The organism is Stenomitos frigidus ULC18, assembly GCF_003003795.1.
Classification (GTDB): Bacteria; Cyanobacteriota; Cyanobacteriia; order Leptolyngbyales; family Leptolyngbyaceae; genus Stenomitos; species Stenomitos frigidus_A.
Map to the genome: position 1 here is coordinate 1 of NZ_PVWK01000083.1, position 114,696 is coordinate 114,696.

107 protein-coding genes and 2 tRNA genes (1 of these 109 only partly in view) are annotated in these 114,696 nt (G+C 51.7%); 43 read left to right on the top strand and 66 right to left on the bottom strand.

From position 1 onward, the window contains the following. Positions 1–19: 19 nt before the first annotated feature. The 14 genes from C7B82_RS14165 to C7B82_RS14235 all read right to left on the bottom strand — a co-directional run bounded on the left by C7B82_RS14165 (position 20) and on the right by C7B82_RS14235 (position 17,039). Positions 20–1,015 carry a tyrosine-type recombinase/integrase gene (locus C7B82_RS14165; protein WP_181357499.1) on the bottom strand — a complete coding sequence of 332 codons (996 nt, stop codon included), beginning with the start codon at positions 1,013–1,015 and terminating at the stop codon, positions 20–22. A 180-nt stretch (positions 1,016–1,195) separates the two neighbouring features. Beyond that, positions 1,196–1,269: transfer RNA gene (locus C7B82_RS14170), tRNA-Pro, on the bottom strand. 46 nt (positions 1,270–1,315) lie between these two features. Continuing rightward, positions 1,316–2,032 carry a DnaJ domain-containing protein gene (locus C7B82_RS14175; RefSeq protein ID WP_106256940.1) on the bottom strand — a complete coding sequence of 239 codons (717 nt, stop codon included), beginning with the start codon at positions 2,030–2,032 and terminating at the stop codon, positions 1,316–1,318. A 15-nt stretch (positions 2,033–2,047) separates the two neighbouring features. Then, positions 2,048–3,013 (bottom strand): cysteine synthase A, encoded by a 966-nt coding sequence (cysK, locus tag C7B82_RS14180; RefSeq protein WP_106256941.1) that lies wholly within the window; start codon positions 3,011–3,013, stop codon positions 2,048–2,050. A 4-nt stretch (positions 3,014–3,017) separates the two neighbouring features. Continuing rightward, positions 3,018–3,455 carry an Rrf2 family transcriptional regulator gene (locus C7B82_RS14185; RefSeq protein ID WP_106257119.1) on the bottom strand — a complete coding sequence of 146 codons (438 nt, stop codon included), beginning with the start codon at positions 3,453–3,455 and terminating at the stop codon, positions 3,018–3,020. A 307-nt stretch (positions 3,456–3,762) separates the two neighbouring features. Further along, complete coding sequence (locus C7B82_RS14190) at positions 3,763–5,622, bottom strand: iron uptake porin (protein WP_106256942.1); 1,860 nt, start codon at positions 5,620–5,622, stop codon at positions 3,763–3,765. Positions 5,623–5,934: 312 nt separating this feature from the next. Next, complete coding sequence (locus C7B82_RS14195) at positions 5,935–7,725, bottom strand: iron uptake porin (RefSeq protein ID WP_106256943.1); 1,791 nt, start codon at positions 7,723–7,725, stop codon at positions 5,935–5,937. Between the two features lie 455 nt (positions 7,726–8,180). Further along, entirely contained in the window at positions 8,181–10,061 is a 1,881-nt protein-coding gene (locus tag C7B82_RS14205; RefSeq protein ID WP_106256945.1) for an iron uptake porin, read from the bottom strand. 336 nt (positions 10,062–10,397) lie between these two features. Next, positions 10,398–11,822 carry an amidase gene (locus tag C7B82_RS14210; RefSeq protein ID WP_106256946.1) on the bottom strand — a complete coding sequence of 475 codons (1,425 nt, stop codon included), beginning with the start codon at positions 11,820–11,822 and terminating at the stop codon, positions 10,398–10,400. 1 nt (position 11,823) lies between these two features. Next, positions 11,824–12,975, bottom strand: a complete 1,152-nt coding sequence (locus C7B82_RS14215) for a glycosyltransferase family 4 protein (protein WP_106256947.1) — start codon at positions 12,973–12,975, stop codon at positions 11,824–11,826. A 97-nt stretch (positions 12,976–13,072) separates the two neighbouring features. Continuing rightward, positions 13,073–14,809 (bottom strand): MFS transporter, encoded by a 1,737-nt coding sequence (locus C7B82_RS14220; protein ID WP_245939897.1) that lies wholly within the window; start codon positions 14,807–14,809, stop codon positions 13,073–13,075. Between the two features lie 33 nt (positions 14,810–14,842). Then, the gene (gene recO / locus C7B82_RS14225) at positions 14,843–15,811 is read right to left on the bottom strand and encodes a DNA repair protein RecO (RefSeq protein ID WP_106256948.1); all 969 of its coding nucleotides are present in this window, start codon (positions 15,809–15,811) and stop codon (positions 14,843–14,845) included. Positions 15,812–15,897: 86 nt separating this feature from the next. Next, a complete protein-coding gene (deoC, locus tag C7B82_RS14230) occupies positions 15,898–16,578 on the bottom strand; it encodes a deoxyribose-phosphate aldolase (protein ID WP_106256949.1) in 681 nt (226 codons plus the stop codon). A gap of 35 nt (positions 16,579–16,613) precedes the next feature. After that, on the bottom strand, positions 16,614–17,039 hold the full coding sequence (locus C7B82_RS14235; RefSeq protein WP_106257121.1) for an MAPEG family protein: 426 nt from the start codon (positions 17,037–17,039) through the stop codon (positions 16,614–16,616). A 213-nt stretch (positions 17,040–17,252) separates the two neighbouring features. On the opposite strand from C7B82_RS14235, the gene C7B82_RS14240 reads away from it, so the two are divergent. Continuing rightward, a complete protein-coding gene (locus C7B82_RS14240; RefSeq protein ID WP_181357500.1) occupies positions 17,253–18,005 on the top strand; it encodes a hypothetical protein in 753 nt (250 codons plus the stop codon). 109 nt (positions 18,006–18,114) lie between these two features. Here the strand turns inward: C7B82_RS14240 and C7B82_RS14245 are convergent, their stop codons facing one another. Then, entirely contained in the window at positions 18,115–21,072 is a 2,958-nt protein-coding gene (locus C7B82_RS14245; RefSeq protein WP_106256951.1) for a CHAT domain-containing protein, read from the bottom strand. Between the two features lie 664 nt (positions 21,073–21,736). Here C7B82_RS14245 and C7B82_RS14250 point away from each other — a divergent pair. Further along, on the top strand, positions 21,737–22,051 hold the full coding sequence (locus C7B82_RS14250; protein ID WP_106256952.1) for a thioredoxin family protein: 315 nt from the start codon (positions 21,737–21,739) through the stop codon (positions 22,049–22,051). Positions 22,052–22,130: 79 nt separating this feature from the next. Here C7B82_RS14250 and C7B82_RS14255 read toward each other — a convergent pair whose 3' ends face one another. The 3 genes from C7B82_RS14255 to C7B82_RS14265 all read right to left on the bottom strand — a co-directional run bounded on the left by C7B82_RS14255 (position 22,131) and on the right by C7B82_RS14265 (position 25,082). Continuing rightward, positions 22,131–22,361 carry a hypothetical protein gene (locus C7B82_RS14255; protein WP_106256953.1) on the bottom strand — a complete coding sequence of 77 codons (231 nt, stop codon included), beginning with the start codon at positions 22,359–22,361 and terminating at the stop codon, positions 22,131–22,133. Further along, the gene (locus C7B82_RS14260; protein ID WP_106256954.1) at positions 22,358–24,142 is read right to left on the bottom strand and encodes a S8 family peptidase; all 1,785 of its coding nucleotides are present in this window, start codon (positions 24,140–24,142) and stop codon (positions 22,358–22,360) included. Before C7B82_RS14260 ends, C7B82_RS14255 begins: the two co-directional genes overlap by 4 nt. A gap of 166 nt (positions 24,143–24,308) precedes the next feature. Continuing rightward, positions 24,309–25,082 (bottom strand): LmeA family phospholipid-binding protein, encoded by a 774-nt coding sequence (locus tag C7B82_RS14265; protein WP_181357501.1) that lies wholly within the window; start codon positions 25,080–25,082, stop codon positions 24,309–24,311. Positions 25,083–25,637: 555 nt separating this feature from the next. On the opposite strand from C7B82_RS14265, the gene C7B82_RS14270 reads away from it, so the two are divergent. Continuing rightward, positions 25,638–26,885: a DUF4912 domain-containing protein gene (locus C7B82_RS14270; RefSeq protein ID WP_106256956.1), complete on the top strand. Its 1,248-nt coding sequence runs from the start codon at positions 25,638–25,640 to the stop codon at positions 26,883–26,885. Between the two features lie 206 nt (positions 26,886–27,091). Beyond that, positions 27,092–28,324, top strand: a complete 1,233-nt coding sequence (locus tag C7B82_RS14275; RefSeq protein ID WP_106256957.1) for an alpha/beta hydrolase — start codon at positions 27,092–27,094, stop codon at positions 28,322–28,324. Here C7B82_RS14275 and C7B82_RS14280 read toward each other — a convergent pair whose 3' ends face one another. The 5 genes from C7B82_RS14280 to psbP all read right to left on the bottom strand — a co-directional run bounded on the left by C7B82_RS14280 (position 28,325) and on the right by psbP (position 32,359). Next, positions 28,325–29,158, bottom strand: a complete 834-nt coding sequence (locus tag C7B82_RS14280; protein WP_106256958.1) for an anti-sigma factor domain-containing protein — start codon at positions 29,156–29,158, stop codon at positions 28,325–28,327. A 27-nt stretch (positions 29,159–29,185) separates the two neighbouring features. Continuing rightward, on the bottom strand, positions 29,186–29,761 hold the full coding sequence (locus C7B82_RS14285) for a sigma-70 family RNA polymerase sigma factor (protein WP_106256959.1): 576 nt from the start codon (positions 29,759–29,761) through the stop codon (positions 29,186–29,188). Between the two features lie 109 nt (positions 29,762–29,870). Next, positions 29,871–30,968: a serine/threonine-protein kinase gene (locus C7B82_RS14290; RefSeq protein ID WP_245939899.1), complete on the bottom strand. Its 1,098-nt coding sequence runs from the start codon at positions 30,966–30,968 to the stop codon at positions 29,871–29,873. A gap of 246 nt (positions 30,969–31,214) precedes the next feature. Continuing rightward, positions 31,215–31,841, bottom strand: a complete 627-nt coding sequence (locus C7B82_RS14295; RefSeq protein WP_106256961.1) for a Maf family protein — start codon at positions 31,839–31,841, stop codon at positions 31,215–31,217. A gap of 2 nt (positions 31,842–31,843) precedes the next feature. Continuing rightward, complete coding sequence (gene psbP, locus C7B82_RS14300) at positions 31,844–32,359, bottom strand: photosystem II reaction center PsbP (RefSeq protein ID WP_425443608.1); 516 nt, start codon at positions 32,357–32,359, stop codon at positions 31,844–31,846. Between psbP and C7B82_RS32325 the strand changes: the two genes are divergently transcribed. The 7 genes from C7B82_RS32325 (at position 32,346) to C7B82_RS14330 (ending at position 38,851) form a co-directional block, all read left to right on the top strand. Beyond that, positions 32,346–32,702, top strand: a complete 357-nt coding sequence (locus tag C7B82_RS32325) for a hypothetical protein (RefSeq protein WP_181357509.1) — start codon at positions 32,346–32,348, stop codon at positions 32,700–32,702. The two genes, psbP and C7B82_RS32325, sit on opposite strands and share 14 nt — an antisense overlap. Positions 32,703–32,820: 118 nt before the next feature. After that, the gene (locus C7B82_RS14305; RefSeq protein ID WP_219904437.1) at positions 32,821–33,426 is read left to right on the top strand and encodes a DUF3038 domain-containing protein; all 606 of its coding nucleotides are present in this window, start codon (positions 32,821–32,823) and stop codon (positions 33,424–33,426) included. Then, a complete protein-coding gene (locus tag C7B82_RS14310; protein WP_106256964.1) occupies positions 33,423–34,883 on the top strand; it encodes a DUF4335 domain-containing protein in 1,461 nt (486 codons plus the stop codon). Before C7B82_RS14305 ends, C7B82_RS14310 begins: the two co-directional genes overlap by 4 nt. 51 nt (positions 34,884–34,934) lie before the next feature. Beyond that, entirely contained in the window at positions 34,935–35,933 is a 999-nt protein-coding gene (gene fmt, locus C7B82_RS14315; protein WP_106256965.1) for a methionyl-tRNA formyltransferase, read from the top strand. A gap of 357 nt (positions 35,934–36,290) precedes the next feature. After that, entirely contained in the window at positions 36,291–37,340 is a 1,050-nt protein-coding gene (locus C7B82_RS14320; RefSeq protein ID WP_106256966.1) for a fatty acid desaturase, read from the top strand. A 144-nt stretch (positions 37,341–37,484) separates the two neighbouring features. Beyond that, positions 37,485–38,189 (top strand): hypothetical protein, encoded by a 705-nt coding sequence (locus C7B82_RS14325; protein WP_106256967.1) that lies wholly within the window; start codon positions 37,485–37,487, stop codon positions 38,187–38,189. Positions 38,190–38,296: 107 nt separating this feature from the next. Next, on the top strand, positions 38,297–38,851 hold the full coding sequence (locus tag C7B82_RS14330; RefSeq protein ID WP_245939900.1) for a DUF2396 family protein: 555 nt from the start codon (positions 38,297–38,299) through the stop codon (positions 38,849–38,851). A gap of 97 nt (positions 38,852–38,948) precedes the next feature. On the opposite strand, the gene C7B82_RS14335 is transcribed toward C7B82_RS14330, so the two are convergent. The 5 genes from C7B82_RS14335 to C7B82_RS14355 form a co-directional block, all read right to left on the bottom strand. Then, positions 38,949–41,339: a hypothetical protein gene (locus C7B82_RS14335; protein ID WP_106256968.1), complete on the bottom strand. Its 2,391-nt coding sequence runs from the start codon at positions 41,337–41,339 to the stop codon at positions 38,949–38,951. A gap of 127 nt (positions 41,340–41,466) precedes the next feature. Further along, positions 41,467–41,880, bottom strand: a complete 414-nt coding sequence (locus tag C7B82_RS14340) for a hypothetical protein (RefSeq protein WP_106256969.1) — start codon at positions 41,878–41,880, stop codon at positions 41,467–41,469. A 229-nt stretch (positions 41,881–42,109) separates the two neighbouring features. Beyond that, entirely contained in the window at positions 42,110–42,979 is an 870-nt protein-coding gene (locus tag C7B82_RS14345; RefSeq protein WP_106257123.1) for a phosphatidate cytidylyltransferase, read from the bottom strand. Positions 42,980–43,412: 433 nt separating this feature from the next. Continuing rightward, positions 43,413–44,015 (bottom strand): precorrin-6Y C5,15-methyltransferase subunit CbiT, encoded by a 603-nt coding sequence (gene cbiT / locus C7B82_RS14350; RefSeq protein ID WP_106256970.1) that lies wholly within the window; start codon positions 44,013–44,015, stop codon positions 43,413–43,415. 121 nt (positions 44,016–44,136) lie between these two features. Then, positions 44,137–45,651: an aminotransferase class I/II-fold pyridoxal phosphate-dependent enzyme gene (locus C7B82_RS14355; protein WP_181357508.1), complete on the bottom strand. Its 1,515-nt coding sequence runs from the start codon at positions 45,649–45,651 to the stop codon at positions 44,137–44,139. 176 nt (positions 45,652–45,827) lie between these two features. Between C7B82_RS14355 and C7B82_RS14360 the strand changes: the two genes are divergently transcribed. The 4 genes from C7B82_RS14360 (at position 45,828) to C7B82_RS14375 (ending at position 49,438) form a co-directional block, all read left to right on the top strand. Beyond that, positions 45,828–46,016, top strand: coding sequence for a hypothetical protein (locus tag C7B82_RS14360; protein ID WP_106256972.1), 189 nt, complete (start codon positions 45,828–45,830; stop codon positions 46,014–46,016). A gap of 153 nt (positions 46,017–46,169) precedes the next feature. Beyond that, complete coding sequence (ychF, locus tag C7B82_RS14365; RefSeq protein ID WP_106256973.1) at positions 46,170–47,261, top strand: redox-regulated ATPase YchF; 1,092 nt, start codon at positions 46,170–46,172, stop codon at positions 47,259–47,261. 148 nt (positions 47,262–47,409) lie between these two features. Then, positions 47,410–47,544, top strand: a complete 135-nt coding sequence (locus C7B82_RS34290; RefSeq protein ID WP_281258979.1) for a hypothetical protein — start codon at positions 47,410–47,412, stop codon at positions 47,542–47,544. 88 nt (positions 47,545–47,632) lie between these two features. Next, on the top strand, positions 47,633–49,438 hold the full coding sequence (locus C7B82_RS14375; protein WP_106256975.1) for a two-component system response regulator: 1,806 nt from the start codon (positions 47,633–47,635) through the stop codon (positions 49,436–49,438). A gap of 163 nt (positions 49,439–49,601) precedes the next feature. Here the strand turns inward: C7B82_RS14375 and mutS are convergent, their stop codons facing one another. After that, the gene (gene mutS / locus C7B82_RS14380; RefSeq protein WP_219904397.1) at positions 49,602–52,604 is read right to left on the bottom strand and encodes a DNA mismatch repair protein MutS; all 3,003 of its coding nucleotides are present in this window, start codon (positions 52,602–52,604) and stop codon (positions 49,602–49,604) included. 335 nt (positions 52,605–52,939) lie between these two features. On the opposite strand from mutS, the gene C7B82_RS14385 reads away from it, so the two are divergent. Together C7B82_RS14385 and C7B82_RS14390 are read left to right on the top strand one after the other, a co-directional pair. Continuing rightward, positions 52,940–54,016 (top strand): type II secretion system protein N, encoded by a 1,077-nt coding sequence (locus C7B82_RS14385; protein ID WP_106256976.1) that lies wholly within the window; start codon positions 52,940–52,942, stop codon positions 54,014–54,016. A gap of 69 nt (positions 54,017–54,085) precedes the next feature. Beyond that, positions 54,086–54,661: a TIGR04376 family protein gene (locus tag C7B82_RS14390; protein WP_106256977.1), complete on the top strand. Its 576-nt coding sequence runs from the start codon at positions 54,086–54,088 to the stop codon at positions 54,659–54,661. Between the two features lie 9 nt (positions 54,662–54,670). Here the strand turns inward: C7B82_RS14390 and C7B82_RS14395 are convergent, their stop codons facing one another. Together C7B82_RS14395 and C7B82_RS14400 are read right to left on the bottom strand one after the other, a co-directional pair. Continuing rightward, the gene (locus C7B82_RS14395) at positions 54,671–55,306 is read right to left on the bottom strand and encodes a type IV pilin-like G/H family protein (protein ID WP_146141155.1); all 636 of its coding nucleotides are present in this window, start codon (positions 55,304–55,306) and stop codon (positions 54,671–54,673) included. Between the two features lie 57 nt (positions 55,307–55,363). Beyond that, the gene (locus C7B82_RS14400; RefSeq protein WP_146141156.1) at positions 55,364–55,690 is read right to left on the bottom strand and encodes a hypothetical protein; all 327 of its coding nucleotides are present in this window, start codon (positions 55,688–55,690) and stop codon (positions 55,364–55,366) included. 155 nt (positions 55,691–55,845) lie between these two features. Between C7B82_RS14400 and ligA the strand changes: the two genes are divergently transcribed. Next, on the top strand, positions 55,846–58,044 hold the full coding sequence (gene ligA / locus C7B82_RS14405; RefSeq protein ID WP_219904399.1) for an NAD-dependent DNA ligase LigA: 2,199 nt from the start codon (positions 55,846–55,848) through the stop codon (positions 58,042–58,044). Here the strand turns inward: ligA and C7B82_RS31510 are convergent. After that, positions 58,041–58,235 carry a hypothetical protein gene (locus C7B82_RS31510; protein WP_146141157.1) on the bottom strand — a complete coding sequence of 65 codons (195 nt, stop codon included), beginning with the start codon at positions 58,233–58,235 and terminating at the stop codon, positions 58,041–58,043. The genes ligA and C7B82_RS31510 overlap by 4 nt on opposite strands. Here C7B82_RS31510 and C7B82_RS14410 point away from each other — a divergent pair. From C7B82_RS14410 to rpsU, 4 genes are all read left to right on the top strand, one after another. After that, the gene (locus C7B82_RS14410) at positions 58,234–59,031 is read left to right on the top strand and encodes a cobyrinic acid a,c-diamide synthase (protein ID WP_106256979.1); all 798 of its coding nucleotides are present in this window, start codon (positions 58,234–58,236) and stop codon (positions 59,029–59,031) included. The genes C7B82_RS31510 and C7B82_RS14410 overlap by 2 nt on opposite strands. Positions 59,032–59,178: 147 nt before the next feature. After that, the gene (locus C7B82_RS14415) at positions 59,179–59,811 is read left to right on the top strand and encodes a DUF4333 domain-containing protein (RefSeq protein ID WP_106256980.1); all 633 of its coding nucleotides are present in this window, start codon (positions 59,179–59,181) and stop codon (positions 59,809–59,811) included. Between the two features lie 163 nt (positions 59,812–59,974). Beyond that, positions 59,975–60,295: an RNA recognition motif domain-containing protein gene (locus C7B82_RS14420; RefSeq protein WP_106256981.1), complete on the top strand. Its 321-nt coding sequence runs from the start codon at positions 59,975–59,977 to the stop codon at positions 60,293–60,295. Positions 60,296–60,390: 95 nt separating this feature from the next. Further along, entirely contained in the window at positions 60,391–60,567 is a 177-nt protein-coding gene (gene rpsU / locus C7B82_RS14425; RefSeq protein WP_106256982.1) for a 30S ribosomal protein S21, read from the top strand. Between the two features lie 157 nt (positions 60,568–60,724). On the opposite strand, the gene C7B82_RS14430 is transcribed toward rpsU, so the two are convergent. From C7B82_RS14430 to C7B82_RS14445, 4 genes are all read right to left on the bottom strand, one after another. Beyond that, positions 60,725–61,552 (bottom strand): ABC transporter permease, encoded by an 828-nt coding sequence (locus tag C7B82_RS14430; protein ID WP_106256983.1) that lies wholly within the window; start codon positions 61,550–61,552, stop codon positions 60,725–60,727. 87 nt (positions 61,553–61,639) lie between these two features. Further along, a complete protein-coding gene (locus tag C7B82_RS14435; RefSeq protein WP_106256984.1) occupies positions 61,640–62,536 on the bottom strand; it encodes an ABC transporter permease in 897 nt (298 codons plus the stop codon). Between the two features lie 128 nt (positions 62,537–62,664). Then, a complete protein-coding gene (locus C7B82_RS14440; protein WP_106256985.1) occupies positions 62,665–63,807 on the bottom strand; it encodes a polyamine ABC transporter substrate-binding protein in 1,143 nt (380 codons plus the stop codon). 72 nt (positions 63,808–63,879) lie between these two features. After that, on the bottom strand, positions 63,880–65,013 hold the full coding sequence (locus tag C7B82_RS14445) for an ABC transporter ATP-binding protein (RefSeq protein WP_106256986.1): 1,134 nt from the start codon (positions 65,011–65,013) through the stop codon (positions 63,880–63,882). Between the two features lie 450 nt (positions 65,014–65,463). On the opposite strand from C7B82_RS14445, the gene mrdA reads away from it, so the two are divergent. The 4 genes from mrdA to C7B82_RS14465 all read left to right on the top strand — a co-directional run bounded on the left by mrdA (position 65,464) and on the right by C7B82_RS14465 (position 71,095). Then, on the top strand, positions 65,464–67,281 hold the full coding sequence (mrdA, locus tag C7B82_RS14450) for a penicillin-binding protein 2 (RefSeq protein WP_106256987.1): 1,818 nt from the start codon (positions 65,464–65,466) through the stop codon (positions 67,279–67,281). Between the two features lie 199 nt (positions 67,282–67,480). Then, positions 67,481–69,214 (top strand): CHAT domain-containing protein, encoded by a 1,734-nt coding sequence (locus C7B82_RS14455; protein WP_106256988.1) that lies wholly within the window; start codon positions 67,481–67,483, stop codon positions 69,212–69,214. A 199-nt stretch (positions 69,215–69,413) separates the two neighbouring features. Then, on the top strand, positions 69,414–70,082 hold the full coding sequence (locus C7B82_RS14460) for a hypothetical protein (protein ID WP_146141158.1): 669 nt from the start codon (positions 69,414–69,416) through the stop codon (positions 70,080–70,082). Positions 70,083–70,234: 152 nt separating this feature from the next. Continuing rightward, complete coding sequence (locus C7B82_RS14465; protein WP_106256990.1) at positions 70,235–71,095, top strand: restriction endonuclease; 861 nt, start codon at positions 70,235–70,237, stop codon at positions 71,093–71,095. A gap of 55 nt (positions 71,096–71,150) precedes the next feature. Here C7B82_RS14465 and C7B82_RS14470 read toward each other — a convergent pair whose 3' ends face one another. From C7B82_RS14470 to def, 5 genes are all read right to left on the bottom strand, one after another. Next, a complete protein-coding gene (locus C7B82_RS14470; RefSeq protein WP_106256991.1) occupies positions 71,151–71,360 on the bottom strand; it encodes a DUF6887 family protein in 210 nt (69 codons plus the stop codon). Continuing rightward, positions 71,357–71,530 carry a DUF6888 family protein gene (locus C7B82_RS35120; RefSeq protein ID WP_422632153.1) on the bottom strand — a complete coding sequence of 58 codons (174 nt, stop codon included), beginning with the start codon at positions 71,528–71,530 and terminating at the stop codon, positions 71,357–71,359. Before C7B82_RS35120 ends, C7B82_RS14470 begins: the two co-directional genes overlap by 4 nt. A 135-nt stretch (positions 71,531–71,665) precedes the next feature. Beyond that, positions 71,666–73,072: a PrsW family glutamic-type intramembrane protease gene (locus tag C7B82_RS14475; RefSeq protein WP_106256992.1), complete on the bottom strand. Its 1,407-nt coding sequence runs from the start codon at positions 73,070–73,072 to the stop codon at positions 71,666–71,668. Positions 73,073–73,183: 111 nt separating this feature from the next. Next, positions 73,184–73,378, bottom strand: a complete 195-nt coding sequence (locus C7B82_RS14480; RefSeq protein WP_106256993.1) for a hypothetical protein — start codon at positions 73,376–73,378, stop codon at positions 73,184–73,186. Positions 73,379–73,453: 75 nt separating this feature from the next. Continuing rightward, the gene (def, locus tag C7B82_RS14485) at positions 73,454–74,020 is read right to left on the bottom strand and encodes a peptide deformylase (RefSeq protein ID WP_106257127.1); all 567 of its coding nucleotides are present in this window, start codon (positions 74,018–74,020) and stop codon (positions 73,454–73,456) included. Between the two features lie 388 nt (positions 74,021–74,408). On the opposite strand from def, the gene mscL reads away from it, so the two are divergent. Then, on the top strand, positions 74,409–74,834 hold the full coding sequence (mscL, locus tag C7B82_RS14490; RefSeq protein ID WP_106256994.1) for a large conductance mechanosensitive channel protein MscL: 426 nt from the start codon (positions 74,409–74,411) through the stop codon (positions 74,832–74,834). Position 74,835: 1 nt separating this feature from the next. Here the strand turns inward: mscL and C7B82_RS14495 are convergent, their stop codons facing one another. Beyond that, on the bottom strand, positions 74,836–75,258 hold the full coding sequence (locus C7B82_RS14495) for a fasciclin domain-containing protein (RefSeq protein WP_106256995.1): 423 nt from the start codon (positions 75,256–75,258) through the stop codon (positions 74,836–74,838). An 84-nt stretch (positions 75,259–75,342) separates the two neighbouring features. Further along, positions 75,343–76,323: an ABC transporter ATP-binding protein gene (locus C7B82_RS14500; protein WP_106256996.1), complete on the bottom strand. Its 981-nt coding sequence runs from the start codon at positions 76,321–76,323 to the stop codon at positions 75,343–75,345. 388 nt (positions 76,324–76,711) lie between these two features. Between C7B82_RS14500 and C7B82_RS32330 the strand changes: the two genes are divergently transcribed. The 3 genes from C7B82_RS32330 to C7B82_RS14510 all read left to right on the top strand — a co-directional run bounded on the left by C7B82_RS32330 (position 76,712) and on the right by C7B82_RS14510 (position 78,523). After that, complete coding sequence (locus C7B82_RS32330; RefSeq protein WP_181357503.1) at positions 76,712–76,879, top strand: hypothetical protein; 168 nt, start codon at positions 76,712–76,714, stop codon at positions 76,877–76,879. A gap of 54 nt (positions 76,880–76,933) precedes the next feature. Next, positions 76,934–77,788 (top strand): endonuclease/exonuclease/phosphatase family protein, encoded by an 855-nt coding sequence (locus tag C7B82_RS14505; RefSeq protein ID WP_146141159.1) that lies wholly within the window; start codon positions 76,934–76,936, stop codon positions 77,786–77,788. Between the two features lie 264 nt (positions 77,789–78,052). After that, on the top strand, positions 78,053–78,523 hold the full coding sequence (locus tag C7B82_RS14510; RefSeq protein WP_106256998.1) for a tellurite resistance TerB family protein: 471 nt from the start codon (positions 78,053–78,055) through the stop codon (positions 78,521–78,523). Between the two features lie 109 nt (positions 78,524–78,632). Here C7B82_RS14510 and C7B82_RS14515 read toward each other — a convergent pair whose 3' ends face one another. Continuing rightward, the gene (locus C7B82_RS14515; protein WP_106256999.1) at positions 78,633–80,243 is read right to left on the bottom strand and encodes a YcjF family protein; all 1,611 of its coding nucleotides are present in this window, start codon (positions 80,241–80,243) and stop codon (positions 78,633–78,635) included. 193 nt (positions 80,244–80,436) lie between these two features. On the opposite strand from C7B82_RS14515, the gene C7B82_RS14520 reads away from it, so the two are divergent. Beyond that, the gene (locus C7B82_RS14520) at positions 80,437–80,958 is read left to right on the top strand and encodes a DUF937 domain-containing protein (protein WP_106257000.1); all 522 of its coding nucleotides are present in this window, start codon (positions 80,437–80,439) and stop codon (positions 80,956–80,958) included. Between the two features lie 148 nt (positions 80,959–81,106). Here C7B82_RS14520 and C7B82_RS14525 read toward each other — a convergent pair whose 3' ends face one another. After that, entirely contained in the window at positions 81,107–82,039 is a 933-nt protein-coding gene (locus C7B82_RS14525; protein WP_106257001.1) for a methylenetetrahydrofolate reductase, read from the bottom strand. 82 nt (positions 82,040–82,121) lie between these two features. After that, entirely contained in the window at positions 82,122–83,135 is a 1,014-nt protein-coding gene (gene trpS, locus C7B82_RS14530) for a tryptophan--tRNA ligase (protein WP_106257002.1), read from the bottom strand. Positions 83,136–83,291: 156 nt separating this feature from the next. On the opposite strand from trpS, the gene C7B82_RS14535 reads away from it, so the two are divergent. Further along, a complete protein-coding gene (locus tag C7B82_RS14535; RefSeq protein WP_106257003.1) occupies positions 83,292–83,591 on the top strand; it encodes a hypothetical protein in 300 nt (99 codons plus the stop codon). 81 nt (positions 83,592–83,672) lie between these two features. On the opposite strand, the gene C7B82_RS14540 is transcribed toward C7B82_RS14535, so the two are convergent. Together C7B82_RS14540 and C7B82_RS14545 are read right to left on the bottom strand one after the other, a co-directional pair. Next, the gene (locus tag C7B82_RS14540; protein WP_219904401.1) at positions 83,673–83,966 is read right to left on the bottom strand and encodes an NfeD family protein; all 294 of its coding nucleotides are present in this window, start codon (positions 83,964–83,966) and stop codon (positions 83,673–83,675) included. 63 nt (positions 83,967–84,029) lie between these two features. Continuing rightward, complete coding sequence (locus C7B82_RS14545; protein ID WP_106257004.1) at positions 84,030–84,617, bottom strand: helix-turn-helix transcriptional regulator; 588 nt, start codon at positions 84,615–84,617, stop codon at positions 84,030–84,032. Positions 84,618–85,024: 407 nt separating this feature from the next. On the opposite strand from C7B82_RS14545, the gene C7B82_RS14550 reads away from it, so the two are divergent. From C7B82_RS14550 to C7B82_RS14560, 3 genes are all read left to right on the top strand, one after another. Beyond that, a complete protein-coding gene (locus C7B82_RS14550) occupies positions 85,025–85,723 on the top strand; it encodes a response regulator transcription factor (protein ID WP_245939901.1) in 699 nt (232 codons plus the stop codon). Positions 85,724–85,812: 89 nt separating this feature from the next. Beyond that, the gene (locus tag C7B82_RS14555; RefSeq protein ID WP_219904403.1) at positions 85,813–87,699 is read left to right on the top strand and encodes a sensor histidine kinase; all 1,887 of its coding nucleotides are present in this window, start codon (positions 85,813–85,815) and stop codon (positions 87,697–87,699) included. 510 nt (positions 87,700–88,209) lie between these two features. Beyond that, a complete protein-coding gene (locus C7B82_RS14560; protein ID WP_106257005.1) occupies positions 88,210–88,407 on the top strand; it encodes a hypothetical protein in 198 nt (65 codons plus the stop codon). Positions 88,408–88,536: 129 nt separating this feature from the next. Here the strand turns inward: C7B82_RS14560 and C7B82_RS14565 are convergent, their stop codons facing one another. The 5 genes from C7B82_RS14565 to cruF all read right to left on the bottom strand — a co-directional run bounded on the left by C7B82_RS14565 (position 88,537) and on the right by cruF (position 93,117). Next, positions 88,537–89,211: a tetratricopeptide repeat protein gene (locus C7B82_RS14565; RefSeq protein ID WP_106257006.1), complete on the bottom strand. Its 675-nt coding sequence runs from the start codon at positions 89,209–89,211 to the stop codon at positions 88,537–88,539. Positions 89,212–89,332: 121 nt separating this feature from the next. Next, a complete protein-coding gene (locus C7B82_RS14570; protein ID WP_106257007.1) occupies positions 89,333–90,313 on the bottom strand; it encodes a DNA-formamidopyrimidine glycosylase in 981 nt (326 codons plus the stop codon). Between the two features lie 72 nt (positions 90,314–90,385). Next, positions 90,386–90,760 (bottom strand): photosystem I reaction center subunit IV, encoded by a 375-nt coding sequence (locus C7B82_RS34670; RefSeq protein WP_106257008.1) that lies wholly within the window; start codon positions 90,758–90,760, stop codon positions 90,386–90,388. Positions 90,761–90,958: 198 nt separating this feature from the next. Beyond that, a complete protein-coding gene (gene cruG, locus C7B82_RS14580) occupies positions 90,959–92,146 on the bottom strand; it encodes a 2'-O-glycosyltransferase CruG (protein ID WP_245939902.1) in 1,188 nt (395 codons plus the stop codon). After that, the gene (gene cruF / locus C7B82_RS14585; protein WP_106257010.1) at positions 92,143–93,117 is read right to left on the bottom strand and encodes a gamma-carotene 1'-hydroxylase CruF; all 975 of its coding nucleotides are present in this window, start codon (positions 93,115–93,117) and stop codon (positions 92,143–92,145) included. Before cruF ends, cruG begins: the two co-directional genes overlap by 4 nt. A gap of 326 nt (positions 93,118–93,443) precedes the next feature. On the opposite strand from cruF, the gene C7B82_RS14590 reads away from it, so the two are divergent. Continuing rightward, a tRNA-Pro gene (locus tag C7B82_RS14590) sits at positions 93,444–93,517 on the top strand. Between the two features lie 18 nt (positions 93,518–93,535). Here C7B82_RS14590 and C7B82_RS14595 read toward each other — a convergent pair. The 5 genes from C7B82_RS14595 to C7B82_RS14615 form a co-directional block, all read right to left on the bottom strand. After that, positions 93,536–94,747, bottom strand: a complete 1,212-nt coding sequence (locus C7B82_RS14595) for an aspartate aminotransferase (protein WP_106257011.1) — start codon at positions 94,745–94,747, stop codon at positions 93,536–93,538. Then, positions 94,744–95,976 carry an iron-containing alcohol dehydrogenase family protein gene (locus C7B82_RS14600; RefSeq protein WP_106257012.1) on the bottom strand — a complete coding sequence of 411 codons (1,233 nt, stop codon included), beginning with the start codon at positions 95,974–95,976 and terminating at the stop codon, positions 94,744–94,746. Before C7B82_RS14600 ends, C7B82_RS14595 begins: the two co-directional genes overlap by 4 nt. Positions 95,977–96,084: 108 nt before the next feature. Beyond that, a complete protein-coding gene (locus tag C7B82_RS14605; protein WP_106257013.1) occupies positions 96,085–96,621 on the bottom strand; it encodes a Ycf51 family protein in 537 nt (178 codons plus the stop codon). A 27-nt stretch (positions 96,622–96,648) separates the two neighbouring features. Beyond that, positions 96,649–97,071 (bottom strand): tetratricopeptide repeat protein, encoded by a 423-nt coding sequence (locus C7B82_RS14610; protein ID WP_106257014.1) that lies wholly within the window; start codon positions 97,069–97,071, stop codon positions 96,649–96,651. Positions 97,072–97,160: 89 nt separating this feature from the next. Further along, positions 97,161–97,517: a HesB/IscA family protein gene (locus C7B82_RS14615; RefSeq protein ID WP_106257015.1), complete on the bottom strand. Its 357-nt coding sequence runs from the start codon at positions 97,515–97,517 to the stop codon at positions 97,161–97,163. Between the two features lie 325 nt (positions 97,518–97,842). On the opposite strand from C7B82_RS14615, the gene C7B82_RS14620 reads away from it, so the two are divergent. Beyond that, positions 97,843–99,480, top strand: coding sequence for a DUF6930 domain-containing protein (locus C7B82_RS14620; RefSeq protein WP_106257016.1), 1,638 nt, complete (start codon positions 97,843–97,845; stop codon positions 99,478–99,480). Positions 99,481–99,542: 62 nt separating this feature from the next. On the opposite strand, the gene C7B82_RS14625 is transcribed toward C7B82_RS14620, so the two are convergent. Further along, positions 99,543–100,475 (bottom strand): Sll0314/Alr1548 family TPR repeat-containing protein, encoded by a 933-nt coding sequence (locus C7B82_RS14625; protein ID WP_106257017.1) that lies wholly within the window; start codon positions 100,473–100,475, stop codon positions 99,543–99,545. Between the two features lie 331 nt (positions 100,476–100,806). Here C7B82_RS14625 and C7B82_RS14630 point away from each other — a divergent pair, with 331 nt between their 5' ends. Both C7B82_RS14630 and rsmG read left to right on the top strand, forming a co-directional pair. Next, positions 100,807–101,481 carry an ABC transporter ATP-binding protein gene (locus tag C7B82_RS14630; RefSeq protein WP_106257018.1) on the top strand — a complete coding sequence of 225 codons (675 nt, stop codon included), beginning with the start codon at positions 100,807–100,809 and terminating at the stop codon, positions 101,479–101,481. A gap of 27 nt (positions 101,482–101,508) precedes the next feature. Continuing rightward, positions 101,509–102,588 (top strand): 16S rRNA (guanine(527)-N(7))-methyltransferase RsmG, encoded by a 1,080-nt coding sequence (gene rsmG, locus C7B82_RS35125; RefSeq protein WP_281258981.1) that lies wholly within the window; start codon positions 101,509–101,511, stop codon positions 102,586–102,588. Positions 102,589–102,615: 27 nt separating this feature from the next. Here the strand turns inward: rsmG and C7B82_RS14645 are convergent, their stop codons facing one another. The 3 genes from C7B82_RS14645 to C7B82_RS14660 form a co-directional block, all read right to left on the bottom strand. Beyond that, entirely contained in the window at positions 102,616–103,359 is a 744-nt protein-coding gene (locus C7B82_RS14645; RefSeq protein WP_106257019.1) for a glycosyltransferase family 25 protein, read from the bottom strand. 557 nt (positions 103,360–103,916) lie between these two features. Further along, complete coding sequence (locus C7B82_RS14655) at positions 103,917–105,275, bottom strand: DEAD/DEAH box helicase (protein WP_106257021.1); 1,359 nt, start codon at positions 105,273–105,275, stop codon at positions 103,917–103,919. Between the two features lie 162 nt (positions 105,276–105,437). Continuing rightward, entirely contained in the window at positions 105,438–106,160 is a 723-nt protein-coding gene (locus C7B82_RS14660; protein ID WP_106257022.1) for a pentapeptide repeat-containing protein, read from the bottom strand. A gap of 459 nt (positions 106,161–106,619) precedes the next feature. Between C7B82_RS14660 and C7B82_RS14665 the strand changes: the two genes are divergently transcribed. Further along, on the top strand, positions 106,620–107,507 hold the full coding sequence (locus C7B82_RS14665; protein WP_106257023.1) for a hypothetical protein: 888 nt from the start codon (positions 106,620–106,622) through the stop codon (positions 107,505–107,507). 25 nt (positions 107,508–107,532) lie between these two features. Here C7B82_RS14665 and C7B82_RS14670 read toward each other — a convergent pair whose 3' ends face one another. From C7B82_RS14670 to C7B82_RS14680, 3 genes are all read right to left on the bottom strand, one after another. Continuing rightward, a complete protein-coding gene (locus C7B82_RS14670; RefSeq protein ID WP_106257024.1) occupies positions 107,533–109,122 on the bottom strand; it encodes an Hsp70 family protein in 1,590 nt (529 codons plus the stop codon). Positions 109,123–109,209: 87 nt separating this feature from the next. After that, on the bottom strand, positions 109,210–109,779 hold the full coding sequence (locus tag C7B82_RS14675) for a nucleotide exchange factor GrpE (protein WP_106257025.1): 570 nt from the start codon (positions 109,777–109,779) through the stop codon (positions 109,210–109,212). Positions 109,780–109,892: 113 nt separating this feature from the next. Further along, complete coding sequence (locus tag C7B82_RS14680; protein WP_106257026.1) at positions 109,893–110,123, bottom strand: DUF2997 domain-containing protein; 231 nt, start codon at positions 110,121–110,123, stop codon at positions 109,893–109,895. 214 nt (positions 110,124–110,337) lie between these two features. Here C7B82_RS14680 and C7B82_RS14685 point away from each other — a divergent pair, with 214 nt between their 5' ends. Further along, entirely contained in the window at positions 110,338–111,906 is a 1,569-nt protein-coding gene (locus C7B82_RS14685) for a peroxidase family protein (protein ID WP_106257027.1), read from the top strand. 303 nt (positions 111,907–112,209) lie between these two features. Continuing rightward, a complete protein-coding gene (locus C7B82_RS14690) occupies positions 112,210–112,392 on the top strand; it encodes a chlorophyll a/b-binding protein (protein WP_106257028.1) in 183 nt (60 codons plus the stop codon). A gap of 231 nt (positions 112,393–112,623) precedes the next feature. Here C7B82_RS14690 and C7B82_RS14695 read toward each other — a convergent pair whose 3' ends face one another. Continuing rightward, entirely contained in the window at positions 112,624–113,139 is a 516-nt protein-coding gene (locus tag C7B82_RS14695) for a hypothetical protein (RefSeq protein WP_106257029.1), read from the bottom strand. Positions 113,140–113,365: 226 nt separating this feature from the next. Between C7B82_RS14695 and serA the strand changes: the two genes are divergently transcribed. After that, a protein-coding gene (gene serA, locus C7B82_RS14700; RefSeq protein WP_106257030.1) for a phosphoglycerate dehydrogenase crosses the window boundary here: on the top strand, positions 113,366–114,696 show its 5' portion. It continues 250 nt past the right edge of the window; the window shows 1,331 of its 1,581 coding nt (coding positions 1–1,331); it begins with the start codon at positions 113,366–113,368; its stop codon lies beyond the right edge, outside the window.

Consider the following 114,696-nt stretch of genomic DNA (forward strand, 5'->3'; position numbering starts at 1 on the left):
CACGACGGATTTCCAAGGGCTAGGAGACTAATCTAGAGTCATCACATTTCCTGCTCTCTGTCAATGCGTAACTTCTAACAGTTTTCCAGGCTCGATTTCTAAAGTCCTGATCATGAATATGACCACCTTTAGGCGCAGGGAAGACCAAATCTTCTGGCATCGGGTTGTTGGGTTTGCGTTTGAGAAATAAGCGTTTGAGGGACTGACTGAGAAGAACCGTCCCGGTCTTTGTGTTTTTTGTTTCTTTGCGCATCCCACGATAGTAAGCTTCGCCAATCCAGACGGATGAGCAATCGTCGGCAACGTGCTTCCACTTCAGAGCGATCGCTTCCCCTGGACGACAACCCGTTCCCAGCATAAATTCAACATAATCAGCGTAATAGGCATAGTAGCGATCGGTCCGAAACCCCTGAATAATTTGCGCAATCTCCTGCGGATTAAAGGGTTTTGGGGCTTGTGTTTTGCGTACTTTGATGCGGCGCGCTAGCGCTTGCCACGGATTCGTCGGCAGCAAACTTTCTTCTATAGCCCAGTCCCAGCACGCGGCGATCAACGTGATGCGTTCTTTCACCGTTGTGGGTGAATTCGGTTGCTGAGTCGAAGGATTGATCCGAGCCGCAAACCATGCTCTAAACGCTTCGGCTTGCTCCAGCGTCACTGCAGCGGCGGCTCCTTCCTTAAAAAACTCGCGGAGACGTCTTAACGTCGCGTCGTATTTGATCAGCGTTTGAGGATAGACTTCACTTGCCTTATGCCTCATAAACTTTTGAAACAACCCTGCGACAGATAGTCCAGAGGGTTGTGAAGGCTGTTCCGGGCGATACTTATTCAATGTCGCGTCGAAAGTTGCGGTCGTGATATCGATTTCAATCTCGGTTGCTTTGCGTTCGGCTATTTTGCGATTGAGGGCTCCATCTGGCAAACCCAGGGCGAGATCATAGCGTCTCCCTTGATGGGACCAGCGTAACTTAAGCCAGCCATTACGCACTTCAATATGGACTCTTTTTCTTTTCATAAAATTGGTGCATGAGCGGTTAGGCGAACGATACCCTGATCTCATGCACCAATTTTGCACCAGTTTTGTAGGCTATTCCGGGTTTTTCTGGTCGATTCCGAGATGCTAATTGAAAATAGGGAAGCTCTAGAACCCTTGGCTGAAAACGACAAAAGCCAGTCATTGACTGGCTTTTGTGCATCGGAGCGGCGAGATTCGAACTCACGACCCCTACTACCCCAAAGTAGTGCGCTACCAAGCTGCGCTACGCCCCGATGTGCTTGCTCAGTATAGCATAAGGGCCCATTAGTCTGCAGCCCTTTACATGACTTCCTTAACAGCAGCTTGTGCCTCTCGACGTAACCCAGCAGCAATACGAAAGAGTTCTTGCCCAGTATGTAGGTAGTAGTCATCGTAATTGAGCGTGAAAAACTCTAACTGCTCAATGCCATCATCCACCTGATTAAGGCAGTAATAGAGGTGTGCTGCGACACCAGCCATGGTTTTAGGGTTAGGGAGTGAGTGAAAAATAGTTTCAGCCCGACTGAGGCGATCGCGGCAGTCCTCCAGATACTCTTGAAAATCTGCCATTAGTTGATCGTCAAAGGGATCAGCTGCGAGAGCGTCAATCTGCTCTTTCAACGGTTTGAGAATTCGCACTACTAGCTGACTCACGGGCGTATAGACCTGAGTTAGCCACTGTTTCAGGTGCTCATCCGCCTTTGGTATAGTCTGCTGCTGTTTGTAGTGACGCGCTTGGGCGGCAGCCGTTCGTTGCTGCCGATTGCCCCGTCCCGCTGAAAAACCAGCCTCTTCAAGCTGTGTCAGATACTGTAGCTGCTGATCGTAAGATTTACGATTTTCAGGATCGCCCAGTACTTCGTAGGCGGCATTGACCTTGGCAATTTGCTCGTGGTTAGCAGTTTCCCGGTTGCTGTCAGGATGAAACTGTTTGGCTAACTGACGGTATGCCTGTTTGATCTCTGCCTGTGTCGCTGTTGGAGTAACGTTTAGAGTGCGATAGTGGTCAGACCTCATGCTTCTTCTTCAGCCTTATCCTCCAAGCATGGCTGGCATATTAAGCTCAGAGTCCTGAAAGAGAGGGGTAGTGAGGTAGCGTTCACCAAAGCTGGGCTGAATCATCACAATGATCTTCCCTTCATAATCGGGGCGGCGACCCACCTGAATCGCTGCATAGAGCGCAGCACCACTAGAGATACCAGAGAGTAAGCCTTCTTCGCGAGCCAAACGCCGTCCATAGGCGATCGCATCATCATCTGAGACAGTGATGACTTCGTCGATTAGATTGACATTCAGCACAGGAGGCACAAAGCCAGCACCAATTCCCTGAATTTTGTGAGCACCTGGGCGACCACCCGATAGCACAGGACTGTTCGCAGGTTCAACCGCGATCGCCTTGAATGTCGGTTTGCGCGACTTGATCACGTCCGCAACACCGGTAATGGTTCCGCCTGTGCCGACCCCAGCAATCACGGCATCAATCTGACCATCGGTATCAGCCCAGAGCTCTTCTGCTGTCGTTTGGCGATGGATTTGAGGATTCGCTGGGTTACGAAACTGTTGAAGCATATACGCATTGGGCAACGTTTCAACAATTTGCTGTGCCCGCTGAATACAACCGCTCATACCTTCGATGCCTGGCGTCAACTCCAGCTGCGCACCGTAAGCACGTAGCATGGCTCGCCGTTCAGAACTCATTGTCTCTGGCATCGTCAAAATGAGGCTATAACCCTTTGCGGCTGCGGCCATTGCCAGGGCAATGCCTGTGTTTCCAGAGGTCGGCTCTACTAGCACCGTTTTACCGGGAGTTATGAGTCCCTCTTTTTCGGCCGCATCAATCATGCTAATGCCAATACGGTCTTTGACTGAAGCAGAAGGATTCATGCCTTCGAGTTTCACTAAAATTTGCGCGACACACCCATCTGCTTGAGGAATCCGATTTAACTGCACCAGGGGCGTACGTCCAATGAGTTCGGTGATGTTTTGAGCTACACGCATAAGTCTAGATATAGTACATAATGTCGAGCTGTCGTCTAGCGTTGCACTTTTCGCAGAGGTCTTGCAAGGTACATCGCTGCAAGACCGTGTTCGCAGCCTGGTGCGCTTCTTGCCAAGCATCCCAAATGACAGCACTTTCTACAGTTTTAGGCACAACATGGGACTCAGCCGATTGAGCCTCGGCACCCTCTAAACAATTCAGTACTTCTAAGAGATTAATTTTCCAGGGTTCACGCGCCAAGATGTAGCCTCCTTTTGCCCCTCGCTGCGATCGCACCAAGCCACACCGTCTGAGTGTAGCCAATAATTGTTCCAGGTAGCGATCGGGAATTTGCTGTTGGGCAGCAATTTGACGGATCTGTAGCGGTTCGCCACTGGTATAGTGCGCGGTTAACTCAATGAGTGCCAGAATCGCGTACTCATTTTTACTAGAAATTTCCACGGTTAACACTTAATGAACAGCAACGCGACTAATCACGCTCACACTATTATACTACGGTTCTTCACTAGGGTTTTGAGGAGACGAGAAAAATCCCCGAAGCACTCTGCGATCGCAGAGTGCTTCGGGGATTCATACACCCTAGTCAGTGGTTTAAAAACCTTCGGTTCTTCCCAACTCTCCTTAAATAGGAGAGAGCCGAACGGTCCAAAGTTCTTTTTAAGGGGGAAGGAGAGGGGTCACCATCAGACGATGAACCGAACAGAAGATTTTAAAGCACGCCTTAGAGGTGCTGTTCCTTTAGCAGCGCCTAAAACGTAAAGGTTGTCCGTAAAACACCAATGAAAACATCGTCATTAGAGTTATTGCCGGGAATGCCTGCATTTTGATTCACACTGGGCAAATAAATCACACCTGGAGTGATGGAAATGTTGTCTGTGAGCTGGTACTTGTAGAACACCTCGAAGTGATAAGCAAAATCTTGGCTTCTACTGGCAAAGGCTGGGCTTAAGTTAGCACCCGCAAAATCAGTGCCTCGCAAAGTTGGCTCTGCACCCGCTACGAGACCCAATAAGTTACCTTTTTTACCCAGATCTGGGAAGCCAACTGCAACCGCAAAATTCCAGATGTCTGCGCTACCCAAACCAATGATATTCGCATCACTGTAGCCAACCCAGCCGTTGACGATGAAACCAGGGGTCGGACGCAGCGACGCTTCAACACCGAAGGAATTGCTTTCGACTGGGAACGAGCGTCCCCGCAACAGGGAGTTGTTGTTCAAGTTCGCAAACGTTGAACCCGTACCACCCAGGTTGAAGTTGTTGCCAGCCGAGAGCGCAGCATTGTTTCGTTCGTAGCCACGCACGTAAGTAAAGCCCAGTTTGAAGCCGCCAGAGCTAAAGACTAACTGCGCCAAGGCTGAGTAGTTACCATTAAACACACCACCATCTGCTCCAGGGTTACTGGCAGTATTAGAAAGGTAACCAAGGTCAAGCTTAAAGTTGTTGCTGAACTTATAGTTAATGCCAACCCCAGCGCCCAGCGGTCCAATGCGATAGATTGGGTTGCGTTCGGCAAAGCGAGAGATTGCGTTCTGACCACCACCGTTACCCTCAAAGAGAGGATTAATGGTATCAGCGTAGTAATGATGCAGGGCACCATTGGCAAAAATGGTAGCGGTCAAGTTGCTGCCGATGGGAAAGCGGTAATCCAACACGTCTAGAAAGACACTATTACCACCGTTGTTTGAATCCGTAATTGTGCCGTCAGCCGCAGGGTTGCCACCGTCATAAGGAAGGTTCCCTTCATTGGTGCGCTGGTAGTTATTCTGCGCATTGGGAATGCTGGGATTGCTCAGCAGCCGAGTGGCATTACCAGCCTGAAGACGCACTCTCAAACGATCCTTGCCTGTAAAGCTCGTGAGCAAGTTGAGTCGAATGCGATCGTTGAAAACAGTGTTTGTGCCGCCTTGTCTGGGGTAATCACCAAACGCATCAGCGATCGTGAAAATAACTTCACCGGAGAGCTTAGTGGTCGTGGAGAATTGTTGTTTCTCCAGGGTTGCCGTGCGTGACTCTAGCGCATCAACTCGTCCGCGCAAGGTTGCCAACTCAGCCGCAAATTCTTCCTGCAGCTTTTGCAGCGCCACGAGGTCTTCTTTTTTAACCAAATCAGCAGTGCCTGCGGCAATCAGCTCGTTGATCCGATCCATGCAGGCGTTTAAGCCGGCAGCGAACTCGTACCGAGTAGTGGCGCGGTTACCGCGGTAGGTTTTATCGGGATAACCCACAATGCAACCGTAGCGTTCAACCAGCGACTGCAAAGCTTGAAACGCCCAATCAGTAGGCTTTACATCTGACAACTGTGAAACAGACGTCACCTGATTTGCTGCCGTTGCAGGCACTGTCCCTTCCGTGCCGTAAATCAAAACCTGATTTAGAGGAGCGGTTGGTGAGACGGACGTAGGCGCAGCCTCTGCCAAAAGCACTGGACTGGCGGGAAGCGCTGACAAGCTCTTGTCTGGCTGTCTTTCTATCAGGGGGTGAGCCACAGCATCCGTAGCAGTCGTCGCTTTTGCAGTCGAAGCTGTAACCACGATCGCAGACATAGCAACGGTAGCGCCCAGAAGCGCTGGAGCCGCTAATAAAGACTTCCAGATTGTTTTTGACATCATTACTTTCACACTCACACCTTAAAGACCCAAAAGCGATATACATACTGTTAAAAGCATTCCCAAAGGAACCTTTAACTAAAATAAAATCCTACACTTAATTTGTCGATAACTTTCAAAAACTCATGTGAGGATCATTTCGGCAAGCACAATATGAGCTTTTAACCCATGCTAGAGCGTAGCTAATCGGCTCTAGAGGGCTATCGCGCAGTGGCTCTAGCAGAAACATAGTTAATTCGTAAACGTTCTTATGTAAAAAAAAGCCCCGTGTGAACGGGGCTTTTTAGTTTGTCAGCTTAAGGATTGAGCTAACTAGAAGGTGAAGGTAGTGCGAAGTACGCCAACATATTGCGTTGCGTTGTTGTTGTTTCCTTCTGGATTGAAGATCACAATGAGACCTGGTGTAATCGCAATGTTGTTACTAAGTTGATAACGGTACAGGGCTTCCACATGGAACGTCGTGTCATCATCAAAGCGGCGAACGCCCGCGGTACGGAAATCGTTGCCAGTCACCTTCGCTGGGATACCCACGATAATGCCACCCAAGTTACCTTTCTTACCCAAGTCAGGGAACGCCAGGTAGACAGAACCGGTGTAGATTTCAGCTTCGTTGCTGCTCCGACCCTGATAGGCTTTGTAGTAGCCAAACCAGCCACCGACAATAAACTGAGGACTCAGACGGAAGTTTACTTGAGCACCAAAGGTGTCAACTGAGGTCGGGTTAGCTTGAAACGGAGTTGAAGCATAGGCGCTACCAGTGCTTGCAGTCACGTTAACGTTGCCGCCGGGGTAGTAAGAGCGGACGTAGGATAACGCAATTTCAAGTGGCTTGGCAGGTCTAAGGACAACTTGCCCAATGGCTGAGTAAGCACCGTTGAACAGACCGTTTTTAGGACTTGGGTCGTTGCTATCGGTATCAGTTATAACCCCACCTTGCAGACTTAAGGCAGAACCGAATTTGTAATCAAAGGTTAGACCAGCACCCGCTGCACCACTCCGAAGTGTCGAGTTGAACCGTCCAAAACGAGAGATCGCACCTGAGCCGCTGCTTGTAAAGGGGCTTAAGCTGCTAACCAGACCATCGTAAAACTCGTTCTTGGTTGCATCAATCTGCACGCGTAGATTGTCACCCAGTGGGAAACGGTAGTACAACTCATCGATCGTAAATGCATTACCGCCGCCATCATCAAAAGCGAGGCGAGTTTCGTTCGTGCCGGTGAATGCACCACTGAAAGAAGTAAAGTTAGCCGCTTGTAGACGCGTGCGCAGTCGATCCTTACCAGTAAAGCTCGTATCAAAGTTAAGACGAACACGATTAGCGAAGATGGTCTGGGTTTGATCGTCTCTCAAGCGACCTTCGTTAGCAGCGTTAACGCCTCCGAGGAAGCGATTATTACCTGTGCGGGTGGCGCGATCGCCAAAGGTATCGGCAACGGCGAAGATTACTTCAGCATTTAGCTTGGTAGTAGTCGAAAACTGCTGCTTCTCCAGGGTGGCTGTCCGGGCTTCTAGTGCATCCACACGTCCACGCAGAGTAGCCAATTCAGCCGCAAATTCTTCTTGCAACTGTTGCACAGCCAGCAAGTCTTCTTTCTTCACCAAGTCAGCGGTGCCTGCTGCAATCAACTCGTTGATCCGATCCATGCAGGCGTTCAAACCAGCCGCAAACTCGTAGCGAGACAGCGCTCGGTTACCGCGGTAGGTCTTGTCGGGATAGCCGACGATACAGCCATAGCGCTCGACCAGCGATTGTAGTGCTTGGAAGGCCCAATCGGTAGGCTTGACATCCGAAAGCTGCGAAACAGAGGTGACTTGACCGACGATGCCAGTAGAAGGTGTTCCTTCTGTGCTGTAAACAGTCATCTGGCTGAGATTTGAAGGTGTTGCTTGCGTTGCGGTCGTCGAAGCATCCGCAACAACAACAGGTTTGACTGGCAGAGATGGTGCTGCACTGACTGCACTGTCTACAGTCGGCACTTTAGCTGCAGCATCAGTCGCCTCAGCCGCATTCACAGCTGCCGTATTCACGATCGCAGACATAGCAACCGTAGCGCCCAGAAGCGCCGGAGCCGCTAATAAAGACTTCCAGATTGTTTTTGACATCATTGTTTTTACACTCACACCTTAGTACGAACGGATCGATGTACAGATAGCCCCTAGATTTCCATAGGAAGAGCCTTATCTGCTAATCCAACACATATACCGGAGACTCTTGAAGTTCGAAAACGTCCAGAATGCTTCCATATAGTACCCCAAAGACTTTCCTTTGAGGTATTACACTGTCCAGTTATCAGAGCTTGGAAACTACCTCCACCTAATTATCAGAGACAATGGTTAACAAGACTTTAAAGGAAGGCGCATTTTCTGGGGCTATTTCTAGCCTTCGCAGTCTAAAGGCAGCAAAATTTGAGTTCTTTGGCATCAAGAGTAATGTTTTGCATGACGCAACGATCGCAGAATCACTAGTAAAGATCACAAAAAAGCGCCCTCCGTTTAATGGAGAGCGCTTATGGTATCAAACGTGCTTTTTACACCTCGAAGACATTGTTCACAAATAACTAGAACGTGAAGGTCGTTCTCAGAGTACCGATGAAGATATCCTCAGTGGCGTTAGACTGACCATTGTTAATCACATAAATTACACCAGGTGTAATCGAGATGTTGTCACTCAGTTGATAGCGGTAAAACGCTTCAAAATGAATTGGTAGACCGTTTGAACCTTGACCAAACTTCTTTGCGTTGCCGAGGTAGGGTTCAACACCAGCGGTCAAACCTAGCAAGTTGCCTTTCTTGAGGAAGTCAGCAAACGCAACACCAACGCCATAGGTCCAGATTTCGCCTCTACCAACACCGTCGCCTGGTTTGTTCGCTTCGATGTACGTACCAAACGCATTAATCGAAATGGTTTTACCCAGATTTAACGAACCCGAAAGACCATAAGCGTTCAGGCTGGTAGACGTAAACTGTCTAGCTTTGCCGCCTGCTGCGTTGACGAACGCGAAGTTACCCGCAGCCGTACCCACAACTGCACCGCCACTTCCAGTGTCAAAGATGGCACCACGAGCGTAAGCGTTGACGTAGGTTGCACCAATGGAGAAGAAATCTGTCTTGTAGGCAATCTGGGCAAGCGCAGAATAACTACCGTTAAACAAACCTGCCTTGTCAGCGGGGTTGTTCGCGCCAAAGAAAGCCTGAGGAGCGTTTAGCTGTCCGCCAGTTGCACTCAAACTAGAGTTGTTCGCCAGGTACCCAAGGCTAAGCTTGAAACTGTTTGTGACATCAAAGTTTAGACCAATACCCGAACCACCACCAATGTTGTAAATGGGGTTACGTTGAGCAAAGATGGTGAGAGGACCATTACCACCATCAAAGCCCTCTAAAAGACCTGCTTGAGTGGGGGCATAGTCATATTGCAAACCAGCGAAGGCTGGGATGTAAACGCTAATTTTCTCGCCCAGTGGGAAGTAATAAGCAACCCAGTCAGCAAAGACCGAATTTCCACCAGTGCTTCCAAACTGGAACGATTGAAGACCGATACCACCAACGGAATCTTGGAACCTAAAGGGAACAAAGTTACCAGCCGCAAGACGAGTAATCAGCAAGTCTTTACCAGTAAAGCTGGTGTTGAACGCTAAACGAACCCGGTCTTGGAAGACGGTTTCATTTCTAAATGGCTGTCCAAATTCATCAGTAATGGCAAAGATAACTTCACCTGCCAATTTGGTGGTGGTGGAGAATTGCTGCTTCTCTAAAGTCGCAGTGCGAGCTTCCAAGGAATCAACACGTCCACGCAAGGTTGCCAGCTCAGCAGCAAACTCTTCTTGCAGCTTTTGCAGCACTGCCAGGTCTTCTTTCTTGACCAAATCAGCAGTACCAGCAGCGATCAGTTCGTTGACGCGATCAAGGCAAGCATTTAAACCAGCAGCAAATTCGTAGCGAGTGGTAGCGCGATTACCTCTGTAGGTTCTGTCAGGATAGCCAGCGATACAACCGTAGCGCTCGACCAACGATTGCAAGGCTTGAAACGCCCAGTCAGTTGGCTTAACGTCAGACAGTTGAGAGACAGATGTGACCTGGCTGGAATTTTGTGAGCGACCTTCACGGGTGTACCGATTGATCTGGCTCAAAGAACTATCGGCTGCTTCAGGTGCAGCTGGGGTTGCTTGCTCCGCTGGTGTAGAAGCGACTTGTACAGGCAGGCTCTTTTCCAGGCTGGCAGGACGAACGGCTGTCGTCGGTGCATTCGCTAACGCAGAAACTTCAGGAGAAGAAATCTGTGGAACAGCAGCCAGGGATAGAGGCTGTAAAGCTGATGCTTGAGGCTGAGCAACTTCGTTTGTTGCTTTAGCTTCGGCTGCAATTGCAGAGGCGGAAACCGTCAAAGCAGCAGCAAGAATTGCAGGGCTGACTAGCAGCGATTTCAAAAAAACGTTGGACATGGCTTTAATTTATTCTCCTCACACCGATATAGAACGACTGTTGGGGTCTTCTATCATTACACTCAGATCGTTGACAAGCTGACGCACTCAAGCGTAATCCAGATTAGTTGCTGACGCAAGCGTGTTTTTGTGTTTGTCACTACACTTGTAGAACATCATATCGAATCTTGGGTTTCCTGTCTCTAGCTTGCGAATTTTTATGGCTTGAGCATCAAGCGACTCCAGTAAAGCACCTAGAAGACTGGGAGTAGGTCGTAGGAACTGACAGTGACTGATAACGATTGGATCAGCTAACTGCGTCAATTCTCAAGGTAAACCAGTCTTTGAGTTGCCAGCTTATTTTTGTTGTGAGGTTTCCGTAGCAAGGGTTGGCCGATACTGGCTCCAGGGTTTTGCCGCTTCGATTTGGGCTGCCAGCGCAATGAGAGTAGCTTCGGCGGCTGGTTTACCAATCAACTGGACGCCGATCGGCAGACCGTGAGGATCGAAGCCCGCAGGAATCGTAATAACAGGTTGGCCAGTGGCGTTGAAAGGTGGACAAGGAGCAACCCAACCGATAATTTTTTCTAACGTTTTGGCCGGTCGGAGATTAGCCCACTCTCCCACACGAATGGGGGAGTGCAGATAGGTTGGCAGCACTAATACATCGACATCATCAAAGAAAGCCACAATGCGACGGGCAATGATTTGCATTTTACTGACCGCACGTAGGTATTTACCACTGGAGTGAAAGCGCGATCGATTCAGCAACCAGCGATTCATCTTGCCCAGGAAAACGAACGGGATGCCAACTTCACTCAAAACAGACTGCCAAATGATGGTAAACGGCTCAATTAAATCGCCAACGTCGGGACAACCTGGTTCCACTGTATGCCCCAGTGCCTGGAGTAGCTGCACCGTGTCTAAAACGGCTTGCTTGCAGCTAGAATCGGCTACCCCGATCGGTTCAATGGCAGTCGCAAAGGCAATGCGTAGATGACCGGGAGAGGTTTGAGCCGCTGAGAGAAAAGAAGCGGCGGGCTTCGGTAGCCAATAGGGATCACCTGTCACATAGCCGGACATCACATCCAATAAAGCGGCCGCATCGGCAACGGTACGACCGATCGGCCCACTGGTTGCAATGCCACTCAGGCGATCCCCATAGGGTGCCTGGCTCACCCGTCCCCGTGCTGGCTTGATCCCAACCAGGCCGCAGCAGGACGCGGGGCCGCGAATGGAACCACCACCGTCTGAGCCGTGAGCGATCGCGCAGAGTCCTGCTGCCAGTGCTGCGGCAGCCCCGCCACTAGACCCACCCGGCGTATAAGCGGGATTCCAGGGGTTGCGGGCAGGGGGAAAGCCATTGGGTTCGGTGTAGGGCAGTGTACCGATCTCTGACGTGGCCGTCTTACCCAAAATAATGAAGCCCGCTTGCTTAATACGGGTGACAACACCATCATCTTCGGTCGGGATGCGGTTTTTCAAAATTTTGACGCCATACGAACAGGGCAAGCCAGCCACCGCGTTCAGGTCTTTAATTGAGATGGGCACGCCAAAAAAGGGGGGCAAGTCATCAGTATTACTGCCGAGCGCCTCTGTTTTAGCTGTTGCGTCAGCGATCGCTTGTTCTGCTGCCACTGTAACGTAGCTGCCCAAGTGCCCATTCAGTTGTTCAATGCGCTGTAGGTAAAGCTCGACCAGTTCTAGCGGCGAGATTTCCCGCTGGCGCACTAACTGTGCTTGCTCCAAGGCCGGAGCGAATGCTAGATCAGTCTGGTTCATGTTACGAAACCTGCCGCAATGGTGCAGGCTGATGTCTCAGAACCTCCTCGTAGAGGCTCTCCAGATGTGTAATATTGTCGGTCAACGTGTAACGCTCCTTGACGCGTTGTCGGGCGTTTTGTCCGAGCAGCGTTGTCCAACCCGTATGTTCGCACAGTTGGGGCAGCAAGGTCTTGAGCTGAGTCGCTACACTCTGCGTCTTTAAAATGACGCCCGCTTCATCCTCCAGGACTTCGCCATCGGCGCCAGCATCCGTCGCAATGCAGGCTAGCCCACAGGCCATCGCTTCGAGGAGAGAGAGAGACAACCCTTCTACCAACGATGGCAGCACAAAAACATCGGAACCCCGCAAGATGTTGATGCGTTGCGCCTCATCAGCGATAAAACCTAGCCAGACGATGCCATGTTCAGGCCCATAGAATGGCATCAAAGAGGCTGCTAAAGAGCCGTGGTTGCCAACAATGACCAGCTTAGTACGATCGTCCAGACGACAATGCTTCCATGCTTTGAGCAGCGATTCAATGTTTTTCTCTGGCGCAATGCGTCCCTGGTAAACAAAGATACGATCGGCATCTAGCTCTGCCTTTAGGCTAGAAGGACCAGGGGAATATTTTTGAACATCGACGCCATTAGGAATCACTGCCAGCTTAGATGCTGGTACACCAAGGCGGATAAGCAGCTCTTCCTGAATGTGGGAGAAAATGATGACGCGATCGTACTTTGCCAGGAACGGAGCGTATAGCTGATACATCAGGTGTTGTGTGCCCGAGGTCAGATTACGCGGCTTGCGATCGAACGGGGGATGAAACGTCGCCACAAGCGGTATGCCTAGATCAAGACAGATTTCTGGTAACAAAAAATCTAGCGGTGACAGCGTCAGCGAAGCGTGCACTACATCAGGGTTTAGCTTATAAAGCGCCTGCGCCAGAATTTTGCTCGATTTGAAGGTTGGAATGGTGTAGATTTGCGATTTGTAGAGAAACGGAATCGAAATCTCCTGGAAGTCAGGCCAGTTATCGGGGGGCGGCTCTGCCTGAGCAAAATGAAAAAAGCTGACCTGATGACCTCGATCCAGCAGTGCATTGGTCACTTCTCGACCATAAGTGACGTTGCCGCAGAAAGGCGACTTTTTTCCGAGCCAGGCGATATGCATTCAGGGTCTCAAACGAAAGGGAAGGGGTAGGGTGATTAACGGTCAGTCGTTAGGGAGCCACTGGCATCAGTCCACCAAACCGCAACCGTACAGCCTACTAACGCTGGTTTAAACCTGTACGGGAAATATACCAGGTTAAGACCCCTCCTGCGACGACCAAAACCGCAAGACTAAGAAAAACGATGCGCAAGCCAAAGAACGTCTCGGCGACACCCGCCAGCGCCAGAGGCAAACTGAGCGCAATATTGATCGCATTATTTTGTAGCCCAAACACCTTACCTCGCATCGCTTCCGGCGTTTCTTCTTGAATGGCGGTTTGCATGGGTACACCCACGATCGCCGCAAAACCACCAAGCGCCGCAATGAGCAGTAGTGTTGGCACTAGCCGCGTCACCGAGAGGGAAATTCCAACCAGGGAAGCTGCCATACCCAGGGAACCAAACAGGCTAAGTTGCGCATGTTGAAACCGTTGCCCAAACTGCCCAATCAGCGTTGCCCCGATCGCCATGCCGACCCCACCCATCGCCAGCAAAAAGCCGAACTGAGAGGATTTAATCTCTGGCGTCACCTCTGCCAGTCGTACCGAAAGTACAGCCAGCGCCGCGAAGACCGAGAAGAGAATGACCAGTTGAATCAGGGCACTTCGCACCCGACCCTGCTCTGCCAGAAACCGTAAGCCGTCGCGGATGTCTTGCCAAACATGCGGCGTTTCAACGGTAGACTCTACGCCTTCAGCATTGACGGCTGCTACCGTACGGCTTTTTTCACCCGTTTTGAGCAACAGCAGAATGATTCCCGCGATCGTATAACCACTGGCAACAACCAATTCTTTACCCAACCCGATCGCCGTCAAACCGAACTGACTGATCAAGGTGTCTGCCAGAGCGAGTAGCGGTTCACCCACCGCGAACCCAATAATCACCGATGCCATCATGGTGGTGGTGTAAAGAGAATTCGCAGAGAGCAGATGTCGCCGTTCAACCACTAGCGGTAAGGTGGATTGTTCTGCTGGCGCAAAAAACTGGGTCAGCGTCGAAACGAAAAAGGTGATGCCAAGAAGCACACAGAACCCGACTGGCAAGCCTGCCAGTGGTGACCAACCCTTGGACAACCAGAGCAACGGTGGCAGCGCAAAAACCAGCCCGCCGCGCAAGAGATTGGTCAGTACAAGCACTGTTTTTTTAGACCAGCGGTCAACAAACACACCCGCGATCGAGCCAAACAACACGGCTGGAATCGTAAAGGCAATCATGATGGATGACACCCAGCCGCTGATGGACTGGTCACCGCTCTGGAAACGGCTGGCAATGAGTGCAATCATCAGCACCAGATAAACCTTGTCTGCCAGTTGCGAAAAAACCTGACCGCTCCACAAGGTTAAAAAATTGCGATTCTTCAGAACCGGAAAGAAACCCCGCTCTGGTTCAGGCTCCTGACCATTAGCCTGACCGTTGGTTTGAGCAAGATTGACTGCTTTTGATTCATCTATGGTCATGACGACCGGACTCTGACCATGCCCATTTTGATGTAGTGACTCTAAAGCTGATGATGGTAAGGCTTTAGCATCTGGCTGGTCAGACACACCTTGCTCCACTGCGGGCATTGGTGAGGGAGCCGCCTCACTATTAAAAATATCCTCTGCCAATCTCGGTCGATAAGCATCCTGGCTGTTCGTTGGTTCCATCGAAGCGTCTGACGGAGGGAACCCCCGCTTTGTTTTCAAGGCGTCAGCTTCTACCTTACGCGACTTGTCGTTGATATTTTCACCTGTGTTGGTCGGATTCAAAGACAACATCACCGTTGCTTCCAGGTCAGAGTTGGACAATCGCATCATAGCTTGAAGAGGTGTTTGAAGAGCTTGAAGACATTAGGCCGATTCGGGAGTCGCAAAGCAGGCATCAATGAGACTAGCAGAGCGGATTGGGCGATCGAGGTAATACTGAGCATACGATCGCAGCGCCTGTTCAACCGATTGCCACAGGCGATCAAGCGTGCGCTGAGAACACTCGCCTGGCTGGATGCGGGCCAGCAAGGCCTCTGGTTCAGGCAATTCTGCGTCAGCAAGGTATTGCAAAAGCATCAGTTCAGGAGCAGACAGCCGCCGATGCAACCCTGCACTTGAGCTGCTTGAAAACGCAGATGCGTTGGCTTGCCTCTCATCTTCTATAGTCATTGTGGCGTCTCCCGCCTGTACTGGAGGCAGTGCTGCTGCTGAGGCTTCCGAAACTCGATGCCGACGCAACGGTCGTTTTTCAGCAAGCAACCGCTCCAGCGTTGCCGGAGTAACAGTTCCGCCCGCTGGAATACTAAAGCCGACGCGCCAATTGCGATCGGTCAAATCGGGGGGCAACAGCTGGCGCGTCACGCAGCAAAGATGCACTTGGGGTGCGACCCCTGCCAATACCAGCAGTTGAAAAACCGCGTGGGTTAAATGAGCCAGCACTTGTGAAGTCGGCGATCGCTCCAGTCGTGCTAGATGTTCGTTAAGCAAGCAAAACAGTTCTTCCTGCGGTTGTTCGCTCAAGGCTTGATGAAGGCACAGTTCTGCAAGATACTGGCTCGCAATCAGCTTCTTTAAATCCTGCCCCAACCGTGGATAAGACTCTAGCGTTTCTGCCTGTGTAATTTTGTCGAGCGATCGTCCTTTGGCAATCAGCAGCTCATTCACCACAAACAGTTCGCTGCGTCCACCCAGTCGTGAGTTGTGCTTCCGCGACCCCATGGCGATCGCCCGTACCAAGCCAAATTCGCGCGTCAAAATGGTTAGCAGCCGATCAGACTCACCCATGGGCATGCTTTTGAGATTGATTCCAGTAGCTTTGTAAGTGCGGCTCATGAAAAAGAAGTGAGGGAATGGGGAGGCAGAGAATGAGGGGAAGAGTTTTAAGTTGATGTTGGCCACTGACTGCTGACGCCTGCTGTCTAACGTATTGCGAGACCTTCTCGCTCTCGGATCAACTCGGGGCCACGAGATGTTCCCAACCGAGTAGCTCCAGCCATAATCAACTCTAACGCTTGCTCCACCGTGCGGATGCCTCCAGAAGCCTTAATACCCACTCTGTCTTTGGTTACTTCTTTCAGTAAGCGGACATCGGCAACCGTCGCGCCTCCATACAAGCCTGTACTTGTCTTCAAGAACGCAGCACCTGCCTCCATGCACACTTCAGCCGCTTGCCGCTTTTCGCCATCAGTCAGCAAAGCGGTTTCTAAAATGGCTTTGATGGTCTGGCCCGTCGCATCATAGATTTCAGCGATTTCGCGATGCACCGCATCCATTTGCCCCGCTTTCAACCAGCCAAGGTTAATCACAACATCTAATTCTGTTGCGCCATGCTCGACTGCCTCTTGGGCTTCATAGAGTTTTACAGCTGAGGTGGTAGCACCATAAGGGAAGCCAATCACAGTACAGACCTTAGGTTTCTTACCATGCAGCGCAGCGGCAGCTTGCCGTACGTAGGTTGGATGGATGCAAACAGCCGCAAAGTTAAATTGGTCTGCATCCGCGCACCATTGCTCGACCTGCTCTAGCGTAGCCGTTGGGCTTAGCAACGCATGATCAATAAAGGGAGCAAGATCAATGTCTGAACTCGATCGCTTTGCCATAAGAACCTCTCGAAACGCGTTAATGATTTTGCAGTTTATTTGATTGTCAGCAAGCTCAAACCAAAAAGTGTCGTAATGCTCAATGAGCCAGTGAGAAACATCAGCGATCGCCCAATAGGCACATTCAGGATGTAAAAAACAGGGTAGAGCAGTCGAGCAATGACGTAGGCGATCGCAGCCCAGCCTGCCAGCGCTGATTGTTGCCCAGTGATATACGCCATTAGCGCCGCAGCGGCAAACAGCACAAAGGACTCAAAGGCATTTGCATGTGCCCACGTAGCTCTCTGAGCATAGGCAGGCAGCTTGTCAAAGAGCGATCGCGGCGCTGCCATGTCATACCCAGCCTTGAGGCGACCATAGCCGACCACCAGAAACGGTAGATAAACTAGTGCGGCCGCCGCCGCAATGGCATACAGCAGGAGGGTTTGGGAAGGAATTGGTAAAAGTGGCAATGAGATCATACGCGGCTCGTAATGATTGCTGCGCCAGTTCAAGGTGCTTGTTCAACGGATGGATCATTCCAGACGCGATCGCATCACACGTGGCAATCTCCATTATCGCGTTACCCGCACGCAGAAGAACCTAAATCCAGCCTGACTCTTTGAGATTAATGTTGCTTGTTGAACGCTTTGAGTAAAATCTAGAGAGATGGTGGTTCATGACCTGGGAATGGTATGGAAAGGCAGCAACATCAGCACAGGGCAAAGCAGCCGCGACCATCGCTATCAACGCGATCGCGCCAGCCGGTACAAACCTCAAAAGCCGCATTCAGCCTCAGTTGGTCTGGGTGGGCTCTAGCGTTAGTGATATTAGGCAGCGTATGGGTTGTTGTGGTTATCATCGCCGTCACAGCTGTCAGTGGTTTGCTGAGTCCGAATGCATCTAGTCCCAATGCATCTAATGGCAATCAAGTCTCAGGGGCCGCAACGATTCGGGAGACCACTCAAACAGCGACAAACAGTCATGCTCGTATTCCACTGTGGCTCTTCGGGGCGATCGCACTCAGCTGTGCAGCAGGTTCGCTGCTTGTCTCCAAGCAAGCCAATCGTCCGCCGCGTCCTCGCAAGAGCATCAAGATCAAGCCGTTAACGTCTTATCCTGTAACGACAGCAATACAACCAACGATAGCCATACAGCCACCATCGCCTTCCACATCGCGACCCCAGCCACAGCCTGGAGTAGTACCATCGTTTGTACTGAATCCACGGCAGGTACAACATCCTGCTAAGACTGCTAGGCCGTCTATAGCTCCTCCTACTCTTATGCAATTGGCGCATCAAGAGTTTCAGTCGGCTACTGGGCAAGCGACTGATGTGCCAGTCACCGTCGTCCCCTCTGAAGACAAGCATCCCCTCGATTGGGGCGAAGCCAGCCTGGCAGATCAGCTGGATATCCGTAAGCGGCGATCGATTTCGTCGTTGCTCTAATCTTTTTTGGCTTTTAGGAATTTGCAGACTAGTAGTCTCACAGCTTAGGGACTATTGCAGTGCAATGCCCCTACCAGAATTCGTGATTGACGAGTGCTGTAACCACCCCTTACTTGAGCGCCAGCGTCGATCGCCAATCCCGAATTGCCGCCTCAGACCACAGCCAATTTTTTGCGAGTTCTTCGGGCTGAAAGTTGACCGGGTCATCAGCCAATACTTTTTGGCGGAGCTTAATCGCTTCGTTTTGCAACTTAGCCTGTTGAGTGGGTGGTTGGTTGGCAGCCGACTTTGCTGCTACCAGAGCGAGCCCAGCATAAGCAGTCAGAGCTTGTGACGGTGAAGGCGTGTTTGCCTGTACTGCAGTGACCTGGTTGCTCTGAGCACCTTCCGACCTCAGTGCCTGCAGCCATGTGCGACTGGCACGATCGACATTCCCTTCGGTGTAGTAAGCAAAGCCCAATGCAGTCTGATGTTCAGCACTAGGGTTTTGCTTGACAGCCGTTTCCCAATATCGACGCGCATCACCAACGCTGTAATCCTTGTTGCCGACCTTGATGAACTCCCACACAAGACGACCCATCAGGAAGTTAACGGTTGAGTTATCCGACCGGCGACTGAGAACAGGGGTGAGGACTGCGGCAGTCTGCGTGAGTGCGCCGCGATCAAGCAGGGTTTCGATCGCCGCTTGAGCATCCGTAATTTTGCCCTGATTGAGTTGCTCTGCTGCCAAAGCAGCAACCACATTAGTACTGACCCGCTTCAAATCACCAGCCGTGTTGACTTTGTCAAAGGCCGACTCAGATGGCGGTAACTGAGGTGTGCTGGGCAACCAGCGATCGCGGAAAACCCAGGTGCCAAACATCAGCGTTGCGACCAAGCCAACGCCAACCCACAGGAACGGCTGGCGGTGCCAAAGAGGCTTGCCACGAGCAATAGACTGCACAGAGGCACCAGAGGCCGCTAGTCGAAGACTGTTATCGGCATAATCAAGCGCTGCGACTTGTCCGCCACCCCGACGGTAAGCTGGTGCACCCTCTAACAGGGCTTGCTTTGCTTCCCCCAAATTGCCCTGGCGCAGGAGCGTAGCTTCTAAGTTTCGCTTGGCGCTAGTGAGGCTAGGGTCAAGCTGAATGGCATAGTCGTAAGCGCGCGCAGCCTCGCTGAGATTGCCCTGTTGGTAGAGAGCCAACCCCAGCTGGTTGTGCGCCTCGGCTAAAGTCGGATCGATTCGTAAGGCTTGATGGTAGGCGGCAACGGCTTCTGCAACATAGCCTTGCTGGTTTAACGCCACGCCTAAACTGTAGTAGGCGTGGGCGTCATTGGGGTTGTCTCGTACGGCTTGATGGCAGTTGGCGATCGCCTCCGTGAGCTTACCCGTATCGGCCAGCATCCTTGCAAGGTCTGCATACACCTCAACTTCGCTAGCCTCAACTGCCGTAGATGTCAGCGCGCCTCCAGGCTGTACAGGCTCTGCCTCAGAAACATCAGAGGTAGTTTCAGAAGCAGCAAATTCGTTTGGATAGTCAGGCAGAATCAAATAATCGTCTGCCTTGAAGGTGTATTCAGCTTCGGGCAGGAGGTTTTCTGAGGGGGATGCTGGTAGAAGATGCTCGTCATCGGCAACATCAGCCGTTGTCCCATGTGATAGCTGATTCACCAGATGGGCAACGGTCTCCATATCGCTTTGGTACTCTGGATCGTCAAATTCCAAGGCTTCTAAAGCATTAGACTCATCGACATCCTTACCCTCACGTAGGTTCACCAGCGTTTTCGTTTCGGTGAAAGGAATTTCAGGTTCAGTGGACTCGATCGGTTGAGCATCTGTCTCGTTTGCTGACTCACTTAAACCATCCAGCGACTGAAGATTGCCATCAAACTCTGGATGGAGATAAAGGATCGGCAGTGCCCAGTACAGCTGATTCGAACTGTAAGAGGACACCAAGCCCTGACGAGCGCGGTTTAAACTGAGGTCAACCGGGTAGGCTTGCTTCAAATTGCGGTAGAACAAGCGACTCAAATTCAGCGCTACGTCATCCGGGATACGCTCTGCCATTGCCAGCACGGCCGGGATACCACGTTTGACCAATGCTTCCGCCAGATTGCCATCGCCTGTCTCACTGAGAACCTCGGTCGTGGCGGTGTAGACGCCTCGACAGGAATTAAAGACCGCCATGCGAATCCCATTATTGACTAGAAGACCCGCCAGATCATCACCACTCAAGGTCTCAGTCAGCCCCGTTTTGCTGCTCACCAAGTAGAGCTTGCCGCCAGCGGTTCCCAGGTTGCTATGGCCTGCATAGTGCAGCACATGGTAATGATTGTGTTCGAGGGCTTGCGTGAGCTGCTCGCGTCCAGGTTGCTCTAAAATCGTCAGCTGAACGTCTGAGTTGCGCCCCTTACTGCCCTTACTGCCATTGCGGTTGCCATTTTGCACAGTGTCTTGCAGTTCTTGCTGGAGATGCAGGGCTTCCTGTTTGAGCGCCAGCATCTCCTGATCAGTGGGTGCTGCCAACACCATGAGAATTTTCAGCGGCTGATGGGCATCGATCGCACTGGTGGCTTGAAATTGCAGCAGCGATGCCATCGCTGCAAAACTGGAGTGATAGCGTGAAAAGACCACATCGGTGCCTGTGGCAATCGGGCGATCGCCAGCATGTAACACTTCCCACGGTAGGCGCGGCAGGCGCGTATCTTTCAGCCCCAAGCGCAAACGCAGCACTTCCTGGCGGTGCTGGGCGATACCCTGGGCAGTCATCCAACTGTCGCGAATGGTGCCTTGAAACAACGCATTATAAAGCTGTTGACCAAGCGCCACCAGGGTTCCTTGCGCTTCGGGTGGTTGCTCAGAAGGCGATGTTGATGTTTCTGCAAACGAATGGAGAATGTCACCCCGCAGAAGCCCTTGCAGAGGGTCATTCATGAGGAAACTTGCCTGAGTCAGCCACTCGTCAACGGGCCAGGTAACCTGCTCTTCCGCCAAAGGCACGCCTGGCGCTACCCGTTCAGTACGTACAAGGTAGTCGTCTTCCCCTATCGGAGTCACAGAAATATGAAATTCCTGGGTCACAGCTATTCTCCAGAAGACTATAGATGCAATCCCCTGGTTGTCTAAATTACGATCGCATGGGTGCTACCCTTCTTAATCAACGATCGAACGTCGGCATCAGGGGAAATAATTGTGATCTTGATCATGTTCACTCGTGTTTAGGTTGCCCGACTAAGACAGTGGCAACGCTATCGCTTCAGTTTTTGATGAGAAGTGACTTGATGAGAAGTGACTTGATAACGATTAGCTTCAGGAACCGGACTAACAATTTCGGTAAATGCACTGAGTGAGTAAACTCGACTTTATTAAGTCTTATTGATCATGACATGGGCTACTCATGCGGACGTGCCGCAGTAGAAAAAGTTACCGAAACTTCAAACAGTTTCCGAATCTCTTTAAGGAATCAGCGTAAAGTGATCTAGAACCGTGATTGTGCACCCAAAAGTAACGCTCGTGCCTGTGTACCGGCTTCGCATACCGAAGGCAGCGTTCTCGGTTCAGACCATCGCGTTGATCGGATTAGTCTCATTCTAGGGATTTTGAGCCCAATCATGGGGAGGTGACACCCCCCTCGACAAGATTTGCAACACTCTGAACGAAATGTCACTCAGCATTCCAACGTAAAATGTAGGTATGGTTTACAGCGGCTGCTGGCGATCGCTCACGTGTTGGAGAGGCTGGTTCTATGACTCGGGCTGTCATCAAATTTTCTTCCGAAGACTGCGGCGTGTGCCACAAAATGTCGTTTTATGACCAGAAGGTGGTCGAAGAACTGGGGTTGGAGTTCGTCAGCGTGAAGATGCAGGACACGGCAACCTATCGCAAATACCGCAAGATTTTGCTGGCGCAGTATCCTGACAAAGCAGATATGGGTTGGCCCACCTACCTGATTTGCGATAACCCCGACAGTGACTTTAAAATTCTGGGCGAAGTCAAAGGTGGACATCCCAAAGGAGAATTTCGCAGTCGCTTGCAAGAAGTGATGGCAGCGACGAATTAGACAAGGGAACTAGACAAGAAATGCTGTAGGTTTCGCGTTTGTAGGGACGTTACAGGTAGCGTCCCTACAAGAAGAAAGTTTAGCCCTTGATCTTATAGTGATTGACTTCCAGGACGGAACCAATCATCGCGATCGTCATGACATCCTTGCGGATCTGACCTTCAACGCTGACCTTTAATCCTGCGTGTTGGAGTTCTTTAGGGGCTTTGTGCAGTTCATAGGTTTCGCCACTGGTACTGACGAGTGCCCAGGTGCCAGTACCAAAGCCCTTACGCTCGATCGTGCCTTCTACTTTGATGGTATCGCTCATGTCGATTGAACTCCTGGTTTAACAGCAAGACGCGCCAGGGCAAAGCAAAGCAACGCGTTCATAATGAGGAACCCACGGGCGATCGTGCCATCGCCTAACCACATGACGGACGGGGATGTGACGGCACTGACGCCAAGGCAAGCAGCGACGCCAATCGTTGTCCCGATCGCAAACCATTTCCACTGCGCGTGCCCCAACAGCAGCACAATCAACCCTAGCGGAATCAACACACTGGCAAACAGCGGATTCAAGGCGCTGCTTCCTTGCAACGCACTGCCTAATTCTGGAATCGAGCTACCGAGAGCGCGGAACGGCCATTGAGGCGCATCAAACAGATAAAAGCCTTTGAGGAAGAACAAACCAGAACTGCCTGCGACTAAGCCCGTGGAGAGCGACCATCCCCAGGCAAACGGGAAGTAATTCCGCAAGAACCACGCTAAGAGATAAGAGCCAAGCACCATCGCCATCTTAGGCCATAGTGCAATGACGCCACCGTCAATCCAGAAGCGAGGATTGAGGTAGCCGTTATCGCGCAACCAGCGGAAGAAATCGCGGAACGTGATTTGTCCACGAGCTGCAAGCTTCACTGCTGCTGCTGCATCCAACTTGCCTGCACCGTAGTGGTTCAGTGCATCATCTTTAATCTGCAGCGCCGATTGCTTCAGCACGTTTTCAATTGCGTCAGGCTCTTTAATGCCTGCTGCTTTCACCAATGCGGCAACACCAGCCACATGAGGCGCTGCCATGCTGGTACCTTGATAGGACTCAAACACCGACTCGCCTGTTGCAGGGTCGATCGTGTTTTGCAAAATACCACCCGTAGGGTCTTCACCTTCTTTCATGCCACCGGGTGCGGCAAGATCAATGCCAGCACCAAAGTTAGAGTAAGGCGCTTTCGTACCCGCTGGGCTCAAGGCAGAAACCCCAATCACATGGGGATAGCGCGCGGGATAGGAGGCTGCATTCTCACCCGCGTTACCTGCTGCTGCGATCACCACGACTCCTTTCTGATGGGCGTAGTCGATCGCCTCTTGCATTAACTGGCTTTCGCCGCCACCACCCAGGCTCATATTGATGACATCAGCCCCGTTGTCTGCAGCAAAGCGAATCGATTCTGCAATGTCTGCTACTGTACCCCCGCCGCCACCTGACAGCACTTTCAGCGGCATGAGGTTGGCTTTATAAGCAATGCCTGCGACCCCAAACCCATTGTTGGTCGATTGCGCGATCGTGCCTGCAACATGGGTGCCATGACCGTTATCATCGTTGGCTTCTGACTGGTCGTTAACGAAGTCGTAGCCTTTGACGAACTTGGTTTCTTTTAAATCGGGCACTTGACTGACGCCAGTATCAATCACCGCTACCGTAATGCCTTCGCCCTGCGTATCGTCCCAGGCTGCTTCAACATTGATGCTACGCAAGTTCCACTGCTTGCCATAGTCAGGGTCATTAGGCGCCGTGAACGCACTGTATATATAATCAGGCTCAATAAATTCTGTATATTTCTTGACCTCAGACTTTTTCAAGGAGTCCAGTGTGGCGCGATCGCCCTTCACAATAAAAATATGATCCGCGAAGGAAAAGGCGCTATTCAACCGGGGCGTGACGTTATATTTTTGGGCGATCGACTGAACCTGGCTCTCAATCTGAGCGGCTCCAATATCTTCGCGGAAATCTAAAACAATCGAGTCGTAGGTGCCGCGAGCCGCTAAGCCGCTAAAGTTGGAAAGTGCCCAGCCCAGCCCGATTAAGAACAAACCCAGCAGCAAAAGTTTTCTCATAACGTCCCAGCAGGGGTCAAGTTTGACTACTACCATAGCTCACGCTCGTCTTGAATGTGCCGTTCGGAGTATTGCAGATGGTTAAGGAAGGAGTGGAGCTTAGGGAGTGGGGAGTGGGGTAAGCAAGGGAAGCAATTCAAGATTCAAAATTCAAAACTCAAAACTTTTAGCCTTCAGCCTTCACCTCTTCCGGTGTCACCATAATCTGCCCCTGACAGCGAATTTGTCCCGGTTCCAGACTGAGCCTTTGCAGCGAGACATCAGCACCCAGATCGAATGCAAAGCCGTCCAGGTCACGAAGGGGCATGCCTTGGCGAGCCTTGGCGTGAGGGAGCCAATGTGGGCGATCGAGATGAAGCTGATTCCCCTTGCTTAAACGCAAGCCAGTGCGAATAATCACAGTCGTTGGCTGTTTGCTGACTGTTACCAGGGTAGCGGCCAACGTGACGTAGCCCTCTCCCAGTAACACCTGCGGATCTTTCAGTTGAATGTCTTGCGGAGTGTGCTGCATTAGATCATCGCCTTCGACGGTTGTGTCGCCTTGCGCTGGCTCATCCGATCGCAGCAGTGTCAACAGAAATTCAATGACACCCTGCGCTAGTAACGGTGCCTGCAAGGACTGGTTCAAATCAGCTTCGTACACCAGCACATCACCCGCGATCGGGAAGGCTTGGGTCAAGCGCAACGGTTTACCACGCAAAACCTGAGCAAAGTTTGTGCAGATCTGCTCCCCGATGAGGCTCACCTGACTGAGGTGCAAGCCTCGATAAACCGCATTGCGGGCAGAGACAGAGACTCCACTGATGCGACCCGATAAGATCTGTCGATCGCCCGCCTCAATGGTGAGTTGGAGGTCGTCTACGTGCTCAAGTTGCGATCGCAGCCAAAGCCGGACGGCTGGAGACAGAACCGTGCTGATCAGACGGCTTTGGTTAGCCATAGAAAACGTTAAGCCTTTAGCGAACAGGATGGTGCAAGCGATGCACCTCAAGCAAGGTGCAGAACGCATTGTTCAGTTATGTAGCAGCAAACGATACAGTCGCTGCCAGCCTTACGAGTATACCGACAGGGCATAACTGACAGAAAACATCTCCCAAAAATCGCCCCTAGCAGGTGGTTGCAACCGCAGAGTACCGCAAACGTTTTAAACGCCAAGGGCTTTGTGCTTCTGAATCTGCGATCGCGACAACCAAGTTCCAAGAACACCTACCAAGTCAAGAGAGGGATCAATTGTCAGCGAATCACGATCGTGCGATCCCGGTATTGAGCAAATGTCATGATTTTGTGACATTACGATCCCCGACACACCCGAGAACACGTATAAATGCCTAAAATTTACGTTCTGCCCCCTTGACCCAACTTTTAAGTTGCCGCAACATAAGCCTAGAAATGTGATCCCCGTACGCCTGCCTGCGCGACCCCAAAACGTATCAGAAGTAACTGTTTAAAGCAGAAATGACCATCAACAAAGACTTAAATCGGAGACGCATCGATCATGACAAAAGAACGTCCGCCGCTTGAGGACATGACGCTACGGCAGCTTCGTCGAGTTGCCAGTGAATACGGTGTTTCGCGCTATAGCCGTATGCGTAAAGAGCAGCTCCTGGACTCGATTCAGGAAATTCAGCGTAGTCAAGGTTCATCTACCCCAGGCAGACCATTGGAGACCCAAGCAGAAGTGGAAGCAGCAAAATTTGATCTCGGGCAAGACGATCGTGTCGGTGGTTCGCTAGCAGCCGTTGATGAAGGCTTGGCAGATCTTCCGGCGGGCTATGGCGAAAGCCGTATCGTCCTCATGCCCCGTGATCCACAGTGGGCTTACACATACTGGGACATCCCCAATGAACATAAAGAAGCTTTACGTCGCCAGGGTGGGTTACAGATTGCCCTGCGCATCTATGATGTGACGGCTGTTAATTTGGCGTATCAGTCGCCGCACAGCATTCAAGAGTATCCTGCAGATGAGCTATCGCGGGAGTGGTATTTGCCCATCCCAGTGAGCGATCGTGATTACGTCGTGGATATTGGTTATCGGTGTGCGGATGGACGTTGGCTGGTTCTCGCCCGTTCTGCCCCGGTTCGCGTACCTCCTGTGTATCCTTCTGACTGGATTGAAGACCAATTCATCACCGTTGGTTGGGAGGAACCATTGGCTGGCAAGACCTTCCTGGAGCTTGTGCCACCCAGTCATCGCGCGGTTGGCACTGGTGTTGGTGTAGGGACGGGGACAGGTAATGCTATCTATGACCAGATTTTTGGTTTGGCAGAAACCACTGAAGCTCAGCGGGTTGCAGGTTCGCTCTATGGCTCCATGCAGCAGGTGCCTGTGCACGAGCAGGCAATCAGTTCCTACGTTTTCCCGTCTGGTGTTGGTATGTGGGCAGTCCCCACAACCTCGGGGCTGACAGCATCGGGCATCGGGATGTCTGGGGTTGGGTTCTCCGCCTCTGCGCCACCGATTCGTCCTCGCCAATTTTGGCTCGTTGCGGATGCTGAACTCATCGTTTACGGCGCAACGGAACCGGATGCAACAGTAACGATCGGTGGTCGCCCCATCAAGCTCAACTCTGACGGCACCTTCCGCTTCCAAATGTCCTTCCAGGATGGCTTGATCGACTATCCCATTCTGGCCGTTGCGGCGGATGGGGAGCAGAACCGCGCGATCCACATGAAGTTCACCCGCGAAACCCCTGAGCGGAGAACCAATACGAAAGCAGAAGCCGTTCAAGAGTGGCTTGCATAGCCTAGCGAAATTGAATGTTTCGTACCCCCTTGCCCCCGATCGCGCGATCGGGGGCTTTTTTGAGGCTTGTATGAACAGACAACCTTTGAGTCAGAATGAGTTTTAAGCAAAGCTATTAGCTATCAGCCCATTAGCTTTCAGTCTGACCGCTGACCGCTGACCGCTAATCGCTACAAGGTATGAGATTTTCCTTTATAGCTACTTAAATGCCTTACCTGCTAAACGCCTTGCTGAGAGGGCTAACCCTACTGATCAGTGGCGTTACCTGCTTTCTCACTGCCTGGATTGTTGTGCCTGCACCAACCTTTGCGCTGCTGCCGTTGGGTGTCGGTGCGCCAGAAATCAGCCCCTGGTTGATAGTGGCAAATGCGATCGCGGCCCTACTGGCATTACGGTACGTTCGTAAAAGTTGGCTGTTTCGCTTTGTGCTCGCCTGTAGCCTTTTTAGCTTGACCATCAGCACGTTACCCTTAAGCCAGTTTGCAGCTGCTAATCAACGAGCTGAAACCAGCATTGGAACTGCATTAGGAACCGACTACCTGACACAAATTGCTCCTGCTGTACAGGGACAAATGCGTGCTAAGCCGTTCGTTCTCATGGATGCATTGCGGGGTATTCCCGAACAACTAGTACGTACGACCGTCGGGATACCTGTTGCAGCGCCTGATGGAGTGCCTTTAACGCTGACGGTTTATCGTGCACCACAGACAGGCAAGCATCCGACGATAGTGGTCATTTACGGTGGCGCATGGCAACGTGGTAACCCGAATGATGATGCGCCGTTCAGTCGCTACATGGCAGCCCGGGGCTATACGGTGGTGGCGATCGACTACCGTCATGCACCTCGCTACCAATTTCCAGCACAGCTTGAGGATGTAAAAACGGCGCTGACTTATATTCAGCAGCACGCAGATGATTTAGAGGTTGACACGCAACGACTGGCTCTTATGGGGCGATCGGCAGGCGCACATCTAGCCATGCTGGCAGCGTATCAAACCAGTCCCATCTCAATCCGAGCCGTGGTAAATTACTACGGCCCCGTTGACCTGACGAAGGGCTACTATGATTTGCCCAGCCCTGACCCCATCAATAGTCGGGCTGTACTGAATGCGTTCTTAGGTGGATCGCCAGAACAGTTTCCTGAGCTTTATCGGCAGGCTTCTCCCTACAATTATGTTTCTTCTGGTGAGCTTTTTTACGGAAATCATCCTGTCATTCCGCGACTACCGCCTTCACTGCTCATCTATGGTGGGCGTGACCATTTGGTGCAGGCTAAGTTTGGGCGATCGCTCTACGATCGGCTACAGGCAACAGGTACTCGTGCCGTCTGGCTCGAAATTCCCTGGGCGGAACATGCCTTTGACAAAGTGTTCAACGGTGTGAGTAACCAGTTGGCGCTTTACTACACGGAACGTTTTCTAGCGTGGACGTTGCGGTAGCTACAGCACGCTCTTCATCACCAACGGTCCCGCTGGCACGGGAGGAGCTGTCGCAGATTCAGCGGTGATGAGCATTTGTGGAGCGCTGGCACTGCAGACGGCTTCTGGTAACGACCATTGCACGGTGCCTGTACGATTGTTATTGAACTGGCCGCAATACGTGGGTTTGCTTGCCCCTTTGGCGATCGCCCAGAGGCGATAGGCTTTTCCTGCAGGCAATGCAGGTAAATTTTGCACCAACGCCACAGCGGTTTTATGGCTTGAGTTGACCACCAGGCTACCAGCGGCAGTCGCAGCTTTATCAGTGCCTCTCAGCGTATAAACAACGCTGTCGGGTTGCTGGAGCGTAGCGACAATCGCCTGGTCAGCCTGTACGCTCTGACGAAGACGATGGTTGTCTACCAGGAGAGCGATCGCTGCCAGTGCCGCAATGGCTCCAGCTGCCTGTAACCAAAGCCCACGGTGACGGAACGGTATTACACGTGACTGAGCAACGTCTTGAGAGCCACTGATCGGCAATGAACTAGAGTTGGGGGGCAGTAGTTGGTTCTCAAGCGATCGACCGGGTAAGGTTGGAAGGGTTGCGAGCGGTGGTCTCTCTGCTGGTTCCGCTGCTAACCGTTGAAACAGTCGGTCTTTTAAATCCACTGCCATCGGCACCATAGGCGCACTGTAAGGCAGGGTATTCACCGTGATTTGATGTTCTGCTAGCTCAGCTGCCAATTCTGGATTTTCGATCGCTTGCGCCTCAACCCAGCGACGCTCATCGTCGTCCAGCAGGTTGAGTGCATACAGCGGAGCCAGTTCACAAAAACAGCGGTCTTCAGCGTTCATTACATTCTAATGGTCTAGATTCTTATCCTAGCTTGGCTCCCAGTTACCGAGAGCCACTCGCAATTTACTCAAACCCAATCGAACGCGCGTTTTAACCGTACCCAGAGAAAGGTTCGTTTGCGCGGCAATTTCTACCTGGGTGAGCCCCTTGTAATAGGCCAACTCGATCACCTGGCGTTGCTCTTCAGGCAGTTGGCTGAGGGCTGCTAGCACCCGATCGCGTCGTTCTAAAATCAAGACGTTCTCAACAGGATCTACGCCAGGAGTACTTGCTTGGATCTCTGCTAAATTCTCTGACGCAAGTGTAACCTTGGTAACTCGCTGAAAACTGCGGAGCCGATCCAAAACGCGACTGCGAGTCATCATAAACAGCCAGCTATCAACCCGACCCTTAGCAACGTCATAGCGGGCGGCGGTGCGCCACACCTGAGCAAATACATCTAAAACAACTTCTTCGCTTTCTTCAGCCGATCGCAAACTTTTGAAAGCAACGGCATATAGCACTCGCGCATAGCGATCGTACAGTGCTGACAAAGCTGCCTGATCGTGCTGGGCAACTCGGATCAGGAGATCGGCTTCATCTGAGGGTGGTTCGGTCGCCATTCAGGGGTAATGACATCCTACATCGCTTGCAGTTTGGGATGTTCCGCTTTATGCAAGAACAGGCATGATGCCATTTAACCACAAGACGGCAAAGCGAAAGCCAGCCTGCTTAGCGAAAATAGCTTGAGCCACTGTGGGTAATTCTGGGCTGATACAGGCGATCGCGCATCCGTCTGGCCTTCAGTTTGGCCTGCCAATCTCGGATCGCCATTGCAGTCCGTGCGACCGGAGGCACATAGCTGTCAGCAGTCGCTTCATCTGCGGTGGCAGGATGTAGAAAAGGCTTAGGTTTAATATTCATACAATGCACAAGATTGTCAAAATAAGGCTCTAGCTCTAGCGCTCGAATAACCTCATCGACCGACTGAAACCGCTCTTGTGGCGACACTTTCAACATCTTGCTCAAGACTGTGCCGAAGTGTTCGCTGACCGAAACATACTCACTCCAACGCACATCGCCCGTCAAAAATTCGTAGTCAAACTCTAGCGGCGGTTTACCTGATAACAGATAAAGACAGGTCACGCCCAGAGCGTAGATATCACTAGAGTAAATCGGGCGAGACGCCAGTTGCTCTGGTGGCGCGAACCCAAGTGTACCCACAAACTGCGTCGTGGTTGGTTTAGCACCCGAATCGCTAATTTTTGCAATCTGCTCTTTCACCGCACCAAAATCAATGAGCACCAACCTGCCATCATCGCGGCAACGGATCAAATTGGGCGGTTTGATATCTCGATGAATGACACGATTGTTGTGGACGTACTGTAATAAGGGTAAAAACTCACGCAAAAATTGTTTCACGCCCGCTTCAGAAAACGGTCCGTAGCGCTTCACGGTTTTGGTGAGCGTGAACCCGCGAACGTATTCTTGCACCAGATAAAATTCGCCTGCTGTCTCGAAGTAATTCAGCAATTGTGGAATCTGCGCATGACTACCAAGCTTGCTGAGGGTTGCAGCTTCCTTTTCAAAGCGCTTACGGGCCTGCTGCAGCGCAACGGCATCATTCACTTTGGGGCAAAGCTGCTTAATCACGCAGAGAGGCTGTCCAGGAAGCGCCGCATCCCTTGCCAAGAAAGTAATGCCAAAGCCACCCCGACCGAGAATCTTCAAAATTTCGTAGCGATCGAGAAAACGCTGTCCCGATCCACACAGCTTACCCAGATGAGTCTGGTCGAGTAGATCGGCACGAAAGTCAAATAGATCAGTCACCGAACGATTCATTCAGAGAGCCCGGTAGTTGCGAACACGTCGGTCAGAGCCCGGAGGCTACCAAATGAGCCGACTACGGCATCAGTCATGACAGTGGGACAACGACCTAGCATGTAAAGGTTTGCCGCTTTAGTGCCAACCAAGTCTTAGTCTAAGTTCCATCTGCTCCCAGTTTAGGAACAAACCAGAGGCTGTGGACAAAATCTTTAAAGTTCATCGTCTGTAGAACCGCTAGAGGCGATGGTGCTATGCACCTGTTGACCACGCATCTGTCAAGCTATAGCCAAGCTCTCCCAGCATTTGTCGCAACAGTGGCAAACTAAGACCAATGACGTTGCTGTGACAGCCTTCCAGCTTTTCGACAAACGAACCGCCTTTCCCTTCTAACGCAAAGCCTCCGGCGCAGTTGAGTGGTTCCCCAGTCGCAACATAGGCGGCAATCTGACGATCGCTCACTGAGGCAAAGTGAACATGGGTGATCTGGCAGCGGACAAGTGGGGCACGGGAGGAGGATGGAGGAAAGACCAGCAGTGCATGTCCCGTATAGAGGCTACCGACCTGACCGCGCATTTGCTGCCAACGAGCGATCGCTTCCTCTGCATTGGCTGGCTTGCCGTGGATGTCGCCATTCACGGCTAAGACAGAATCACACCCCAAGATCAGCCTTTCTGCGGAACGGCTGCTATTCAATTGTTCTGCGATGGCTGCTGCCTTGCTGAGTGCTAGCGTCTCAACGAGCGCAACTGGATCAGTTGTTTGCACTTGAGACTCATCAAAGTGACTGGGGCGAACGATCGGTTCAATGCCAACACTTTGCAGTAACCTGAGCCGCGCAGGCGATGCAGACGCAAGAATGAACTGTGGAAAACCCATGCTTAATCCACTTTGAAAGACTTCACAGTTTTCTCCAACAACGTCTGCATTTTTCCCCAGCGTTTTTCTGAGGTAGAGGCATTAAAGGTGTAAAGTTTACCCCGGCTAACGGCGACACTTGCCAAATTATGACGTTCGCGATCGCCCACTTTGACGGCATACTCAAGCAGGTAATAGAGCTTGTCTCCAACCGTACGCGACTCAGCATTCACTAATTCGGCTGTGCGCCCAGAGTTGGGTGGGGCGATCGCACTTTTGCCCAACTGATAACCCACTTCACCGGGACTGCCCAATTCGGTCAGCGTTTTGTTGCCAGTCACGGGGTTGATGACCACGCTCACATTCTCTGTTTGCTCAATAATGTCGTGAAAGACTACATCGGGGCCACTCGTAACGCTGACGGGCAGCCAACCGTTAGGATAAAGAAACTTGTAACCATCAATGCTGTCCACGTAGGGCTTCAAGCCACCAGTTGGGGTAACACAGCCTTGAAGGCTCAGGCTGATGACCACTAACATCACTGCCAATATTCGTTTGAGCATCAATTCAATTTCCCCTCAGCCATCTTTGCAAGCAGCAAACACGAATCGTCCTGTGCCAGCCTTGCCTCATTCTCTCATTACTATGACGTGTTATGACTACAGCCTCACCCTTGCTTGCGGCTGGGAACTTTCGACCAATTTCGAGCGTAGTGTAATAAAACGGCGAGAAATCGTACACTATAAGGTTGCACGGTTCCAGCGCGATCGCGGCTTCAAACGCTCGCTCGCTGCACGACAAAAACTTGTCTACATGAGAATCGTTCGTCTTGTCAATCCTGATTTCGCTAAAATCCTGCTGGATACTAAACCAGTGAGTTAAGAGTCATGAAGCGTGTCAGAGCTAGAACTGGAGTAACCATGTTGAGCGATCGCCAAACTCGGTTATTGCGTTCAGTTCACTATCTAAGCCAGTTGGAATGGATGTTCCCGTGAGTGTAATGCAGTTAAATAGTCCACCCGTTCAGTCAACACCTTTAATTCTTGATAGTCTGCCCAACCCCTCGCTTGTGGATGAGAACTGCCCTCGCCGAGCAAGACTGGAAATTGATTTGCTACTGCTAGCGATCGAGGCGCTGGACTTGAGCGGGTCAGAAGCCATTCTGATCATGGCAAATGAGTTAGAGCTTCAGAGCATGATCAAAAATCGGGTTTCGTTGTGGCGTTTACGCAGCACGAACCCGCTGCGGCGCTACAGTCAGCGTCGTCCCCTGACCCTAACAGAAGCAAAAGCCCTGGTAATTGTCGGTTGCTATCTGGCACGCCGCTTGACTGTACTGCTTCGACAACTTTTGCTAGCGTCCCAACAACTCAGTGACAAGCAGCTATCCATGGAACACCACTTTCGGCTGAGTGAGTATCTGGAGCGGTTCCGCGCCCATTTCCGTTCGCGGATGAACCCCAAACGTGCACTCGTCGCCGCTTATAACTCTGACGAAAAGCTGGATGAACTGGCGCTAAATCTACTGACACAGCTGCTGTTCTGTACCGGTACTTACGGCATGCAGCGATTTTGGGCCAGCCTGTTCGACGGAGAAGTGGCATGAGCATTCAGCGTCAATACAGCTTACCAAACTGCAGCCTGGTTCTGGAAGGATGGGGTGATACGGTTGTGACGAACCAGTCAGAGGCGCGTCCTTTGATGTCTCAACTAATGAGCGTTGAGTGTCATCTCGTGGGCGAAGAAAAACCGCTGTCGGGTGGACGTGAGTTTCTTGAAAGCTTGACTACGGCTGTGAGCCTTTACGCTCAGGAACTGCTGAGTGGGATTCGTACTTTTAAAAAAGGGTCTCAAACACCCACACAGCTAGTGCAGTTGGAGCGGTTGGGGCATCACTACCATCGGTTAAGTGTGCTGCCGCCCGATGCCGATCCTGGCTCTGGTATTGCGACTCATCTTACCCGACAGGTTGACTTGACGACCGTGCAGTTGTTTGACCTGGTAGAAGCGATCGATCAATTTTTTGCAGATACTCAAACCTTGCCGGATTTGGCTCTCCACGTCGTACCGCTTGCGAAACGCTCTGTTCGTAGTAGTGAACCCGTTGCGCAACAAGCAGTGCCGGCTGCGATCGGAGCCTCAGGATTGGCCTTAGCCGCGCTTGCGTTCTTTTTCATTCCCACCCCCCAGGTACGCCAGCCAGAGGATCTGGTGCCCAAAGCCAGCACGACTTCTAGCACAACTGGTACGCCCTCTCCTAGCACTAGTCCACCGACGCCGATCGCCAGTGGCTCGCCAAAACCCAGCCCGACCAGTACGCCAACGACCACTCCTAGCCCAACTCCAACGACGACGCAGCCCGATCTGACCCAGCTAGAGGCAACGCTGACCGCTGCTCCCGAAATCACTGATTCGGCGCAAATCCAAACCTTGCAGAAGCAGTTAGCGACCCAGCTTGATCAAGCGTGGAAAAATCGTACAGCTCTTAAGCAAGACCTCGTTTACCGGGTTGGCGTTGTGAAGGACGGTGCCATTGTTGGCTACAAGCCCATCACCCCAGGTACCCCAGCGGATGCGCAGCAAACACCTTTACCCAATCTGCTGTACATTCCGTCTAATGGTTCGCAGTCAACCAAAGAGCCGATCGCGCAGTATAAGGTGGTTTTCACCTCAAGGGGTGTTGTTGACGTAGCGCCCTGGAAGAGCACGATTGCTAGTCCACTGACTGGGATTACAGAAATCACTGATGCTGCTCAGATTACGGCTCTTCAACCCAAGCTCTACGACCAAATCGACAAAAATTGGCAAAGCAAACCGAGCTTCAAAAAAGATCTAGTTTTCCGAGTACGGGTGACCCAGGACGGCACGATCGTAGACTACAAGCCAAATACTCAGCCCGCTGCTGATTACGACAAAGAAACACCACTGCCCCAACTGGGTAAACTTGCAGCTGACGGCGATGCTGGCACGGCTCAGGTGCCCCTTGCTCTGTTCAAAGTTGTCTTTAAGCCAGACGGTAAGCTCGAAGTTAGCCCGTGGCGTGGTCGGAGAGATTCGCAGTAGGGAAGACAGAGATAGGGAAGCTCATTCTTCCCTCGCGCAGCACCAATAGTTATGAATATTATCTTCTTCGGTACGCCTGCCTTTGCCGTCCCTAGCTTAGAGCGCTTGTTGTCACACCCGGACTTCACCGTCCTGGGTGTAGTGACTCAGCCTGATAAGCGACGGGGTCGAGGCAACCAACTCACCCCCTCACCGATCAAAGCGATCGCGCAGGCGCACAACCTGCCTTTATATCAGCCCAAGAGCGTCAAAAAAGATGAAGAGACCTTAGACAAGCTGCGTCTAGCGCAAGCAGATGCGTTTGTGGTGGTCGCCTATGGGCAAATCCTCTCGCAGGCCATTCTCGACATGCCACGTCTGGGCTGTATCAATGCCCACGGCTCCATTTTGCCGTGCTATCGCGGTGCAGCTCCCATCCAGTGGAGTTTATATCACGGTGAGGCGGAGACGGGTATTACCACCATGCTGATGAACGCTGGCATGGATACAGGGCCAATGTTGCTGACAGTGCGTACGCCAATCGCGCTGCTGGAAAACTTCGATGATCTGGCGGCACGCTTGGCACCGATCGGAGCCGATCTGCTTATTGAAACGCTGCAGAAGCTAAGCCAGCAAACTATTCAGCCGCTACTGCAGGATGACACGCAAGCAACCTACGCACCACTCATCAAAAAAGAGGCTTACTGGCTGGATTGGTCACGGAGCGCGATCGCGCTGCATAACCAGATCCGTGGCTTTTACCCTGCCTGTAGCGCCACGTTTCGAGGCGATGCCCTCAAAATCGTGGCAACCGCTCCTCTAGCGTCTGCATACTGGTCTCAATTGCCCCCAGCGCTCAGCGTGATCGCCCAAGCCTGGTCACCAGTGGCAACGGCAAAACCTGGCGAAGTAGTCGGGTTGCTGAAAGGGGAAGGCGCGATCGTGCAGACTGGCGAAGGGGTGCTGCTACTACGTACCGTGCAATTGCCTGGTAAACGTCCCCAATCTGGCTGGGACTTTTCTAATGGCACTCGACTAGCATTGGGTGACGTGCTGGGGAATGGCGGATGAGGGAAAGTGCCGGCAAGGAATGTTCTTTGAAGCTCATTCTGACTCTGGGTAGTAAGGCTGCCAAACACCAGAAAATTTAGCCCTACAAGGATCATAACGAGGCAAACAGCGTGGGGATCACTGCAGGTTAGCGGACGATTACGGTGGGCATACTGAGCGATGGGTATGATATAAATGTTGAGGTTTGTTACTAAATCATTCCTTAGCTAGATGCACCTTGCGATCGCACTTTCGTCTCGTTCCGACAATTCATTATTGGATTTGTCATAACTTGCAACCTGCTCACTGCTCTTGCACAGCAGGTTTTTTAATGTGCGTTTGCTCAAGCGACCTACACCTGGAGAGAACAATCGATTCATGACTGCGACAGTAAGCCCCAATAACCTAACATTCACACCACTGAGCCCTGATCTGCGTCTGAAAGACATTCTGAAAACATTGCCTAAAGAATGCTTTCAGAAAGATATGAGAAAAGCCTGGACATCAGTTTTAACCAACATCCTGATGGTTGGCTTAGGCTATGTCAGTATTGCGATCGCACCCTGGTTTTTGTTACCGATCGCCTGGATTTTTACCGGAACGGCACTCACAGGCTTTTTTGTGATTGCTCATGACTGTGGGCATCGATCGTTTGCCAAACAGCGTTGGGTGAATGATTGGGTGGGGCATTTGTTCATGCTGCCGCTGCTTTACCCCTTTCATAGCTGGCGTCTTTTGCATAACAAACACCACGACTACACCAACAAAATGGATGTAGATAATGCTTGGCAACCGTTTCGACCTGAGCTCTACGCTTCATTACCCAAGACGATCCAGCTGGCTTACCAGGGCATGCGGGGTCGTTTGTGGTGGCTGGCTTCGATCGTTCATTGGGCGATCATGCACTTTGACCCGTCTAGAGTAGACGCTAAAGATCAAAACAAAATCAGGCTGTCTGTTGCAGTTGTCATCGGCTTCGCGGCGATCGCGTTTCCAGTGCTCTTTGTCACACTTGGCGTCAGTGGCTTCATTAAATTCTGGCTGATGCCCTGGCTGGTTTACCATTTCTGGATGAGCACGTTTACGTTGGTTCACCATACGGCTCCTGATATTGCGTTCCAAGAGCCAGAACAGTGGAACGCGGCTAAAGCGCAACTCACCGGAACCGTTCACTGCGACTATCCGATGTGGGTGGAACGCTTGTGCCATCACATTAATGTTCATATCCCACACCATCTGTCCACCTCTATCCCGTCGTACAACTTGCGGGCTGCGCATCAGAGCCTGCGGGAAAATTGGGGGCCTTACCTCTACGAATGCCGCTTTTCCTGGCCGCTCATGAAGGCGATCACCGATCAGTGCCACTTGTACCACCCGACAGAGTGCTATCAGTCATTCCAGGCTTACAAGCGCCAGACATTAAGTTAGTCGACAGGTATTCTGTCAAGCATTCGTTTCGGGGTTTTTCAACCCCGAAATAGACTACCGCCATCATCTTTGCTTTTTTCTTTCAGCAAGATGAATCATTTATGTGAAGTGGCGTTATCCTGAGGCTAGTCTCAGCCAGAGGGAATGTCAGGCATGCATGCACGATCGCTCGTCAGTTTCAGTTTCCTATTGCTGCTAGCGGCTTGCTCCAGTACTCCTAACAATGAACAAGCTGCTGTGTCATCGCCTTCTGAGGATGGTGCTCTGAAACCTGTTGTCACCGCCCAAAATTTTCCGAAGCCCGTAGTGAGTCCAACGGCACTGCTGCCAGTACCGACGATGCCCGGACTCATTACGCCGACGAATGCTCGGATGCGCGTACCGACAATCGTGACAGGGCGAGCCGACCCCTTTGCGGCAGTCGCTACGGCACCGATTAAACTCTCTGCTACCACTCGTAAGCCAGCGGTCACCCTTCCCAGTCCTTTGCCCGCATCCAACCAAGGGCGGCTGCCAGCATTTAATGCGCCACCGATCGCGCAGGGTACCCTCAACACTCCGCTACCGCCTACACTGTTGCCATCTGCCCCTGTCTCTCGTACTGCAGCGGCCGATGCCATTGAAGTGAGTGGCGTGATCAAAGTTGGCGGCAAGTGGAGCGTAATTATTAAAGAGCCAGACGCTGAAAGCAGCCGCTATGTAAACGCTGGCAGCTATCTAGCCAACGGTCAGGTCTTAGTGAAACGCATTGTGGCGGGTGCAGGCTCTGACCCAATCGTGATTTTGCAGCAGAATGGAGTTGAGGTGACACGATCGATTGGTGGCAGTGCTCGTCTTGCCAGCAAATAGCGAGTCGTGATCCAAACCAGCGGTAGGCGGAAGGCAAAGGTTTAGCGGCTAATTTTGATGTCGCTCACCGCTATTGTCCGCTTCTTTTCTTAGAGTGGAGCACTTCTATGCCAGGATCTAGTCCTCATCACAATGACTCGGATTGGACTGAACCCGCAACGGTCTCTAAGCGAAAAGCGAAACAGGCGATCGAGTGGCGTGATCTCAACTATCAGGAAACCTACATTTGTCCCGTTTGTCGGCATGGGCAAATTGCGGCGCTGACCTTAATGGACGCCTTTGCGTGTGCTTTTTGTCGCCATATTTTTACCAGCAATTTGCAGGAACAGTTGATCCACGTAGAAGACAGCTCCCAGCCGATGACCTGGCGCTGGAACGGGCACAACTGGAAGGCTGCTAATCAATTGGATGTGGATCTCACCATTGTCGTTTGGCTGGTTGGCTTGGCGCTTGTGCTGCTCCCACCAGCGCTCATCTGGCTGTCTTCTCATACCTTCCCGCCCATGCGAGGCAGCACCTGGGCGTGGTTTCCTACGGTGTGGATTAGTTTGACCTTTGGGGCTCATTTCACCTTTGTCGCTTGGCTGTTAGCAGAACATTACCAGGTGCCCGTTTACATTACGTCTAAGATCTGGTTGCGTGAGGCGTTGGGTAGACGTTGAGGGGAAGGATGAAGTGAAAGGAATAGGGGCAGAGGGAGCGTGGGGAGAAACTCAAAACTCAAAACTTTCTAGTGCAACTAACAACCATCTAGCTTTTTTATTCAAAGCGTTTGCGTTTGGCTGACCAGCGTAGAAAGCGGTAGTTCTCAGAACTACTGGCAACGATCGCGCTACCTCCTTCATTGCCCAAATTGGCGATCGCTAAATACGTGAGCCCTGACTCAGTAGAGCATTCGCTATAAAGCAAAGTACCAGTCGCTGAAAAAAGCAGGGTGCGCGATCGGTTAGCAAGACGTTTGGCTGCTTTGGGGGTAGTTTGCCCATGTTGTGGCTCAAGATCAATCGTTACGATCACGTCAGGTTGGTTGTTACCGGTCAAGGTTGCTAGCTGCACTGGGCTGCTGCCAATACCTGACGACTCTAGTTCATTCCACGTTAGCGCTCTTCCAAATGGCAGTTTGCCGATGTGCTTTAACTCTTGTATGAGCGTTGGTAAGGCGTAAGCTGCCCATTCAGGCTGTTGCTCTAGCCAATCAGACAGTTGAGTGGTTTCTGGCGTTTGCCAGTGCAAGGCAGACTCAGTGAATGCCAGTGGCCGTAGAGTGTTGTCTGTTTGGGCGATCGCTCTGGGTACAACCTCACCCGCAGCCAGTAGCTCTAGTTTGCCAGCATTGATGCGCACGGCTTTAATACTGGCAGATACCGTTTGCTGCTGTCCATCTGACTGCCAGAGCACGATCGAGAGGGATGGATCGGCGGTCAACCCCAGTTGTTGCCAGAGGCGATCCGCAGAGGCATTAGTTGGCAGCCCCAACGAAGCACCCGAAAAGCGCCAGCTTTTGCCATCTTGAAAGCCAGCCAATTGGACTCGATACCATGCTTGCTGTTCGCCTAGCTTGAGCACTGGATGCTGCTTTGGCTTCAACCATGTGGCGGCGTTGATGGCAGTCAGAGCCTCAGCAGTCCCCACCAGTTGACCAGGAGGCAGAGTAGCTAAGGCGGTCTCGTCTACAGATGGTGCAGTGAGACGTGTGATGAGAGCAGTGACACGAGCAATCTCTGTGCTGGTAGTGCGGGGCTGCTTTTTTAACCAGACGATCGCAGCCTTACGCCCTTGTTGTGCCGCCACTAACAAGGCTCCCCAAGTTCTAACATCCGTTTGCAGTGGGCTCACGCGCAGTGCGGCATCAACCCGATTTTGCAAGCGGCCAGCATCTGACTTCAGCAGCGTGGCAGTTTCTAGACTGTTTTCGGTATTGGCAGTAAAGACGGTTAAAGCTCGCCCCCACCGCCCATCACTCAGGTTTGCTAGCACCTGCTGGCTGGGGCTTGCCCAGGCTTTATCGGCTTGCCTCTGAGTCGCTTGCGCGTGCAGTTGAATGAGCACTTTTTGCGCCTGAGCCGCTGCTGGCCATTGCCCCTTGCGATCGCGCTGCTGCACTGATTGTAGCCACTGTAGGCCAGTTGACCATAACCCGCTACGAGCCAGCAACAACCCATTGCTGTAGGTGCCGTCGTCGATCGCAGTCTCCAGCAACAAGATTGGCTCTAACTGCAGCGGGCTGGCGAGAAACTTTCGTGGTTTCACCTGATAGATCTGGAATTGAGGCTCCATCCCGATAGTCTGGTCGACAATCAGTTCAGGCACACTATCGCCCGTCACGTTCTGCCAGAGTGGATCTTGCCCAACCGGGCTACTCCACTCCAACATCGGGTGTAGATGCATCCGGCTGGAGTTGTAGTGCAGCACCTGCCCGTAGGCGATCGTGTTGTCTCCCCGCAGCCAGCGTCCACTCAAATTCAACCAAACGCCCTGCGCGGGCACCTTGCCCTCAAACCGATTGAGCATCATCAACGGCAACGATCGCGTCGATCCCTGATGGGTATCACCCGCATTGATCAGCGGTGCCAGCACGAACGATTCATCAGGCCCCACGATCGCCAGTTGATCCAATAATTGGAGGCGTTGCTCACGCTGACGGGTGGGGATCGTCTGGTACACTCGCAGCTCGACAATTTGTTCGCAGTCGCTCTGGCAATTTGCTCGCTGTGCCAATACGGGCAGCAAGATATCTGATACCGTCGTCTTGTGATCCAGAGCGCTAATATTTTTCCCCAACGGAAGCGGTTCACCCAGACTGCGCCCTGCCTGAGTGAGTTCGTTGCGCACCTCATCCAGTGTCTGAGGTGGCTTCAGCCCTGTTACAGGAATCGGAATCCAATTGGGCAGCAGACGATTCATCCACAGCAGGGTTTGTGGATTCACCATGAGCTGAATACCTAGCCAGCCAGCGCCAGCCAGCCCACTGCCCGCCAGAAAAAGAACCACGATCGCCGACCAAGAAAATGTTCTTGGCCAATGCCCTTTCAAGCGATCTCGCCTTGTCAGTGGAGCAGTTGGCGAGACTGTAGAAAGCTGAGACGCTTTCTTAAGCTTTGCGCTTGTCTGTGAACGATTGGGCGTGCGATCGTGACGACCAGTTGCCATGCTAAAACGGGGTGAAACACCGTTGGCAGTTGACATGCATCACTGTAACCGCAATCGCCACCAGCGTCACGCAATCTTTGGTTGAGCGTTTACGACCCGTTACAACGCACAGACGAACACCAGGGCTTTACTGCAATGATAAGTTTGCTTGCAAATACTCCCCCCACTTGGCCGCCAGCGGTACTTCTGTAAACGGAATACGGATCGGTGCAGCGCGATCGGCACAGGTCAACTCCAGAATCGCCTTGCCTTGATTGGGAGCCGCTTCTAGCGCCGCTGGTTGCTCATTCACCAAAAGACGAATCGACTGTACATCATTCAAGGAAACCGTTTCCAGACTCACTGGTCCCTTTCGGGTCGGTAAACCCCAAGTCAGTTCACGACCCTTCTGGCCCAACACTGCATAAATGTCATATTTTGCCCGTTCAAACTGTGCTGCCCATGTTTTATACGCCTCCAGCTTTTGGTACTCGTTCCAACCAGCCCACGTGAGCCAGACGAAGATTGCCAGTAGAGGAAGCCAGAAAAGACCGCGTGACATAAGAGAAAGGTGAGGGGGACGTCAGGGGAGTTTTGAGTTTTGAGTTTTGAGTTTTGAGTTAGTTTTGCTCACTAACCATTAATTTACTGACTCCTAAGGAGATTTCCAAAAAGAAATTTACCGTTGGGTGCGGACAGGTTTTGCACAGTCTTATGATCTAGCCGTTAAGCTTGTGGTCAAACCTGCTCCTACGGGTCTTTTGTTTACTAGACTCCTGACTCCTAACGACTCACTGGGGCAGTAGCGGCAAAACCAAAAGCACAAAATAGTACACTAGCGGAGCCGTAAACACGTAGCTGTCGGCGCGATCGAGAATGCCGCCGTGACCAGGAATGAGTTGCCCAGAGTCTTTAACGCCGGCATCACGTTTCATCATCGATTCAGTCAGGTCGCCCAGCAGACTGGCAATGCCGATCAGCAAACCGAGAGCGGCACCTGTGATGGGCCATCCCGACCAGTTCAGGTACCAGGAGCCGACGATCGCGACCACAATACTACCCGTCACGCCAAACACAGCACCCTCGACGGTTTTTTTAGGGCTAATGTTTGAAAGCCGTGTCCGTCCAAAGATTTTGCCAAACGCATACGCACCAATATCCGCTGCCCAAATACAGCCAAACGCCAGTAGGGTGCTGGTTAAGCCTTGCGGCATACTGTGTAAGTCTGTCCAAGCGTGGGGCAAGTAGCCATCTAGAGGCAGGTTGCTTACATCAGCCTGTCCTAGCGATCGCAGCCTGACCCAGTAACTGGGCAGGTAGCCCCCGTAAAATAAGCCGAGAATGGAGGTTGAGATGTCGGCGATCGTCGCAAGTTTAGGCTGAAACAGTAAATAAAAGCAGATAAACGTGCCTGCTACCGGAAAGACCGCATCTGCTAGCGTCGGCGAAACGGTAGAGATGAGCAGCAACGCTTGACTGACTACTAACGTGGTTTTGGCTGCAGGTACAATGCCTTTCGCATGGACAAGCTCAAAGTATTCCAGTTGCCCCAGATAGATGATGATGCCAAAGCCAACCGTAAAGTACCAGCCACCCAACACAATCATGCCGAGTGCGAGGGCGATCGCAACAACTCCACTTAAAACACGGGGAAAAGGCATGTAACTGGTTTCTTGTGACCTGCTCTCTTTTGGTAACGATTCGGTTGAGCGATCCAACGTCATTTACGGACCCCACTTCACAGTGACGAAATGAACTTCTGTCAGGGTTAACTGCTCAGGCTGGCGTTTTCTTAATTAATCTGCTGAGCAATACTGAAAGCCTCACTAGAAAGACTTAGGGTATTGTTGAACGCCACCTTATCGGGAAGCTAGCAGCAGCCATTGAGGTTAGCTCAAGATTAAGAAGGTTAAGAATCCTTTGGAACACTTTAACTGAATCTCGGTAGCTCTCCCAGTAATTCTTTACGGTTGCTTGCCAATTCCTGAAAAAGCTTGATTTTAGCGTTTACGTTCTCTTAACGTTCGTAGCACAACGTCCAAGATTTCTCGTCAAAGCAGTCTTCACAATGGGGTTAGCCACTCGCTCACCCTTCTAGTCTAATTTTTCTCCGCTAAGAACAAAGATTGGATCGATCGCGGCAAAGGTCTGGTTTATGCCTCGCTTTTCTAGTCGGTTGACTGCCGATTGCACGACTTCAATGTTACGAACTTGCAGTTCAGCAAAGCTCTCCGAAACCTGGTAAAGACCTTCCAACGTTGCCGCTGTAGCAACGATGCGTCCTCGAGGCTGCAGACGCTGCCAGACTTCATTCAAAATCGCTTTGATTGAACGCCCCCCTTCAACACAGACGCGATGCGGCGCTTGAGATAGTTCCGTTAAGCACTCAGGTGCACTGCCCTCAAGGACTTCGACATTACTCACACCAAAGCGATCGCAGTTTCGCCGAATCAGATTAGCAACATCTTCGTCACGTTCGATCGCCACGATCTGCCCCTTTGGACAGAGCAAACCTGCCTCTACTGAGATGGTGCCCGTACCAGCGCCAATATCCCACAAGATCGAATCGTCCTTAAGCCTCAAGGAAGACAGAATGAGCAACCGGACTTCACGCGGACTCATAGGAATGCCCGGCAAGCGCTCGAACATCTCGTCAGGGATACCAGGAGTAACATAAGACCAAAGGGGAGAAGGCATGAAGGCTAAAAGCTGAAGGATGAAGGCTAAAAGCTGAAAGCTGAAGGCTGAAGGCTGAAGGGTCTTGGTTGCGCTTCAAGCCTAATCTATTCGTCAAACTACAGTTGGTTCTGAAACCATATCAAATCTCTCTGCTGCTAGCTGACGCTTTCACCACTCGGAGCGTCTCAAGACTGGGATCGGCACAACCGCTAATCAGCCCACCGATCGCAAGCACTGTTTGCAGGGAGGCGATCGCGTTCTCCGAAATCACCTCTCCTGGCATCAAGACTGGAATGCCCGGTGGATAGGGGCAAATTAGCTCGGCACTGATGCGGTTAATTGATTGCGCGATCGGTATGGTTTCAGTGGCAGCCAAGAAGGCAGCGCGAGGGGTAAGAGGTGAGGAGTGAGGAGTGAGGCATGAAGGATACTGCTTTTCTCTATGTCTCTGCATTGTGGATTCTCTTTGCGGTGTCGCTAGTGTCTGGAACGCCTGCACTAATGCCTCCAGATCGGCTCTAGTATTGCCGATGCTCACAATGAATGTCAGATGCTGCAGCGATGGGAGTTCTGCTGTGACACCCAGTTGCTCATTGAGGATCTGATCCGCTGTGAATCCATCCAGGCCCAACCCAGTCACGGTGACGGTCAGACGGGTACGATCGAGCGTCATAAAGCCAGCCGTTTGTCCTGCTTGCTCAGGTTTCAGCGTTGAAAGTCTAGGAATTTGCTCAAGGCGCGATCGGGCTTCGTCTGCCAGTTGCAGCGTTTGTGACAGTAGTTGCTTTCCCTGGGTAGCCATTTGGTGCCGTGCCGCATCCAGAGACGCCAGCAGCAGATAGCTAGGACTCGTGGATTGCAACAGTTGGAGTGCTTTGCTAACGCGATCGCCTTGCACACGATCGCCCCTAGTATGCAGCATTGCCGCCTGCGTCATCGCTGACAGCGTTTTATGAGTGGACTGTACCGCTAAATCGGCTCCGGCTGCCAGTGCGGCGATCGGCAACTCTGGGTGAAAAGCAAAATGGGCACCATGCGCTTCATCGACCAGCAAGGGAATGTTGTGCTGATGGGCGATGTAGGCGATCGCTGCCACATCGCCACACACGCCGTAGTAGGTGGGGTAGACCATCATCACTGCTTTAGCGTCAGGATGCTGTGTCAACGCTTCAGCGACCGCAGCAGGTGTCAGGCTATGGGCAAGATCCAGTATCGGGTCATAATCTGGCTGGATGAAAATCGGTACCGCACCTGAAAGAATGAGCCCCGAAATGGCGGACTGATGAACATTACGAGGCAGAATGATTTTGTCTCCCGGATCGCAGGTTGCCACTATGGCAGCGATGACGCCTACTGTAGAGCCATTGGTCAAGAACCAGGTACGATCGGCTCCAAAGGCTGCTGCTGCAAGCTCCTGAGCCGCTTGAATCACTCCGTCTGGTGCAAAAAGATTATCTAGCTCCGGCAGTTCCGGCAAATCGGCTCGAAAAACGGCTGTGCCTAGCAGTGCTGCCAAGCGATCGGGCGTTCCCTGCCCGCGCTTGTGTCCTGGGGCATAAAATGGTGCGTGCGCTTTGTGAGCGCAAGCCCATAGTGCATCCAACAGTGGCGTCTTAGCTTGAAGCGCTAGAAAGGTATTGGCAGCAGGTGACATAGAACAGGCATGAAATAGATAGTGGTTATGTCGTTCTCCTACCATCGCACTAAGCTAACCAACCGATAACACTGGCGAACCAGCCCTCCGTACCAAAGGTGATGCCTAGTTAGGAAGATGCAATCTCGTTCGCCGCTTTCTACGGTAGAGAGGTGCCACGCTTTGAGTAGCATCACATGATTTATACACCTGACATACCACTTCCCATGCCTGAGCCACCCAGCCCTGGTCCAGGCCCCATCCCTGAGCCGATTCCTGGACCTGTCCCTGAACCAATTCCTGGACCTGTCCCTGAACCTGTGCCGGGAACGATTCCACAAACCGTACCTGGGACAATTCCACAGACGATTCCAGAGCCGGTTTAATCAGGGTGCTTGAGTTTCAAATCTAGGGGGCGAAGATTTTAGATTGGGGTAATCGATCGGAAAAATTGACCGAAAACCTACAATGATGATTAGTGCTGATTTGACTCAGCAAACTGTTTCCTCTGAAATCACCCAATCTAACTTCTAAAATCGATGCTGAGAGCCGGGATTGTTGGACTGCCCAACGTCGGAAAATCTACTTTGTTCAACGCGCTGGTTGCCAATGCTAAAGCGCAAGCTGCCAACTTTCCCTTTTGTACGATCGAGCCGAATGTGGGGGTGGTTTCTGTTCCTGATGAGCGGCTGCAAGTGTTGGCAAAAATATCGAGTTCGGCGGAAATCGTGCCCACACGCGTCGAGTTTGTCGATATTGCTGGCCTGGTGAAAGGAGCCAGCCAGGGCGAAGGCTTAGGCAACCAGTTTTTGGCAAATATCCGTGAAGTGGATGCGATCGTTCACGTGGTTCGCTGCTTTGACGATGACGATATTATTCACGTGTCTGGATCTGTAGACCCGGCACGTGATATTGAGGTGATTAACCTGGAGCTGGCTCTTGCAGACTTGGGGCAAATTGAAAAACGGATCGATCGCGCCCGTAAGCAAGCGCGTGGCAACAAAGACTTGCAGGTCGAAGTCGATGCGTTGGAAAAACTAACGGCAGTCCTCAACGAAGGCAAGCCTGCCCGTCAGGTAAGCCTTAACGAAGACGAAGAAGCTGCCATCAAAGCGCTGGGGCTGCTAACCCGCAAGCCCATTATCTATGCCACGAACGTCTCGGAAGATGACCTGGCGACGGGCAACGCCTGGGTCGAGGAAGTGCGCACGATCGCTGCTGCCGAAAACGCCCAGGTCGTGATTATTTCTGCACAGGTCGAATCTGAGCTGGTCGATATTCCCGAAGTCGATCGCGCCGATTTTCTCGAATCCCTCGGTGTTCAGGAAGGTGGGCTCAAATCGCTCATTCGCGCGACTTACGAGTTGCTTGGGCTCCGTACCTACTTCACAACGGGGCCCAAAGAAACGCGTGCCTGGACGATTCACGCGGGAATGCTTGCGCCTCAAGCCGCAGGCGTCATTCACACAGATTTTGAACGTGGCTTTATTCGTGCTGAAACGGTTGCCTATAAAGACCTGACAACCACTGGCTCGATGAGCGCTGCCAAAGAAAAAGGGCTGGTGCGCAGCGAAGGCAAAGAATACGTTGTGCAGGAAGGTGACGTATTGCTGTTCCGCTTTAATGTATAGAGAATGCGATCACCCTTCCACAGGGTGAGAGTTGGGCGTGAGCTGGTTGAGCCATCTTTTTGGGTCAACCCAGGTTTTGTGCTACATCTAGAGGCTGTTTGGGCATGCTATACCTGTTGCGGCTCAAGACATTGGGATCAAAGGGAAGATGCCGTCATTGACCGGGGTTCCAGCCGTCCATTCCGTTCTGGTCCATACGGTGATTGAGATAGCGCAAGACAGCCGCTTTGCACCGTATTGCTTTGATGAACAACTCATGGATGCCAGCGTGACGAGTACGTAGCTTCTGGATTTGGTGGAACGACTGGTTGCTCAACCAGTATTCCTCAAGAGGTGCTAAGCCCTTCTCATGAACAACAGACACGTTAGACATGACTAAAGCAGATATTCTTGTGGTTGACGATACGCCTGTCAACCTGCGACTCCTTTCGTCTATGTTGACTAAAGAAGGATATGAGGTACGTCAGGCGCTTAGTGGCAAAATGGCGCTAACAGCCGTTCGAGTTGTGCCGCCAGACTTAATTCTGCTCGACATTATGATGCCCGAAATGGATGGCTATGTGGTCTGTGAGGCGTTGAAAGCAAACCCAGACACTGCCAGTATTCCAGTCATTTTTTTAAGCGCTCTCAGTGAGGGTTTGGACAAAGCAAAGGCTTTTATAGTGGGCGGGGCAGACTACATCATGAAGCCTTTTCAGTTAGAAGAGGTGCTGTCGCGGGTGCAAAACCAGCTGGCCTTAAGGGCTGCCGCAATCAGCAATGAACAGTTCAGTGCGCAGCTAGAGGAACGTGTTAAAGAGCGGACTCACCAACTCGAACTGGCTAATCGTGAACTCCAGCGTGAAATGATCGAGCGCAAAGTGCTTCAAGCTCAACTGTTAGAGATGGCGCACCACGATGCACTCACAGGCCTACCGAATCGTGCATTGTTTATTGAGCGCACAAAACAAGCGCTTGCTGCCAACAAAGCAGAAGCAACCGCCTGCTTTGCCGTACTGTTTCTGGATTGCGATCGCTTCAAAGTGGTCAATGATTCTCTGGGTCACTTCATCGGCGATCAGCTTTTAATAGCGATAGCCCATCGTCTCGAAGCAGCCCTACCCCTTTATGCCACCCTTGCGCGCCTTGGCGGCGATGAGTTTACGGTGCTGTTGACGGAGTTTGCCCATTTGGACAGTCTGATACAGACGGTTCATCAAATTCTGGATGCGTTTACCAAACCGTTTCAGTTGAAAAGTCACGAGGTTTTTATTACCGCGAGCATTGGCATTGCGATCGGCAACGCAGACTATAGCCAGCCAGAACATATTTTGCGTGATGCAGATATGGCAATGTATCGTGCTAAAGCGTCTGGAAACACGTCTTATCAGATTTTTGACCCCACGCTGCACCATCTTGCATTACAGCGGCTACAGCTCGAAATCGACTTGCGCAAAGCGCTACAGCAGCAGGAATTCATCGTTCACTACCAGCCGATTGTGGCGATCGCAACGGGCAACATCGTTGGCTTTGAAGCACTCGTGCGCTGGCTCCATCCTCAGCAAGGGTTAATTTCGCCAGCCACCTTTATTCCCATTGCTGAAGAAACGGGTTTAATCTCACAAATTGGGCATTGGGTATTGCACCAGGCCTGTCAACAATTGCAACAATGGCAAGATGAAAAATTGACTACTTTTCCACTCACCATGAGTGTGAATGTATCGGCACACCAATTTGCACAAGCTGATTTAGTAGAGCAAATTGATCACATACTTGCCGCAACTCAGCTTACACCGCAACAGCTGAAGCTAGAAATCACCGAAAGCGCCATTATGGAAAATGCTCAAGCCGCAGGGAGCATCCTACAAGCATTGCGAAAACAGCAGATTCAACTCAGTATTGATGATTTTGGCACTGGCTATTCATCGCTGAGCTATTTACATTCCTTTCCCGTAGATACGCTTAAGATCGATCGCTCCTTTATTAAACAAATGGGCGAACATTCAGATAGCTTAGGCCTGGTTCCTTTAATCATCAACATTGCCCAAAAAATGGGAATGACGGTTGTGGCAGAAGGTATTGAAACCCAAACGCAGCTTGATCATCTTAAGGCTTTAAACTGTGATTTTGGGCAAGGCTTTCTCTTTTTCAAACCGCTAGAGCCAGACAAAGTCAGTGCTTTATTCTCCTCAAAGTGACACTGATTGCAAAGTGGCTGCGTCTTCAGTAAAGCTCACTAGATAGGGATACATGCTATTGATTAATGAAGACTATAAGGCACCATTGGATACAACTAGCAATCATTGAGCGATCGGTTTCTAGCGCTGTGTCTACCCGCACTCACGTAATGCTTATGTTGAATTACCCTTCACCAAAAATATCTAACTGTTCGATCGGTTGATCTATTGGATAGGCCTGACCATTCTTTTCACGGGTTGAATGACTCGTCTGGCCGCCTTTGCGTAACCCGATCGCAATCTTGCTGTGCTTTTCAATTTGTCCCATCACCTGCCGTGCCCGTTGGATGACGGATGCAGGCAAACCTGCTAACCGTCCAGCTTCGATGCCGTAGGAGCGATCGGCTCCACCAGGCTGTACCTTATGCAGAAAAATAATTTGGTCGGGTAATTCTTTGACGACCACCTGATAGTTCGCAACATTCGGCAGAATCGACGCTAGCTCGTTGAGTTCGTGGTAATGAGTCGCAAAGATCGTGCGCGCACGAATTTCGGTTGCCAGATGTTCAGCAACCGCCCACGCGATCGACAGCCCATCAAACGTTGCTGTGCCACGACCAATCTCATCCAAGAGCACCAGCGATCGTGGTGTGGCGTGATTCAAAATATTGGCCGTTTCGTTCATTTCTACCATGAAGGTAGACTGCCCCGTTGCCAGGTCATCGACTGCGCCAACACGGGTAAAAATGCGATCGCAAAGACCCAGTTTTGCAGTCTGTGCAGGCACGAAGCTACCCACCTGCGCCATGAGTTGAATCAACCCGACCTGACGGAGGTAGCAGCTTTTGCCACTGGCGTTGGGGCCGGTGAGGACGATGAGGTCGGGTGGGGGGAGAGGATTGAAGGGTGGGGAAGGAGAGTTTTGAGTTTTGAGTTTTGAGTTTTGAGTTTTGAGTTTTGAGTTTTGAGTTTTGAGTTCGGAGTTCGGAGTTTCACTCTCTGTTTCTCCGGCTAACCGCTGACGGCTGACGGCTGACGGCTGATTGCTGACTACTGACCGCTGACGGCTGACCGCTGACGGCTGACCGCTGATTGCTCCCTCTCCACTACCCAACGCCGTGTCATTCGGTACAAAGAAACCTGCTGGCAACGATTGCTCGACTACTGGATGACGGCCTTCAAGGAGACAAACCTCGCGGCTAGGGGCGATCGCAGGCCGGCAGTAACCTTGATAGACAGCCACTTCTGCTAAACCGCAAAGCACATCGATCGCAGCGATCGACCGTGCCACCGTACGAATCAGTTCGGCTTGTTCACCCACCTGCGATCGCAACTCAGCGAAAATTTCGTATTCCAGATGGTTCAGGCTGTCTTGTGCCAGTTGGATGCGGTTTTCTCGCTCTTTCAGGTCTTGGGTGATATAACGCTCTTCATTGGTTAGAGTCTGTTTACGGGTATAACCATCGGGCACCTGCTGTCCTGCTTTGGCACGGGAAATGCTGATGTAGTAGCCAAAGGTTTTGTTGTAGCCTACCTTTAGTGTGGAAACGCCTGTGCGCTCGCGTTCCACCGCTTCCAGGTTTTTAATCCAGTGTTGATCTGCTTCCACCTGCTGTCGCAATTCGTCTAATTGGGCGTTAATCCCCGATCGAATCAGGTTGCCGTCCGTCAGGTAAAGCGGTGGTGTCTCGACCAGATGAGCGTGGAGATGTTGACCCAGATGTTCCAGAATCGGCGGCACGGTCTGGAGATCTTGCAAGTAGCGCGATCGCGTTTTCTCCACCAAGCGCCCCAAATCAGGAAGCTTGTCGAGCGAATCTGCCAGCGCCACCAGATCACGCGCATTGGCAGTGCCCGATCCCGCACGACCAGCCAACCGCTCTAGATCGTAGATTTGCTTGAGCAGGCGCTGTAGGGTCTGGCGCAAGGAACCGTTTTCGACCAGTTCCGCGATCGTGTCCTGGCGATCGTGAATCGGTGTCAACTGAAGCAACGGCTGCAGGAGCCATCGCCTGAGTGCCCGACTGCCCATTGCCGTTACGGTTTTGTCGAGTGCCCACAAGAGCGACCCGTGATAGGTGCCATCCCTTGCCGTCTGGGTAATTTCCAGGTTACGGCGCGTCTGATGGTCAATCACCAAATACTCCGTCAGCGTGTAGGTACACAGTGGCTGCAAAGGAAACGTCTTAAGCGCAGAAGGATGGATAAGAGACGATGTTTTACCGTCACGCTGATCATCAGCTTCTTTCTTTTTATCCTTTCCCCTTTCCCCTTCCTCCTTTCCCCCTTCGCCCTTACCCTTTCCCATGTCTTTTTCGGTGCTGGTTTCGACATACTCCAACAGCCCGCCTGCGGCTCGCACGGCTAACGGCAAATGCTCGCAGCCCATACCTTCCAGCGATCGCACCCGAAAGCGTTGCAGCAGCCGATACCGCGCCTCGGAGAGGACAAAGGGAGCCTGCGATCGCAGCGTGTAGCAGAACTGAGACGGCAGGCACTCAGGCAAATGGTCTGATTTTTCTCCGGGGCGTAGCAGGCTGACCAGATCGGGAGCGTTGGTGGGGAACAGCACTTCTGAGGGCTGTAGCCGCATTAATTCTTGAGTGAGCTGCTCTAAATCTTGTGACTGCGTGGTCAAAAATTCGCCGGTGGAGACATCGGCATACGCTAAGCCCCAATGATTCCCGGCAAGTACGACTGCTGCTAGGAAGTTATTGCGACGGGCATTCAGCATCCCTTCTTCCAGGATGGTGCCGGGCGTGATCACGCGAGTGATTTCGCGTCGCACCAGTTGTCCTTGCGCATCGGCAGCGTCTTCCATCTGATCGCACACGGCGATCGCAAAGCCCTTCTCCACTAACAAGGCGCAGTAGCGATCGAGCGCGTGATGAGGAATGCCTGCCAGGGGTACTTTACCGACATCCTTACCCGCATCCTTTGCCGTCAAAATCAGCTCTAGCTCGCGGGCAATCGCGATCGCATCCTGAAAAAACGTCTCAAAAAAGTCTCCGACGCGATACAGGAGCAACGCATGAGGGTGCTGGTCTTTCAGCTCCACATAGTGCCGGATCATCGGCGTGAGCAAGGCACGATCGACCGATCGATGATCGGCGTAGCGCACCGCATGTTTCACTAAGCGTTCTGGCAACCCATCAGTGAGTTCGGAGGTAGAGGCAGCATCCGTCATGAATCAACGCCAAGGCACAGGTCTTCCATAGACTCTATCGCAAGAGTCGTAAGAGTTTCCGTTCGTTCGTGCCAAGTAACGATGTCAGCGATGAAACCGCTATGAATGCATCCAGCCTGGATCAGAACCGTGTTTCCCCCCAAGCGACGTTTCTATAGTTTTTTAACACTTGATCGAAAAAACAGGCCTTTCCTCAGTCTGCTGCTAGAGTGAATCATTCTGCAAACCAGCAGGCGATCGCGGCATCTACGTTGAATGGCTCCAAATTAGTTGATCCCAAATGATTGGTATCTTCTATACTGCTTTCGTGTCTTAAACTCCTCAACGAGCAAACTATGTCTCAGGATGTCAGCACCAGTCAGCGGCTGCTCAAGTCAGCTGATGCGCCACCGTTTTCAGTCGGGTCCTTTGGCTCCGATGTGCCAGAGGTCGGTAGCTTTCCAGTCGAGTCCTACGCCGATCGTTTAATGGACGATCTGTTTGGCGATGTGGAGCGGCTGTTAGATAGCGGTGCGAAACTGACCACTGACCCTGTACCGTCAGATGAGCCAACACCCACCTCAAAAGCACCCAAGTTTAATGGGTTTGTTGATCTGGTGTCGCCGTTGATGCGGCGATCGGAGCTTGATGCCTCGCTAGCGCCAGACGATCAAGACGACGATGCGCTGCTGGCACAGGATACGAGTGAGCGATCGCTCACTCGAAAGCCCTTGATCCAGAGCGTGCGTGAGTCTGTACGCTCTTACGATCGACTGCTGCTGGGTCTGGGCGCTTTTTCGCTGCTAGCTGTTCTGGCTACCTGGCTGTTAAGTCAACAGGCACAGCGTCAGGTCGCGCCTATAACAATGGCTCCGCAAACCACCACCAGCAATCCAGCGGCCGCAAACTCTGCAACCGACAATCAATTTGTCAGCTATCTGCAACAGGCACTTAAGGCGATCGATCAGCAGCAACCCTCTGGTGCGCCATCGCTTGGGGTCAATGGTTTGCCCTCATTACCTGCCATACAGCTACCCGGTAGCCCTACCATTCAAACGGCTCCGGGTACAAAGCCAAATAGTGCGACCCGTCCGTCCACAGGCTTATCACGGCTGTATGTGCCGATCTATCAAGTCCCACAACCGCAGTCTGGCAGTCTGTCGGTGTCACCCTTGCCTTCTGCTAATACGCCAACCGCCGTTCGCCCACCCATTCCGCTCTCAATGCCTGGTATTCCGAAGAAACTGGTTGGGGTGCTGGAGTTGGGCGATCGCTCTGCTGCCTTAATCGAAATCAATGGTGTTGCCCAACGCTATCGTATTGGCGAAAGCATTGCCACCAGCGGTTGGACGTTGGTTGAAGTTTCTAAAGACCAGGCCGTCATTCGTCGTAACGGTGAAGTGCGATCGGTCTTTATTGGTCAGAACTTTTAGGAGTTGTTAGTTTTGAGTGGTTAGTCGGTTTCTCTAACCACTCAAAACTACTCTTTAGGAGTTTCCCTCATGGGTCTGTTTGACGATTTCAGCAAGTTTCTCGAAACGCGGCTTGAGGAGTTCTTGCGCGACAATCCGCAATTGGAATTGCTCGTTTTAGAAGAAAAGCTGCGCGACCAGGAAGAAGAAACCCTGAAACTGATGACGGATTTGCGGCGAGAAGAGAAAGGGCTTCAGGATGAGATTCTGGCGATCGCTCGCGAAATTCAGCTTTGGCACACCCGTATCGAAAAAGCCAAAGCGTCTGGACGGCTCGATCTAGCAGAACCCGCTCAGGAGCATGAAGCCAGCCTCTTGCGGCAGGGCAACCAGCGCTGGGGACAGATGGAAGTGTTGAAAGAACGCCTTAAGCAGACCCAGCAGTTGCAGCAACAAATCCAGCAGCGCCGCAAAGAAGTACAGGCAAAGGTTGCTCAGGCTCAAGCCACTCGCGCAACGGCTGCGACAACAGAACAAAAGTGGAACAGTGCTGGCTGGAACCAGATTCCCAACTCATCCAGCAGCGTTGGCGACTTAGAACATCAGTTTCGCCGCTGGGAAGCTGAAGAAGAGCTACAGGAACTCAAACGTAAAATGGGACGATAGGCGATCGCCTTACTCCAAATACTTCGCGAGATTCTTCGCGTCATCCCCACAATCAGCGATGCCATTACGATACGTCAGATTGAGTTGAACGGTTCCGGACGCTTTCGCTTCACACAGCACTGTTTTTGTGGTGATTTCATCTGCAATCCGCTGGGTGTAAACGACCCCGGCATAGCTTTGAGATTTGCAATGAACAGATCTTAAACAGGGACCACTATGACAGCTCGCTTGCAAGAAGGGTAGCCAGTCATACAGAGAACCCGTACAAAGGCGGCAGTCTGGACGAGTGGTGCCGTACTGAAAAGCAGCATCGGTTGTCGCCCGAACTGAATAGACAAACTGTTCACTTGTGGGTTGAAGACCCAGCCCTAGCTTCTGCAAAGAGTCGCTAAATTTACCGTTCTCTAGATAATACGCTTGTTGCGCTCGATTCATTGAGCCAACCCTCTGCTTCGCTGTCAGGTGAATAACGGCGGCATCCTTCGTATTGGAACAGTTCCATACTCCTGCCCATACCCATAGCCCCAGTATCAGTAGAACAAATCCCAACATACGTGATCGCTTGCTGCTTGTGCGGTTAACGAGCAGCACCAGGGTGGTGATGAGCAGCGCTAGGGCAATGATGAGCAACAATAAGGCAAGCATTGGCAGACTCCAGGAAGGCAGAGGGTGCTGAAAGTCCACCCAGATCAATCGCGTCGGTTAACCTTCTGGCTGCTGGGGCTTGCGAATGGTGAAGGAGATGGGTCGCTGACCGGAATGATCGCGCAATGAATCGCGTACTGTCTTCTGTAGTGGCGCTTGTGGCACATTGAGCGATCGCGCCACCGGAGGTTCTTCTTTCAGCGTTTCTGGTTTCTCGTAGTCCAGATGAAACGGTAGATGGGTAAGTTTGTCATAGTTGGATGCGATTGCCAAAAACGCACCACCCAAAATAAAAATCGGCAGCGGCAACGAGAAGTGCTGCACCCATTGCAGTGCCTCTGTTGCACCAAATAACAAAACAAAGCAGGTAATCCAAACCTTCATCGCCGAACCCAGGCTATCCAAAGGGTACACATTACATCGCAGCATACCCGAATTTTTTGTTTTTGACCGCTCAGTCACCGTACCGTGGCACCAAACGCACAGACTCGTCCTTCGCAACGCTACACTAGGTTCTGAATTTGCTTAGGTCATTGGCGATGGATGCGGCAGCACAACTCACTCCTGACATCGAACAGCGCGTACAAGACTTGCGGAGACTCCTCTGGCAAGCTAGCTACGAATACTACGTGCTGGATGCTCCCACGATGGATGATGCTGTCTACGATCGGCTTTACTACGAACTGGTAGACCTAGAAACTCGCTATCCGCAACTGATCGTTCCCGATAGCCCGACCCAGCGCATCGGTGAGCGTCCCAGTAGCCAATTCGTTTCGGTCAAACACAACATTCCGCTTTACAGCCTGGAAAACGCCTTTGGCAACGAGGATTTAGCGAAGTGGCAAGACCGTTGGCGACGCGTTGCACCCGCTGTCACTGAGTTTGATTACGTCTGTGAACTGAAGATTGATGGTAATGCGCTGGCACTGACCTACGAGAACGGGATCTTAGTGCGGGGCGTGACGCGTGGCGATGGCATTACCGGAGAAGAGATTACGCCAAACGTCAAAGCCATTCGATCGATCCCCCTTCGGCTTAATCTAGACAATCCCCCACCGCTAGTTGAAGTACGCGGCGAAGCCTTCCTACCACTATCATCATTCGAGCAAATCAATCAGGAACGCGAACAAGCAGACGAGGCACTCTTTGCCAATCCCCGCAATGCCGCTGCCGGAACCCTCCGACAACTAGACTCTAAAATCGTCGCTCGTCGCAAACTCGATTTCTTCGCCTACACGCTCTATTTCGGTAGTAGCAAGGTAGAAGTGGCAAAGGCCGTAGAGGAAGCAGGGGGCGTAGGGGGAGCAGAGGGAGCAGGGGACGATACGGAGTTACGGGGATACGGAGTTACGGAGAAAAAATTAACTCAAAACTCTCTAGCTTGTCCGCGCAAAGCGCTACTCGAAACTCAAAACTCTCTTCCCCACTCCCAATGGGATTGCCTGGAACTCCTCAAACACATGGGCTTTCGCGTTAACCCAGAGCGACAGCAATGCAGCGATTTACAAGCTGTGCAGGACTATTGCGATCGCTGGTCGATCGAGCGCACCCAACTTCGCTACATGACGGATGGTGTGGTTGTAAAAATCAACTCGTTAGCGCTGCAGCAGCAATTGGGTTTCACACAGAAATTTCCTCGCTGGGCGATCGCCCTCAAATATCCTGCCGAAGAGGCTCCTACGATCGTGGAACGCATTAGCGTCAACGTAGGCCGCACCGGAGCCGTGACGCCGCTGGCAGAAATGCGTCCCGTACAGTTGGCCGGTACTACCGTGGCAAGAGCAACGTTACACAACAGCGATCGCATTGCCGAACTCGATATCCGTGCGGGTGATACCGTCATTGTGCGCAAAGCAGGCGAAATTATTCCCGAAGTGGTGCGCGTTCTCTATGACTTGCGACCTGATGGCACAGAGCCCTATCAGATGCCGACTCATTGCCCAGAGTGTGGACAGCTTCTGGTTAAACCGATCGATGAAGCTGTCACCCGCTGTATCAATGCGTCCTGCCCCGCCATTCTACGTGGCGCACTGGTGCATTGGGCCTCCCGTCAGGCGCTCGATATTAACGGCTTAGGCGAAAAGCTTGTGCTGCAATTTGTGGATACTGGGCTGGTGGAGTCGGTCGCTGACTTATATGACATCACGGTCGATCGCCTGCTGCTTCTGGAGCGAATGGGCAAAAAGTCTGCCGAAAAGTTGGTGCAGGCGATCGAGGCCTCCAAGCAGCAACCCTGGTCACGAGTTCTGTATGGGCTGGGCATTCGTCATGTGGGCAGCGTCAATGCGCAAATTCTGACCCAGCGTTTTGCCAGTGTAGAGGCATTAGCAGCGGCCGATGTGGGCGCGATCGCAACGGTTTTTGGTATTGGCAGCGAAATCGCTCAATCAGTTTATGACTGGTTTCAAAATCCCAGCAACCAGCAACTAATCAAACGCCTACAAGCAGCTGGACTACAGTTTGTCGGCGAAGTGCTGCCACCCGCTCCAGCCAATAGCTCGATTACAGGCAAAACCTTTGTCGTCACCGGCACCTTGCCCACGCTCAAGCGTGACGAAGCAAAAGCCATGATTCAGGCAGCAGGCGGCAAGATTACCGATTCTGTTAGCAAACGCACTGATTATTTGGTGGTGGGAGAGGATGCAGGCTCCAAACTCGCAAAAGCGGGGTTACTAGGCATTGCCCAATTATCTGAGGCAGAGCTACTAGAACTATTGGCTGTAGAATTGGAGGGCTAAGGATGAGGGGAGGGAGGGGAGAGTGGGAAGAGCTTGTGGCTCAGGAGGCTGAGTTTTGAGTTCGGCGTGGCTTTCACCCCCGCATCCCGCATCCCCCGCAGTTCCTGCCACCGACCTCCTACGTTCGTGTTCGTCGGTGCCTTGATTGGGAACACTAGAGGCACCGATCGGCATTCCTTGCGGTAATTCATGAGCAAGCGCACAGGTAAAAAAGCAGCTCCATCCGAGTCGTCAAGCGCTGAAAGTATTCTCTCGATGCTTCCTCCAGAAGCACAGCAATGGGCAGAGAGCTTGCCCTGGAAACAGCGTCGCTTTGTGTTATCACTCTGTCATCTGATGTGTGCCGCTTCGCCTGAAATGCAAGCTGGCTTTTTGGATGATTACACCGCTGATGGCTTAATCTCAAAAGTCCTGGAAGATCGAGATACCAAACAAAAAGTTAGCCGTTACCTAGAAGAATTTAACGTCAACACAGAGCTGGATACGATCGCGCTTAGAAGCTACATTCGACAGTTTTATATTCACTCTGCTCAAGATGTGAGGGGTCAACCTGACCTTTATCTAGAATCGGCACTAAAGCTAGTGATGAGCAATACAGAGCGCAATAATGTGTTCAACTACATCCTGGGTTTTGAGCTGATCAAAATGATGTTTCGGATGAGCTGGTTTCAGCATGAGAAGCTTTACCGCTTGCAACGCAACCAGGATGAATTTATCAATACCTACATTCGCCCCATTCAACATACGCATAAAATCAACCGCATCATCGTGCCAAAAGACGAACGGCTGTTTTTTGCGCGACGCGATTATTTTGTGCAAAAACCCGTCATTGGCGAAAAAAAGTTAGTTGAGCTGGCGATCGCCACATTTACAACCGAAACCACCACCAATTTTGGTTTCTCCATCATTCGACATTCTCAATCGCTGGTTTTCGACTACGACTACATCTTTGGAGCCGAGCAAGAAGTGTTGTCTTACACCGAATAAGACCCAACCGTCAGCCATTGGCTTTTCTCTGTTGGCTGATCTCTATCCTTCAGGCCGTGAAAAGGCTGACCGCTAGTAGCTGAGCACTGCCTATCGTAGCGCTCTTTAAAAAGCGCTACGATAGGCAGTGCACCAGAGAGCGTATTCATGAGTCAGCCTTACAGTTCCGAAACGGGAGCGCGATCGCACCCCCTTCGCGTTAGTAGCAGTCAGCGGTGGGTGAGTTTGACAGTGGTGCTCTCCACCATCACCCTTTTAGCAAGCTGTACCAATCAACCGCAGGCAACTAATGGGAACGTTTCGCCCAGCCCATCGGCGTCCCCAGCGCTAACCCCTAGCCCTGCAGCCACCAGCAAATCGCCAGCAACAAAAGACCTAGAGAGTCGCTTGAGTAAGGCGTTTACAGATACGACCAAGGTGCCTCTGGACTCCGTTGATTGTCCGGTACAGTTTGATGTCAAGGCGGGGAATCGCTTTAACTGTCAGGCCACGTCTGAGGGGCAGAACTTCGCGATCGCGGTGGAATTGACGAATCCAGACGGTCAGTTTCAGTGGAATACCAAAAGCTTATTAGTCCTGTCAAAACTCGAGCAGTTTATCCAGACTCGCATTCGTGATAAAGGTGGGCCAGACGTTACAGCCAATTGTGGCGGTAAGATTCGCGTTGCTCAACCAGGAGACACCTTTGAGTGCAAAGTAACAGGCGCTCAAGCGCAATCGCGATCGGCTCAAGTAAAGGTTAAGGATGAACAGGGCAGCGTCGATATTTCCTTGCGTTAAGAACGTGAGATTCCTTCACAGTATGGTAAGTAGCGGTTGCGGATCTTGATCCTGTGTTAATCTAGTTTCCAGAGTTTGATTCGGTTGCGGTGTTTGTTCTTGGTTTCAGCAGGCTTCTCTCCGGATTTAAACCTCCATACTTATCACTCTCCGGAGATACTCCATGTCAATCTATGTAGGCAACCTTTCCTACGCCGTTACGCAAGAAGACCTTAGCGCCATCTTTGCAGAGTATGGCACTGTAAAGCGTGTCCAACTCCCCACTGATCGCGAAACGGGTCGCCCTCGTGGCTTTGGTTTTGTCGAGATGGAAACCGACGCTGAAGAGACCGCTGCGATCGAAGCCTTGGACGGTGCAGAATGGATGGGTCGTGATCTCAAAGTGAACAAGGCTCGTCCACGCGAAGATCGGAAACCATCCGGTGGCGGCACGGGTAGCAGAGGCTATTCCAGCAGCAGAGGCGGCGGCTACTCAGATCACTAAGTTACGTTTAAAAACACTGTACTTGCTCCAGCGAGACTCCCTTGTTTGGTGAGTTGTGCTGGAGTCTTTTATGGAGCTAAGGCTCAGAGGATTGAATGACTCAGGTAGTTTTAGGTGAGAACGAAGGCATTGAGTCGGCTTTACGTCGATTCAAACGCCAGGTGTCCAAAGCGGGCATCTTTGCAGATATCAAGCGCTTGCGGCAATTTGAAACCCCGATCGAAAAGCGTAAGCGTAAAGCGATTGCTAAGCGCAAGCGTCGCTTTAAGTAAGGGCAATAAAAAATAAGCTCAAGCTTTGTGGGGCCTGCTTAACAGTATCGTTGCGTCACTAGTAATGGTGCTGCTTAACCTATTGGCGCATTTGGAATTTTTATTCACTGTTCTCAGTAGAAGTGTTGAGAAAAGTATAAGTATCTGGAAACGATGCTTAGCTGAGCCGCTTTTGTTCACTCCGATAGCGAACGAACTCTGCAACAAAGAAAATTAAGCCAGAGGCCAGGATCAGAACGACGCTAAGAGCATTGATATCTGGTTTGACGCCTGTGCGAATACGGCTGAAGATTTCCATGGGCAATGTGTTGGTGCCACCACCCGCCGTAAAGCTGGCAATGAGAAAATCATCCATGCTGAGCACAAAGGCTAACAGGCAACCAGAGACGATCGCTGGCATCAACTCTGGTAGAAGTACTTGCATGAATGCTTGCCCTGGAGTTGCGCCCAAATCGAGCGCGGCTTCTTCTAAATGTGGATTCAGGTTCGTGAGGCGTGTGGACACCACTAACGCGACGTAAGCCAAGCAAAAAACGACGTGTGCCGCTACAACAGTCCATAAGCTCAGTTGAATCATGCCCCCACTAAACGGGATCGCCACTGCTGCCAGAAAGACCAGTGTCGAAACGGCGATCGCAATATCTGGAATAATCAGCGGTAGGTAAGACACCCCTCGATACAGGCTCTTACCTGGGAAATGGTAGCGTGCCAAGCCTACTGCCATCAGCGTGCCAATCACTGCTGCAATGCCAACCGCAAAAAAGGCCACGGTCAGGCTATCTCCCAAAGCTGAGAGAATGCGACTGTCGTTGAAGAACTTGTGATACCACTCCAGCGTAAACCCCTGCCAACCAGCACTGTAAGGTGATTGGTTAAAGCTGTAAACCGTCAGCACCAGAATGGGCAGATACATAAAGCCAAACATCATCAGTGAGAAGACTGCCTGCCAGGTGAGGGGAGATTTAGGCTTAGGGGTAGCTGTCATGAAGGAAGAGGGGTAGATGAGTGGGAGAAGACAAGTTTTGTTTTGAGGCGTTCCAGATTGAAATTGATTCTGACTACTGACTCCACCTTAAACATTACTCGCACTGCGATCACCGTACTTCAACAGAAGTGCGATCGCCAGGCTGACTGCCAGAATCAGTAAGCTGCTCAGAGCTGAACCAAAGCCCCAGTTTTGGGTTGCGCCGAGAAATTGATTGTAAATCAGGCGCGCCGCCGTCATACTGGACGCACCGCCTAAGAGCTCTGGATCAACAAAGTCGCCCAAACCAGTAATAAACACCAGTAGGGCACCAGCGGTAATGCCTGGTAGGGTTTGTGGCACTGTTACTCGCCAAAAGACTTGTGACGGTGCTGCGCCCAGATCAGCCGCCGCTTCGAGCAGTTGTCGATCGAGTTTTTCCAGCGACGCATACAGAATCAGCACCATATAGGGCAACAAACTGTAGCTCATGCCAACGAGCACAGCGGGACTGCGATTGAGAATGTCGAACGAGGGCAGTCCCACCCCATTCAGCAGTGAGTTAATGACACCTGTTGGCCGCAGAATGGTGATCCAGGCATAGGAGCGCAGGAGTGAGGATGTCCACAGCGGCAAGACAAAGCCAACAAGGAGTAGATTTTGCCAGCGTTTTGGCACCATGACTGCAATCCAGTACGCGACAGGAAACCCCAGCAGCAAACAAATGATTGTCGTACCCAGCGCAAAAAACAGCGATCGCCCCAGCACCTGCAGGTAAATTGGCTGAAAAATCAACGCGTAATTGTCTAATCCCGAAGGGTTGACGACCTGTCCGGGTCGGATTCCAGGCACTAGACTGAGTTCCAGAATGAGCAGGGTCGGAATCACTAACAGCAAACCCAGCCAGATGCCTGTTGGTCCCAGCAGCAGCAGTGGTTCCGCCCATTTTGGCAGTGCGCGATCGGGAGGAGCGTTGGATGCAGTAGAGGACGATGCTGGGGACATGAGAAGTAAGGGGTGAGTTTTGAGTTTTGAGTTTTGAGTTTTGAGTAGCACTTCGTGCCGCTACGCTAGAGAGTTTTGAGTTTGCCTCCTGTCTCCTGACTCTAACGACCAACCACTAAAAACTACTTTTAGCTGCTAGTCAACTGAGTCCAATATTTTTCATACAGTGCTGCGATCGGCTCCTTCAGAGGCATTAATCCTTCACACTTAGTGAGCAAGCTTTCTGGCGGAAACAGAATCTCGTTATCGCGCAGTGGAGCAGGCAACTGATCATGAGCCGATTGATTTGGGGGTGCAAAGTTGAGCCGTTCGGTCATCTGAACAGCAACAGACGGTTGCAGAACGTAGTTGATCCAGGCATAGGCCACATCGGGGTTGGGGGCACTTCTGGGAATCACCATTGTGTCGCTCCAGAGCGAGGTGCCACTGCTAGGAATCGCATACTTCAAAGCGGGATTGGCGCGCGTAACAGCCATAGCATCTGCTGAGTAGCCCATCGCCAGCAGCAAATCACCAGCAATGAGTTGATCGCGCCATGCATCGGTGGTGAACGACGCGATCGCGGGTTTCAAAAGTGTGAGTTTGTCGTATGCCTGCTTAATTTCTTGAGGATTGCTGGAATTATAGGAGTAGCCGAGCGATCGCAACGTTGCACCCATCACCTCTCGCGTATCGTTAATCAGCGTCATCCGGCGCGACAAGGTTTGCTGATGTGTCCATAAATAGCTCCAGTCGGTTGGTGCCGGGTTGAGTTTTGCACTGTTGTAGATAAGGCCTGTTGTGCCCCAGCTAATCGGCACATGATAACGATTGCCTGGGTCATAAGCTGATGACTGAAACTTAGGCAGAATGTTCTCTAAACCCTGGATACGGCTCAGGTCAAGCTGTTGCAGCAGCTTGAGTTCGATCATCTTTGCCACTGTATAGTCTGACGGATAGATGATGCTGTAAGCCGCGCCCTTGCCTGCCTGAAACGCCGCCAGCATGGTTTCATTGGAGTCGAACGTATCGGCGACAACCGTTACACCTGTCTGTGCCTTAAACCCTTCTAACAGGGCATCGTCGATATAGCTTGACCAGGTATAGATGTGTAACTCGTTCGTTGCTTGAGCCTTTGTCTCCGAAGGACGGACCTCTGCCAGCGTCCAGCCACAGCTCGAAAGAGTCAGCCCAGACAAAACCCCAGTCGCTCCTTGCAAAAACTCTCGCCGCGTCGGGTTAGCTCTGGCGGGGGATGAGGAGGAAGTAGGAGTAGGGAGAGGGTGACACACGATGGGAAGAGGGGAAGCAGAGGGTGAGTTTTGAGTTTTGAGTTCAGCCTTTAACCTTTCTAACGACTGCCCCTAACTCACTGTTGGAATGGCGAGACAATCGCTCGGTGCCCACTGAACATAAATGGGTGTATCGGCACTGGGGAGTTCGCCGATCGTGCTCGGCTGCATGACGGTGAGGCGATCGCCTGAAATGAGGTCAATCACATAGTGGGCGTGGGCGCCTAAGTACATTACATGTCGAAGACGCCCTTCAAAGCAGTTGATCACATCGTTAGGGATGGTACGAGTGACCTGGATTTTTTCTGGACGTACGCTGATGACGACTTGCCCCGAGGTTAACGGAGTCGACGTTTCAAGTGGTTTTACTTTCATCTTCAGCCCGTTGGTGGTCGTAATCCAAAGCATGGCCGGATGGGCGCCCTCGATTTTGGCGGGGAAAAGGTTGGTATCGCCAATAAAATCTGCCACAAAGGCCGTTTGTGGCTGCTCATAAATGCGGCTAGGTGTATCAATTTGCTCGATTTTGCCGAGGTTCATCACGGCAATGCGATCGGAAAGACTGAGCGCTTCTTCCTGGTCATGCGTGACCATGATGAAGGTCAGACCCAACTCCTGGTGCAGATTTGACAGTTCTACCTGCATCTCCTTGCGCAGCTTCAGATCTAGTGCACCTAGTGGTTCATCCAACAGAAGCACGGCGGGACGGTTGATGAGTGCGCGTGCTAGCGCAACCCGCTGCTGCTGCCCCCCAGAAAGCTGAGCCGGAAAGCGAGTTGCTAACGCGTCCATTTTGACGAGCTTCATCGCTTCTTGCACCCGATCGGCGATTTCGGCTTTACTCCGTTTCTTAATCCGCAGCCCAAAGGCGATATTTTCGCGCACAGTGAGGTGATTGAACAGAGCATAGCTTTGAAAGACGGTGTTAACTGGGCGGCGATACGGCGGCATCTGAGTCATCAATTGCCCCTGGATGAAGAGTTCGCCTGCAGAAAGAGAATCAAAGCCCGCAATCATTCGTAACGTTGTTGTCTTGCCGCAGCCGGAAGGCCCCAGAATGCTGAAAAATTCGCCCCGCTGAATACTGAGGTCAATGCCTCGCACAGCTGTTTCGCCATTAAAAACTTTAAAGACTTTACGCAGTTCAACATCAAACCCGGTATCAGTCGCTATGGAGCGCTGGTTATGCGTGATGGTTTGAGACATAGTAGCGATTCCCTATGGTTGATTCCTGTCGCAATGAACGGTAAAGCGAAGCGCGAGAAGATTTTGCGAGAAGATTTTGGCGTTGCAAAACCAGGTTCTCCCAGGTAAGCACTTAGTTCGTTGTGTCCATCTTCTGATAAAGTTCCATCTTCTGATAAAGTGACAGACTATAATCTTTGGTCTATTTTATCTACCTGCTGCGTTTTCTCATGACTTGAGCGGTCGTCCAAGGCTTAAAAAACTTCGGGCATTTTTTAATCAGGTGCTTAATGGCCTTAGTCTATGACATCAGCACGTTGCATACGGCAGCATACGGAGGGAATTGAAAGGGACAGTACTCTACTCTAGGTTGCCCAATTTAGCAGCCAACGGCTCACTGGCGATCGGTCAACCATCTCAAGTTTTTGACCATATCCATCTAACGATACTCTGCTTTCTCGTAATGCTTGTATGACCCTAACTCAACCGTCTACGATTGCTAATCAGACTACCCCTCGCACCGTGGGGCGGCGGTATCAGTCTGTTGCAATGATGTTGGGTGTTTCACTGGTCTTGCTGGCAGGCATGGGTAGCCGTCTTGCTTATCTGCAACTGGTGGAGGGAAATCGTAATCGCCAACTGGCTGAAAATAACCGCATTCGCCTGATCCCTAAACAACCAGAGCGAGGCAAGATCCTCGATCGCAAGGGCAAGATGCTGGCCGGTAGTCGCTTGTCGCACTCGGTCTTTCTCTGGCCCTTGGCGCGCAAAAAGACAGAATGGGCAACCACGCTGCAGCGGCTGTCGCAAATTCTCAATGTGCCAGAAACGGTCATCAAAAGTCGTCTAGAGCAGGCGGGGTACACCTCTCCTTTTTTAGTGCGGATTGCTCGTGGTGTGAGCCCGGCTCAGGTGACGGCGCTTGCAGAATATGGCGGCGAGATGGAAGGTGTACAGGTCGAGGCTGAGGCGGTGCGCTACTATCCAAACGGCGACTTAGCCGCGCATGTGGTTGGCTATACGGGGGAAATGAACGATCGCGAACTCGAACGCCGCAAAGGGGATGGCTATCGACTGGGCGATGTCATCGGTCAAATGGGTGTTGAGGCGACGTATGAAAATCTGCTGCGAGGCGAATGGGGTGGGCAGCAAGTCGAAGTCGATGGTGCGGGGCAGGTAGTGCGGGTGTTGGGCAGGAAACCGACCCAAACCGGCAAGGACGTTCAACTAACAATCGATCTGGATCTACAGAAGGCAGCAGAGGCCGCGCTGGGCGATCGTAAGGGGGCGATTGTCGCGATCGATCCCACTAATGGCGCAGTACTGGCAATGGTCAGCCGTCCCACCTTTGACCCTAATTTATTCTCCACCCGGATTACTGATGCCCAGTGGCAGCGTCTGCAAAGTAAAGATCACCCGTTTGTTAACCGTGCCGTCCAGGGCTTTCCTCCTGCCAGCACCTTTAAAATCGTCACAACCACGGCTGGGCTGGAAACAGGTAAATTCAGCCCAGACACCGTGCTCGGAACGTATCCATCCATTACGGTCGGCGGTATTGAATTTGGTGACTGGAACCGCGCTGGCTTTGGGCCGCTAGGCTTTGTTGGTGCCTTGCAATGGAGCAGTGACACTTTTTTCTACCAGATTGGTATGGGCATTGGCGATCGCAATTTGATTCAATGGACGCGGCGCTATGGCTTTGGTCGCAAGACAGGCATCGATTTGGGAGAAGAAGAAAGTCCCGGTCTGGTGCCCGATGATGAGTGGAAACGTAAAGAAGTCAAAGAAGGTTGGTTCTTAGGCGATACGGTCAATATGTCGATCGGGCAGGGCTTTCTGCAAGCCACCCCACTTCAAGTTGCCGTGATGTTTGCCGTACCAGCGAATGGTGGCTATTTAGTCAAGCCACACCTGCTGAAGGATAACGAAGCGGCACAAAACTGGAGCGAATCCCTAAATCTGAAGCCAGATACCATCCGTATCCTTCGTGAAGGGCTGCGTGCTGTTGTTGATGGCGGTACTGGTGCAGCGCTCAACGTCTCGTCGCTCCCCCCCGTTTCTGGTAAAAGCGGCACTGCAGAGGATATTGGGCGGCAATCCCATACCTGGTTTGGCGCGTTTGCCCCAGCCAACAAACCAGAAATTGTCGTCGTCGCCTTTGGGGAAAATTCTGGCGGTGGGGGCGGTTCGTTTGCAGCTCCAATGGTGCGCCAGGTGCTCGAAGCTTACTTCCATCCCCACAAAGCAGTGACCAGTCCTAGCCAGATTGAACAGGTACCGACTGATTGAAGAGGGGAGCAAGGGAGCAGAGGGAGCAAAGAGAGCAAAGGAGTGAAATTCAAAGTTCTCCCCCGACTTCCCAGCTTCCCCCTGCTCCCACAGCCCTCCCCTCAAGCCATCTCACGGTTACCGCTATCAACTAACGCGAACAAAGACTAGACTGTTAAAACAATCCTGATGTCGCAATGGGTCTGGTCTTAATTCCCGAATGTCTTTGTCTGAAATTCCTTGCTTGAATCTGGCGATCGCGCCTTTACGCGCAGCGAATCATTTCGCCATCCACGTCACACAAGCCCCCTTCCCGGGGGGCTATGTTTTGCATGATTGCCTTTGGACAGAGGCGTACAACCAGCTTTGGCTGAGCTGGCAAGAAATGTTTTCCCCCAGAAGCTTACCAAACGTGCCGCAGGTATCACAGGTGGATGCACTGCCGCCCGATCTGATCTTGCCGCTGGAGACCCTGCCACCAAGCCTTGGGCAACCTGTAAGCCAATCCGGTCGACTGATGCAAAACCTGGGCATTAGTCTTTGGCAGTGGTTATTTGATGGCCCCATTCAAGGCAGCCTTGACCATAGCCAGGGTATTGCGATGGGGCAAGCAATACCATTGCGTCTGCGCCTAGAAATTCGTGATCCCGATCTGGTGTCATTGCCCTGGGAAATTATGCAGGACGGGGCAGGGAAACAGCCGATCTCACTGCGGCAACAATTGCTGTTTAGCCGTACGACCAGTGATGTCAACCCACTGCCAGCGTTGCGATCGGACAATATTCTCAAAATTCTGTTGGTACTGGGTCAAGATTCTGAACCAGCCACAGACGACAGCCGCAAAGGAGCGGCTCACGCGCCTCCTTCCAACGACTCGCCGACCTTACAGCTAGAACAGGAAGCCAATGTGCTTGCTCATCTTCTCACCACGTCTGGCAGTAGTGGTATTGGGGGGGGTACCGTCACGCCCTGTCAGGTCGATACGCTGGTACAACCGACGCCAGCAACCTTAATCAGCCAGCTTGAGAAACATGCGTACAATGTGTTTTTCTACGCTGGACATGGGGTTCCAGCACCTGACGGTGGGTTACTGTTTTTACGACCAAACATGAGGCTGAATGGCACTGAGCTCGCGCAAGTGTTGACACGGTGTCAAGTTAAATTGGCCGTTTTCAACGCTTGCTGGGGTGCCCAACCCGATCATGAAACGGTGCAAGCGACACCGTTGGCCGCCTCCGACGTGAGCCGATCGCAGGCAATACCACGCAGCAGTTTAGCCGAAGTGCTCATCCATCACGGGGTTCCGGCTGTTCTAGGCATGCGAGACTCAATTACTGATGAAGAGGCACTCAGCTTTATTCAAGCGTTTGCGAGAGCACTCTCAGGGCGAGTGCCGATCGACCAGGCTGTTGCCATTGCCCGACAGCACTTGCTAACGCTCTATCGCTTCAATCAGCAAGCATGGACGTTGCCTGTGCTCTACATGCATCCCGAATTTAACGGCGAGCTGCTACAGCCGATCGAAGGCAGCCTGACCGCTATGCCAGGACCTATCACCCGTATCGGTCAGCCAAAGCCTGATGCCGCGCTGCGATCGCTCACCACTGCGAGAGTCTGGCACATTCAAGGTGGCTTTATGCGAGTGGGTGTTGATCGGTCTGAAAACGAACTGGTACTGCAAGGTGGCGGTGTATCCCGTAGGCATGCGGTGATTTTTTGTCGGCAGCCTCAGCCTAACGTCAACACCAAACCGGCTTATTTTTTGGAAGACTTTTCGCGCTATGGCACCTGGATGCTTGAAGCTGGTTTAGAAGCGAATGGTTGGCGCAGCGTCCACCGTCAGGAGGTGCCGTTGAAACCTGGTACTCATCTTAAGTTTGGCAGTATTCATAATGAGGCGCTGGAGTTCACCACGTCATTGGACACACCATATATTGATCAGCCTCCAGGCTAAAAGCGTTTCTTCTTCAGGCTTTAACGTCCACACTTACAGGCTTACCCCTTTTTGCACCTTGGCTACTGCTCTTGTACAGAGGGATCATTGCTTTCTCAGCTAGATGGCGTAAATTAGATGGAGTTGCGGAACTGATCCCGATCGCCCTGTAGGTAACACCAACGAGGTTATTGTTTTCAGTGCATGCAGGAGTCCCGACATGGAAAATAGATTAATGTGTTCTGACAATCAAGCAAATTCAGAGGCTAAGGTTGAGGAAGCCTTATGGGCGACACTCCTCCATGCCGAGGGTGTAGACTGCTCCTGGACGGGAGATGAACCGCTGACTGAAACCAACTTTGCAGTGGCAGAAAATGCAAGCGCTACCATTCCTTACATTTGGAATCCGGCTGCACCTGAATCCGAAACATTTTTTACAGCGTTAGAGCAAGAGTTTTCCCTGGATGACTGGAAGGTCGATGAGGTTGCGACCCGTTCCAGTGTGTTCTTTGCCCAGTTGGATCAGCTCTGGTCTGCAGCAACCCTTCAAGAAACCCTGGTACAGCGCTTCGCTTCGCGCATGCCTCAGCAGTTGCTCACCGCGATCGCCACGCGCGCCCAACAAGTTTTATCCAGTTCTGTCTCTTTAGCTGATCAGTTGGTACAGTGCGTTCAAGACGCACTCCCCAATCTTGCAGAAGAAGATCTCTACGTTCTAGCACGCCCGCTTGCTCATGCCATGCGTGGCAATGATTCTCCTGTCGAATCCACCTTAGAGCGCGTCCATTCCATTGAGTGGGATGCTCTTTCGGAAGTGGAGCAAGCTCGTTTGAGTTTGGCGATCGCTCGTTTTGCCTTAGCTGAACTAGAAACAAAGAGTGAAAAGTGAAGCAGTGTTAGCTAATTTTGTTTCTGGCTTGGGGCAGTACTGCGAGACTATCTGTAGGATCTTTGACGTTGGGAGATCGTAAAACAGTTACGTATCTTGAGTAGAGATTTATATTTAACAAAGCTGTTGTAAATCCACTCAGAATTTTTTACATGAAGCGATCTGCTTCCTCAGTCCCAACATTCGACTCAATGATCTTGACGACGATTCAGGCTCTACAAATTTTAGGTGGGTCTGGAACAACCGAAGAGATTTATGAAAAAGTAGTGCAGCTTCTCAACGTTCCTGATAAAGTTCTTGAGATTCTGCATGGTAGTACATCACAAAGCGAGGTTGAATACCGACTTGCGTGGAGCCGGACTTATTTAAAGAAGTATGGGCTTTTGCAAAATTCAGCCCGTGGCGTATGGTCTTTAGTTTCAACTTCAATCAATCTCAATGATCTTGATGCCAAAGAGATTGTTAGGGCGGTTCGGGATGCTGATAAAAACAAGTCTGCCTCTTCAGGTTCATCAGACGAGACTATCGCAGCGATCGAGACTTTAGAAGGGCTTGCGTGGCATCAACAACTTCACAAAACGTTGCTATCGCTTGATCCATTTGCGTTTGAGCGTTTGGCACAGCGATTACTTCGTGAATCTGGTTTTATTCAAGTACAGGTTACGGGAAAATCTGGCGACGGTGGAATTGATGGTGTTGGAATTGCCCGTATCAACGGCTTCTTGAGCTTTCACGTGCTCTTTCAGTGCAAGCGCTACCAGGGTTCAGTAACAGCAGGTCAAATCCGAGACTTTCGTGGGGCAATGCAAGGGCGTACTGATAAAGGGTTGTTTATAACAACTGGTACATTCACTAGAGACGCGATTAAAGAAGCCACGCGAGATGGCGCACCACCAATTGACTTGATAGACGGCGAGCAGTTAGTTGAACGCTTAAAAGAGCTAGGTCTTGGCGTCAAGATAACAATGATTGAGTCTGTTGAAGTTGATGTGGGCTGGTTTGAAAAGATTTGAGGTGTAAAACAGCCAATCTGCTAGCATTTTGCGGTAGGTCTAAAGATTGACAGTTTTAGGAAGCTTCTTGCTGCCTTTTACTCTCCAAGTATGCTGCGATCGCTTCAGAAACGTCGTCCTCAGCCCTATAAACCCGTGAGTTTGGGTTCTCAGCATGTCGTCTATCCAGATAGGCTTGCAAGGCTTCGTCGTCAGACCGATGCTCTAAAACATACGCTCGAAGTTGTGGAGTTGTCATCATAGCGAAGTCTGGTTTCACGCTCATACAAACCTCCAATCTCCATTCGAATCGATCTCAATATTAATGTCTTCTTTTGACAAAATGATCACATGCCCAGTGCGCATATCGATCGTCACCAGATCAATCGAGCAGTATTTGCTGGTTAAATCACAGCAAAGCTGAAAACATCTCAACGCTTGTGCTGTAGTGTACATTCTATTCTCACCCTCAATGTCTGCCTAGATATAACCTCACAGGATACCCGATAGAGACAACAGGGTTAGTGGACAGTTGCGGCCTCATAACAAGACGTATGATGCTGGGTGACACTTAAAACCACCTATACAAAGCTACTTGTAGAAGCGAGTGGCAAAGTTTTGCGATCGCGTTGGTGATAACTCCCGTGCTTTGAGAATAGCCGCAGCGAGGAAGGCATACGACAGTAGCCCCACCAGCGCTAGAAAGACGGGACTAATACTACCGACTGTGTTCCAGAGGGCGTGGAGTCCAGAGGCGGTGAAATAGCCGATGCCCAGGATGAGCCAGCGGCGGCGCGATCGCAGTACGCTCAGTCCAATAAAGTAACCCAGGTAACCACTGTAGGCCATGTGCCCTGCCACCGAACCCAGGACGCGTGGAATCAGCAGTTGCAAGCTAGCGAGTTGAGCAGCACCTTCGCCGGACGATAGCGTAGCTTTATACACTTCAGGCAAATACTGCGCTAGCGTTTCCAGTAAAGTGAAACCAACAGCAGAGGCGCTGCCTAGCAAGATGCCATCCAGAGGTTCCCAAACGCCGATGCGTTCTCGATTGGGCGATCGCAGCTGTGTACCCAGCCAATAGGCAGCAAAGACTGGAATCGCTTTCAGCAATTCTTCCATCAGCCCTGCACCAAAAAACATCTTGACTAGCAAGATTGGCAAGGCAACTGGCGCATCACCTGTGGGCAAGTCGCCCGGTAAAACTTGCCGAAACACAAAAACGAACAGCTTGAGCACTGGGCTCAGCAGCAGCAATAACGTAAAGACAGCGGCTCCAGACAGAATCCACCAGGGTTTATGCTTACCACATAGTTCGTAGACAAAGTAGTAGGCAGCACCGGCAAGATACGCTGCCAGCAGCATATTGAACGCCAATGGATTGCCGACCGCCACAAACATCAGCACCACAAAAGCAACAGTAATGCCGCCCGGAAGCAAATATGCTTTATGGGTGAGTTGTCGGCCTGTAGAAAGAATTGGAAAAAGCTGTGTCAGACTAATAGCATCCGGTTCAGGGCGACGGCGCGGTGGACTGGTGGCTGCGAGTCGATCTGGCACAGAAGGCGGTTTACGACGAGTCACTGACGGCAGATTCACGTTCGCCGATGGTGGCGGTGGAGCAGGGATGACTCTGGATTGGCACTCAAAGATAAACTCAGGCCCGTTCTGACCCAGCGTAATGCGATCGCCGGGTTGCAAAACCCGATACTCTCGTAGTCTTTCTCCATTCAAAAGCGTACCGTTAGCGCTGCTAAGGTCACCAACTTGCCAGAAACGGGTGCCCTCTGGCGACTCAAAACCTAACACTGGTTTCACTTCTGCATGTCGTCGCGACACAGCCCGATAGACCAATGGGTCCAAGACAACCTGACAATGTGGATCACGCCCAAGTATGACCGTCTCCGTCATCGATAGCGGATACAGGGGTTGTTCTCCAACGTTGTCACCAGAAGGTAACAGCCGCAGAAATGTTGTGTAACGATCCGTTCCCGTCATTGTCGGGGGATTCTGACCAGTTTCTAAAGGGGCTAAGTGGTTAAAAACTACCTGTAGTGATAGCTGCGTTTCCTCTTCTCTACACCCTACACTGTCTACCCTACCTTCTGTCTACTGGTTTGCCCGCGTATCGCGCACAGCCGCCAGGAAAAACACAACCGTGAGAGGCACACTGACTGCCAAAATAACTCCCGTCAACACATTGCCTAGCTGCGGAATACCTGATGCTAGCTCGAAGACTGAACCGACAGCAGCGATCGCGGTAATGCACGATCCACCCAGAAACACACCACTCTTTGGAGTCACGTTGCTTTATTCCCAAGTTTTAAGTTTTGAGCTTTAGGTTGTGAGCTGGCGGCTGGAACACCTGGCTCACAACTCTCAGTTTTCTACAGGCTTCACTGCATTCGCAGAAAAGCCGTGCTTGGTAAGTGCCTCGTTTAACATGAGCGCATTTTCGACCCGGTCAACGAACAACACACCATTCAGGTGATCAATCTCATGCTGGATGCAGCAAGCTAGCAGACCCGTTGCTGATAATTTTTGTGGGCGACCCTGATCATCCTTATAAGACACTTCGATCGCGGCGGGACGCTTGACATCAAGATAAACGCCTGGAATACTCAGGCAACCTTCTTGAGTCACCGCAAGCTCCCGACTCGCTTGCTTTACAACAGGATTGATCAAAATCAAGGGTGGTGTTGCGGCTTCATCGGGCTCACAATCAATCACAATCAGCTGCTTGTTGACACCAGACTGGGGCGCTGCCAAGCCAATACCATCCGCGCTATACATGGTTTGCAGCATTTCGCGCACCAGCTGCTTTACCTCAGCATCAACCTTCGCGATACGCTTTGCGGGCTGACGCAGCACGCGATCGCCCAACCGATAAATGGTTAGGGGTGGCTTTGCTAGCTTCTTTTTCTCAACCAAAACCTCAGCAGTCATGAATCTATCACTCGCAGCGAACGTCTGATGTCGGAATGATTCCGCCTTATTTCTATAGTAGCCAATTCTGATGGCGGACTGGCAGTCTGCCAGCAATTGATTTTTCTTGAAGACCCCAGTTTGTGAGTAACCAGCACTCGGCAGATCGCTCAGTGTGATAGCGAGTAACCGTCTTACGGCGGTCTGCAGGCCAAGGCGGTACACATCTGGAACTTAATGAGCTATAGCCTTTTTCATTCCTGCCGCCTGCTGTATCTAACAAGCGACTAAAAACGGCGATACCGGTCTCAAATGCTACCGATGTATCCATAATTATTTTGCTGAGTGGCTGCTTTGTCTTACAATGCACCCATTAAAACGACTTTGATCAGGGAGAAGTAAAAAGTTTATGGCACGCACTAACGGCGGTTTTTTAGCTGATTTCCAAAAGTTTGTTTTGCAGGGCAACGTGATTGATCTAGCGGTTGCCGTGGTGATCGGCGGCGCGTTTGGCAAAATTGTCGAGTCTTTCGTTGGCGATATTATTACACCTGCGCTTTTGGGCCCTGCATTGAAAGCTGCTGGCGTTGATGGGATCGAAAAGCTATCGGCTAACGGCATTAAGTACGGTGTTTTTCTCTCTACCGTCATTAATTTTCTAGTGATTGCCTTCGTCATTTTCCTGGTGATTCGCGCCTTTGAGAAGGCGAAAAAGCGGCTCTCTCGGCATGAGGCGGTCGAAGTAGCAGCACCTGACCCCACTATTGTGGCGCAAGAACGCACAGTCGCCGCGCTCGATCGCCTCTCAAGCGCATTAGAAACCCGCAGTCTATAAGTTACGAGTGACCAGCCAGGATGGCAGGTATCAAGACGCGATCGATCACATGAATCACGCCGTTGTCGGTCAAAATATCCATTTTGACGACAGTAGCATCGTTTACCTTGATACTGCCATTGCTATGGTTGATCGCCAAAATTGATCCCTCTTCTGTAGGGGCTTCTTCAATCTGGGCTAAGTCGTCCGATCGCGCATCGCCAGACAAGATGTGATACATGACAATGCGTTTGAGCTTGGCGTGATCTTGCAAAAGTTCGTCTAACGTCCCCTCTGGCAGCGTTGCGAACGCTTCATCTGTAGGAGCGAGTACAGTCATGGGGCCTTCGCTCTCCAGAAAAGCCGTTAGCCCTGCCGCATCAATGGCGGTGAGTAACGTTTTAAAATTACCTGCACTAGCGGCTGTTTTAACTAAATTTGCCATCGATTTGCTCAGCTCTCGTAGTCTTACCTGTCTATCAGTAAGGGCTGAATGGCTGCAATGCATCCCTCAAAGGAGAGACCCGCACTAACGGTTGCTGCGCGACTCACGATCGCCCAGTTGCCGCAGAAAAAATTCTTCTAACGAGGGGCGCGCTAGATTGACGGTAATGATTTGGGCACCCATCAGATTCAGGCTGGAGAGAAAATCGTACGGATCGCCCTTGAGTTGTCCCTGCCAGTAACCGTCCCGAAAGTCTAGATTCAGCATGCGTTTTTTGATGACATCCAAGCTACCGCCACGACCTTTGATGGTGTAAGTTTCGGCAACGCCCAGAAGCTCGTGCAAGGAACCGCTACAGATCAAATCGCCTTCAGCGAGAATGGCAATGCGATCGCAAACGATTTCCACATCAGACAGCACATGACTGTTGAAGAAAATCGTCTTGCCCTGCGCTTTGAGCGAGAGAATAATCTCGCGAATCTGGTAGCGTCCCATCGGGTCTAGCCCTGACATCGGTTCGTCGAGAAAGACTAGCTCTGGATCGTTGATCAAGGCTTGCGCCAAGCCAACGCGCTGCAGCATCCCTTTAGAGTATTGACGTAGCTGCTTTTTGCGAGCCGCTGACTGTGCCAAACCAACGAGATCGAGAAGTTGGGGAATGCGCTGTCGCTGCACCGATCGCGGGATCTGGAACAGTCCTGCAGTGAATTCAAGGATTTCCCAGCCAGTGAGGTAGTCGTAGAAATAAGGGTTCTCAGGTAGATAGCCAATCCGTTGCTTGACCGCGCGATCGCCCAGCGGCGCTCCCAGCAACAGCCCTCGACCAGCCGATGGACGGACAATGCCCAACAACGTTTTGAGGAGAGTCGTTTTGCCAGCACCGTTGGGCCCTAGCAGCCCAAAGGTTTCTCCTTGCAACACTTTGAGGGTGCAGCCTTTGAGAGAGACCACTTTCTGATTGAGCCAAAAACCAGCCCGGTAGGTTTTCCTCAGCTCATAGGTTTCCACCACGGGTGGGTGGTCAACCGGGGAGAGAGCGCTGGTAGAGTCAATGACAGTAGGCATGTAATTCAAAAGTCTGACAAATTTGCTAATTGGCGGGTCTGAAAGCGCGATGAGGGCGGACTATGAAAACCAACTGTACATGAGATTATGAACTCTAGCAGGTGGTTGTATGGCTTTGTGCACATACAGCCAAAGACGATTTTCAATCATCTTTAATCCCAGCTTTACGGCGATCGATTCTCTATTTTGCCGATCATTTGATCCGTTCGGCGGAATCCCCCAAGATTCTGCCGAAACGCTTAAACTTTGTTTATACGTTCTTAGGCTTGGAGCCTTGCTTAAGTACAGTGGGCTTAGCTGCAAGACTTTTCTAGCTGTGATTAGGTTTCCCGCTTGACGCGCTAATTACAACAGACAATGAACGAACCGATAACGCAGAGGAGAACCGATGGACCGTTCGAAAATTGTGGCGATCGTGACTGGAGCAATCGCAGTAGTGCTCAGTCTTGCTTACTTGGTGGTTGTACAACTGCTGGATATGCGCGGTGAGATGGTGCCCGCACCAATTGGTTGGATACCGCTCATGAATGCGATCGTTCAGGTTCTCGTTCACTAATTTACACTGGGTTGCTATTGCTTTGGCTAAAGGTTCTCCGCGATCGTCCCTGCGTTGGCTCTTTACAGCAGGCTTGTTACTGGCTGCATAGCCACACTGCTCTCCCTGACAGGCTATGTGGGAGCGCTGCACTGGTATTTAGATTTAACGACACACTTCAAACGACAGTATCTGCTCGTGGGTGTCTTTACGTTGGCGGCTGGCTGGTTGTGGGGCGATCGACGTTGGCGTCACGGGTTGCTCAGTGTGAGCCTGCTCTGCATAGCGCTCAATCTCGTTGAAATTGTGCCGTGGTATGTTCCCCAGCCAGCAAGTGCCTCGTCACCAGCAGTGCCATTGCGCCTGCTGCACTCGAATATGCTGGTGAGAAATCGGCATTACGACAGCGTCATTGCTCTGGTGAGAGACGTGAAGCCGGACATCGCCATTTTTCAGGAAGTGAATGCTGGGTGGCTAACGGCGTTAGAGGCCATCCGCGATCAACTTCCCTATTCCTATGCTGAACCTAATGCTGTTGGCTTTGGCAATGTCATTTACAGCGCGTTACCGCTTGAGCAGCCGTCAGTAAAGTTTTTGGGGCAGACGAAAGTTTCAAGTATTGTGACACGGGTCAAGAAAGGGGAAAAAACGGTGACACTGCTGACAACCCATCCACCCCCACCGATCCGACCAGCACTGTTTCAGTCGCGCAATCAACTGCTGGCTGGGATCGCACCGTATGTACGATCGCAAACGAGCCCAGTGATACTTGTCGGCGATTTCAACGTTAGTCTTTGGTCGCCTTACTACAAGCGCTTGGAGGCTGACAGTGGCTTGCGAAACAGTCGTGCTGGCTTCGGCATTTTGCCTAGCTGGTCGCCCCGTCTTGGCTACCGTGGCTGGCGATTCCCATTGACCACTGCCTGCTGAGCCCAGAGCTCGTGACGCTGAAGACACAGATAGAACGCTATGTTGGGTCTGATCACCGGCCACTGCTGGTAGAGTTGGCAATTCCGTAAGCCTGTATCTTTCTCCAACTTGTGTGTGTTTTCCAACTTGGTCAGGTGAAAATTTCCCCCTGCGATGTTCCACCTGGGTAGCGGTTTGGGCACGTTGAGATCAGCCTGATTGGATTGATCGAAACTAGCCGCTCCAGTCATTGCGCTACTTGCCAAGAGAACTTTAGGAGAAAACATGTCTAAACGTAAATTACCTCGCGGTGGTGGTACCCAGGTTGCTTTAAGTCCAGAATTGGCGATCGCCGCGATCGGGCTTTTCTCTGTTTATGCTGATGGTGAAGCTACTGGCGACATGGAAGCCGAAGCGCTCGGCGAAATGCTATCGGCGATCGACCTGTACGAAGATTACTCGGAAGAAGACTTTGCCGCGCTGGGCACCGAGGTTGGGAATCTGATCAACGAAGAAGGAATTGAGGCTGTCGTAGCGCAGGCGATCGCCACTGCCAGAGACGAAGGCATTCAAGAAGCAGCGTTTGCGGTTGCTGCATACGTCGTTGCGGCCGATGGAGAAGTGCCTGAAGACGAACAGGAGTATATCAACAGCTTGTTTCAGGCGTTGGGCATTTCGGAAAATCGGGCAAACGCAATCATTGACGAGCTGTTTTCGGAAGAGGACGAAGAAAACGAAGAAGACGAAGAGGAATAAGCGTCGCTGAAGTTTCTGCTGGGTATAGGATTAGCCCCCTGTTGCTTTATCTCGGCTTCAGGGGTTTTTTAGTGCGATCGTGCGATGAAATTGAATCCCAAAAGTGTCCTCACGAGCGATTCCACTCCTCTAAATCGGCATCAAGTTTGGCTTTGAGTTCCAGGGGCAGCTGGACTTCGGGCAAAAGCGGTTGATCGTCTGTGTCAGAAGGTTCGCGATCGAGATTCAGCGGTTTCACCACGCGAGTAATCGCTTCCTGGACAAAGGCGCGGACAAACTCATCCTTGCGGTTCAGCTGAAATTGTCGCTGCACCACTTCAGTCATGCCACCATCGCCCCAATCCTGGTCATGACGAAAGTATTCGATAAAGCTTTTGCCAGCAATGCGGGTCAGGTAGGCTGCGCTGACGCCTTGGATGGCACGGCCCACTAGAAGACCGCCCAAACTAAATTCCAGAGCCGTTGCCACTAGCGTCAATACGCCTTTGACAATGCCCAAACTCGCCAGCGTTTTGCCCAGCGACAGCGCCAGTTCTCGCCCTCGCTCCAGGTTGATCTCGCAGCCGTAGAGTCGGCCAATTTCGACGACCATTTGAGCGTTGATGGCCGCTGTTGCTAACAGATCCACCACAGGTAGAGGCGTAACAGCAATGACCCCAGCGCTAATCCACTGGAAGCGATCGACAATTTTTTCTGCCTGCCGTCGTCGTTGGGCGTCAATCAAGTAACGGGCTTTCTCACCCAAACGCTGGGACTGCAGCAAGATGTTATCGGCAATCAGATCCTCGCCTTCAGCGCGCAGCACAGCCACCATCCGGCGAATCAGGGGCATGATATTAGGATCAGGCTGAACGGTTTCGCCCTCCAGAACGATCGCAGCCGGGTTCGCGGCCGTCGCAATCACATCGGCTGGAGCCACCAGACCACGCACACGTCCTCGTAACTGCGCCAGGATCACATCGCGATCGCTGTCCGGGTAAAGGTCAGCTTTGTTGAGGATGATGAGCGATCGCTTGCCAATTTCTGCCAGCGTTTGTAGCGGGTCGTATTCCGACTGGCGCAGATCGTTGTCCAACACAAACAACAGCAGATCGGCTTCAGTGGCTAATTGTCGTGCCAGTTGCTCTCGTTCCGTCCCAGCCACACCTGCTTCGAGAATGCCCGGCGTATCGATGATGAGAATCTTACGATTTAGACCTTTCAGCTTGAGAGCATAAGTTTCGCCAACTTCGGTCGTGCCCATCGCGGCACCAACCTTGCCTGCCATGCGCCCAATTAACGCATTCACCAGCGATGTTTTGCCTGCTGACCCTGTGCCGAAAACGACAATTTGCAGGTTGCCCCGTGAAAGGGTTTGCTCAATCTCGCGCGATCGCATCAACAACTCTTGCCGCGCCACCTCATCTTGGATCTGGCTCACCTGCTGACGCACTGCTTTTAGTGTTTCTTCAGCCGCTTCTGTTTTGGCAGCGGGCACCTGGGGGCTGCGGCGAGCCTGCTTACGGCGCTGTTGAGTGCGAGGCACCACAAACAAATAGTAGATCAAGGCTCCAACAAGAACTGCCAGCAACGCCACGATCAGCACCAGCAATGCCTGAGATAGCAGCGGGTACGCATAAAGCTGCCAGGAAAGCCGAGTGAGAGAATCAATCAGCCAGATTATTAGCCCCAAAATCAGAGCTAGACCAGCGAGCAGAATAAGAAGGCGCGACGGCGGCATGAAGACATCTGTGATTTACCTGCCTTTCATTCTAGTTCCCTACTTTTTTTTGGATGCGCACGGCCTTGTCCGAAAAGATTGTTAAGCTTGCTGCGATCGACACCTTAGAAAGCTACTGTAACCAGAGATGCCAGACGGCTCACAGCTCTGGCAACACGAGTTGTTGTGTACAAACGTTGAAAAAAGGAATCTTATGGGACTTTTCGATGCAGTCTTGAGTGCTGTCAGCAACCCTGGTCAGCAGGCAAGCCCAGGTCAGCTTGGCGCCATCCTGAGTACCGTTCAGCAACTCAGCAGCAATCATGGCATTGATGCAGGCACGACACAGACGCTGGTGTCGGTGGTTGGTGGCTACGTGCAATCGGCCTTACAGCAGCAGCAGTCTGCCGCTGGCACCGAACAGGTGCAATCAACGGTGAACCAATACAGCGGCACAGGAGCCAACCCCCAAGCAGTCGAAGCGGTACTTGGTCCAGCGATGCAGCAGCAAGTCGTACAGGATCTGATTCAACGGACAGGGCTTGACCCACAGACGGTTGAATCGCTCCTGCCAACGCTGGTGCCACTGGCGCTAAATTTCCTCCAAAGTGGTCAACATACTGGAAACCCGCAAGCCGGTAATCCAGTGTTGACTGCGTTTCTAGATGGCAACCACGATGGCAGTCTTGATCTAGGCGACGCGCTGAATATGGCAGGTCAATTCTTTGGTCGTTAGAGCAAAGCGGTCAGCAGTCAGTGTTCAGCGGTCAGCTTTACATTCAAGTATCGTGGATTTACGTACTGCTGCTTTTCCGTTCTGATAGTAAATGCTTTATCTTCTGAAAATTGCTTCTACTTCCAGGCTGATAGCTGACCGCTGATCGCTACTTTTTCAACGGTGCAATACCGGCTCGATCGAGAATCTGCGGAATCAAATCTTCGCGCTTGACTGCCATCATATGCACGCCCTGACACAGTTGGCGGGCTTGCTGCACCTGCTCGGCTGCGATCGCCACCCCTTCTTGCAGTGGATCAGAGGTGCGTGCCAGTCGATCGATGAGATGGTCAGGGATCTGCACACCAGGTACACAGCGGTTGATAAACTGTGCATTTTTCGCCGACTTCAGCAAGAAAATGCCAGCCAGGATGGGCTTATTGCAGCCAACAGCAAGCTGTGTCATGAACTTTTCAAGGCGATCGAAGTCCGAAATCAACTGGCTTTGAAAAAACTGCGCACCGGCTGCCAGCTTACGCTCAAAGCGACTTTGTAGACCAGACCAACTCCCACATTGAGGATCGATCGCAGCGCCTACAAAGAGTTCCGTTGCGCCATCGGTGAGTGGTTTGTCGTTAAGGTCAAACCCGGCATTGAGCTTGTGGATCAGTTTCAGTAGACGCACCGATTCCAGCTCAAACACCGCTTTTGCCTGAGGGTGGTCGCCCGCTTTGATCGGATCGCCCGTGAGTGCCAACACATTACGAATGCCTAGTGCCTGTGCGCCCATCAGGTCTGCTTGCAAGCCAATGGCATTGCGATCGCGACAGGCGACCTGCCAAATCGGCTCAATGCCCTCTCGCAACAGAAGCGCCGATGCCGCCAGAGAAGACATCCGCAGCACTGCCCGACTACCATCCGTAATATTGACGCTATGCACCCGTCCCTTGAGCAACCGTGCCATCTCAATCATGTGAGCGGGATTGCCCCCTTTCGGTGGCATCACTTCCGCAGTAATGAGGAAGTCGCCCTGTTGAGCGGCAGCGCGGAAGGTGGATGTCGGAGGTCGAGTGTCGGGTGCGCAGGGGACGGTATCAGACATGTGAAACAGACAGAGAATAAGACGCATGAGACGTTGCGCCCATACAAATTAGTATAGGTGTCTCCGAGGGACTCTATCCTTCCTACACGAGGACACGTGAGTAGCCAAGGGCATCTTTGACACGCAACAGCGTTGCATTCGCGATCGCCCCAGCTTTTTCGCGTCCATCGCGCAAGACCAGATCCAGGTAGCCTGTTTCAGCCATGATCTCCTGGTACTTCGCCTGAATCGGTTTCAGATGGGCGATTGTCGTTTCCGTCAGCAAAGGTTTGAACTGTCCCCAACCCATCTCGCGACACTCGGCTGCAACGGCTTCTTTGGTTTGACCAGAGAGCAGCATATACAAGGTTAGTAGGTTGTTGCACTCTGGGCGATCGGGGTCATCAAACACCAGACCTCGGGTGGGGTCAGTTTTGCAGCGCTTGATTTTGTTCTGAATCACATCCGGTGAATCGAGTAAGTTAATGCGGCTCAGTTCCGACGGATCGGACTTGGACATTTTCTTGGTGCCATCCGTCAAGCTCATCACCCGCGCGCCTTCCGCTCGAATCAGCGGGTCAGGCTTTTTGAGGACGGGGCGATCGGGCTTGGCAAACTTGTGATTAAACGTATCCACCAAGTCGCGAGTCAATTCTAAGTGCTGCTTCTGGTCTTCACCCACAGGTACTTTGTCCGCGTCGTAGAGCAGAATATCGGCTGCCATGAGCACGGGATAGTCCAGCAGCCCCACGCTGACATTTTCGCCCTGCTTCACGGCTTTCTCCTTGTACTGAGTCATGTCCGTCAGCCAGTTGAGGGGCGTGATGCAGTTAAGCAACCAGGCAAGTTCGCTGTGCGCCGAAATGTGAGACTGCACAAAGATGGTCGAGTCGTTGAGGTCGATGCCACAGGCAAGATAGAGTGCGGCAATCGTATAGGTATCCTGCGTCAGCGTTGCCGGATTGTGGGGCACTGTAATGGCGTGCAGATCTACCACACAGAAAAAATTGTCGTACTGATGCTGCCCTTCGACCCAGTTACGAATGGCACCCAGATAATTGCCCAGATGAAGATTGCCGGTCGGTTGAACCCCAGAAAGAACCCGTTGCTTCGCCATTTTTTACAGAATGATCATCAAAAAGAGAATCTACCCACAAGGAGACGTGCTGCTGTGGGGCTGATTGTACCGTAGTTAGAGTTACAGTAAAGGAATGTAAACGCCTGAACGCGTCTTCCTTAACGTTTTAGGTAAAACGACAGTACGTCTTTAATTATGACCCACTCTCTGACACCAAATCAGATTGCGCAATTGCAGGACTGCTTCTCACTGGCGCAAAATCCTATGCAGCAGGACGCTGCTCGTCAAGCGATGACACAACTCTTGGGAGCCTTGGAACTTAATGCCACTCCAGCAGAAGTCATCGACGCACTCTGGAACGAACTTTTGACGGCGCGACGTTCTACCGCCTTTTGGGAGCAGATTAGTGATGCCGAAAAGCAAATGGGCGATCGCCTCACGCAAGACAACATCCGTTTACAGCAAAACTACCTGCGTCTGATGCAAGAGCAATAGGTAGGGAGGTGGCGATCAGCGATCAGCTTTTGGGGTGAGCATTGATCGCTGACGGCTGACAGTTGATCGCTAAGACTGCTTTTAACACGACGCTACCAATGGAGGCACAGACCTAACTAGCAGCGTAATGTTTTGTCGTCCAACGACCTGAACCACTTCACCAACGGCAAGCGTGACGTTTTGCTCACACTGAGCCGGCCACCAGGAACCTTGAAAATGAACGCGTCCTCGTGTGCGAGGCGCGATCGTATCCGATACAATTGCACGTCCCCGATAGCTGGGATCAGAGTTGCGTAAGAAGTTGGTTGTAACGCGCTCTATATGCTCATCAAACACGAACGAATTAAAAGCCTTGATCGGATTAAACGTCATCATTGTAGTTTCTCCTTTGGCTAAAGTTTGCTGTGCTTGGGCTTACGTTATCTAGCAATGAGCCGTTTACGCTCCAGCTTTATCCTCCAAATCGATCACCATCCGCTGTTTGAGGCGAATATCTTTGAGGTGGGTCTTGACTGTATTGACAGTAATGTAGAGCTCGATCGCAATCTGCTGATAGGTCAAGCCAGCCCGACGCAATAGCCATACTTCTGTTTGGCGCTGAGACAGGTCGTAGAGGAGAGCTTCAGCGAGTGCCCGGTTTTGCGACGCTTGCCAGCGATTTTCTAGCAACACTGCCAGGTAAGGATGTTGGGGCTCGTCAAGCGTGAGCCATCGCACCCGAATGCGATAAACATTCGATCGATCAATAGCAATCTCCGACTCCATCACAACAGGCTGATTGGCATAAATGTCGCGGCTTTCGATGAGTGCCTTACAGGCTTGCCAGATGGCTTCAGGGACGCGAGGAACGGCGGTTTTGCCCTGATTTAGCTGTTGACAGATGCGGTACGCATAATAGTTGTGATAGATCCACTCGCCGCGATCGGAGAGAATCAAAATGCCGTCAGTCAGACCTTCAAGAACACCCTGCAGCAGGAGGTCATTGGCTTGAGCGAAAGGTTGCGGTTGTTCCAGTTGATTCAGCATAGTTCTCAGGGGCTAGAGAATAGTAGAAAGCTTGTTCAAGCTGGTAACTGGGTAAATAGTGCTGCCTCAGCGACCAGAACCGTTCCAAGAATTAAATGCACCTGTAAATTTGGGATTATGTAGGAACAGGGCATTGTCGTGTTCCTACTGAAAGACTCACCCAAACATCACTCTCAAGCTTGACAAGCAACCGTATTTGTTCCGGATTCATTGAAGTTTGGGTGAATTACTTGAAATTGTATAAAAATGCTTACAGCGTTACACTATCCCTCTCTGCAAAGTTCATTGCCGACAGTAGCTGGTAAGCATTGCAGTTTTGTGCAACCAAATTCGTGCCGACGACTTGCCTTCGTATGTAGTTTTCGGCAAGTATGGAGGTATATTTATGCAATTGCCCTGTCCGTTTCATGCTGCCGACAATGGGTCAGAACATTCCAGAATCAACCAAACTCAGCATTCTAGTCGTTGATGATCATGAGATTGTTCTGGGTGGAACCATTGATTTGCTCAAGCAGCAATATCCACAGGCAGACATTTTGACCGCTCAGACAGTCGCCAGCGCGTTGAGTCAGGTAAAGCTACAGACGCCTGACTTAGTTGTGCTTGACCTTTCTCTGCCCGAAACGAGCGGCAGCAGTGCGCAGGCTGAGTCGGGTGTGCAGCTGCTTAAAACGTTGATGCAAAATTACCCAACGCTCAATTTGACCGTCCAAAGTACGCATGTCAGAGCCCTGGTACGCATCAGACCCGAAATCGATCGCCACAAAGCAGGGTTTACCGTCGCTGATAAAAGCCTCTCTAGCAAAGACATGCTAACGCGTGTAGACTGGGCGCTGAAAGGCATTACCCACACGAAAGACATCCGACGAGGACGCACGCTAGAGGTGAAGCCAGATTGGATTACTGTCCTCAAGCTAGCGTTTCATGAAGGTCTGCAAGATCGATCGATCGCTAAACGGATGCAAGTCTCTGAACGCACCGTGCGTCACTACTGGACGAAGATTCAGGACGTGCTGGAAGTCTACCCCGATGAAGACAAGCAAGACGGCAAAAACATCCGCATTCAAACCGAGATTCGTGCCAGAGAAGAAGGGCTGATTGATTGATGAGGTTTTTAGTTGTTAGTTTTTAGTAGTTGGTTGCAGAAGAGCAAGCAACTAATCACTAATTACTTTCCAAACCGGAGTAAGAGACGGTGCAACGCAAGATCTGGAGCAGCCTGAAAGAAACCGTTTCACTCTGGCGCTGGGCACTGCCAGGGATGGTCGTCATTGGGTTAGTGATGGCAGCGCGGTTCACAGGTTCCCTGCAACGGCTAGAATTACTGGCGCTGGATTCCTTCTTGCAGTTGCGTCCTGCTGAAGCAAAAGACGATCGCATTGTTCTAGTCAGCATTGACGAAGCGGATATGCGGAAAACGGGCTATCCCATCCGCGATCGTGATCTGCTTGATCTGCTAAACACTTTGCAGACCTACAAACCAGCCGTCATTGGCCTGCATATTCTCCAAAATCAAATTGCCGAAACCAACAAGACTGCCCTGTTCGCGGCCTTGAAACAACCCGAAAGGCTGATTGTGGCGGAAAAAATATTACCCGCTTCCGATCAGATTCCCCCACCAGGAGGGTTTTCTGCCGCGCAGGTTGGTCTTATCGACATCGTTCCAGATGGTGATAACCATCTGCGACGCTTACTTCTCGGCGTGTACAATCCCATCGACACTAGCAAATATCGCTTCTCTCTCACCATCCGGCTGGTAGAAACCTATCTAGTCTCTCAAAACCAATCGTTTGCTCTCAAAAACGGTACTCGTGACCCTGAAGCGATGCGCTTTGGTGCCACTGAACTGCCTCGCCTGCTGCCAAATTCAGGAGCTTACATTGGTGCGGATACTAATGGCCCGCAAATGTTGCTCAATTTTCGGAGTGGTCACAGACCCTTTCGAGTACTTTCTTTGAGTGACATTAAAACGGGCAGATTTAATCCAATTTGGTTGCGCGATCGCATTGTGATTGTCGGCATCACCGACCCCAAAATTCGACCCATCATTCCAACAGCAGCAAATGACAGCACCAATTCCCTTGATCTTCAAGCGCATGCTGTGAGTCAGATTATTAGTGCTGTACTGGATGGGCGATCGCTCTTCAATACCTGGGACGATGGTTGGGAATACCTATGGATCATGGGTTGGGGCTTAACTGCAATCGTTTTGGGTCGGAGCACACACACTCCTAGAAACAAACTGATTGGTATTGGCATGGCCCAAGTCGGCTTAATTGGTATCAGCTATTGGCTACTGGCTGGTGGGTGGTGGATTCCAGTGATACCGGCTTCATTGGTTTGGCTCTTGAATGGCATTGGTTGTGCCGCCTTCTACAAGTACGACTGGGTTTTACGCTCCAGGCTAAAAGAAAACCAGCGTGTTATTGAAGAACGTCAAGGCATGATCGAACAAACCTTTGACGTGATTCATAACGGCCCATTACAAACGTTGGCGAGCCTTTTAAGACAAATTCGAGATGGCAAACTGTCACAGGAGCAACTGCTCTTGGCACTTGAGAACCTCAACCGTGAGATTCGGGGCATTGGTGAGCACCTCAAGCAAGAAACGCTGAGTCAAGAAGACAGTCTTTACCTAAGAGACGGGCTTAAGGTAGACCTCAAGCTTCCAATGCATGAGCTGTTTTTTGAGGTTTATAGCAACACGCTGGAGCGATCGGATTTCCCCCGATTTGAGACCCTTAAAATTGCCTGCTATTTTGAACCCATTGAGCAACGGTTCCTAAGCGTTGAACACAAACGCAGCCTCTGCCGCTTTCTGGAAGAGGCCCTTTGCAATGTCGGGAAACATGCTGAGGGGTCAACGCACCTCAATGTCACGGGCACTCAAGCTAAGGATTGGTACTCGTTAGAGGTTAAGGATAATGGTATCGGCATACGTTCGTCCGCTGACGGAGAAGGGACAAAACACGCCCGTAACCTTGCTGCACGCTTAGGTGGTCGATTCCAACGAGAACCGTCATCCCCTAAGGGCACGCTCTGCAAACTCACTTTTCCTCTGATCAAACCTTGGTTTCGGTAAAGGGAATGTCGCAGATTGTGTCTATCAAGTTGGCACTTTTATGCAAGCCCTTGAAAAAGGATCTCGCCTAGACTCTAACTATGCGGGGTGATCTAACCGCAACCGCTTCTTGTTTCCTGGATCGTCTACAGAGACTTATAAACGTCTCTGTCTCCTACTGATCAAAGGGGGAGACATCTACCAAGACTTATCCGGATAAGGCTTTTTACATAAGAGTTACATGGATTAGGCACACTAGCTCTAGGTCACTCTCGCACTAAGGGGCTGTCAAGAAATAACGTCATGGTTTTAAGCTTTCAGCCGTCAGCCGTCACCTGTCAGTTTTTCTCTAATTGCTGAACGCTGAACGCTGATAGCTCAGCCAAAATGTGCCGTTATTTTTTGACAGGTCCTAAGAATCAGGGCGATCGTCCCTGAAAGGCATTTTTCAACTGTCGTGTTGAGAAGGCACAAATCAGACTGTGCACTCTACCTCAAATAGCTCACTGTATGTAACCCACCTTTAGAACCATGACAAAGCAACGTATCTTTTCCACCCTAGCTCGACGAAGTCACGTTCTGAGCGCTGGGTTGGCTGTCACTGCGATGATTCTGTCGCAGTACAATCCGCCTCCGCCAAAAACGCCTCCGGGTCGGCAGACATCGTTTACAACCAGTGCGCAGGACATTGCGAAGGTGCCGCAACTACACGTCTTGTTTGAGAGTTGAACAACGATAACCCTTAAGGGAAAAACGCATTGCGCCTTGTCGTGATGCGTTTTTTTATAGAAGCGAGATTCTGACTGCAAAGAGTTTAGAAACTGGGTTACTTTTGAAAGTACGCGTTTTGTGTAGATGTTAACGCAGACTTTGAAGCACGGTTTTCGATCGCACAATCTGATCCTGACTAAAACCCGCTTCATCCAAATAGTTGAGAAAAGCAGCATCGTTATACCGTGGATCAACGCTGAGCGCTTGACGGTATGCCTGATGCGCTAAAGCGGTTTCCCCGTTTCCCCAATGCGCGATCGCTAACGCTACAAAGGGGTGTGGATTGTTTGGCTCTAGCTTGGCGGCAGTTTTAGCAGTAGCGATCGCCCAGTTATATTGCTTGATCCGCTCAAAGGCAAGACTGAGATTATAGGAGGGAATTTCGTTGTCAGGTTGTAGCATCGCTGCCCAACTGTGAGCCGCGATCGCAGCCGTCAGTCTCCCCTCCACAAGATAGACAATGCCCAGCGCATTGAGGGTTTGAACATTAAAGGGATTCAGTTGCAAGGCTTGAAGGAGCGTGTCGGCAGCAGCGTCGTTCTGTCTAGCTTTGTGCTGTGTCCAACCCAGTAAGATTTTTCCAGAAAGATTAGTGGGTTCAAGGGCAACCGCTTGCTGAAGAGCCGCGATCGCCTCCGGGTAACGCTCTTGTTCGCGATAGCTCAAGCCTTGCTGTCGATACGTTTCCGCCGATGTTGCTAACGCAGGTATATCTGATAGCAGAGCACCCAGAATTACCCCTAAAAACAACAATCCCTTCATCCCTCATCCCTCAGCTTTTAGCGGTCAGCTCTCAGCTCTCAGCCATCAAAATTAACTCAAAACTCTCTAGCGTAGCGGCGCAAAGCGCTACTCAAAACTCAAAACTTTCATCCTTCATCTTTTAGCCTTTCTTCAGCTTCTGGCACGTTGGACAAAAGTGTGCCGATCGCCCTGCCATTCTAAGGCGTTCGATCGCGCTTGTACAATTGCGGCAACTATCACCATCACGTCCATACACCCAGGCAGACCCGCCATAGTTACCATTCACGCCCGCTACACTACGGAATGTCCGAAACGTGGTGCCCTTTGCCTCAATGCTGGCTTGGAGTACCTGGACGATATTCGATCGCAGTCGTTTGATTTGGGGCTGGCTGAGATGAATGCAGAGTGTTTGGGGATGAATGCCGCTCAGAAAGAGTGCCTCATCGGCATAGATGTTGCCAATGCCAGCGACGATCGTCTGGTCCAGTAGCGCATTTTTGATGGGGCGACGACGCTGGAGTTGTTGAGTCAGGTAGGCAACCGAAAACTCCTCTGCAAACGGTTCTGGGCCGAGCTGCTGCAAGCCTGTGATAATTTGCTCCGGCGCATTCTCTGGAGGCACCCACCACATCTGCCCAAACGTGCGCTGATCCACAAAGCGCAATTCTTTACCATCGCCAAAGAATAGCCGCACTCTCGTATGTTTTTCCAGTGGTTCGGTTTGGTCTACCCACAACAGTTGACCTGTCATGCGGAGGTGCACGCCGAGCCAGCTAGAAGTGTGAGGTGTGAGGTGTGAGGTGTGAGGTTTAAGAGAGTAAGTGGCGTAGGGAGAGGCGGCGATCGGGCGATCAGGAAATGTAAGAACGTTAGTTTCCCCGTTGCTAACCGCTGACTGCTGATAGCTGATAGCTGATTTTTCCAACTCCGCCAACAAATACTTGCCGCGTCGATGCCATTGGACGATCGCGCTTCCCTGCAAGCCCGTCAAAAAATCTGGCACTGAAAAAGGGTGGGCGATGGTGCGGTCAAGCAACACATCTCCACCCTCAATTGTTTGATGCAGGGTTACGTCATTTAAACCCCGCCGAACAGTTTCAACTTCGGGCAATTCAGGCACAGGATGCTGTAAATCCTAGACAATGGACTCCAGTTTAGCGTCCCTTGTCCCTTGTCTGAAGCCCAAGCCAATCTATCTTGCTTCAGTACCCTGATTAGCATCACCTTCAACGCCACCGCTACCGCCAGGAGCATCTGCTGTCTGGGCAGGAGTTGCGCCTCCAGCCACTTCTGCAGCGCCACCTGTTTTGCGGATGCCAGCTTCAATCGGTGTTTGCTTCCCGCCGGATGCTGCTTTGCCGCCTGCTTTCTTCGAAGGTGGTGCCACTTCAACCACTTCACTGGCAGCAAAGTTGTTGGTGTTGACACCAGCGTAGTTAACTTTATCGAAGCGAACAATGACGGAGTATTTGATACCGCTCTGATCGATCGACGCAACTGTCCCATAGTCTTGGAACCAGTAAGACTCTTTGCGAAGAATTTTGACTTTAGAACCGCGCTGAACCATGAGTGTTATTCCCTCTTATTGTTAAGCTTCAACTCATACAGCTTTATTGCCCTTAACTTTACTACGAACACAAGACACATTCAGCGCGGGTGTCAGAGGTTGAAACAATCTGAAATATTTCGAGTAGCCATTAGTGGTCAGCGGTCAGCGGTTAGCCCGTATAGAGTTTCCGCGCTGCCACTCCCTACTCCCTACTCCCTACTCCCCACTCCTCACCCCATAATTCCTGCCTCTCCACTGTTTAGGTGTTTGGATTGAAGACAAGAAAATCCTGAGTACCGCGATCGGGTCTGCAAGGGGAGAGAGCCAGAAAAGCCAGGCAGAGTTTGACTGAGTACGATCGCAGGATGGGGCGATCGCAAAGTTGAGTCCGATGCGGATTAGCACCAGTAACAGGTTTAGGCTAAAAGCAGCGAGAGTGGTTAGGGTAGCAGTGCCGCCAAGGACATGGCTCAATAGCAGTAGCACGATCGGGATTGGTAACCCCTGTACTGCCAACAACAGCAGCCAATCGCCCCAAATTTGACTGGGGGAAGCGGCATCCTTGAGGTCGAGCGATCGCCCCCATTCGCGCCATGTTTCGGCAGCCCCTTCATACATCCGCACCTTCAGCACGTTGGCGCCATCCAAAAAGGCAACTCTGCCACCTTGCGCCGCGATCGCCCGCACCAGGGTGACATCATCACAGAACGATCGGCGCGCCACTGTGTAACCGCCTATCTGAACTAGCTGCGATCGGCGGCAAAAAAAGCACTGCCCGTTTGCCATCACCCGCTCTGGCCGATTTTCGGTTTCGCCTGCTGGCCCAAAGCGATAAACCAGAGTCATCAAAAGAGCTGGATGGAGCAGCAATTCGCCTGGATATTTAAGCAGGAATTGTGGTGCGAGTGAAATCAAGTCATAGCCTTCGTCCAAGGCCGTCGCCAGCAGACTCGCAACCAATCCGGGTTGTGGCTGAGTATCGGCGTCGATGCCCAACACCCAATCACTTTTCTCAGCACTGGACAAAAACCCGTGATGCAGTGCCCACGGACGACCGACCCAATCACTGGGTAACGGGTCATCATTCATAAGGCGGAAGCGTGGGTCGGCTTGCTGGGCTGCTTTGACTAAAGCGGGAGTGCTGTCGCTGGAATGACTATCCACAACCAGAATTTCTCGCACTTCATAGCTTTGACGGCTAAGCCCAACAAGACAGGGCGTCAGGCGCTCTGCCTCGTTCAACGTCGGAACCACAATACTCACCGTACCCAACTGCTCAGGGGTGGGGGCTTTGGGAAGCAGTGGCGGATAGCGGCCAGGGCCACGCAATAAACGGGAAAGCAGAATCGCGATTGCTGGCAGTTGCGCCAGAAGTAGCCCTAACAACAAGGCGTCTCTACTCACGAGGATGATTTTGATACAACCGCCACAGGTACATTGGGGACGGAACCCTTTAAGGCGGTTGCCTTTTCGGTTTCGCTGCGGGGCTGAGCGGCATCGTTGGTGCTCGTGCCCGCATCCGACCCGTCACCAGGCTTGGCAAGCCACCACAGACCCATTGCTGGCAGCACGCCCAAAATGGCACCGATCACGGTAGGAATCCAAAACCGCGCATCTAACTGGTTCACCGTGATGATGGCGCCAAAGGCAAAATTGACCAAATAAATAATGAGCGGCACCGTTAGCTGCGATCGAGAAAGGGTGATCGTCGTGTTTCGCCAGCAAAATGCCGCTACCGACATAAACAGAGCACCTGTTCCCAGCCAACCAGACAGATTGCGATAGGGCATCCCAAAGAACTGCCCTGGATCGCGGAATTCCCAAAAAGGATAGGCTGTCTGACTCATAGCAGGATCAAGCACAAAGTCCCAGGCAGTCAGGAGCAAGGCACCCACTGCGATCGCGCCTATTGTCTTGACCCAACCTTTCATACCGATCGCCTCTAGCCCCACCCATGCCAAAAGGAAAGTCGATAACCCCACGTAAAACCAGGAGAGGGGAATCGTAAAAGGCACTAATCCAGCAATTTTGTAGCCCAGACCGTTCAAGTAGCCGTAATGCCCAAACGGGAAGCCTGTGCTGGTTCCTAGTAATTCGCTGCTGAGGGAGAGCCCGATCGCGGGCAACATAAATAGCAGCCAGGCACGCCATCCCAGCGTGCGATACGCATAAAGAGCGACGGTCGCCGCCCCCAACAAAATGTAGACAACCCCACCACCCGCCATACTCCATCCAAAGAGAGCTTGACCAAACGCAGGTAGCGTGCCGATAAATTCAGGATTTGGTAAGACTAATAGCAAACCTGCTAGCCCAAAGACCAACGATAGAATATGACCTGTCAGACAAAAACGCTCGATTACAACCAGCTGTCTCATGGAGACTCCTCAAAACACAGGGCACTGAAAAACCGCTAGCTATAAGTTTACAAATGTTTATGAAAATAGTGCAGGTCGCGATCGTTTTTAGCTGGAATTGGTAGAGAAAAAGCAGAGAGAACCAATTCAGCAAGGCAAGCGATTAGAGAAGGCGGCATAATCAGCTTCGCTAACCCACCCCCATAATCCAACAAATTTACCGTATTGGTCAGATAAAAGAGACGAAGAGCCGCAACAGATGTTTTGCAGCCAGCACTTCGCAATACACGTCAATCAGATGTGATATCCTAGACTAGAAGTAAGCCAGCAGGAGCTGGTTGCTTTTGCGGGATGTGGCGCAGCTTGGTAGCGCACTTCGTTCGGGACGAAGGGGCCGTGGGTTCGAATCCCGCCATCCCGATTATTTTAGCGTCTACTGTTAGTCAGAACTGGAAGCCAGCGCGCTGGGCTGATAGCAGATGCCTGCTTGCTTGAAGCGTCGTAGGGCTTCTCCCAGACGATCGCAGTCAGCAATCAAGCTAATGCGAACATAGCCTTCACCACCACTGCCAAAAGCGTTACCGGGCGTAACCACCACACCGGTTTCTTGCAAAACAGAGAGCGCAAAATCTGTAGAACCGATGCCAGGAGGACATTCAACCCAGAGATACATCGTGGCACTGGGTTTGGGCACCGTCCAACCTAGTTCGGCAAGCCCTTGAATCAAAAAATCACGACGGGTGCGATAGCGAGCCTGTACTTCGTGTAAGTAGACATCGGGAAGTTGCAGTGCCGTTTCAGCAGCGGTTTGCAGAGCCGCAAAAATGCCGTAGTCCAGGTTTGTCTTCAGCGTGCGTAAGCCCTGCACAATGTGGCGATTACCAACCACAAAACCGACCCGCCAACCTGCCATATTGTAGGTCTTGGAGAGGGTATGAAACTCTACCCCAATCTCCTTGGCACCAGGAATTTCGAGCAAGCTGGTGGGCTGGTAACCGTCGAAGGCAAGCTCAGCGTAACAAAGGTCGTGCACTAGCAGAATTTCGTAGTGACGGGCAAAGGCGACAATTTCTTCAAAAAACTCGCGAGGGGCAGTTGCAGCGGTGGGATTGCTAGGGTAGTTGAAATACAGGATTTTTGCCTGCTGGGCGATCGCTTCAGGAATGGCTGTTACATCAATCAGCCAGCCGTTTTCTGGTTTAAGTATCAAGCTATGAATGGTTGCTCCCGCAATCAGCGGCCCCCGGAAGTGTGCCGGGTAGGCAGGGCTGGGTACCAACACCACATCGCCAGGATTCACATAGGCCAGTGCGAGATGTGTCAATCCTTCTTTAGACCCCAACAGCGGCAGTGCTTCGCCTTCGGGGTCTAGCTTGACGTTGTAGCGGCGGTAATACCAGTCCGTAATCGTACGCCGGAAGCTTGCGGTTCCTTCAAACGGTGGATAGCCGTGATTAGCCGGATCTTGTAAGGCCGCGATCGCCGCTTCCACCACTGGGGTTGGGGTTGGTCCATCCGGGTTACCCATTCCCAGATCAATCAGATCCAATCCTTGCTCCCTGGCACGTACTTTGAGTTCATCCAAACGAGCAAAGACGTAAGGAGGCAGCGATCGCAGACGATCGGCAGGCTTAAGCCAATCTAAGGTCATGCCGTCACCTCATTGGTAGAGTGAGGGGCGAGGGGTGAGGGGTGAGGGGTATGGCTTATGCCCTCTTCGCGGTGTGGGTGAGAGGCTGGTTGTTCACTCCTCTCTCCTCTCTCCTCTCTCCTGACCTCTTTTGCTGTTGTTGACACCATTGCTGCCATCAGTTGCGCTGTTTCTACTGCAAAGGGGAGACGGTGAATATCGGAAGACTCAGCACACGCGATGGCTGCCGCTTGCTGTAAGTCAGCGATCGACACAGTTGTAAGGCCCAGATCATCAAGGCTTTGAGGCAAGCCAATCTCGCCGTAAAACTTCAAGAGCTGCTGGCGGGAAGTCGCAGCTAACTGGTTACCTTGCACAATTTCTTCTAACCGCAGCTGCACCAAAATACCATAAGCGACTTTCTCGCCGTGCAAAGTATCGTGGCTAGCAAGCAGATTGGTCAAGCCATTGTGAACCGCGTGAGCAGCAACGGTACGGCATTGGGCACCACCCAAGCCACCAATCACGCCAGCAAGTAGCACGGTAGCATCCACCACTTCTTGCCAGGTTTGGCCACCCGGTTCCTCAAGGGCAAGCGCCGCCTTCTGAAACAAAATATCACGCAACACTCGCGCCTGCTGCACCGCTGCAATGATCAGGGTTTGCTGCGAATGACCACTGCTGACCGAGGCTTCATACCACTTGGCGATCGCGTCACCAATGCCCGCAACCAATGTCCGCCGGGGGGCCGTTTGCACCAGGTCATAATCCAGTACGAGCAAATCAGGGCAGCGCACAAGCGCCACATCATACTGAAACGCGCCTTGGTCAGAATAGACATTGGAAAGCGCTGTCCAGGCGGCACAGGTTGCGGCTGAAGTCGGGATCGTGACGATGGGTAGCTGCTGGTAGTAAGCCAACAGTTTGGCGGTATCCAGCGCTTTACCACCGCCAATGCCGATGACAACATCGGCACAATGCTGCTTAGCCGCCTTGATCAGGGTGGCTAGCGTCGTCTCGCTGCAATCAGGGCTATAGGACATCCAGGCAGTCTGGAGGGCTTCGCGCTCTAGGGCTGGCTGCAACTGCGGTTGCATGGTTGCCAGGGTATGGTTACCGCCAATCACGAGCGGCCGCTGCCCCAACTGCACGATCGCGCCACCCACCTGAGCCAACAACCCGTGACCGCGTAATACCTGTGCTGGAGCGATCGTAAGCGGGGGTTGAAACGCAATGTTTGAATGAGACATAGCAGAAACGGAGTGGAACGCTAGACGGGAGAGATGGGAGCAGTGCGGGTGCTAAAGCTGAAGCATGGCATCAGTCTAAAGCAACCATCCAGAGCCTATAAGCGACGCTCAGTCTGCCGGCTTCGGGGCTGATGGTTTCGTCGGCAAAAGCGCTAGCTGCTCACGATCAATTTCGACGATCCCAGCCTGATCCGTCGGGGAGGCAAGCGACGGCTTCACCTGACCCACGTACACGGGTTGAGAGACCCCTTCCTTGGGATGGAGAATGGCTCTGGCGCGAATCGTCATTGTGGCTTCGCCCTGCGACAACCGCCCTGTGGAGTAAAGATCAATCGCTGCCTGTTGCAGCGTCGCATCAAGTGCGGTTTCGGTAATGGTCGGTGGCACCACAATCACCACCTGGGAAGCGCCAGAGTCAAAGACACGGACGTACTTAACGGCACCAGGAATCTGCGGGCGATCGTGCAACCCTAACCCCAGCGCAAACAGACCACCCGTCAGCACACCCATGAAGCCGGTGATGCCAACCAGGCGAAACCGAATGCCCCACTTCAGCAGCCAGCCCAGAACCATCAGAGCCGCGCAGAAGAGGGTGAAATACCCTGACCAGATGGCGATCGTAACCAGTGGAAAACCAAACAACATGCGATTCACGAGAAAAGAGCGACGAACTTAAGCCTCAGACAACCAGACTTTGACACGCTCCAAACTTTGCCAGCCCGGTTTGCGTACAAAACCATCCTCAATATTCTGCGCAACTTCGTCACGCAATTCAGGTACCGCCATGACAAGTTGCTGCACGATTTCGATATGCTGCCGCACACCTTTTTTAGAGGTCTCTAGCATCGCCAACACCAAGTTGACCCGTGCTTGGGGATCTTGAGGATTCAGCTTGACGGCCTTTTGTGCAGCTTCGTAAGCCTGGTTGGGCTTTTCAAGCAGTAGGTACAGCCACGCCAGACAAGTCCAGGCAGAGCTACTCTTACGGGAGCGATTGCATACCTCTTGAAACACCGGAATCAGCGTTTCAGGGGCTTCGCCTGCCTTATAGCGCTCAATGCCTTCGTCAAAGAGTGAGTCAACAGTTTGAGTCATAGGTCAGAAACTAAAATTGTTAGTTGTTGGTTGTTAGCAGTTCACACTAAAAACTAACAACTAACGCTTAACAACGATGAAGCTAAGAGCTAAGCCGAGAACGATTTGCCACAGCCGCAGGTTTGGTCAGCGTTGGGGTTAGTGAACTGGAAGCCGCCACCAATCAACGCATCGCTATAGTCCAGTACTAAACCATACAGGTAAAGTAAGCTCTTAGGATCGCACACAACTTTGAAGCCGTCGTAGTCATAGACTTCATCCGTTGGCTGAATATTGCTGGCGTCTTCAAAGTTCATGGTGTAAGACATGCCAGAGCAGCCACCGCCCTTGACACCTACGCGCAAACACAAATCCTGCCCCTGTTTTTCCCGAAGCAGCAGAACGTGCTTCAGAGCAGCATCTGTCATGAGAATACCTTGCCGTTGCGATTGCGCTGTTTGCGTCATTGCTTAAAAAGCTCCTTGCCAGTATTCAGTCTCAACCGTGCGTACCTATTCATCCATACTATCAGGGATAAATCACACCTGGGTAGGCACGTGGGAGCATAGTTGACTGGCTAGGACTGTAAATTTCTTCTACCCTGGAGGCTTAGCGCGTTTTGCCTTGATCTTTGAGCCTGAACGGCTGGTACTCGTAGGTAGTGCAACAGGAGGAACCAGATTAATGTTTAAGATAAGTATCTGCTCCCGATCGGTTAGGTTCGTTTTAAATAATCTTTGTCGATTTTGGTCGATCGTCCTTTTTTAGCGTTAACTGGCTCCTGAAAGTTTTATGACTGCGCTCAACCTCTCGACCCGTCGTCGCCTCAAGCAACTACCGCAAATTGCCAGTGTTTGGGAAGGCGATCGCCGTCCGCTGGTTTCTGGCCTTCCACCCACGACTGACTGGACTGATGCGGGCACCGAGCCACAGCCCAACGGTGAGTGCATTCTCTGGGTTGATGGTTCGCAAGGCATGGTGCGGGCAATGGATGTCGTGACGCCGGATACGGGACCAGAGGCAGTGGTGCGAACCTTGCTGCGGGCGATGGAGCATCCTCACAACCCCAACAGTCCAGCGCGTCCGCAAAAAATTGTTGTCAGCGATCGCGAACTCCTGTTTTTTCTGCGCGGTGTTTTACAAGATCTTGACATTGTCTTGGACTACGTACCCTCATTACCGCTCATTGACGAGATTTTTCGAGGCTTCCAGGAGGCCGTGAGCAGCCGCCCGCCACAACTACCGCCACAACATGCGGAAGATTTACCAGACAAGGCGATCGACATCTGGCACGATGCACCCTGGGATGTGTTTGCTGATCATCAAATATTGGCGATCGAGATCAACCGATGGGACTTAACCACCCTTTATGCCTCGGTCATGGGTATGTTAGGCATGGAGTTTGGCGTACTGTTCTACCGTTCGCTTGAGTCGCTTAAACGCTTTCGGCAGCGCGTCTTAGCAAACGAGTCGCTAGAAGCAATGGAAGAGGCCTTTTTAGGTCAGGATTGCTTATTCGTCACGTTTGAGAGCGATCGTGATGACGATAGCAATGATGTCGATCTCTCTACATTGCCGATCGACGCGATCGAACCTGTCTTTGGCAATCTGCATCCGCTGGAAGGACTACGCTCTTTCTTGTACGACGAAGAAGCGGCTGCCCTGCTCGTCTCGCTAGAGGCACTCCATCGCTTCTTGCGCCAACATCACTCCAAGTTTGAAGCGGATGCGTTTCCAGGCATTAGCAGTCGCTACCGTATTCCGTTGCCAGACAGCGAGACAAACCAGACGACGCAAGTTTCTATCAAAGTCTCAACCATGCCCGATCTCGCCACCGAACTGTTGGCGATGGCAGACGCTGAGGAAACAGACGATGTCGACTTTCCGATCGTGCGGGATGATTTAGTGCCAGCCAACTCGTTTTTGAGCCTGGGTGTGGTGCCGTGGGAAATGCTGGATGTGCTGCGATCGGGCACAGCAGAGCATTATCCACTACCAAACGTAAAGGTTGCAGGTGACGGTTTCCCAGTCGTCATGATCCAAACCTCGCGGCCTAAAGCAAAGACCCTGATTGAAGCGCTTAAAGCAGCCGGTGGACTGCAAGCTATTTGCTTCAACCCCGGTGCCGACCCACTGGGGAGCGCACGGTATGACCTGGGGCTATTTCAAACCGGCAATGGCGATCTGCATCTCTTTGGCGAATTTGGCGACGACGACCCGGCCCACATTGCAGCACGCAAAAAGTGGGATCAGCGTTGCAAAAAGACCGAGGGCTGTTGCGGTTTGATTATTGCTAAAGGACTGACAGGAGCCAGTCGCGGCGATCCTCAATTCAAAGACATGGTGGCGCTCTTTGAAGCCCGGTCACTAACTTCAAAAGAGCTTGCCCTGGGAACGCTCCAGCTACACTTAGCGGCAGATTGGCTGTAGGAGACTATTGAGAATAGCGATCGGCGATCAGCTTTTCACTGCCTCCTGCTTCCCGATCGCCACTACTGTCCCACATTACCCAGCCGATTTTGGGCTCTATTGCGCTCTTTACTGATTTGCTTGATCAGCCCTGGGGGCAATTGGTTTTGTTTCGCTAGTGCTTTATCAAAATAGGCTAAGCTACCGCGATTATCGCCCTTGCGAACCAGAATTTGCGCCTTTAGATAGAGCACATCTGGGTTATTGGGCGTTGCTTGAAGGGCGCTGTCAACGGCTGCGAGAGCTTTAGCGGGCTGGTTCAAGTCTCGATAACCCAGTGCCATTCCTCGATAGGCGAGATAGCGTGGATTAGCGTACTGCTCTAGACGGTTGATTGCTTCAGCAGGGCTGGAAAACGGTAGGTTTAAGGAAACGAATAAATCAATGTAGCCCCGCAACAGATTTAACTCTGGATCACTAGGGTCTACTTTTTCGGCAGCATCCATGTATTTAAAGGCTTGCTGAATTTCGCCCAGTGCTTGAGGCGTACCCTTGACCGTGCCATCTTTGCTAAAGATATAGGCCCCTTCCAAAAAATGTCCCACTGCCTGGTAAAGGTTACCTCGTAGGGGATCTTTAGCCACTAGCGCTGCCGCAGTTTGCCGGGTCTGATCGGCGTAGGTGTTGAACTGGTCTAGCAGCGCTGCTTTCTTTGTATCCTCTCGTTCCCCATCCCACGCGATGTAGGTTAAGGATGCTCGGAGGGCTTGAGTGAGTGGATCGCTAGCCTCAGCCTGCTGAGCATACTTAGCAGCGGTAATGTAGTCTCCTTGTTGAAAGAGGGCTTTGAACGCAGCTTCTGTTCGATCGCCAATGGGTTTGGCGTTCGTTGTCCGAAACGGATCTTTTGCGAGCACAGGACTCGCCCATAGGCTTAGAGAAACCAGCGCAGCACTGGTAAGGCGCAGCAAACGATTGGGAGCAGTTTGCGCAAACGCATTCAACGTATCGGGCATAATATTCCGGTTGATCGAGTTTGAGACAGCTTGATCGAGTTTGAGACATCAATACTAACTTGGAACTAAGTTCGTTAGAGTGATAGTGAAAACCTCTGCTCCGAAGAATTTTCCTCTGGTCTGAGCTAGTCATTGCGGGACAATCACCCTCGAAGACTCACATCCTAGCGATCGACGCTTCATTATCCTGGCAGACGTACATAAGCCTGATCGATTAAATACCGTGACGCAGTGGCTGGGAGCAAGTTCCGATAGCACTGTGATGCTGACAGACTTGTGATGCTGATAGACTGCGATCGGTTGTCTCTTCTTTCTTCACTATCCGAATGGTATGCTCCAACTCAAAAACCTGACTTACCATCCCACTGCCAGTCATACCGCCATTCTCAAAGCCATCAACCTTCAGATTGCGCCCCAGCAGATGGGCTTAGTCATTGGCCCCAGTGGTTCTGGTAAAAGTACGTTACTAGAAATCCTGGCAGGGCTGGCAGAAAAAACGAGCGGCGGTATTTTTTGGCGCGATCAAGAGCTGATTCCACTACAGCTACAACAACTCAGTGGCCTGGTGTTTCAGTTTCCAGAGCGACACTTTTGTGGCAGCAGTATTTTGGAAGAGTTGCGTTTAGGTCATCCAGAATTAACGAGCGATCGCATTGAGCAAGCCCTCACCGAAGTCGGACTCACCCACCTACCCCTGCAAACCTCGCCCGATTCACTAAGCGGCGGTCAGCAACGTCGTCTTGCTTTTGCAGTGCAGCTCATTCGCCAACCGAATCTACTCTTGCTGGATGAACCCACTGCTGGCTTAGACTGGTCGATGCGGCAGCAGCTGATTGGGTTGCTGGCAAAGCTCAAAGCTCACTGGAGTCTGCTCGTCGTCTCTCACGACGCTGGAGAGTTGATAGACATTGCCGATCAATGCTGGACTCTGAGCCACGGTGATCTCACGGCGGTGAGTCCGGCCGAGTTGAAAGCCCGCACAGCAAATCCGTCTGTGGTGCGTTAGTCTGTGACGCATTAAAGGGATGATGGGATGGAGACGAAGGAGCTAACGGTGGAAGAAACGGAACAAGGGACAACGAGCACGGTGCAGGCAGGTGGAGACGTCGCGATTGCAGGCGCATGTGTCGGCACAGAAAACGCTACGGGCTCTCTCGCCACCGAGCAACCAGCAGACCTCATAGCTACGCCCCAAACCTTGCCGACGCTAGAAGGGCTTTGGCAGCTAACGCTGGATTGGCAGCCTAACGCACTACAGCAAGCGCAATTCCAGCAGCTTTACACCTTGATTCTGGCAGGCAATCATCAGTTCAATCTCACCCGCATTACAGAGCCAACGGAGTTTTGGGAGAAACATCTGTGGGATTCGTTGGTGGGATTGAAGGCGTTTTTACAAGCGGTCAGCGGTCAGGAAGCGGTCAGCAGTCAGCAGTCAGCAGTCAGCAGTCAGGAGGCAGAGGTCAGCGGTCAGCAGTTAGCGAGCAGCCAGCAGCAGTCAGGAGTCAACGGTCAGCACACCGCAGAGCGGAAGCAGGCTACAGCGGTCAGCGGTCAGCTGGAAGCAGAGGGTAGAGCGGATGCTGACCTACCGCCAATTTCAAAAGCGCCCTTCAAGGCGATCGACATTGGCACAGGTGCAGGTTTTCCGGGTCTTCCTGTCGCGATCGTGCAACCAACGTGGGCAGTCACCTTGCTGGATTCAACGCGCAAGAAAATGACGTTTCTAGACCATGTGCTTGCCACCATGGGGTTGACCAATGCCATGACGTTAGCGGAACGGGTCGAGCAGGTCGGGCGGCAGAAGCACCAGCGTCAAGCATATGATTTGGCATTTATCAGAGCGGTGGCAACAGCCACTGTGTGTGCGGAGTACGCGCTACCGTTATTGAACATCGGTGGTCGTGCGGTGCTCTATCGGGGACAATGGACAACCGACGAAATGACTGCTTTGGAAGGGGCTGCTGCGCAACTGGGAGGCGCGATCGAGACCGTTGAGTCTTTTATAACGCCATTAACCCACAGCGTGCGCCACTGCATCATTTTGAAAAAAGTTGCCCCGACACCGACAGCCTTTCCACGTGCGGTCGGTGTACCAACGCAGAACCCGCTTTGAGTGTGCTCCGCCTTCTAGGGTGCCTCACTACTGGGTACTGAGTTTTTTCCGCCTGCGCTGTTGATTCTCGACCCAAACTTTGCCCGCCCTCACTAAATCTGCAAACTGCGTCAGGATGGGCGTGCGATCGACCCAACCGGGTGTCAGGTCACTGCGAGAACTGCGCTGCCATCCCAAACTGGGAGACGCCAGTAGCGTAACAACATCAGGATTGCGCTCGCGGAAAAATGAATAAGCGCCGTCAATATACATCGGCCCACCATCGGGATGACCTGCCGGACGATGTTCCGCTGCTTCAAGAAACGCAATCAGGCGATCGAAGATCCTAGCGTTAACGGCGTAAAAATGAGTCATCAGCACCCGCCCAGAATAGGGTTGAAGAGAGGCCTGTGATGATACGTCAGCGAGAGCCTCGATGTGACCAAAGTAGACGAAGTCCCAAGCGGCTTGCTGAAGCTGCTCGACCAATACGCGCTGCACGGCAACGAACCGATCGTCAATGCTTACGTCATCTTCCAGGATTAAAACATTGGCTAGCCCCTCTGCCCGTGCTTGCTTAAGAATCGCCAAATGACTCAAAAAGCAACCATAAACACCGATCCCAGGAAAACCCGCCGCTGTATCTGGTCGAATGGCTGGGAAAATTTCAATTTTAGACGGTGTTAGTGGTAGCCCAGCCGACTCCATTTCTTGCAACAATATCTGACGTCGATCGCGTCTGGACGGTAAGTTAATCGCGTAAATACGATCAACATAGTCTTTTATTTGCATCTCTAGAAATCCTTAACTTGCATCGATAAGCTGCAGTGAGGCAAATTCAACACCTAGCCCTTTGGAGCCAAGAGTGACTGGCTGAATCTAAAGAGAAAACCTCTCAGCCCAAAACAAAATTGCTGTTGCGTGGAGAACCTGAGTTCAATCCACTACAAATCCCCCCCAAAACACCTCCAAACAATCGATTTTGCTGCCTTAATAGCCAACAAAAGATCGTCAGAAAGCAAGACAGCTTTAAAACCATCAATTGACTTTCAGACTACTGAAGGAGACGATTGGAATTGAGGAGGATCTCGGGGGGATTTCAGGGGATATCAACGAAAACTTTGACGTGACGAGATTCGGCAACGATCACCAGCGACGGCTACCTGGTTCGCAACCTTGCGAATGCCTCAAGATGACTACAGCGACACTTAAGCCACCTTTTGCCCCTATGACTTTACTACAGACCGAGCGAGAAGCTGGGTAGGGAGGAACACAATCATTTGCTCGCTGTGAAACTCAACCGCGTTTTTGCAGCAGCCAGTGTGACGTTGATGCTTGGCAACGGCCTCTTAATGCCGTCCGCTAGGGCGACGGGAAACGGGGGATCGCGCACCACGTTCGCCTTCAGAATGTCGTGCTGTGCGTGGTTGTGGGGCTGTTTGGGGCGATCGAGAAGGGGCGCGATCGGGGCGCTTCCCACGCGATGCTTGTCCCCGCTGCCCATTTTGGATCGGTTCTGGCTTTGCATGTGGGTTGGGCTCAAAGCCAGGAACGATTTCTCTTGGTAAGGGCTGTTTAATCAGCCGTTCAATATCTGCCAACAGCTTGAGTTCATCAACACAGACCAGCGATGCTGCTTCCCCTACCGAACCCGCACGCCCTGTGCGACCAATACGATGGACATAATCTTCTGATACATTCGGCAACTCAAAGTTGACTACATAGGGTAAATCGCTAATATCAATGCCTCGCGCCGCAATATCCGTGGCTACCAACACCTGCAAGCTGCCATCTTTGAACTTGGCGAGTGCACGAGTACGCGCTGCCTGACTCTTGTTGCCATGAATCGCCAGCGAGGGGATGCTATCTTCGGTCAATTGCTTAACTAACCGATCGGCACCATGTTTTGTCCGCGTGAAAACCAGTACCTGAAACCAGTTGTGCTGCTGAATCAGGTGTGCCAGTAGCTGACGCTTCTTGTCACGGTCTACGGGATAGACCTTCTGAGACACTGTGTCGGCTGTTAGGTGGCGACGTGCTGCCTCAATCATCGTTGGGCGATCGAGCAAGCTTGCGGCAAACGCCTTAATGTCGCTGGAGAAGGTTGCGGAGAACAGTAGATTTTGCCGTTGGCTGGGCAGCAGCGCTAGAATCCGGCGAATATCGCGGATAAAGCCCATATCCAACATGCGATCGGCTTCATCCAACACCAGGATTTCGACGCGCGATAAATCGACTGTTCCTTGCTGCACGTGATCGAGCAAGCGTCCTGGTGTCGCCACCAGAATATCAACGCCACTTTTCAGCCGTTGAATCTGAGGGCTCATACCAACGCCACCAAAAATGGTCATTGAAGTGAGTTTTAGGTACTTGCCATACTCACGCACACTTTCTTCCACTTGTGCAGCTAATTCACGCGTTGGGGTGAGAATCAAGGCTCTAATCGGCGCGCGTTTTCGGGGCTGACTGATTTTGTTAGAGGGGCGTTGGTCAGAAGGGCGATCGTGGCTCACTTCAGACAGGCGATGCAGAATGGGAAGAGTGAAACCAGCGGTCTTGCCAGTACCAGTTTGAGCACCTGCTAGCAGATCACCACCCGATAGCACAGCGGGAATTGCCTGTAGTTGAATCGGCGTGGGCTCAGTGTAGCCCCGCTCAGTGACAGCACGAACAATGGCATCGGAAAGACCGAGAGTGGAAAACGACATAAAGCTCCAGTAGTAGCATCAGCCCCCGCCAATAGCAGCGTCAGTCTTAGGCGGACGAATCAATGTTGACGGGCTGAAAAGGCAGTAACGCTAAGACTGGACGCGAATGCCACAGCTTTGCATTCTAACAGAGTGCGACCATTTGTGCGGTTTGGCGATTGTCTAGTAAGGAGTTGTGCCCTGATAGCTGGTGCCATCTGGCATAATGGCCCAATCTAATCTGGCGTTTGACAAATTGGCACCCCGTAAATCGGCGTTTTCCATGTTGGCATAGCGGAGGTCAGCCCCACTCAAATCGGCGTTTTTCAGGTTGGCATGGATGAGGATAGCACCATAGAGACTGGCACCCTGCATGGAGGCATGTTCAAGACTAGCGTTTCTGAGATTTGCATCCCGCAGTTCAGTCTGCTTTAAAATCGCGTCCTTCAAGTTTGCTTGCGAAAAGCTGGTATTTAATAATTGAGCTTGGCTAAGGTCAGCCCCGCTCAAGTTAGCTTTGCCCAAATCAGCCCCCTGTAAATTGGCCGCTTTCAAACTAGCCGCATTTAATTGTGCTCCTTTCAATGTCGCGTTAATGAGTTTGGTTTGGCTCAGGTTCGATCGCGTGAGATTGGTCTGGCTCAAGTTGGCTCGGCTCAAATCAACGCCATGCAAATCAATGCCGCTCAAATTGCATTGCACACACTTCTTGGTTCGTAAAAGCTGTTCTGGTGTGATGGACGCCCCGCTCAGGTTCGCCTGGACTGAGCGATCGTTTGTGTTGGCAGGCTGTTGTTCAGGTACATTAGCTGTAACGGCTGGCTCTAACGTTTGCTTGAGTTTCACTACGCTAACCAAACAAGTTGTGAGCAGTGCGACGACGATGAGAAGCGTTCTGAAGTTCATGAATTTAATCAACGCAATGTAAAGCAACGCCTCTGCGTAATCACAGCGCGTTCCTTGTACTCTTCGCGTTGAGCGGTCTTAACCGGGATAAGGCGCTTAAAGTTTCGGTAAATCAGCAGTCGTATAACTGCCGAGGCGCTGCGAAACAAGTTAAGACGTGTATGGAGACACGATATTTCTGGTTGTTTTCATCGTTGTTGAGAGACCTTCAACCAGTTAGTAGTGTTCCAAATAGGTCGTATTTACCCGTAGAGACTTTACCTACAGCGCCTCTATTAGCACGAGTCAGCTAGCACGAGTCAGCCACATGGTTAGAACACTACTGACAAGAGCTACATCTGCTTAAAGTCTCATTCCTGAATGCGCCAGCCAAGCTTTGGTTCAATGGCTCAATCTTTAGGTTGCACTACCGCTCTCCAACTTTGTCTATCAACTCTTTTGCCACTTGGAGCGGTACATATGAATAGTTCTGTCTTTGAAAAAGTTTTGTTGCCGGCCATGCTCACATCCTGTACCGTTTTTTCGGTGCTGATGGTGGGGTTTATTCCACGCCGACCAGAACCCATTACGATCGAGCCATCTGATCGCATTGAAGCGTCTGAAGATATCAATCATCGTGATTCAGTCATTCGACACATAGGCATGTCGATCGTGCTGAGCGTTGGTGCTGGCATTACAACAGCAGAAATGATTCGTAAGTGGGGACGCTTGCGGGATGGCACTTCAGGGTCGCAAGTGTTTAGCGCTCAGGCAATGCTGCAAGCGGTTGCCATGCCAGATCTGGCTCTACCCGTCGATGGGTTTGCAGCCTCACTCAGCAGCATGACTGGGAATGGTATCTTGTCAGACGAGCGGACAGAATCTTACAAACAAACCGCTGTCTTAGCTCCCGATCGAGTCGGTGCTGCGTCGCAACCAGAGCTACCGCGGTTTCTCTTCCAACGCCCGTTGGCACTGCCGACTGAAACCGTGAACTGGTTTCTACCCACTCAAACTGACGAGACTCTGTTAGGCAGTGCTTTAGGCAGTGTACCCGCAAAAGGGTTGAAGGTCATGGACTGGCAGCCCACGGAGCAAATCATTTTGGCATCGCGTGAGCAGTACGAAACCTGCCGCGTTTATCTGGCTGATGCGCCAGAACGCCTGTTAGCTATTCTCTTTCAGGGAGAATACTATCGGTTCGTCAAGGTCTCGTTCGATCGCGAACAGGCTCTTAGCCTCGCAGCAACGATCGAACAGAGAGGTGAAATAGCCGTTATGACAAACACCGATGATCGCTATGGCGTGTGGGTTTTGGCACCAAGTGCTTACCCGGAGACGATCGCGGCTGTGGGCGCTGACGCTTGATGCGATCGAGAACCAGCACAGACCACTAGCGCAGCGTTGCGATCGCGTCCCCATCGACCAGCAAGGTATGCGTCAACAAATCTCGTACCGTAGCGGTGAGTACACGCTGGTCATTAACCTCAAATTGGACGGTGATGCGATCAACACCCACTTGTCCAGGTGGATTGAGTCGAGCCACACAGACTGCTTCCTGCTGGCGTTCTAGAGAGTGGTAGGTTTCCCGCTGGCGCAGTGGAGCACTGGTCATTCGACCTTGGGCATCGTAGGTCATCTCTGACTGAGCGATCGTGGCCACTTCGCCAATGTCAAGCCGAATCTCTGACTGTCCGTCGGTAGCCACTTGCAGCGTCAATAACTCTGCCCGCCGACAAGGGTAGCGACTCCCCTGCTTGAAAAGTGGAAAGTACGTATGGGTGCCAGCATACGGTTCCCAAAGCCGAATAGCATAGCTGTGGCGAAGATAATCATCAACACTTGCCAGCTGACTCACAGCAAGGGCACCATGCGAGACGGCCTCGAACGGCTTATCGAGCCGCACGCGCTGCCGCCCAAAGTAAGACAGCACCAGTTGCTGCACGGCAGGAATCAGGCAACTGCCACCAACGAGTAGAACTTGATCGATGTCTGCTTTACTAATCCCCTTGCCGATCGCCACTGCTAACAAGTCATCCAATGTCTGCCGCAGTTGTTCTAAAAGCTGGTGGATTTCCAGAATGGACTCGAAGCGATCGCGATCAAGTACCATTTCATAGGCCATAAACGTCTCTTCATCCAGCCAGCTTTCCTTTGCCACTTCGACGCCAGAGAGCCGAATCTTTAGTCGCTCAGCCAGGGCAAGCAGATTTTGCCAACCGACTGCGCCCACGGCCTCTCGCGACGAGCCAATTTGGTGGAGGTAGTCTTCCACAAGCCAAACATCGATGTCTTCTCCGCCAATATACGCATCAGACTTTGCCAGCACTTCAGCTCGTTGCACCGAAGCCTCATCCTCTACATCAGTTACTGTGGCAACGGTTCGTACCAGGCTCAAGTCAAGCGTTCCACCACCAAAGTCAATCACCAGCACCAGCGAACCCGGTTGTTGAACGGCATAACCCAATGCTGCAGCCGTTGCTTCATCTACCAGTTGCACAGCCGCTAAATCTAGACGCGTTGCAATCTGCCGAAACCAGCCAAGATAGCTCTCAAACGCCCCGATCGGCACGGTGAACACTACCTGCGTGGGCTGAATGTGTTGCTGAAGCAGCTGGTGCCAAAGAGCCTGCAAAAATTGCTCTGAGACAGACTCCGCAGTATAAGTATGCCCATCAATCTTGCGGGCTGGCGGCTGGAAGGCAGCGACTAAATCACGTTTGAACGCTTTGAAGAGACGATCGGGCTGAGTCAGTCCTAGCCGCTGCGATCGCACCTGCTCACCCAACATTAAATGTTCCGGGGTTTGCACAAACACCAGCGTCGGCACAACTGGAATTTCCTGTACGTCCCCTGTTTTTTTGGTCAGCTTAAACACCCGCGAAAGACCTGGAAACCTCAGTGTCTTCGGTGTCTGCGTATCCGGCTCCAAAATGCTGACGACCGTGTTGCTGGTACCAAAGTCAATGGCGATTACGGTCATGGAAGCTTGTTGGTGGGTAGAGGGAGGCAGTGGTTAGTGGTTAATAGCTGGTAGCTGGTAATCAACTCAAAACTCAAAACTTCCCCCTCACGCCTCACGCCTCACCCCTCCCGGCAGCGTCCGGCTTACTTTTGCGGGTGAGAGAATACGATCGCCCTGGCAGTAGCCAACAAAACGAATATAGACAGCTTCTCCAGTGGCAATATCGTCTGTATCAGGCTGGTGTTGTTGGGCGTTGAACGGAACCTGTTCCCAGACAGTGCCGATCGGAGTAATTTGCCAGGTTTCAAGCAAGTTCTCTAACGGGGTAAAGAGCGCCACCAGGTTGCGGGCGGGCAGATTGGGCGTTGCTTGTGCCATTTTGCATGCGCTGGGATAGTTGGTGAGCAATGGTTGCAGTTGGGCAAAGCTATCGTTCTGGAAGTCTTCGTACAGTTGCGCTTTTTGCTGCTGGAGTTCACTGCGTAGCTGTAAGCATTGCTGCTGCAACTCTGCAATTTTCGCACCAGCGTTAGAGTCAGCGGCGGTGGCTGCGATCGGCGTTTGTATGTGAACTGTCGTAGGCGTTCTAGGATTGCTTCTGACGAGACTAAGGAAACAAAGGCATATCAGCGTCAATACGCAACCGAACCAAAAGAGGTTGGGATCATCCGTCATAAAAACTGTAAAGAAATAATGTCATGGACTGTAGCCATCAGCGGTCAGCCATCAGAGCAAAGCTGATCGCTGATCCAAAAAGTACGCAGTTATTTTTTCACAAGTCCATAGCCTTAGCTCACTGACTCCGAATCTCTTTGTTGTAGCGACTGGAGTATATCTACAGTCGAGGTTTCATCACCCTCAAAATAGGCAGGCAAAAACTCCTGTGATGCCACCGTACCAAGAGCTTGTTCGATCGCCACTGTTGCTTCTGTACAGCTTATTCCAGTGGCATTGAGGACGGTTTCGGCAATGGTGCCATCTTTGGCAAGGCGATACTCAATGCGCTGATATTCAGCCATAACATGATCCTTCGGTAAGCAGACAGACGCTGAATCGCGTGCTCCTCTCATTCTGGGCTACCGCTTGGCGAGATGGCAACACAAACGATCAATCGCATCACCGCGCCTATCAATCGCTGAAGGAAAAATACCCCCAACGGGTACCATCAAAAATTTGTCACCTCGATTAAGCTAGCTCCGTAGCCAAACTAGGTTTCTTTCTAGAGGAAAACTTATGCCATCACCACAACACGGCTTTAGTGTTCGTAACGGAGACAACACGCCTCAAGGCGCATTTTCAGAGACTGGCAAATTCGGCAGGATGTTTCCGGAGCTTCCAGCTTTTACGCCGTCGATCGAAAGTCTGACAGCGCTAGGGAATGCGATGACAGATGATCGAACCGACCCGACTGATCCAGCCAGAGATCATCCAGATGGCGATAATCGCAACGTGCCAGCGGGCTTTACGTATCTGGGGCAGTTTGTTGATCATGACCTGACCTTTGACCCCACTTCTTTAAAAGAAAAGCGGGTTGATCCTCAGGCCGTCGTCAACTTCCGCACCCCCGCCCTCGATCTGGATAGCGTCTATGGCGCTGGCCCCGATGATCAACCGTACCTGTTTCAGCTTGGTGACAAAGATAAGTTCCTCATTGGCAAGAATGACGCTAGTCCTGATGCGAATGGCCCACTCAATGTCAAGGGCCGACACGATGTGCCTCGTGGTCCCAACCGGATTGCCTTGTTGGGTGATCCTCGTAACGACGAGAACTTGCTTGTAGCGCAGACCCACCTTGCGATTCTGAAGTTCCATAACAAGATTGTGGATGGACTTAAAAAACCGGCTGGAACACCTGGAGCAATCCCACGGAAAGCCGAAATCGGCAAGACCATCTTTGAGGAAGCCAGACAGTTAGTAGTTTGGCACTATCAATGGATTGTGGTGTTTGATTTCCTCGATCGCATTCTTGACCCCAATCAGGTCAATGCAGTGCTGAACGAAGGTCGCAAGTTTTATAAGTTCGATACGTTTCCGTTTATCCCGGTGGAGTTCTCGGTGGCAGCGTATCGCTTGGGTCACACCATGATCCGTAGTTCCTACGACTACAACCGTGTCTTTACCTTTAAGGACATTTCTCCCAATAGCTTTGCCCCCGCAACACTAGGTCTGCTGTTCAACTTTACAGGCAAATCCAGAAGAATGCCTCCAGATGGTCCCGGTCTGGACAATCGCTTGCCCACCAACTGGATTATTGATTGGAGACGCTTCTTTGAGATTGACCCAGCGATTAAAGTGAACCATGCCCGCAAACTTGACCCCTTTCTAGTGAACCCGCTGAAAAACTTACCCAATGTTCCAGCACCCAGTTCACTGGCTGTAAGAAACCTACTTCGAGGTCGCAGTCTGGGGCTGCCATCGGGTCAAAGCGTGGCGCGTTTCACAAACCTCAAACCCTTGAGTCCAAGTGAGATTGCGTCTGGGCCTGATGGTGCCGTTGCGAAGCGGTTTGGCTTTGATAAGGAAACACCACTCTGGTACTACATCCTTAAAGAAGCGGAAGTGCAGCAAAAGGGCTTGCGCCTGGGTGAGGTTGGTAGCCGCATCATAGCGGAAGTGTTTTTGGGTCTCTTCGAGGGCGATAGTGAATCCTTCTTTGTGCGCAATCGCCAATGGAAGCCAACCCTTCCTTCCCAAGTGCCAGGAAAGTTTACGATGGCTGACTTAATTCGATTTACGGAAGAAATTAGTCCGATCGATGGGCTCGCAGCCCCGGCCCCTGAGAACGAAAATGCCGAAGATTAATGCCGCGATCGCGACTCAATCACGGGGTTAAATGCTCACCGGTCTAAATAAGCCACCTAAACGGACTGAACATTGTTCAGTCCGTTTCACTGTGCTAAAAACCTTTAACAATTTAATTTCAATACACATTTTTGTACCTTTGGAAAGATCTATGACCGATCACTAGCCATTCTCGAAACTTTTCGTTATATTGGTTTACATAGTTTAACGAAGCTTCATCAGTGGGTTACTCAACTTCCCTTTGATAGCGCTAGTTCGTTGATTCGTAACCTTTGTCAATTTGAAGTAACTGGAACAATAATCATGACTAACGCAACAAAAGTGACCACTCCTATCGTCGAAACCGATCGCAATGCATGGAAGTTTGGCTTCACTCCCCAAGCCGAGCTCTGGAACGGTCGCCTCGCTATGATTGGCTTCTCAGCTGCACTACTAATCGAACTGTATTCCGGCCAAGGCGTTCTACATTTCTGGGGTTTACTGTAGGTCTACCTCTCAAAGCGCTCACTAGTCTCCAGGCTTCCAAAATGATGTGAGTCGTTTGTAATCTCCCTTCTATAGCTGCTGTTCTCACCCGATTCAAACGGCTGAGCAGCAGCTATTTTTGTTACTGCACTGATCTTTCAGGCACGCTCCGTGAGCAAGTGCCAAGTGCTTAGAGGAGCCAGCAGCTCACTACATCCGCTAGCATCACCGCAGCGGATGGCGCCACAGGCCTTATGCTTCCGACGTATCGACATAGCCCTGAATATTCTCAGGTTCAAACTGCCTCAAAATAGTTGTTGCTTGGCGTGTTAACGCCTCTGAACCTTTCACTACAAGTAAATATTTGCCAGCATTGAGCCGATTGCGGTAGGGAAGGGCATCGCCGCTACCTGTGACCAAACCAACGCCACCGCCTACGAAGATGCTTCCCAACGCACCCGAAGCGGCACCTAACAGCCCGCCGATGATATGGCTACCAATCTCTCCAGCCCAGGCGAACGTATCTAGATCGGTGATCAGATTGAACACATAGCCAGCAGCGAAGCCAAACGGTACCAACCAAACAGCCATGAGCTTGACCTGTTTACTTGCCTGCTGGTTGGGATCGAGCAACCCATACTCGTCTGCGCTTTTGTAGCCTTTACCGAGAATGGCAATTTTAGCCATCGGTAAGCCCTGGCTTTCTAGCTCTGAGTAAGCAGCTTCAGCCTGAATGCGATCGCTCAAGACAGCAACAAGGTAATTCATGGGAGTAACCGGCACCTAATAGGGAGAGATTAAAAAATCAAGCGATTTCGGCAAAGCGAGACTCAAAATGGCGTACTCTAGATTCTCTGTTGCATTAGCCATCTTCATCTTAAGTGAGTAAGGAAATCTTTACTTCTTCCTTGACTGGCCTTTTGGTGTGACGGCCGAATCCGAACCTTAACCCTGTTGTTCTAGAGCGCTCTGCGTTTAACCCTGACTGGTTCTTATGCCTAAAGTTCTTGTTTCTGATCCGATCGACCAGGTGGGGATCGATATCCTCTCTCAGGTGGCTCAAGTTGATGTGAAAACAGACTTGTCACCTGACGACCTGATCCACATCATTCCTGACTACGATGCTTTGATGATTCGCTCTGGTACTCGCGTCACTCAAGCGGTCATTGCAGCCGGCAATCAATTGAAAATTATTGGTCGAGCGGGCGTTGGCGTTGACAACGTGGATGTGCTGGCAGCTACCCGCAAAGGCATTGTGGTGGTGAACTCACCAGAAGGCAACACGATCGCGGCGGCTGAGCATACGCTAGCCATGATGATGGCGATGTCACGCTACATTCCCGCAGCGAACCAAGCGGTCAAAAGTAACAAGTGGGATCGCAAGCATTTCACTGGCGTTGAAGTCTACAAAAAGACGTTGGGGATTGTTGGGCTGGGCAAGATTGGTGCTCACGTTGCCACGGTTGCCCGCGCGATGGGTATGAAGCTGTTGGCCTACGATCCCTTCATCTCCCATGAACGAGCAGAGCAGCTGGGTTGCCGGATTGTCGAGATGGATGTGCTGCTGCAACAGGCAGACTACATTACGCTGCACATCCCCAAGACCGCAGAAACCACTCATCTGATTAATGCAGCCGCGATCGCGCGCATGAAGCCCACTGCACGCATCATCAACTGCGCTCGTGGTGGCATTATCGATGAAGCGGCGCTAGCAGAAGCGCTGAAAGAAGGCAAAATTGCTGGGGCAGCATTGGATGTCTACGAACAGGAGCCGTTAGGCGAATCGCCTTTGCGATCGCTCGGCAAGGAAATGGTCATGACGCCTCATCTGGGAGCCTCGACCGAAGAGGCACAGGTCAATGTGGCGATCGACGTGGCAGAGCAGATTCGGGATGTGCTGTTGGGCTTACCCGCGCGATCGGCCGTCAACATTCCCGGTTTACGCCCCGATTTGCTAGAGCAACTGCGTCCCTATTTGCAACTGGCGGAAACGCTGGGCAATCTGGTCGCTCAGCTAGCAGGTGGACGGGTTGAGTCGCTGACTGTGCGGCTACAGGGTGAATTAGCGACCAATCAAAGCCAGCCGATCGTGGTTGCAGCGCTCAAAGGTCTGCTGTCTCACGCCCTGCAAGAACGAGTTAACTACGTTAACGCCAGCCTGGAAGCAAAGGAGCGTGGTATTCGCGTCATTGAAACCCGCGACGCATCGATTAAAGACTATTCAGGCTCGCTGCATCTTTCTGCCAAAGGCTCGCTAGGCGAACATTCTGTGACTGGAGCGCTGCTGGGCGATTCGGAGATTCGCATTACCAGCGTGGATGAGTT

Bases quoted from the DNA above. Each gene is read 5' to 3' on its own strand.
- C7B82_RS14165 (WP_181357499.1), bottom strand. From the start codon at position 1,015: ATGAAAAGAAAAAGAGTCCATATTGAAGTGCGTAATGGCTGGCTTAAG.
- C7B82_RS14175 (WP_106256940.1), bottom strand. From the start codon at position 2,032: ATGAGGTCTGACCACTATCGCACTCTAAACGTTACTCCAACAGCGACA.
- cysK (WP_106256941.1), bottom strand. From the start codon at position 3,013: ATGCGTGTAGCTCAAAACATCACCGAACTCATTGGACGTACGCCCCTG.
- C7B82_RS14190 (WP_106256942.1), bottom strand. From the start codon at position 5,622: ATGTCAAAAACAATCTGGAAGTCTTTATTAGCGGCTCCAGCGCTTCTG.
- C7B82_RS14195 (WP_106256943.1), bottom strand. From the start codon at position 7,725: ATGTCAAAAACAATCTGGAAGTCTTTATTAGCGGCTCCGGCGCTTCTG.
- C7B82_RS14205 (WP_106256945.1), bottom strand. From the start codon at position 10,061: ATGTCCAACGTTTTTTTGAAATCGCTGCTAGTCAGCCCTGCAATTCTT.
- C7B82_RS14210 (WP_106256946.1), bottom strand. From the start codon at position 11,822: ATGAACCAGACTGATCTAGCATTCGCTCCGGCCTTGGAGCAAGCACAG.
- C7B82_RS14215 (WP_106256947.1), bottom strand. From the start codon at position 12,975: ATGCATATCGCCTGGCTCGGAAAAAAGTCGCCTTTCTGCGGCAACGTC.
- C7B82_RS14220 (WP_245939897.1), bottom strand. From the start codon at position 14,809: ATGATGCGATTGTCCAACTCTGACCTGGAAGCAACGGTGATGTTGTCT.
- recO (WP_106256948.1), bottom strand. From the start codon at position 15,811: ATGAGCCGCACTTACAAAGCTACTGGAATCAATCTCAAAAGCATGCCC.
- deoC (WP_106256949.1), bottom strand. From the start codon at position 16,578: ATGGCAAAGCGATCGAGTTCAGACATTGATCTTGCTCCCTTTATTGAT.
- C7B82_RS14235 (WP_106257121.1), bottom strand. From the start codon at position 17,039: ATGATCTCATTGCCACTTTTACCAATTCCTTCCCAAACCCTCCTGCTG.
- C7B82_RS14240 (WP_181357500.1), top strand. From the start codon at position 17,253: ATGGAAAGGCAGCAACATCAGCACAGGGCAAAGCAGCCGCGACCATCG.
- C7B82_RS14250 (WP_106256952.1), top strand. From the start codon at position 21,737: ATGACTCGGGCTGTCATCAAATTTTCTTCCGAAGACTGCGGCGTGTGC.
- C7B82_RS14255 (WP_106256953.1), bottom strand. From the start codon at position 22,361: ATGAGCGATACCATCAAAGTAGAAGGCACGATCGAGCGTAAGGGCTTT.
- C7B82_RS14260 (WP_106256954.1), bottom strand. From the start codon at position 24,142: ATGAGAAAACTTTTGCTGCTGGGTTTGTTCTTAATCGGGCTGGGCTGG.
- C7B82_RS14265 (WP_181357501.1), bottom strand. From the start codon at position 25,082: ATGGCTAACCAAAGCCGTCTGATCAGCACGGTTCTGTCTCCAGCCGTC.
- C7B82_RS14270 (WP_106256956.1), top strand. From the start codon at position 25,638: ATGACAAAAGAACGTCCGCCGCTTGAGGACATGACGCTACGGCAGCTT.
- C7B82_RS14275 (WP_106256957.1), top strand. From the start codon at position 27,092: ATGCCTTACCTGCTAAACGCCTTGCTGAGAGGGCTAACCCTACTGATC.
- C7B82_RS14280 (WP_106256958.1), bottom strand. From the start codon at position 29,158: ATGAACGCTGAAGACCGCTGTTTTTGTGAACTGGCTCCGCTGTATGCA.
- C7B82_RS14285 (WP_106256959.1), bottom strand. From the start codon at position 29,761: ATGGCGACCGAACCACCCTCAGATGAAGCCGATCTCCTGATCCGAGTT.
- C7B82_RS14295 (WP_106256961.1), bottom strand. From the start codon at position 31,841: ATGGGTTTTCCACAGTTCATTCTTGCGTCTGCATCGCCTGCGCGGCTC.
- C7B82_RS32325 (WP_181357509.1), top strand. From the start codon at position 32,346: ATGACCACTAACATCACTGCCAATATTCGTTTGAGCATCAATTCAATT.
- psbP (WP_425443608.1), bottom strand. From the start codon at position 32,359: ATGTTAGTGGTCATCAGCCTGAGCCTTCAAGGCTGTGTTACCCCAACT.
- C7B82_RS14305 (WP_219904437.1), top strand. From the start codon at position 32,821: ATGCAGTTAAATAGTCCACCCGTTCAGTCAACACCTTTAATTCTTGAT.
- C7B82_RS14310 (WP_106256964.1), top strand. From the start codon at position 33,423: ATGAGCATTCAGCGTCAATACAGCTTACCAAACTGCAGCCTGGTTCTG.
- fmt (WP_106256965.1), top strand. From the start codon at position 34,935: ATGAATATTATCTTCTTCGGTACGCCTGCCTTTGCCGTCCCTAGCTTA.
- C7B82_RS14320 (WP_106256966.1), top strand. From the start codon at position 36,291: ATGACTGCGACAGTAAGCCCCAATAACCTAACATTCACACCACTGAGC.
- C7B82_RS14325 (WP_106256967.1), top strand. From the start codon at position 37,485: ATGTCAGGCATGCATGCACGATCGCTCGTCAGTTTCAGTTTCCTATTG.
- C7B82_RS14330 (WP_245939900.1), top strand. From the start codon at position 38,297: ATGCCAGGATCTAGTCCTCATCACAATGACTCGGATTGGACTGAACCC.
- C7B82_RS14335 (WP_106256968.1), bottom strand. From the start codon at position 41,339: ATGGCAACTGGTCGTCACGATCGCACGCCCAATCGTTCACAGACAAGC.
- C7B82_RS14340 (WP_106256969.1), bottom strand. From the start codon at position 41,880: ATGTCACGCGGTCTTTTCTGGCTTCCTCTACTGGCAATCTTCGTCTGG.
- C7B82_RS14345 (WP_106257123.1), bottom strand. From the start codon at position 42,979: ATGCCTTTTCCCCGTGTTTTAAGTGGAGTTGTTGCGATCGCCCTCGCA.
- cbiT (WP_106256970.1), bottom strand. From the start codon at position 44,015: ATGCCTTCTCCCCTTTGGTCTTATGTTACTCCTGGTATCCCTGACGAG.
- C7B82_RS14355 (WP_181357508.1), bottom strand. From the start codon at position 45,651: ATGTCACCTGCTGCCAATACCTTTCTAGCGCTTCAAGCTAAGACGCCA.
- C7B82_RS14360 (WP_106256972.1), top strand. From the start codon at position 45,828: ATGATTTATACACCTGACATACCACTTCCCATGCCTGAGCCACCCAGC.
- ychF (WP_106256973.1), top strand. From the start codon at position 46,170: ATGCTGAGAGCCGGGATTGTTGGACTGCCCAACGTCGGAAAATCTACT.
- C7B82_RS34290 (WP_281258979.1), top strand. From the start codon at position 47,410: ATGCCGTCATTGACCGGGGTTCCAGCCGTCCATTCCGTTCTGGTCCAT.
- C7B82_RS14375 (WP_106256975.1), top strand. From the start codon at position 47,633: ATGACTAAAGCAGATATTCTTGTGGTTGACGATACGCCTGTCAACCTG.
- mutS (WP_219904397.1), bottom strand. From the start codon at position 52,604: ATGACGGATGCTGCCTCTACCTCCGAACTCACTGATGGGTTGCCAGAA.
- C7B82_RS14385 (WP_106256976.1), top strand. From the start codon at position 52,940: ATGTCTCAGGATGTCAGCACCAGTCAGCGGCTGCTCAAGTCAGCTGAT.
- C7B82_RS14390 (WP_106256977.1), top strand. From the start codon at position 54,086: ATGGGTCTGTTTGACGATTTCAGCAAGTTTCTCGAAACGCGGCTTGAG.
- C7B82_RS14395 (WP_146141155.1), bottom strand. From the start codon at position 55,306: ATGCTTGCCTTATTGTTGCTCATCATTGCCCTAGCGCTGCTCATCACC.
- C7B82_RS14400 (WP_146141156.1), bottom strand. From the start codon at position 55,690: ATGAAGGTTTGGATTACCTGCTTTGTTTTGTTATTTGGTGCAACAGAG.
- ligA (WP_219904399.1), top strand. From the start codon at position 55,846: ATGGATGCGGCAGCACAACTCACTCCTGACATCGAACAGCGCGTACAA.
- C7B82_RS14410 (WP_106256979.1), top strand. From the start codon at position 58,234: ATGAGCAAGCGCACAGGTAAAAAAGCAGCTCCATCCGAGTCGTCAAGC.
- C7B82_RS31510 (WP_146141157.1), bottom strand. From the start codon at position 58,235: ATGAATTACCGCAAGGAATGCCGATCGGTGCCTCTAGTGTTCCCAATC.
- C7B82_RS14415 (WP_106256980.1), top strand. From the start codon at position 59,179: ATGAGTCAGCCTTACAGTTCCGAAACGGGAGCGCGATCGCACCCCCTT.
- C7B82_RS14420 (WP_106256981.1), top strand. From the start codon at position 59,975: ATGTCAATCTATGTAGGCAACCTTTCCTACGCCGTTACGCAAGAAGAC.
- rpsU (WP_106256982.1), top strand. From the start codon at position 60,391: ATGACTCAGGTAGTTTTAGGTGAGAACGAAGGCATTGAGTCGGCTTTA.
- C7B82_RS14430 (WP_106256983.1), bottom strand. From the start codon at position 61,552: ATGACAGCTACCCCTAAGCCTAAATCTCCCCTCACCTGGCAGGCAGTC.
- C7B82_RS14435 (WP_106256984.1), bottom strand. From the start codon at position 62,536: ATGTCCCCAGCATCGTCCTCTACTGCATCCAACGCTCCTCCCGATCGC.
- C7B82_RS14445 (WP_106256986.1), bottom strand. From the start codon at position 65,013: ATGTCTCAAACCATCACGCATAACCAGCGCTCCATAGCGACTGATACC.
- mrdA (WP_106256987.1), top strand. From the start codon at position 65,464: ATGACCCTAACTCAACCGTCTACGATTGCTAATCAGACTACCCCTCGC.
- C7B82_RS14455 (WP_106256988.1), top strand. From the start codon at position 67,481: ATGTCTTTGTCTGAAATTCCTTGCTTGAATCTGGCGATCGCGCCTTTA.
- C7B82_RS14460 (WP_146141158.1), top strand. From the start codon at position 69,414: ATGGAAAATAGATTAATGTGTTCTGACAATCAAGCAAATTCAGAGGCT.
- C7B82_RS14465 (WP_106256990.1), top strand. From the start codon at position 70,235: ATGAAGCGATCTGCTTCCTCAGTCCCAACATTCGACTCAATGATCTTG.
- C7B82_RS14470 (WP_106256991.1), bottom strand. From the start codon at position 71,360: ATGAGCGTGAAACCAGACTTCGCTATGATGACAACTCCACAACTTCGA.
- C7B82_RS35120 (WP_422632153.1), bottom strand. From the start codon at position 71,530: ATGTACACTACAGCACAAGCGTTGAGATGTTTTCAGCTTTGCTGTGAT.
- C7B82_RS14475 (WP_106256992.1), bottom strand. From the start codon at position 73,072: ATGACGGGAACGGATCGTTACACAACATTTCTGCGGCTGTTACCTTCT.
- def (WP_106257127.1), bottom strand. From the start codon at position 74,020: ATGACTGCTGAGGTTTTGGTTGAGAAAAAGAAGCTAGCAAAGCCACCC.
- mscL (WP_106256994.1), top strand. From the start codon at position 74,409: ATGGCACGCACTAACGGCGGTTTTTTAGCTGATTTCCAAAAGTTTGTT.
- C7B82_RS14495 (WP_106256995.1), bottom strand. From the start codon at position 75,258: ATGGCAAATTTAGTTAAAACAGCCGCTAGTGCAGGTAATTTTAAAACG.
- C7B82_RS14500 (WP_106256996.1), bottom strand. From the start codon at position 76,323: ATGCCTACTGTCATTGACTCTACCAGCGCTCTCTCCCCGGTTGACCAC.
- C7B82_RS32330 (WP_181357503.1), top strand. From the start codon at position 76,712: ATGGACCGTTCGAAAATTGTGGCGATCGTGACTGGAGCAATCGCAGTA.
- C7B82_RS14510 (WP_106256998.1), top strand. From the start codon at position 78,053: ATGTCTAAACGTAAATTACCTCGCGGTGGTGGTACCCAGGTTGCTTTA.
- C7B82_RS14515 (WP_106256999.1), bottom strand. From the start codon at position 80,243: ATGCCGCCGTCGCGCCTTCTTATTCTGCTCGCTGGTCTAGCTCTGATT.
- C7B82_RS14520 (WP_106257000.1), top strand. From the start codon at position 80,437: ATGGGACTTTTCGATGCAGTCTTGAGTGCTGTCAGCAACCCTGGTCAG.
- C7B82_RS14525 (WP_106257001.1), bottom strand. From the start codon at position 82,039: ATGTCTGATACCGTCCCCTGCGCACCCGACACTCGACCTCCGACATCC.
- trpS (WP_106257002.1), bottom strand. From the start codon at position 83,135: ATGGCGAAGCAACGGGTTCTTTCTGGGGTTCAACCGACCGGCAATCTT.
- C7B82_RS14535 (WP_106257003.1), top strand. From the start codon at position 83,292: ATGACCCACTCTCTGACACCAAATCAGATTGCGCAATTGCAGGACTGC.
- C7B82_RS14540 (WP_219904401.1), bottom strand. From the start codon at position 83,966: ATGATGACGTTTAATCCGATCAAGGCTTTTAATTCGTTCGTGTTTGAT.
- C7B82_RS14545 (WP_106257004.1), bottom strand. From the start codon at position 84,617: ATGCTGAATCAACTGGAACAACCGCAACCTTTCGCTCAAGCCAATGAC.
- C7B82_RS14550 (WP_245939901.1), top strand. From the start codon at position 85,025: ATGCTGCCGACAATGGGTCAGAACATTCCAGAATCAACCAAACTCAGC.
- C7B82_RS14560 (WP_106257005.1), top strand. From the start codon at position 88,210: ATGACAAAGCAACGTATCTTTTCCACCCTAGCTCGACGAAGTCACGTT.
- C7B82_RS14565 (WP_106257006.1), bottom strand. From the start codon at position 89,211: ATGAAGGGATTGTTGTTTTTAGGGGTAATTCTGGGTGCTCTGCTATCA.
- C7B82_RS34670 (WP_106257008.1), bottom strand. From the start codon at position 90,760: ATGGTTCAGCGCGGTTCTAAAGTCAAAATTCTTCGCAAAGAGTCTTAC.
- cruF (WP_106257010.1), bottom strand. From the start codon at position 93,117: ATGAGACAGCTGGTTGTAATCGAGCGTTTTTGTCTGACAGGTCATATT.
- C7B82_RS14595 (WP_106257011.1), bottom strand. From the start codon at position 94,747: ATGACCTTAGATTGGCTTAAGCCTGCCGATCGTCTGCGATCGCTGCCT.
- C7B82_RS14600 (WP_106257012.1), bottom strand. From the start codon at position 95,976: ATGTCTCATTCAAACATTGCGTTTCAACCCCCGCTTACGATCGCTCCA.
- C7B82_RS14605 (WP_106257013.1), bottom strand. From the start codon at position 96,621: ATGTTGTTTGGTTTTCCACTGGTTACGATCGCCATCTGGTCAGGGTAT.
- C7B82_RS14610 (WP_106257014.1), bottom strand. From the start codon at position 97,071: ATGACTCAAACTGTTGACTCACTCTTTGACGAAGGCATTGAGCGCTAT.
- C7B82_RS14615 (WP_106257015.1), bottom strand. From the start codon at position 97,517: ATGACGCAAACAGCGCAATCGCAACGGCAAGGTATTCTCATGACAGAT.
- C7B82_RS14620 (WP_106257016.1), top strand. From the start codon at position 97,843: ATGACTGCGCTCAACCTCTCGACCCGTCGTCGCCTCAAGCAACTACCG.
- C7B82_RS14625 (WP_106257017.1), bottom strand. From the start codon at position 100,475: ATGCCCGATACGTTGAATGCGTTTGCGCAAACTGCTCCCAATCGTTTG.
- C7B82_RS14630 (WP_106257018.1), top strand. From the start codon at position 100,807: ATGCTCCAACTCAAAAACCTGACTTACCATCCCACTGCCAGTCATACC.
- rsmG (WP_281258981.1), top strand. From the start codon at position 101,509: ATGGAGACGAAGGAGCTAACGGTGGAAGAAACGGAACAAGGGACAACG.
- C7B82_RS14645 (WP_106257019.1), bottom strand. From the start codon at position 103,359: ATGCAAATAAAAGACTATGTTGATCGTATTTACGCGATTAACTTACCG.
- C7B82_RS14655 (WP_106257021.1), bottom strand. From the start codon at position 105,275: ATGTCGTTTTCCACTCTCGGTCTTTCCGATGCCATTGTTCGTGCTGTC.
- C7B82_RS14660 (WP_106257022.1), bottom strand. From the start codon at position 106,160: ATGAACTTCAGAACGCTTCTCATCGTCGTCGCACTGCTCACAACTTGT.
- C7B82_RS14665 (WP_106257023.1), top strand. From the start codon at position 106,620: ATGAATAGTTCTGTCTTTGAAAAAGTTTTGTTGCCGGCCATGCTCACA.
- C7B82_RS14670 (WP_106257024.1), bottom strand. From the start codon at position 109,122: ATGACCGTAATCGCCATTGACTTTGGTACCAGCAACACGGTCGTCAGC.
- C7B82_RS14675 (WP_106257025.1), bottom strand. From the start codon at position 109,779: ATGACGGATGATCCCAACCTCTTTTGGTTCGGTTGCGTATTGACGCTG.
- C7B82_RS14680 (WP_106257026.1), bottom strand. From the start codon at position 110,123: ATGGCTGAATATCAGCGCATTGAGTATCGCCTTGCCAAAGATGGCACC.
- C7B82_RS14685 (WP_106257027.1), top strand. From the start codon at position 110,338: ATGCCATCACCACAACACGGCTTTAGTGTTCGTAACGGAGACAACACG.
- C7B82_RS14690 (WP_106257028.1), top strand. From the start codon at position 112,210: ATGACTAACGCAACAAAAGTGACCACTCCTATCGTCGAAACCGATCGC.
- C7B82_RS14695 (WP_106257029.1), bottom strand. From the start codon at position 113,139: ATGAATTACCTTGTTGCTGTCTTGAGCGATCGCATTCAGGCTGAAGCT.